Origin of the sequence: Streptomyces sp. NPDC057854 (assembly GCF_042797055.1) — a bacterium.
Taxonomy (GTDB): domain Bacteria; phylum Actinomycetota; class Actinomycetes; order Streptomycetales; family Streptomycetaceae; genus Streptomyces.
In genome coordinates this window covers 24,350-133,924 of record NZ_JBHVMF010000019.1, presented here as the reverse complement: position 1 = coordinate 133,924, position 109,575 = coordinate 24,350, and the positions used below count along the sequence as shown (strand labels likewise).

The following is a 109,575-nucleotide window of genomic DNA, read 5'->3' as shown; positions in this document are numbered from 1 at the left end:
GGCCAGTTCGATCGCGGGCCCGGCGGCGGCCGAGCCGAGGGCCGCGCCGACGCCGAAGGTGGTGACCAGCCAGGAGAACGCCTCGGTGACGGTCCCGGCCGGGGCGTGCCGGTCGACCACGATGAACGCACAGGCCAGCACGGGGGCGAGGAAGAAGCCGGCGAGGGCCGACAGGGCGGCCATGGCGACCGGACCGGGGGTGAGCGTCAGCGGCAGGTAGCAGAGCGCGAGCAGGGCGGCCAGCACGCGCAGCCGGCGCTCCGGGGCGCCGGCCCACTGCCGGGCGCCGTAGAGGACGCCGCCGAGGAGCGCGCCGAGGCCGAGGGCGGCCATCAGCCAGCCGTAGACCGACGGGGCGCCGCGGTCGTCGGCGTAGGCGACGGCGGCGACCGTGATGGAGCCGAGCGCGAGGCCGACGAAGAAGAACGAGCCGAGCAGGGCGAGCAGCCCGGGCGAGCGCAGCGCGCCGAGCCAGTGGGCCTCGCGCGGCGCGGAGCGCCAGGCGCGGGAGGGCGCGGAGAGGACCACGGAGAGGGCGCCAAGCACGCCGATGAGGTTGATGACGAGCAGGGCGGCGGCGGGCGACCAGAGGGCGACGCACAGGGTCACCAGCAGCGGGCCGACCGTGAACATGACCTCCTGGGCGACGGCGTCGAGGGCGTACGCCCGGTGGACCCGGTCCTCGCGGCCCAGGACGCTCGGCCAGAGGGCCCGCAGGCCGCCCTCCAGGGGCGGCGTGAAGAACCCGGCGAGGACGACGGCGGCGTAGGCGAGCGGGAGGCTGCCGATGCCGGCGAGGGCGAAGAGCGCCATACCGAGGGCCGAGAGGACGGCGGCGGGAAACTGGACGCGCGGCTGGCCCTTGAGGTCGACGGCCCGGCCGAGGAGCGGCTGCCCGACGGCGTTCGCGAGGCCGTACGCGGCGACCAGGCCGCCCGCGAGGGTGTAGCCGCCGCCCTGGTCGCGGACGAAGAGCGTCATCGCGACCGGGCCGGTGCCGTTGGGCAGCCGGCCGACCAGGGTGCCGGTGAGCAGGCGGAGCGCGTGTGGCGCCCGCAGGATGTCGCGGTAACCGCCGTGCGCCGTGGCCATGCGGGCCTCCCCTCCGTCGGCCGCAGCCGAGGTTTTACGTATAACTTGCGTCGTCATACGTACCATGGCCGCGGGACGCGGGTCCACCCCGCGCTTCCGGAACCGACCGAGCGCGCCCCCGCGGAGGCCCCGTGCACCCCCCCGAGCCCAGCACCGCCGCCCGCCCCACCAGCCGGGACGTGGCCCGCGCCGCCGGGGTGTCCCAGGCCACCGTCTCCCTCGTCATGGGCGGCAAGTGGCGCGGCCGGGTCTCGGAACGCACCGCGGACACCGTCCGCGCCGCCGCCCGCGACCTCGGCTACCGGCCCAACCTCGCCGCCCGCAACCTCCGCCTCGGCCGCACCCGCACCGCACTCCTCGTCGTGCCCGCCCTCACCAACGAGTTCTTCGCCCACGTCTACACCGGCGCGGCGGCGGTCGCCGCCGGCCACGGCTTCGGCGTGGTCCTCTACCCCTCCCCCGACGGCCTCGGCCCCGCCCGCGACCCGTTCGCCTCCTCCCAGGCCGCCCTCGACGGCGTCCTCGCCTCCTCGATGGCGACCGGCGCCCTCGAAGCCTTCCGCGGCGGCGACCTCCCCCTCGTCATGCTCGACAGCGACCCCGCCGACCCCGGCGCCGCCGCCCACGTCAACCTCGACGTCGCCCAGGGCATGCGCCTGGTCACCGCGCACCTGCTCGCCCTCGGCCACCGCCGCTTCCTGCACCTCGCCTCCGCCGCGCCCTCCTGGACCTTCGACGTGCGCGCCGCCGTCCTCGGCGAGGCCCTGCGCGGCACCGGGGTGCGCACCGTACGGGCGCCGCTCACGGTCGCCGCCGCACGGGAGGCCGCCGGAACCGCCCTCGCCGCCCCCGGACCCCGCCCCACCGCGGTGATCTGCGACGACGACATCCTCGCGGCCGGCGTCTGCAAGGCCGCGCGGCGCCTGGGCCTGCGCGTGCCGGAGGACCTGTCGGTCACCGGTTTCGACGACATGGCGCTGGCGACGGCCGTCGAACCGGAACTCACCACCGTCCGGCTGCCCGCCGAGGAGTTCGGCCGGCGCGGCATGGAGGCGCTGCTCGCCGTCCTGGCGGGCGAACCGGCCCGGGCGGACGTCCTCCCCGTCGAACTGGTCCCGCGCGGCTCCACGGGCCCCGCGCCCGCCGCCTGACCCCGGTCATGCGCGCGGAGGGCCCGGTCCTGGTGGACCGGGCCCTCCGCGCGTACCGGCTGGGGACTACTCCTCGGGCTGCTCGTCCGAGGGGTCGTCCGTCTTCGTGACGGCCGCGTCGTCCGCCTCCAGCAGCCGGGACAGCTGGCGCCCGACGATCCGCTTGAACTTCCGCTGCTGCGGACGCGTACGGTCCAGGACCGCCACCTCCAGGCGCTCCGCGGGGATCTCCCGCTCGGTGCCGTTGGTGTCCCGGGAGAGCGCCTGCACGGCCAGCTTCAGGGCCTCCGCGAGCGACATCCCGTCCCGGTGCCGCTGGTCCAGGAACGAGCTGATCTGCTCCGCGTTGCCGCCCACCGCGACCGAGCCGTGCTCGTCCACGATGGAGCCGTCGTGCGGCAGCCGGTAGATCTGGTCGCCGGCCGGCTCGGTGCCGACCTCGGCGACCACCAGCTCCACCTCGTACGGCTTCTCGCCGGCGCTGGAGAAGATGGTGCCCAGCGTCTGCGCGTAGACGTTCGCCAGGCCGCGCGCGGTGACGTCGTCCCGGTCGTAGGTGTAGCCGCGCAGGTCGGCGTAGCGGACGCCGCCGATGCGCAGGTTCTCGTACTCGTTGTACTTGCCGGCGGCGGCGAAGCCGATCCGGTCGTAGATCTCGCTGAACTTGTGCAGGGCACGGGACGGGTTCTCGCCGACGAACACGATGCCGTCGGCGTACTGGAGGACCACCAGGCTCCGCCCGCGCGCGATGCCCTTGCGGGCGTACTCCGCGCGGTCGGCCATGGCCTGCTGGGGTGAGACGTAGAACGGTGTCGACACCGGCGCTCGTCCCTTTCTTCTGGGCGGTGAGGGGGGCGACGTGGGGATCAGAGCAGGGCGGCGCGCGGTCCGTCCGGCTGCTCCAGACGCCGCTCGGTAACCGAACGGGCGAGTTCGGAGGACTCCGCCTCGGAGAGCCTGCGGAAGCCCTCGTCGGTGATGACGGTGACGATCGGGAAGATCCGGCGGGCGAGGTCCGGGCCGCCGGTCGCCGAGTCGTCGTCCGCCGCGTCGTACAGCGCCTGCACGACCAGGGTGGTCGCCTGCTGCTCGGTGAGGTCCTCCCGGTACAGCTTCTTCATCGAGCCGCGGGCGAAGATCGAGCCCGAGCCGGTGGCGGCGTACCCGTGCTCCTCGGACCGGCCGCCGGTCACGTCGTACGAGAAGATCCGGCCCTTCTCGCGGCTCTCGTCCCAGCCCGCGAAGAGCGGCACCACGGCGAGGCCCTGCATGGCCATGCCGAGGTTGCTGCGGATCATGGTGGAGAGGCGGTTCGCCTTGCCCTCCAGCGAGAGCGTGGCCCCCTCGACCTTCTCGAAGTGCTCCAGCTCCAGCTGGAAGAGCTTGACCATCTCGACGGCGAGGCCGGCGGTGCCGGCGATGCCGACGGCGGAGTACTCGTCCGCCGGGAACACCTTCTCGATGTCCCGCTGCGCGATCATGTTGCCCATGGTGGCCCGCCGGTCACCCGCGAGCACGACGCCCCCCGGGAACGTCGCGGCCACGATGGTGGTGCCGTGCGGAGCCTCGACGATCCCCTCCGGCAGCTTCCGGTTCCCCGGCAGCAGCTCCGGCGAGTGATCGGCGAGGAAGTCGATGAAGGACGAAGACCCCGGCGTCAGGAAGGCGGCCGGCAGACGCCCTGTGCCACGAGTGTTGGGTTCCACAGGTTTCCTTCCACGTAAGCGGCCGCACGCCTGATGACATCCGGCCGATCCTTGAACTGCCCCAGCGCCGCGTTGCCACTGAAGCACAGCACGCCCCGGACCTTACCCGTCCGATGATCGTGATCCACATGCTCCGCCGGACCCTCCCGGCAGATCACGCGGACACCGCCCTGGGCGGCGATCATCCGGTCGCGCTCGGCTTCGGTGATGCCGTACGTGCGCTTGAGATGCCCGGCGCGCCCCTCGGCCTTCTTGCACGCTTGCAGCGGGTGGCCAGGCCGTCCGGCGCGGTGGCGTTGCGGTGCCGGTCGTCGTGCGGCTCGATCTCACCGCACTGCCGACAGAGCTCGTGCCCCACCGGTACGTCCGCCGCGCTTCGGACGACCTCGCCCTTGGCCGCCTGTCCGATCCGGCAACGCTCGGCCCCGTAGGCCCGACGCATTCCCGGCACCTCACCTGCGGTCCGTCACCCCTGCGGCGTCGCCTTCGATGCGAAGGCTACTGGCCGCCCTTCTGCACGAAGCTTCGGACGAAGTCCTCGGCGTTCTCTTCCAGGACGTCGTCGATCTCGTCCAGGACCGAGTCGACGTCGTCGCTCAGCTTCTCCTGGCGCTCCTTGAGGTCGGAGCTCGCCTCCGTGGTGGTCTCCTCGACCTCCTCCGTGGAGCGCGTCGCCTTCTGCTGTCCGCCGCCGGTGTCCTTGGTCGCCATTTCCTCACCCCGCTCGAATCGGATCGCTCGGACTGGTGCTACGGGTCCTTCAAGATCAGACCCTACAAGCCGGGGCCGACATCGGCCCCCGGGTTTCCCCGGCGTCCGGGCACTGCTTTCATGATTCCCAGGGGCCGGCCCTTTCAGCCCCTGTTCAGGTCTCGAATCAGTTGCCGGAGAGAACCCTGACGAGTTCCTCCGCGGTGCGGCAGCGGTCCAGGAGCGCCGCCACGTGCGCCTTGGTGCCGCGCAGCGGCTCCAGGGTCGGGACGCGCTGCAGCGAGTCGCGGCCCGGCAGGTCGAAGATCACCGAGTCCCAGGAGGCCGCGGCGACGTCGTCGGCGTACTGCTCCAGGCAGCGGCCGCGGAAGTACGCCCGGGTGTCCTCCGGCGGGGCCGTCTCGGCCCGCTCCACGTCGGCCTCGTCCAGGAGGCGCTGCATGCGCCCGCGGGCGACCAGGCGGTTGTACAGGCCCTTGTCGGGCCGTACGTCCGCGTACTGGAGGTCCACCAGGTGCAGCCGGGCCGCGTCCCAGTCGAGGCCGTCCCGGCGCCGGTAGCCCTCCATGAGCTCGCGCTTGGCGATCCAGTCCAGCTCGCCGGCGAGGCTCATCGGATCGTTCTCCAGCCGGTTGAGCGTGTCCTCCCAGCGGGCCAGGACGTCCCTCGTCTGATCGTCCGCGTCCGTGCCGTACCGCTCGTCCACGTACTTCCTGGCCAGCTCGCAGTACTCCATCTGGAGCTGCACGGCGGTGAGTGTCCGGCCGCTGCGCAGCGTGACGAGGTACTGGAGCGAGGGGTCGTGGGAGACGTGGTGGAGGGTGCGGACGGGCTGGTCGACGGCGAGGTCGACGGTGATGAAGCCGTCCTCGATCATGGAGAGGACGAGGGCGGTGGTGCCCAGTTTGAGGTAGGTGGAGATCTCGGAGAGGTTGGCGTCCCCGATGATCACGTGCAGCCGGCGGTACTTCTCGGCGTCGGCGTGCGGTTCGTCGCGGGTGTTGATGATGGGCCGCTTGAGGGTGGTCTCCAGGCCGACCTCGACCTCGAAGTAGTCGGCGCGCTGGCTGATCTGGAAGCCGTTCTCGCGGCCGTCCTGGCCGATGCCGACGCGGCCGGCGCCGGTGACGACCTGGCGGGAGACGAAGAAGGGCGTCAGGTGGCGCACGATGTCCGAGAAGGGGGTCTCCCGCTTCATCAGGTAGTTCTCGTGCGTGCCGTAGGAGGCGCCCTTGTTGTCGGTGTTGTTCTTGTAGAGGTGGATCGGCTGGGCGCCGGGGAGCTGGGCGGCGCGCTCGGCGGCCTCGGCCATGATGCGCTCGCCGGCCTTGTCCCAGAGGACGGCGTCGCGGGGGTTGGTGACCTCGGGGGCGCTGTACTCGGGGTGGGCGTGGTCCACGTAGAGCCGGGCGCCGTTGGTGAGGATCACGTTGGCGAGGCCGATGTCCTCGTCGGTGAGCTGGCTGGAGTCGGCGGCCTCGCGGGCGAGGTCGAAGCCGCGGGCGTCCCGCAGCGGGTTCTCCTCCTCGAAGTCCCAGCGGGCGCGGCGCGCCCGGTGCATCGCCGCGGCGTAGGCGTTGACGATCTGGGACGAGGTGAGCATGGCATTGGCGTTCGGGTGTCCGGGGACGGAGATCCCGTACTCCGTCTCGATGCCCATTACTCGCCGTACGGTCATGCGGCCCTCCTTGCCCGGCGGCGCTCAGTGCGCGACTCGGCGGTACCGAAGAGCCTAGAGCGGCTCCGCGCTGGTGGGGAGATCACTTGCGGTATTTCCCGGAAGTGGCCGGGAGTTTTTGCGGTGCGAATGCGACGGCTGCGGATGCCCGGTTTCCGGACATCCGCAGCCGGGGTGCGCTACTACAGGTACTGACCGGTGTTGGCCACCGTGTCGATGGAGCGTCCGGTGTCCGCACCCTGCTTTCCGGTGACGAGGGTGCGGATGAAGACGATCCGCTCGCCCTTCTTTCCGGAGATGCGGGCCCAGTCGTCGGGGTTGGTGGTGTTGGGCAGGTCCTCGTTCTCCTTGAACTCGTCCACGCATGCCTGGAGGAGGTGGGAGACGCGGATGCCCTTCTGGTCGTGGTCGAGGAATGCCTTGATGGCCATCTTCTTGGCCCGGTCGACGATGTTCTGGATCATCGCGCCGGAGTTGAAGTCCTTGAAGTAGAGGACTTCCTTGTCGCCGTTGGCGTACGTGACTTCGAGGAAGCGGTTCTCCTCGGATTCCGCGTACATCTGCTCGACGACGGACTGGATCATTCCGTGCGCGGCGGCGGCCTTGGAGCCGTTGTGCTCGGCGACGTCGTCCGTGTGGAGCGGGAGGTTGGCGGTGAGGTACTTCGCGAAGATGTCCTTCGCGGCCTCGGCGTCCGGGCGCTCGATCTTGATCTTCACGTCGAGCCGGCCGGGGCGGAGAATCGCGGGGTCGATCATGTCCTCGCGGTTGGAGGCGCCGATCACGATCACGTTCTCGAGGCCTTCGACGCCGTCGATCTCGGCGAGCAGCTGGGGGACGATGGTGTTCTCCACGTCCGAGCTGACGCCGGATCCGCGGGTGCGGAAGAGCGATTCCATCTCGTCGAAGAAGACGATGACGGGGGTGCCCTCGCTGGCCTTCTCGCGGGCCCGCTGGAAGACCAGGCGGATGTGCCGCTCGGTCTCGCCGACGTACTTGTTGAGGAGCTCGGGGCCCTTGATGTTGAGGAAGTAGGACTTCCCCGCGGGCTGGCCGGTGACCTCGGCGACCTTCTTGGCCAGGGAGTTGGCGACGGCCTTGGCGATGAGCGTCTTGCCGCAGCCGGGCGGTCCGTAGAGCAGGATGCCCTTGGGCGGGCGGAGTTCGTGCTCCTTGAACAGGTCCGGGTAGAGGTACGGGAGCTCGACCGCGTCGCGGATCAGCTCGATCTGGTTGCCCAGGCCGCCGATCTTGTCGTAGTCGACGTCCGGGACCTCTTCGAGGACGAGTTCCTCGACCTCGCTCTTGGGCACGACCTCGTAGACGTAGCCGGAGCGGGAGTCGAAGAGCAGGGCGTCGCCGGCGCGGATGGTGACGTCCAGCAGAGGCTCGGCGAGCCTCACCACCCGTTCCTCGTCGGTGTGCCCGACCACCAGGGCGCGCTCGCCGTCCTCGAGGATCTCCTTGAGGGTGACGATGTCCCCGGCGCGCTCGAACTCCATGGCCTCGACCACGTTGAGCGCTTCGTTGAGCATGACTTCCTGGCCGCGCCGGAGCTCGTCGAGCTCGACGCTGGGGCTGACGTTCACCCGGAGCTTGCGGCCCCCGGTGATGATGTCGCACGTGCCGTCCTCGTTCGCCTGCAGGAAGACACCGAAGCCGGCCGGCGGCTGCGCGAGCCGGTCGACCTCCTCCTTGAGGGCGACGATCTGGTCGCGCGCCTCACGGAGTGTGTTCGCGAGCCTTTCGTTCTGCGCGGACACGCCGGCCAGGTTGGTCTGCAGCTCGACGATCCGCTCTTCGAGAATCCTCGTGTGTCGCGGAGAGTCGGCGAGCTTGCGGCGCAGGACGGCGATTTCCTGCTCGAGATAGGCAACCTGGCCGGAAGGGTCCTCAGACCCCCGCCCCGGCCGGATGCCGCGGTTGATGTCGTCGTCGTGGGCTGCCACGGTCCTCACCTCCTCCAAGGGGAGCTGGACGCATCCTGACCCTACCTGCGTGGGTGATGATTGAAACCCCTAGATCAAAAAGACTCCGGGGTGTGTCCGATCTTCACCCTTGCGCTTCCCCTCTCGCCAGGGGAATACCCACCCTTCACGCTCCGAAAGCGGGCAGTTGTATCGTCGTGAGGGGTCAACACCCGCGGGTCGCGGCCTCAATTGTCCGCGCGGAGCAGAAACGGCAGAAGAGATGAGCGTGCAGCACGAGGCTCCGGCCGAAGGGGCCGGGGAGGCCCTGGAGGTCTGGATCGACCAGGACCTGTGCACCGGGGACGGGATCTGCGCGCAGTACGCCCCCGAGGTCTTCGAACTGGACATCGACGGGCTCGCGTATGTGAAGAGCGCGGACGACGAGCTGCTGCAGGAGGCGGGGGCGACGACGCCGGTGCCGCTGCCGCTGCTGCAGGACGTGGTGGACTCGGCGAAGGAGTGCCCGGGCGACTGCATCCATGTGCGGCGGGTCCGGGACGGCGTCGAGGTGTACGGGCCCGACGCGGAGTGACGGTCAGACCCCGCGCGCGTGGTCGCCGGCGGAGCGGACGAAGGCGCCGCCGGTCCACTCCCAGGTGACCTGCTCCTTCTCGTCGGGGCAGCAGCTGGGGACGTCGGGGGACGAGTAGCCGAGCAGGGTGGCGCGGACGGTGCCGTCGCTGACGGTGAGCGCGGTGACGCTGCGCTGCTCGCGCGGGTCGACGAGGGTGGCGACCACGCGGGCGGGGTCCTGTGCGCCGCGCCCGCGGGTGATCACGTACAGGCCGGCGGGCGGGGTTCCGGATCCGGCTTCGCAGTGTACGACCGCAACGGTCTCGGGCTTCTTGTCGCCGTCCAGGTCGCCGGTGGCGCGCCGGGCGATCGTGTGGCCGGCTCCCCCGCACCGGAGCGGGTAGGCGGCGCCGTCGGCGTCGGGTGCGGCGGCCGGGCCGGGGGCGGCGGGGGCGGAAGCGGAACCCGTGGCGGAGCCCGTCTGGCCCGCTTCGGCGGCTTCCGGGGTGAGGGTGCCGGCGAGGGCGACGACCGCGGCGGTCGCGGTGGCGGTGGCCAGCCAGTGCAGCGGCCGGGCGTGGGTGTGCGGGAGGTCCACGGTGTCCGGGGCGGCGGAGGGCTGCACGCGAGACGTCTCCTGTGAGGGTCGTGCCGAGGGGTCGCGGGCATCGTGCCACACGTCACAGGGCGGTGGAACAGCCGGGGGTGTCGAACAGGGGTGCCGAACGGGGCGACGCCGCCGCCCGGTTCCCCGCGGTGCGGAGGGTCGGGCGGCGGCGTCGGCCGGTGGTCTGTCGGGGTGTCAGCCCTTGTTGGGGCCGTCGTAGTCGTCGCCGTAGGCGCCCTTCGCGGGGCGGCGGCGGCGCATGGGGGGCTCGACGCCGTCCGCGAGGCGGCGGGCGGTGACGAGGAAGCCGGTGTGGCCGATCATGCGGTGATCGGGGCGGACGGCCAGGCCCTCGACGTGCCAATTGCGGATCATGGACTCCCAGGGCTGCGGTTCGGCGTAGCAGCCGATCTCGCGGATGGACTCCACGGTGCGGGCCAGCTGGGTGGTGGTGGCCACGTAGCAGCAGAGGATGCCGCCGGGGACGAGGGCCTTGGAGACGGCCTCCAGGCACTCCCAGGGGGCGAGCATGTCGAGGATGACCCGGTCGACGTCGGTGTCGCTCAGGCTGTCCTGGAGGTCGCCGACGGTGAGCTGCCAGGCGGGGTGGGGGCCGCCGAAGTAGCGCTCGACGTTGCCCTTCGCGATCTCGGCGAAGTCCTCGCGGCGCTCGTAGGAGTGCAGCATGCCGCTGTCGCCGATGGCGCGGAGCAGGAAGCTGCTGAGCGAGCCGGAGCCGACGCCGGCCTCCACGACGCGCGCGCCGGGGAAGATGTCGGCGAAGGCGAGGATCTGTCCCGCGTCCTTCGGGTAGACCACGGCGGCGCCGCGGGGCATGGACAGGACGTAGTCGGGGAGCAGGGGGCGCAGCGCGAGGTAGGCCACGTTTCCGGTGGTGCGGACAACGCTGCCCTCGGGAGCGCCGATCAGCTCGTCGTGCGGGAAGGAACCCTTGTGGGTGTGGAAGTTCTTTCCCTCTTCGAGCGTGAACGTGTAGTGGCGGCCCTTGGGGTCGGTCAGCTGAACCTGGTCCCCGACCTTGAAGGGCCCGCGTCGGCGGGCGGCACCGGTCGGTTCGGACATGGGAACAGAGTACCGGTGTTACTGGGACGGTCGTGCCATGGCCTTCACGAAGGCCCGCTCGACGTCGGTGGTGGAGAGGACGCCGTAGATCGCGCCGGTGTCCTCGACGACGAGGTATTCGGTGGCGGGGGTGGCGCGGAGGTGGTCGAGGAGGGGCTGGCCGGTGAGCTCGGCGGGGACGCGCATGCCGGGCTGGAGGTCCTGGGTGAGGGTGGAGACGGCGATCCAGGGGCGGCGGTGCTGGGGGACGGCGGCGATCGCGGCTTCGCGGACGATGCCGGTGGGGCCGCCGGTGCCGTCGACGACGACGAGGGCACGGGCGCCGGCCTCGTTGGCGCGGCGGAGGGCTTCGGAGAGGGGGGTGTCGGGGGTGACGGGGATGGCGCGGCGGGTGAGGGCGCGGGCGCGGAGGTCGGGGAGGTGTTCGCGGAGGCGGGCCATGCGGAGGCTGTTGCCGGCGCCGGTCCAGATGATGGCGGCCAGGATGGCGGCGAGGAGGGCGTCGGTGACGGTGGTGAAGCCGTCGATGTCGGCGGTGGAGTTGCCGAGCCAGCCGGTGCGGGTGAGGAGGGGGAGGCCGATGAGGACGGTGACGGCGAGGGCGCGGCCGACCCAGGCGGCGGCGACGGTGCCGCTCATGGGCTTGCCGGTGATCTTCCAGACGATCGCGCGGAGCATCCGGCCGCCGTCGAGGGGGAGGCCGGGGAGGAGGTTGAAGATCGCGACGATGAGGTTGGAGATCATCAGGCCGGCGAGGAGGACGCCGGGGACGGTGCCGGGTTCGACGGCGTGCATGGCGAGGTAGAAGGCGCCGGCGAGGACGAGGGAGAGGAGGGGGCCGACGAAGGCGAGGACGAATTCACGGCCGGGGGTCTCGGACTCCTTCTCGATCTCGGAGACGCCGCCGAAGAACTGGAGCTGGATGCGCCGCACGGGGAGCTTGAAGCGGAGGGCGGCGACGGTGTGGGCGAGTTCGTGGACGAGGACGGAGGCGTAGAAGGCGACGGCGAAGAAGAGGGAGACGAGGTAGCGGGCGGCACCGAGCTCGGGGAGGACGCGTTCGATCTGGTCGCCGAAGACCCAGGTGATGAGGGCGGCGACGAGGAACCAGCTGGGGGCGACGTAGACGGGCACGCCGAAGGGCCGGCCCATCAGGATCCCGCCGCCGGGTTCCTCGGTCCGCTGCGGCTTGGGCTCGTCCTGGTTCACGGGTTCCTCTCGTCGCCGGGGGTGACCGCGCCGCTGCGTCACGGGTCGATCATGCAGCGCGACGGGTCATACGTCGATGGTAGGCGGCTCGCTGTCGGTGGCGGGCCGTAGGGTCTGTGTCATGAGTACGAGCGAGCGGCTCCCGGAAGTGCCCCGGGCGCCCATGTCGCTGTCGCCCTCGCGGGCGAGCGACTTCATGCAGTGTCCCCTGTTGTACCGGTTCCGGGTGATCGACCGGCTGCCGGAGAAGCCGAGCGCGGCGGCGACGCGGGGGACGCTGGTGCACGCGGTGCTGGAGCGGCTGTTCGACGATCCGGCGGCGGAGCGGACGGTGCCGCGGGCGAAGGCGATGGTGCCGGGGCAGTGGGACCGGCTGCTGGAGTCGCGGCCGGAGCTGGGCGAGCTGTTCGCGGACGATCCGGCGGGCGAGCGGTTCGGGCAGTGGCTGGCGGAGGCCGAGGCGCTGGTGGAGCGGTGGTTCACGCTGGAGGACCCGGCGCGTCTGGAGCCGGCGGAGCGCGAGCTGTTCGTGGAGACGGAGCTGGAGTCGGGGCTGCGGCTGCGCGGGGTGATCGACCGGGTGGACGTGGCGCCGACGGGCGAGGTGCGGATCGTCGACTACAAGACGGGGAAGGCGCCGCGGCCGGAGTACAGCGAGGGCGCGCTGTTCCAGATGACGTTCTACGCGCTGGTGGTGTGGCGGCTGAAGGGGGTGATCCCGCGCCGGCTGCAGCTGGTCTACCTGGGCAGCGGGGACGTGCTGACGTACGACCCGGTGGAGGCGGATCTGCTGCGGGTGGAGCGGAAGCTGCACGCGCTGTGGGACGCGATCCGGACGGCGACGGAGACGGGCGACTGGCGGCCGCGGCCGACGAAGCTGTGCGGCTGGTGCGATCACCGGGCGGTCTGTCCGGAGTTCGGGGGGACTCCCCCGGTGTATCCGCTGGAGATCGTTTCCGCGCGCCCGCCGGAGGCCGGTGCGTCGGCGCAGGGCAGAATGGGCGGCGACCGGCCCGCCTCGTGAAGGAGCCCCTGTGACGATTCGCGTCCTCCTGGTCGACGACCAGCCGCTGCTGCGCACCGGCTTCCGGATGATTCTGGAGGCGGAGCAGGACATCACGGTGGTGGGCGAGGCCGGTGACGGTCTGCAGGCGCTGGACCAGGTGCGGGCGCTGCAGCCGGACGTGGTGCTGATGGACATCCGGATGCCGCGGATGGACGGGGTGGAGGCGACCCGGCAGATCACGGGTCCGGGCCGGGACGGTCCGGCGAAGGTGCTGGTGCTGACCACGTTCGATCTGGACGAGTACGTGGTGGAGGCGCTGCGCGCGGGGGCGAGCGGGTTCCTGCTGAAGGACGCGCCGGCGAACGAGCTGGTGCAGGCGATCCGGGTGGTGGCGGCGGGCGAGGCGATGCTGGCTCCGTCGATCACCCGGCGGCTGCTGGACAAGTACTCGGCGCATCTGCCGACGGGCGAGGAGCAGGTGCCGGACACCCTGGGCACGCTGACGGACCGTGAGGTGGAGGTGCTGAAGCTGGTGGCCCGCGGGTTGTCGAACGCGGAGATCGCGGCGGACCTGTTCGTGAGCGAGACGACGGTGAAGACGCACGTGGGCCATGTGCTGACGAAGCTGGGGCTGCGCGACCGGGTGCAGGCGGCGGTGTACGCGTACGAGAGCGGTCTGGTGCGTCCGGGGGGCAACGGCCAGTAGCGGGACGGTGTACGGGGAAGGGCCCGGCGCGCGGGGTGCGCGCCGGGCCCTTCCCCGTGTCCGGCCGTGCCGTGTCCCGGGGGCGGGGGATCAGCTCTTGCGGAGCTCCCAGAAGCGGAAGACGGTCGAGGCGTCGAGGGTCCACTCGAGGCCGGTGACGCCGTCGCGGGTGACGGCGTACTGCTTGCCCTGCCAGAGCGGGAGGAGGGGCAGTTCCGCGGCGACGGCGTCCTGGATCTCGCCGTACTCGTGGTCGGTGGCGGACCGGTCCGCGGTGGCGGCGGTCTTCGGCAGGAGGGTGCCGGTGATGGCCTTGTTCTCGTACCGGTTGGCGAGGACGTTGCCCTCGCCGAAGAAGGGGGCGGTGAAGTTGTCGGCGTCGGGGTAGTCGGGGACCCAGCCCTTGACGTAGACGCCGTACTTGCCGGCGGCGATGTCCTTCTCGTACTGGTCGAAGGCGACGGACTTCACGTCGGCGGCGAAGAGGCCGCTGGCGTTGAGCTGGGCGGCGATGGCCTTGAGCTCGGCGTCGGTGGAGGGGCCGTAGCGGCTGGGGGTGGACCAGAGGGTGAGGGTGACCTTGTCCTTGATGCCGGCGGCGCGGAGCACCTGCTTGGCCTTGGCCGGGTCGGGGGCGCCGTAGGTGTCGAAGAAGGCGGTGTTGTGGCCGTTGATGCCGGCGGGGACGATCGAGTAGAGCGGGGTGGCGGTCGACTTGTAGATGTCCTCGACGAGGGCGTCGCGGTCGACGAGGTGGGCTATCGCCTTGCGGACGGCGAGCTTGCCGGCGACCGGGTCCTTCATGTTGAAGACGAGGTGCTGGACCTCGGCGCTGCTGCCCTGGACGATCTGGACGCCGCGGTCCTCGGTGGACGCCTCCAGGGCGGCGATGTCGGCGGCGGACAGGCCGCGGTAGGCGATGTCGACGTCGCCGGCGGTGAACGCGCCGGCGAGGGCCGCGCGGTCGCCCTGGTAGAGCTTGAGGACGACGCGGTCGTTGCGGCGCTCGGCGGTGCCCTGGTAGCCGGTGTTGGCGGAGAAGACGGCCTCGGTGTCGCCGAAGGAGTCCAGCTTGTACGGGCCGGAGCCGATGGCCTTGCCGTCGGTGCGGAGCGCGTCGGCGGGGTACTCGCGGTGGTCGACGATGGAGCCGGCGCCGGAGGCGATCTTGCTGGGGAAGGTGGCGTCCGGGACCTTGAGGCGGAAGACGACGGTCCGCTCGTCGGGGGTCTCGATGGTGTCGATGGTGGAGAGCAGCGGTGCCGGGCCGGAGGGGTCGGCGATCTTCAGGGCGCGCTCGAAGGAGAACTTGACGTCCTCGGAGGTGAGCGGGTTGCCGTTGGAGAACTTCAGGCCGGGGCGGAGGGTGCAGGTGTAGACGGTGCTGCCGTCGCCGAAGCCGCACTTCTCGGCGGCTTCGGGTTCGGGCAGGGAGCCGCCCTTGGGGAAGGCGAGGAGGGACTGGAAGACGTTGTTGAACAGGAGCCAGGAGCCGGGGTCGTAGCCGGCGGCGGGGTCGGTCGCCAGGATCTCGTCGGACATGCCGACGCGGATGGCGTCGGCGGTGTCGGAGCCCGTTCCCTGTTCGGTGCCGCAGCCGCCGAGGAGGGCGGCGGAGAGGCCCGCGGCGAGCGGGGCGGTCAGCCACTTGTGGTGCGTCTTCACAGAACTTGCCTCGTGATCTCTTGCCAGGCCGGCCGCGCGTGGCTGCGCGGCCGGTACAACGAAGGGGTCAGGCGGTGGTGCCGCGGCTCAGCTCCCAGAGCAGCAGGTCGGAGGAGGTGTTGAGGGCGTACTCGACACCGGTGATGTCGTCGCGGGCGGCGACGTACTGCTTGCCCTGCCAGAGCGGCAGGACGGGCACGTCCTGGGCGACGATCTTCTGGATCTGCTGGTAGACGGGGTTGGCGGCGGTGCGGTCGGCCTCGCGGCGGGAGCGCGGGATGAGCTGTTCGCGGACCTTCTTGTTGACGTACGGGGTGCCGAGGAAGTTGTCGCTGTCGAGGAAGGGCGCGATGTAGTTGTCCGGGTCCGGGTAGTCGGGGAACCAGCCGAGGCCGTAGACGGCGTAGTCGCCGCGGCGCTGGGCGGGGCGGAACTCGGACCAGGCGGTGCCCTTGACGGTGACGTCGAAGAGTTCGCTGGCGATGAGCTGGTTCTTCAGCGTCGCGAACTCCTGGGCGGTCTCGGCGCCGTAGTGGTCGGTGGTGTAGTGGAGGGTCAGCTTGACCGGGGTGGGGACGCCGGCCTTGCGGAGGATGGCGGCGGCGCGGTCGCGGTCGCCCTCGCCGTACTCCTCGTAGAAGGGGGTGGCGTGGCCGGCGATGCTGGAGGGGATCAGCGAGTAGAGCGGCTCGGCGGTGGGGCCGTAGACCCGGTTGACGAGGGCGCCGCGGTCGACGACGGCGGCCATGGCCTGGCGGACGGCCTTCTCCTCGACGGCGGGCGCCTTGGTGTTGAAGGCGAGGTAGCGGATCTCCAGGCCGGGGACCTCGGAGACGCGGATGCCCTCGCTGGGGCTCTCGGTGAGGTCGCGGACCTGCTGCTGGGAGAGGGAGCGGGCCATCATGTCGATGTCCTTGCTCTCCAGGGCCTTGCCCATGGTGCCGGCGTCGGCGAAGGCGCGGAGTTCGACCTGCTCGTTGCGGGGCGTGATGTCGCCCTTGTAGCGGGGGTTGCGGGAGAAGACGAAGCGGGTGGCCTGGCCGCCGTTCTGCTCGGCCTTCAGGGTGTAGGGGCCGGAGCCGTCGACCTGGAAGCCCTCGCGGAGCGCGTCGGCGGCGTACTTCTCCTTGCTGAGGATGGCGGCGACCGGCGTGGAGAGCTTGTACGGGAAGGTGGCGTCTGGCGCGTTGAGGTGGAAGACGACCTCGCGGTCGCCCTTGGTCTCGACGGTGTCGACGGTCGACAGGAGGGCGGCGGCGCCGTTGTCGGACTTGATCGTCCGGACCCGGTCGATGGAGTACTTGACGTCCTCGGCGGTGAGCGGGGAGCCGTCGGCGAAGGTGAGGCCGGGGCGCAGGACGCAGCGGTAGCTCTCGCTGGCCCGGTCGGTGAAGCCGCAGCTCTCGGCGGCCTCGGGGACGGGCTGTCCGCCGCCGCGGGGGACGTGCACGAGGGTCTGGACGGTCTGGCGGAGGATGTTCCAGGCACCGGTGTCGTAGGCGTAGGCCGGGTCGAGCGGGGCCGGGGCCTCGTCGGTGGCGACGAACTGGTCGGTGGTTCCGACGACGATGGCTCTGTCGCCCTCTCCCGTGCCGCAGGCGGCGAGCAGCGGGGCGAGCAGTCCGGCCACGGCCGGCAGCACCAAGGTCTTGCGGTTCATCAAGGGACGTTCTCCTCAGCCGGCCTGGGGTACAGCGGTCATGACGACACTCCGCCGCCGGCCGCCCGGTCGGGGCGGGAGCGATCGGGCCGGGAAGTTGCGATCGGTCCTGTGTTCTCGGCGACTGGGGTATGCGCCGGCGCACGCGGTGATTGCGGCGAAGTACTCGCGAAAGATTAGTGGGCGGCGCCGCCATTGCCGGACGGGGTGGCCGGTGGGGGGTAATCGAAGGGTGATCATGAATGCGGCCGCTTCGATAGTCATGCGGTGCGCGAGGTGGACGGTCCCGAGCGAATCGGGACACAAAGGTGCGGCGGACGTCCGCATTCCGGGCGCCGGACGAGGTCAGGCCACCCCTCGGCGAGCACGCTGGGTGACCAAGGTCACGCGGCGGAAATACGAGGGGTGGCCTGAATCTCTTGTACGGAAGGCGCCGGGCGGCGGGCGGGGGGAACGCGCGGAGCGCCGCCCCGGTGAATACCCGCGGTAATACTTCGGGTGCTCTCCGGGTGATCTTCGGCTGTTCTCCGGTTGATCTCGGGTGGGGCCCGGCGTGATCTCCGGGAAAAGCGCGGAGAAAGCTCAGAGAAAGCTCAAATGACGCCAGGGTCCTTTTCCGTCCGGACACCGGAGACCAGGGTGCGCAGGAACGGCACGTCGACCTCTTCGAGGGAGCGGACCACGACCCGGCCGGGCAGGGCGGGGATCGGCGCGACCGAGGGCACCGCGACGACCCGGCAGCCGGCCGCCTCGGCGGCGGCGACACCGGTCGCGGTGTCCTCGATGACGGCGCACAGGGCGGGGTCGGCGCCGACGCCGCGGGCGGCGGTCAGGTACGGCTCCGGGTGCGGCTTGGTGCGGGTCACCTCGTCGCCGGCGACGGTGAGGTGGAAGCGGTCGCGGCCGACGGACTCCAGGACGCGGTCGATGATCCGCCGGTGGGAGGCGGAGACGAGGGCGGTGGGGATCGCGTACCGGGCCAGCTCGGACAGCAGCCGCTCGGCGCCCGGCATGAGCGGCACCCCGCGGTCGATGCGCTGCTCGAACTTGTCGTTGAGCAGCACGGTGAGCTCGGCGAGGGTGATGTCGGCGCCGGTGGACTCGATGAGGTAGCCGGCGCTGCGGGTCATCGGCCCGCCGACCACCACGTCCCGCCACGCCTCGTCCAGCCGGTGGCCGAGGTCGGCGAAGACCTCGACCTCGGCGTCCCACCAGAAGCCCTCGGTGTCGACGAGGGTCCCGTCCATGTCGAGGAAGACCGCCTGCAGGGCGGAGCTTCCGTTGGCGTGGATCAGGGACGCGGGGACCGTACTGGTCATCCGGCACACCTCCATGGAGGGACGGAAAGGCCGGCCCCCACTCCCGGTACGGGAGGAGGACCGGCCTGCACTGGACCGACCAGTGTACGTCCCGATCACCGCCGGCGCGGATATTTGCGGTCCGGCGTCGACGGGGGTCGCCCGGGGGTCACCGGGCGTTGAAGTACTTCGCCTCCGGGTGGTGGAGGACGATCGCGTCGGTGGACTGCTCGGGGTGGAGCTGGAACTCCTCGGAGAGGTGGACCCCGATCCGCTCCGGCCGCAGGAGTTCCGCGATCTTGGCGCGGTCCTCCAGGTCGGGGCAGGCGCCGTAGCCGAGCGAGAAGCGGGCGCCCCGGTACTTCAGCGCGAACATGTCCTCGACGGCCTCCGGGTCCTCGCCGCCGAAGCCCAGCTCGGCGCGCACGCGCGCGTGCCAGTACTCGGCGAGGGCCTCGGCGAGCTGCACGGACAGGCCGTGGAGCTCCAGGTAGTCGCGGTAGGAGTCGGCGGCGAAGAGCTCGGCGGTGGCCTCGCCGATCTTCGAGCCGACGGTGACGACCTGGAGGCCGACGACGTCGGTCTCGCCGGACTCCTCCGGGCGGAAGAAGTCGGCGAGGCAGAGGCGGCGGCCCCGGCGCTGGCGCGGGAAGGTGAAGCGGGTCCGCTCGTTGCCCGCCTCGTCCAGGATGATCAGGTCGTCGCCCTTGGAGACGCAGGGGAAGTAGCCGTGGACGACGGCCGCCTCCAGCAGGTTCTCCGTGTGCAGCCGCTCCAGCCAGCCGCGCAGCCGCGGCCGGCCCTCGGTCTCCACCAGCTCCTCGTACGTCGGGCCGTCGCCGGTCCGGTTCTGCTTGAGGCCCCACTGGCCCTTGAAGAGGGCGCCCTCGTCCAGCCAGGACGCGTAGTCCTTGAGCGGGATGCCCTTGACCACGCGGGTGCCCCAGAACGGCGGGGTGGGGACGGGGTTGTCGGTGGCGACGTCGGACCGGCCGCCGGGCTCCGGCTCCTCCACCTGGAGGGCCGCGGCGCCCTTGGCGACCCGGCGCTGCTTCAGCTCGGGGAGGGTCGCGCCGGGGACGCCGCGCTTGACGGCGATGAGCGCGTCCATGAGCCGCAGGCCCTCGAAGGCGTCGCGGGCGTAGCGGACCTCGCCCTGGTAGATCTCGTGGAGGTCCTGCTCGACGTAGGCCCGGGTGAGGGCGGCGCCGCCGAGGATCACCGGGTACCTGGCGGCGAGGTCGCGCTGGTTCAGCTCCTCCAGGTTCTCCTTCATGATCACGGTGGACTTCACGAGGAGGCCGGACATGCCGATGACGTCGGCGTTGTGCTCCTCGGCGGCTTCGAGGATGGCGGAGACGGGCTGCTTGATGCCGATGTTGACGACGTTGTAGCCGTTGTTGGAGAGGATGATGTCCACGAGGTTCTTGCCGATGTCGTGGACGTCGCCGCGGACGGTGGCGAGCACGATGGTGCCCTTGCCGTCGGCGTCGGTCTTCTCCATGTGCGGTTCGAGGTAGGCCACCGCGGTCTTCATGACCTCGGCGGACTGGAGCACGAACGGCAGCTGCATCTGGCCGGAGCCGAACAGCTCGCCGACCACCTTCATGCCGTCGAGCAGGGTCTCGTTGACGATGTCGAGGGCCGGGGTGGTGGTGAGGGCTTCGTCGAGGTCGGCCTCCAGGCCGTTCTTCTCGCCGTCGATGATCCGCCGCTTCAGCCGCTCCTCCAGCGGCAGCGCCGCCAGCTCCTCCGCCTTGCCGGCCTTGAGGGACTTGGTGGTGGCGCCCTCGAAGAGCTCCATGAGCTTCTGGAGCGGGTCGTAGCCCTCGGCGCGCCGGTCGTAGATGAGGTCGAGGGCCGTGGTGACCTGCTCCTCGTCGAAGCGGGCGATCGGCAGGATCTTGGAGGCGTGCACGATGGCCGAGTCCAGGCCGGCCTTCACGCACTCGTCCAGGAAGACCGAGTTGAGCAGGATGCGGGCGGCCGGGTTGAGGCCGAAGGAGATGTTCGACAGGCCGAGGGTGGTCTGGACGTCCGGGTGGCGCCGCTTCAGCTCGCGGATGGCCTCGATCGTCGCGATGCCGTCCTTGCGGGACTCCTCCTGGCCGGTGCAGATGGTGAAGGTCAGGGTGTCGATGAGGATGTCGGACTCGCGGATGCCCCAGTTGCCGGTGAGGTCGGCGATCAGGCGCTCGGCGATCTCGACCTTCTTCTCGGGGGTGCGGGCCTGGCCCTCCTCGTCGATGGTGAGGGCGATGAGCGCGGCGCCGTGCTCCTGGGCAAGGCGGGTGACCTTCGCGAAGCGGGACTCGGGGCCGTCGCCGTCCTCGTAGTTGACGGAGTTGATGACGGCCCGGCCGCCCAGCTTCTCCAGGCCGGCGCGGATGACCTCGACCTCGGTGGAGTCCAGGACGATCGGCAGGGTCGACGCGGTCGCGAACCGTCCGGCCAGTTCCTCCATGTCGGCGACGCCGTCCCGGCCCACGTAGTCCACGCACAGGTCCAGCAGGTGCGCGCCCTCGCGGATCTGGTCCCGCGCCATCTCCACGCAGTCGTCCCACCGCCCGTCCAGCATGGCCTCGCGGAACTTCTTCGACCCGTTGGCGTTCGTCCGCTCCCCGATCGCCAGGTACGCGGTGTCCTGCCGGAACGGGACGGTCTGGTAGAGGGAGGCGGCGCCGGGCTCGGGGCGCGGGTCGCGCGGGGCGGGCGTGAGGTCGCGGACGCGCTCGACGACCTGGCGCAGGTGCTCGGGGGTGGTACCGCAGCAGCCGCCGACGAGGGAGAGGCCGTAATCGCGGACGAACTGCTCCTGGGCGTCGGCGAGCTCGGCGGGGCTGAGCGGGTAGTGGGCGCCGTCGGAGGTGAGGACGGGCAGGCCGGCGTTGGGCATCACGGAGAGCGGCACGCGCGCGTGGCGGGCGAGGTAGCGCAGGTGCTCGCTCATCTCGGCGGGGCCGGTGGCGCAGTTCAGGCCGATCATGTCGATGCCGAGCGGCTCCAGGGCCGTCAGGGCGGCGCCGATCTCGGAGCCGAGGAGCATGGTGCCGGTGGTCTCGACGGTGACGGAGACGATGAGCGGCACGTCGGCGCCGAGCGCGTCGAGGGCGCGGCGGGCGCCGATGACGGACGCCTTGGTCTGGAGGAGGTCCTGCGTGGTCTCGACGATCAGCGCGTCGGCGCCGCCGGTGAGCAGGCCCTCGGCGTTCTGCTGGTAGGCGTCGCGGAGGACCGTGTACGGGGCGTGGCCGAGGGTCGGCAGCTTGGTGCCGGGGCCGATGGAGCCGAGGACCCAGCGCTGGCGGCCGTCGGCGGCGGTGAACTCGTCGGCGACCTCGCGGGCGACGCGGGCGCCGGCCTCGGACAGCTCGTGGACGCGGTGGGCGATGTCGTACTCGCCCAGGGCGGCGTGGTTGGCGCCGAAGGTGTTGGTCTCGACGCAGTCGACGCCGGCGGCGAAGTACTCGCGGTGGACGGAGGCGACGATGTCCGGCCGGGTGAGGCTCAGGATCTCGTTGCAGCCCTCCAGGTTCTGGAAGTCCTCCAGGGTGGGCTCCTGGGCCTGGAGCATGGTGCCCATGGCTCCGTCGGCGACGACCACGCGGCTGGCGAGGGCTTCGCGGAGGGCGGCGGCGCGGCTCCGGCTGTCGGCGGAGACGGAACGGGCAGGCGACGAGGCCATGAAGGGGCTCCCTGGGATGCGACGGCTGTCGGCTTTGCACCCTGGGCACAGGGTGCACGGGCCCAGCGTAACCATGCTTCGACCGGGGCGGACACGGCGTCCCACGTGGCGGACGGCATCCTGTGTGCGAGGACTCCCGGTACGGCCCCTTCTTCGAGGACACTGTCAGGTGCGAGGCAAGGTCGGCATGGACCGATAGTGTTCAGCATTGTCGAACGTCGATGTGTGTGCGTGCGTGAGGGAGAAGGGCCGGGCGATGGCGAAGAACATCCAGTCGCTTGAACGGGCGGCGGCGATGCTGCGACTGCTCGCGGGCGGCGAGCGCCGGCTCGGACTGTCCGACATCGCGTCCTCCCTCGGACTGGCCAAGGGCACGGCCCACGGCATCCTGCGCACCCTCCAGGCGGAGGGCTTCGTGGAGCAGGACGGCCCCTCGGGCCGCTACCAGCTCGGGGCCGAGCTGCTGCGGCTGGGCAACAGCTATCTGGACGTGCACGAGCTGCGGGCCCGGGCGCTGGTGTGGACGGACGACCTGGCGCGGTCCAGCGGGGAGAGCGTGCACCTGGGGGTGCTGCACCAGTCGGGCGTGCTGATCGTGCACCACGTCTTCCGGCCGGACGACAGCCGCCAGGTGCTGGAGGTGGGGGCGATGCAGCCGCTGCACTCCACGGCGCTCGGCAAGGTGCTGTCGGCGTACGACCCGGTGGCGCACAGCCAGGCCGTGGAGGTCGACCGGGAGGCGTTCACGCCGCGTACGGTCACGGACCTGGCGGGCTTCGAGGCGCTGCTGGACCTCACGCGGGCGCGCGGCTGGGCGGCGGACGTGGAGGAGACCTGGGAGGGCGTGGCCTCGGTGGCGGCGCCGATCCACGACCGGCGCCGGATGCCGGTGGGCGCGGTGGCGGTGACCGGGGCGGTGGAGCGGCTGCGCCCGGCCGGGGAGCTGCGCCCGGAGCTGGTGGCGGCGGTGCGGGACTGCGCCCGGGCGGTCTCCCGGGACCTGGGGGCGGGCCGCTTCTGAGCCCGTGGCGCGGCGGCCCGTGAACCGGTCCGCACGCAGAGCGAACCCGTCGGTAACGATCGCGTTATCGGCGGGTTTTTCACTTCCCAGACCCTTGACGCGCTGTTAACCCCGGGGCAAAACTTCCGTTCATCGGTCGGCATTGTCGAACACCTACCGGCAATACGCGTTAGAGTGTGACAGTGCCCAGGGCCGTGGACGCCCTCACACGAGGGCGCGGACCACCGGGCGAAACCGGGGTCCGCCATCCCCTGGACGAAGGACAAAGGAGTCGCGGGTGTCCAGCTCCGACATCTTCCTCGGCGAGACCATCGGTACCGCCGTTCTCATTCTTCTCGGCGGCGGCGTGTGCGCCGCCGTGACGCTCAAGAGCTCCAAGGCCCGCGGCGCGGGCTGGCTCGCGATCACCTTCGGGTGGGGCTTCGCCGTCATGACGGCCGTCTACATGACCGCTTCCCTCTCCGGAGCCCATCTGAACCCCGCGGTCACCGTCGGCATCGCCGTCAAGGACGGCGCGTGGGGCGACGTGCCGGTCTACGTCGCCGGGCAGATGCTGGGCGCGATGATCGGCGCCGCGCTGGTCTGGGTCGCCTACTACGGCCAGTTCCGGGCCCACCTCACCGACCCGGAGACCATCGGCGACAAGCCGATCGAGGGCCCCGGCCCGGTGCTCGGCATCTTCTCCACCGGCCCCGAGATCCGGAACACCTGGCAGAACCTCGCCACCGAGGTCATCGGCACCGTCGTGCTCGTCCTCGCCGTGCTCACCCAGGGCCTCAACGACAGCGGCAAGGGCCTCGGCGTCCTCGGCGCCCTGATCACCGCCTTCGTCGTCGTCTCGATCGGCCTCTCGCTCGGCGGCCCGACCGGTTACGCGATCAACCCGGCGCGCGACCTCGGCCCCCGCCTCGTGCACGCCCTGCTGCCGCTGCCGAACAAGGGCGGCTCCGACTGGAGCTACGCCTGGATCCCGGTCGCCGGTCCGCTGATCGGTGGAGCCCTCGCCGCGGGTATCTACAACCTCGCGTTCGCCTGAGCCGTACGAGAACAGCAGCAGAGCCCCGAGCCGTCCTTCCCAGACTTCCCATGGAGCACACCGTGACCGACGCCCACACCGCCGGCCCGTTCATCGCCGCCATCGACCAGGGCACCACCTCGTCCCGCTGCATCGTCTTCGACAAGGACGGCCGGATCGTCTCGGTCGACCAGAAGGAGCACGAGCAGATCTTCCCGAAGCCGGGCTGGGTCGAGCACGACGCCACCGAGATCTGGACCAACGTCCAGGAGGTCGTCGCCGGCGCCATCGTCAAGGCCGGCATCACCGCCGCCGACGTCAAGGCCATCGGCATCACCAACCAGCGCGAGACCACGCTGCTGTGGGACAAGAACACCGGCGAGCCCGTGCACCACGCGCTCGTGTGGCAGGACACCCGCACCGACGCCCTGTGCAAGGAGCTCGGCCGCAACGTCGGCCAGGACCGCTTCCGCCGCGAGACCGGCCTCCCGCTCGCCTCCTACTTCTCCGGCCCGAAGGTCCGCTGGCTCCTCGACAACGTCGAGGGCCTGCGCGAGCGCGCCGAGCGCGGCGACATCCTCTTCGGCACCATGGACTCCTGGGTCATCTGGAACCTCACCGGCGGCACCGAGGGCGGCGTCCACGTCACCGACGTCACCAACGCCTCCCGCACCATGCTGATGAACCTGCACGAGATGGCCTGGGACGAGCGCATCCTGCACTCGATGGACATCCCGGCCGCCGTGCTCCCCGAGATCCGCTCCTCCGCCGAGGTCTACGGCACGGTCAAGGGCGGCGTCCTCGACGGCGTCCCGGTCGCCTCCGCGCTCGGCGACCAGCAGGCCGCCCTCTTCGGCCAGACCTGTTTCGCCGAGGGCGAGGCCAAGTCCACGTACGGCACCGGCACCTTCATGCTGATGAACACCGGTGACAAGATCATCAACTCCTACAGCGGCCTGCTGACCACGGTCGGCTACCAGATCGGCGACAAGAAGCCGGTCTACGCCCTGGAGGGCTCCATCGCCGTCACCGGCTCGCTCGTCCAGTGGATGCGCGACCAGATGGGCCTGATCAAGTCCGCCGCCGAGATCGAGACCCTGGCCTCCTCCGTCGAGGACAACGGCGGCGCCTACTTCGTGCCCGCCTTCTCCGGCCTCTTCGCCCCGTACTGGCGCTCCGACGCCCGCGGCGTGATCGCCGGCCTCACCCGGTACGTCACCAAGGCGCACATCGCCCGTGCCGTCCTGGAGGCCACCGCCTGGCAGACCCGCGAGATCACCGACGCCATGACCAAGGACTCCGGCGTCGAGCTGACCGCCCTCAAGGTCGACGGCGGCATGACCTCCAACAACCTGCTGATGCAGACCCTCTCGGACTTCCTGGACGCCCCCGTGGTGCGCCCCATGGTCGCCGAGACCACCTGCCTCGGTGCCGCCTACGCCGCCGGCCTCGCCGTCGGCTTCTGGCCGGACACCGACGCGCTGCGCGCCAACTGGCGCCGTGCCGCGGAGTGGACCCCGCGCATGGACGCCGGCAAGCGCGACAGCGAGTACAAGAACTGGCTCAAGGCCGTGGAGCGCTCCATGGGCTGGCTCGAAGAAGAGAAGTGACGAGGAGTAGACCGAGATGACCACCCCGCAGACCGTCCCCGCCCTCGGAACGCACCCGGCCGCCGGTTCGCTTCCGTCCCGCGCCGAGACCAGAGAGCAGCTTGCCAAGGCGACGTACGACCTCCTGGTGATCGGCGGCGGCATCCTGGGCATCTCCACCGCCTGGCACGCCGCGCAGGCCGGTCTGCGGGTGGCCCTGGTGGACGCCGGCGACTTCGCCGGCGCCACCTCCTCGGCCTCCTCCAAGCTCCTCCACGGCGGCCTGCGCTACCTGCAGACCGGCGCCGTGAAGCTCGTCGCGGAGAACCACTTCGAGCGGCGCGCCGTCTCCCGGCAGGTCGCCCCCCACCTGTCCAACCCGCTCACGTTCTACCTGCCCGTCTACAAGGGCGGCCCGCACGGCGCCGCCAAGCTGGGCGCCGGCGTGTTCGCGTACTCCGCGCTCTCCGCCTTCGGCGACGGCGTCGGCCACCTCCTCTCCCCCGCCAAGGCGGCCCAGGACGTGCCCGAGCTGCGCACCGACAACCTCAAGGCCGTCGCCGTCTACGGCGACGACCAGATGAACGACGCCCGCATGGCGCTCATGACGGTCCGCGCGGCCGTCGACGCCGGCGCCGTCGTCCTCAACCACGCCGAGGTCACAGGGCTCCGCTTCACCCGGGGCCGGGTCACCGGCGCCGAGCTGAGGGACCGCATGTCCGGCGAGGAGTTCGGCGTCACCGCGCGGCTCGTCCTCAACGCCACCGGCCCCTGGGTCGACCACCTGCGCAAGATGGAGGACCCCAACGCGGCCCCCTCCATCCGCCTCTCCAAGGGCGCCCACCTGGTCCTCAAGCGCACCGCGCCGTGGAAGGCCGCGCTCGCCACCCCGATCGACAAGTACCGGATCACCTTCGCCCTCCCCTGGGAGGACATGCTCCTGCTCGGCACCACCGACGAGGAGTACGAGGGCGACCCGGGCCAGGTCGCGGTCACCGAGAAGGACACCGCCCAGATCCTGGACGAGGCCGCCTTCTCCATCCGCGACCAGCAGCTCGACCGCTCCCTCATCACCTACGCCTTCGCCGGCCTGCGGGTGCTCCCGGGCGGGCCCGGCGACACCTCCAAGGCCAAGCGCGAGACGGTCGTCACCGAGGGCCGCGGCGGGATGCTGTCGGTCGCCGGCGGCAAGTGGACCACCTTCCGGCACATCGGCCGCACCATCATGAAGAAGCTGGAGGCGCTCCCCGGCCACCCGCTGGGCGAGGACTACGAGCCGGTCTCCACGCTCCCCAAGCGGCTGCCGCTGCCGGGCATCGCCAACCCGAACGCGGTCGCCCACCGGCTGCTCGTCGACGGCCCCGCGCCCGGCCCGCGGATGGCCGCCGACACCGCCAAGCACCTGGCCACGCACTACGGTTCGCTCTCCTTCGACATCGCCCGGATGGCGAACGAGAACCCCGAACTGGCCCGCAGGATCCACCGGGACGCGCCCGAGATCTGGGCGCAGGTCGCCTACGCCCGCGACCACGAGTGGGCCGAGACGGCCGACGACGTGCTGCGCCGCCGCACCACCCTGACCATCCGCGGCCTCGCCACCGACGAGATCCGCGCCGAGGTCGACGCGATGCTGCGCGCCAAGTAGGCGCCACCGGCCGAGGGGCGGTCTTCTCCGGGGAGGGAGAGGGCCGCCCCTCCCGCGTGCCACACGGCCGCCACACCGCGGCAACAGTCGGCGCGCACAGTGGAGGGCATGAGGTTTCAGGTGCTCTCGATCGTCCCCCACTCCCCGCACCCGCTCACCGGTGAACTGCCGTCCGCGGCGGACCGGTTGGAGCAGGTCGTGACGCTCGGCGAGACGGCCGAGCGGCTCGGCTTCGACGCGTACGCGATCGGCGAGCGGCACGCCGGGCCGTTCCTCTCCTCCGCCCCGACCGTGCTGCTCGCCGCGCTCGCCGCCCGCACCTCCCGGATCCGCCTGCTGACAGGTGTCACGGTCGTCGCGATCCTCGACCCGGTCCGGGTCGCCGAGGACTATGCCACCCTCGACCAGCTGTCCCGGGGCCGGCTGGAACTCGTCGTCGGCAAGGGCGCGGAGGCCGGCCACTTCGACCTCTTCGGGCTGGACGAGGAGCGCCAGTGGGAGCTCCAGAAGGAGAAGTACGAACTCCTGCGCCGGCTCTGGACGGAGGAGGACGTCGACTGGGAGGGAACCTCCCGGCCGCCGCTCCGGGGCGTCACCACGATCCCCCGCCCGTACGCCGGTGCGCCGACGATCTGGCACGGCTCGGCCACCAGCCTGCACTCCCCCGAACTCGCCGCGCGGCACGGCGACCCGCTCTTCACCGCCAACGCGATCCAGCCGCGCGAGGCGTACGCGCGGCTGATCGCCCACTACCGCGAGCGGTTCGAGGCGTACGGGCACGATCCGGCACGCGCGCGCGTGGCGGCCGGTTCGGGCGGGCTGCTCATCGCGGACACCCCCGAGGACGCCGTGCGGCGTTACAAGGAGCTGTACGAGGCGAAGGTGGCGCAGAGCTTCCGGCCGCACCTGGAGGGCCGGGCCGGCTACAACACGCCCTTCCGGACCGTCGAGGAGGCGATCGCGGACGGACCCCAGCTGATCGGCTCGCCCGAGCAGATCACCGAGAAGATCCTCGCCTTCCACGCCCACTACGGGCACGACCTCCAGTCGGTCACGGTGGACGGCTTCGGGCAGTCGACGGCCGAACAGACCGAGACCCTGGCACGGTTCGCGGAGGAGATCGCGCCGGTGCTGAGGAAGGAGGCGCCCAGCACGCTCTGGGAGGCGTGAGAGTCCCGTGTGCGGGGCCCCGTTCGTGGGTAGTCGATCAACGCCGCACGGGTTTCCGGGCGCGTCCGGGGGCTGCGGCCGGACGTCCGGAAAGCCGTAAGGTTGGTCCGTACGACACGAACTTCGAAGAAGGAGGCGCTGGGTGATCGAGCTCGAGGGGGTACCCGAGCTGATCGACCCGGTCATGGTGGCCGCGTTCGAGGGCTGGAACGACGCCGGCGACGCCGCCTCCACCGCGGTCGCTCATCTGGACCGGGAATGGAAGGGCGAGGTCTTCGCGGCGCTCGACGCCGAGGACTACTACGACTTCCAGGTCAACCGCCCGACGGTGTTCCTGGAGAACGGCGTCCGGAAGATCACCTGGCCGACGACCCGGCTGTCGGTGGTCCGGATCGGCGGCGACAAGCCGCGCGACCTGGTCCTGGTCCGGGGCATCGAGCCGTCGATGCGCTGGCGCTCCTTCTGCAACGAGCTGCTGGGCTTCGCGCACGAGCTGGGCGTCGAGATGGTGGTGATCCTGGGCGCGCTGCTCGGCGACACCCCGCACACCCGCCCGGTGCCGGTCAGCGGCGTCACCTCCGACCCGGACCTGGCGCGCACGATGGAGCTGGAGGAGACCCGCTACGAGGGCCCGACGGGCATCGTCGGGATCCTCCAGGAGGCGTGCACCCACGCGGGCGTGCCGGCCGTGAGCCTGTGGGCGGCGGTGCCGCACTACGTGTCGCAGCCGCCGAACCCGAAGGCGACGCTGGCGCTGCTGAACCGGCTGGAGGACCTGATCGGGCTGCGGATCCCGCTGGGCGAGCTGCCCGAGGACGCGCGGGCCTGGCAGCTGGGCGTGGACCAGCTGGCGGCGGAGGACAGCGAGGTCGCCGAGTACGTGCAGACGCTGGAGGAGGCGCGGGACACCGCGGAGCTTCCGGAGGCGTCGGGCGAGGCGATCGCCCGCGAGTTCGAGCGCTACCTGCGGCGGCGCGACCCGGGCCAGGGGCCGGGCGTCCCCGGGGTCGCGACGGAGAGCGGCGACACGTCGTACCTGCGGGACCCGGGCAGCGGCCGGGCCCGCCCGGCCAAGCCGGGACCGGAGCGGCCGGAACAGCCGGAGCAGCCGGAAGCGCCCGGCGAGGACGGCGAAGGCAGCGACAACAGCGAGGACGGCGAGCAGAACTGAGAAGACGGAGAAGGGGAGGGGGACGGCCGGAGCCGTCCCCCTCCCCTTTTTCGCTTCTCGTCTACAGCCTTACAGCGCCACGCCGAGGAGCGCGTCGACCGTGCGGGAGACGAGGCCGGGCGCGGACTCGTCGGTGCCGCCGTCCGCCTCCTGGCGGGCGGCCCAGCGGTCGACCGCGGCGAGCGCGGCCGGGGCGTCGAGGTCGTCGGCGAGGGCTTCGCGGACCTCCTCGACCAGGGCGTCGGCGGACGGGCCGTCGGGCCGGGAGACCGCGGCGCGCCAGCGGTCCAGGCGCGCGACGGCGTCCTCGAGGACCTGGTCGGTCCACTCCCAGTCGGCGCGGTAGTGGTGGGCGAGCAGGGCGAGCCGGATGGCGGCCGGGTCGACGCCCTCGCGCCGGAGCGCGGAGACGAAGACCAGGTTGCCCTTGGACTTGGACATCTTCTCGCCGTGCAGGGCGACCATGCCGGCGTGCACGTACGCCTTGGCCATGGGGAACTCGCCGGTGAGCGCCTGGGCGTGCGAGGCGCCCATCTCGTGGTGCGGGAAGATCAGGTCGGAGCCGCCGCCCTGCACGTCGAAGCCCATGCCGAGGTGGTCGAGGGCGATGGCGACGCACTCGATGTGCCAGCCGGGCCGGCCGGGGCCGAGGCTGCCGCCGTCCCAGCTGGGCTCGCCCTCGCGGGCGGCCATCCACAGCATCGGGTCGAGCGGGTTCTTCTTGCCGGGGCGGTCCGGGTCCCCGCCGCGCTCGGCGGAGAGGTGCCGCATGAGCTCGGTGTCGTAGTGCGAGACCTGGCCGAAGTGGGTGTCGGCCTCGACGGAGAAGTAGATGTCGCCGTCGAGCTCGTAGGCCGCGCCGGAGTCCCGGAGCCGCTCGACGAGCGGGACGATGGAGGGTATCGACTCGACCGCGCCGACGTAGTGGCGCGGGGGCAGCATCCGCAGGGCGGTCATGTCCTCGCGGAAGAGGGAGGTCTCGCGCTCGGCGAGCGCGACCCAGTCGATGTCGTCGCGGAGGGCGCGCTCCAGGAGCGGGTCGTCCACGTCCGTGACGTTCTGGACGTAGTGCACCTGCCGCTTGGTGTCGAGCCACACGCGCTGCACGAGGTCGAACGCGTTGTAGGTCGCTGCGTGACCCATGTGGGTCGCGTCGTACGGCGTGATGCCGCAGACGTAGATACGGGCGACGGGGCCGGGGGCGAGGGTCACTCGTCCGCCGGTCGCGGTGTCGTGGATCCGGAGGTCGCGGCCCTTGCCGGGAAGGGCGGGGACCTCGGAAGCGGGCCAGGCATGCATGCCCCGAGCGTAACCGGACAGCTCTTTCGGATACGAACCGGATCCGGAATCTTGTCCGATCATGCGCTCTTGCGGGTGAGCGAGGGGTGTGCATACCCCCCAGGGGTGCGGGCGCCGCCGGGACGGGTGGGGCCGATGTGGCCGAAAACCTGCGGTCTTCCGGCCTCAGACCGGCGGCCACGGGATGGCCGGCCACTGGCCGGAAGGCTCCGGATGCCGCCCGGAGGCCAGCAGCGCCGCCACCCGCTCCCGTACGGCGGACACCTCGGCGGGCGTCAGCAGTTCCGCCAGCCGGGTGGCGAGGGGCGCCCCGGGCGCCAGCGTCCCGGAGAGCGCCGTGAGGACGGCGGTGGCCTCCGCGGGCAGCTCCTGGCCCGCCCAGCCCCACAGCAGCGTCCGCAGCTTGTCCTCGACGTGGAAGGAGACGCCGTGGTCGATGCCGTAGAGCCGGCCGCCGGGCGCGGGCAGCAGATGGCCGCCCTTGCGGTCGCCGTTGTTCATCACCGCGTCGAGGACGGCCAGCCGCCGCAGCCCGGGCGTGTCGGCGTGCACGAGGAGCGCGGTGCGGCCCTCCCCCACCTCGGCCGGGCCGATCGCCCGCCAGCCCTCGCCGGGCTCGTCGTCCTCGGTGAGGGCGAGCAGCCGGGCCTCCGGGTCGGCCTCCACCCACAGCTGGACCATGCCCGGCCCGTACGGGCCGTCCCGCAGCACCGTCGGCGGGACGAGGCCCCAGCCGGTCGCCTCGGAGAGCTCGTACGCGGCCACCTCCCGCTCGGCGAGGGTGCCGTCGGGGAAGTCCCACAGGGGGCGCTCCCCCGCGACCGGCTTGTAGACGCAGGCGGCCTCCCGGCCCTCGTGCGCAACCGTGCAGTAGAGCACCGCGTTGGACGCCTCGCGGACCTGGCCCCGCACGGTGAGCTCACCGCGGGCGAGCAGCTCGGTGTCCGGCGGAAGATCGGGGCTGCTGCTCATGCTCCGCGGCGGTATCCGTTCTGGCGGGGGCAGACGTGGCCCTCCGGGTCGAGCGGGAGGCTGCACAGCGGGCACGGCGGGCGGCCGGCGTTGACCACGTCCAGGGCTCGCTTGGCGAAGGCCCGGGCCTGGGCGCCGCTGAGGCGGACGCGGAGCATCGGCGGGCCGTTCTCCTCGTCCTGGAGCAGCCGCTCCTCGGCCGCGGCGAGGTCCTCCTCGGAGTCCGCGTCGAGCTCGACGAGCGCCTGCGCCTCGACGATCATGCGCTGTTCCTCGCCGTCCCAGGCCAGCGCCATGGTGCCGACCCGGAACTCCTCCTCGACGGGCGTGTCGAGCGGGGCCGTGTCGGCGGCGTCGGCGGGGGCGACGGCGGGCACCGGGGCGTTGCCCCCGGTGCGGCGCAGCACCTCGTCGAGGAGTTCGTCGATGCGCTCGGCGAGGGCGGCCACCTGGGCCTTCTCCAGGGCGACGCTGGTGATCCGGCCGGCCGCGGACGCCTGGAGGAAGAACGTCCGGCGGCCAGGCAGCCCGACCGTGCCGGCCACGAAACGCTCCGGTGGGTCGTAGAGGAACACCTGACGGGACACTCTCCCGGCTCCCTTGACTGTCGACTGTCGTACTACTACGGCGAGTCCACCCTACTGCGCGGGGCGATCACGGTGCGCCCGCACCGCCCCCGACCTCCGCCGTCCCGCTGGTGCCGGAGGCCTCCCGGGGGGCCAGGGCGGCGAGGTCGCCGGTGTCGCCGAGGCGGACCAGGAAGGGCCGGAGCCGGGTGTAGCGGATCACGGTGAGCGAGCAGGGGTCGACGTGGATCCGCTGGAAGAGGTCGAGGTGGAGGCCGAGGGCGTCGGCGACGAGGGACTTGATGATGTCGCCGTGCGAGCACATCGCGTAGACGGCGTCCTCGCCGTGGTCGGCGTCGATCCGGGCGTTCCAGTCGCGGACCGCCTCGACGGCCCGCTGCTGCATCGCGCGCATGGACTCGCCGCCGGGGAAGGCGGCGGCGGAGGCGTGCGCCTGGACGACCTCCATCAGCGGCTCGTCGTTGAGCTCGCTGAGCTTGCGGCCCGACCAGTCGCCGTAGTCGCACTCGTTGATCCGGTCCTCGATGTGGAGCGGGAGGTCCGGGCGGGCGTCCAGGAGCGGCCGCAGGGTCTCGCGGCAGCGCTGGAGGGGGCTGGAGACGGCCGCGGCGAGCGGGACGCCGGCGAGCCGGGCGGGCAGCGCGGCGGCCTGGGCGACGCCGCGCTCGTCGAGCGCCACGCCCGGCGTGCGCCCGGCGAGCAGACCGGAGGTGTTGGCGGTGGAGCGTCCGTGCCGGACGAGGATCAGCGTGGCCATGCCGGCCAGCCTACGGCGCACGCGCGCGTGGCGGGCGGGTACGGCGGGGCCGGCGGGGTACGCGGGAGGTCCGGCACGCGCGCGTGCGGGCCGGACGGGAGCAAGGGAGAATACGGCCCGTGATCGTCGACGCAGCCCTGTACCGCGACGGCCGCCGGACGGAGTACGGCGGCGACCTCTCGCGCTCCCTCGCGGAGGCGCGGGCGGTCGGCGACGCCTTCCTCTGGGTGGGTCTCCACGAGCCGACCGAGGCCGAGTTCGCCCATGTGACGTCGGAGTTCGCGCTGCACCCGCTGGCGGTCGAGGACGCGCTGAAGGCGCATCAGCGGCCGAAGCTGGAGGTCTACGACGACTCGCTGTTCGTCGTGCTGAAGCCGGTCCTGTACGAGCCGGAGAGCGACCGCGTGTCGTCCGGGGAGCTGATGCTGTTCCTCGGCGACTCGTTCGTGGTGACGGTGCGGCACGGCGAGGGCGCGCCCCTGGCGGCCGTGCGCAAGCGTCTGGAGACCCACCCGGACGTGCTGCGGCACGGGCCGACGTCGGTGCTGTACGCGGTGAGCGACGCGGTGGTGGACCACTACCTGGACGTGGCCGGCGAGCTCCAGATCGACCTGGAGGGGCTGGAGGCCGCCGTCTTCGCGCCGGGCGGCACGGGGACGGCGAACACGGCGGAGCGGATCTACACGGCGAAGCGGCAGGTGCTGGAGTTCCGCCGGGCCTCCGGGCCGCTGGCGGCGCCGATGGCCCGGCTGTCGGCGGGCACGGTGCCGTTCGTGAACGAGGAGTCGCAGCCGTTCTTCCGGGACGTCAACGACCATCTGACGCGGGCCAACGAGCAGGTGGAGGGGCTGGACCGGCTGCTGTCGGACGTGCTGTCGGCGCACCTGGCGCAGATGGGGGTCCGGCAGAACGACGACATGCGGAAGATCTCGGCCTGGGCGGCGATGGCGGCGGTGCCGACGATGGTGGCCGGGGTCTACGGCATGAACTTCGACCACATGCCGGAGCTGCACTGGACGTGGTCGTACCCGGCGGTGATCGCGGTGATGGCGGTCGTCGAGGTGGGGCTGTACCGCCTGTTCAAGCGGCGCGGCTGGCTGTGAGCCGGGCGCGCCGGGCCCGTCCGGCGGGGGCCGGGCGGCGGGCGGGCGGCGGGCGGGCGGGCGGGTCAGAAGGCGGGGGCCGGGACGGCGGGGCCGCCGAGGGCGTCGAGCCGTTCGGGCATCCGCAGGCCGACCATCCGGTGCCAGCCGGCCGCGCGCTCGTAGGCGTACATGCCGTGGATGCCGGCGGCGAGCAGCGCGCTCTTGGGCTTCGGCCAGCCCAGGATGCGGCCCATGTGCCGCATCACGGCGAGGCTGACGTCGCGGTAGACCTGGATCTCGGCGAGCGCCGAGGCGCGCAGGGTGCGATGGATGAGCCGGCCGTGGCCCGCGCGTGCGAGCCGGAGCAGTTCCTCGTGGCAGTAGGCGAGGTGGTTGTCCTCGTCGTTGCAGATCATGCGGATGGCCTTGCCGAGCTCCGGGTGGTCGCCGAAGTACTTCACCAGGAGCTGCATCTGGGCGGCGGCGCGTTCCTCGGTGACCCTGCTGTGGGCGAGGTAGACGACGACGTCCTCCTCGGTGAGGGGTTCGTCGCGGCGGAGCTTGTCGTGCGCGAGGCCGATGCCGCGCCGCTCCAGGAGCATCGTGTAGTCGGTGTCCGGCGGCACGGGGACGGGTGCGAGGCCGCGCTTGCGCATGAGGGCGTGGAAGATCCGGCCGTGCTTGTCCTCGTCGGCGCCGTGCCGGGTGATCTTCGGGGTGAGGTCCCGCATGGCGGGGGCGACGAGGGCGGCGATCCGGGCGTTCTCCCAGCCGCCCTGCGACTCGCCGCTGGCGGCGATCGAGCAGAAGAGCCGGAACGCCTCGTCGTCGTCGATGATCTCCTGGAACACGCTTCTGGCCGTGAGCATCGCTGCCACCTCCCTGCGGACGTCCGCGCGCTCCGCGGGTCCGGCAGACCGAGTCAAATGCGGTCCGGGACGGCGGGCAACAGGAGGGCTTCCGGGTATCGGCCGAAAGAGTGAGGCGCGGGGCCGTAACCGGGGGCGCGGTGGCGCGTTGAAGGGCATGACGGCCGTGGCGGGGAAGACCCCCGAGCCCCCACCACGGCCGCAGATCTTTCAGGCGCGCTCTAGGCGAGGCCGGCGCGCTCCAGGGCGTCGACACCGGCGCGCAGGGCGGTCAGGCGCTCGTCGAGGGTGAAGCCGGCGGGCGCCAGGGTCAGGGTGGTGACACCGGCCTCCGCGTAGGCGGTCATGCGGTCCGCGATCCGGTCGACGGTGCCGAGCAGGGCGGTCTGGTCGATGAGGGTGCGGGGCACGGCGGCCGCGGCGCCCGTCTTGTCGCCGGCCAGGTACTTGTCCTGGATCTCGGCGGCCTCCTTGTCATAGCCCATGCGCCGCGCGAGCTGGTTGTAGAAGTTCTGCTTGCGGCTGCCCATGCCGCCCACGTAGAGGGCGGTGTACGGGCGGAACACGTCGGCCAGCGCGTCGACGTCGTCGCCGACGGCGAGCGGCAGCGTCGGGCACACGTCGAAGCCGTCCATGGTCAGGCCGGCCTTCTCGCGGCCCGCCCGGAGCGGCTTCAGGGCGGTCTCCTCCAGGTGCTCGGCGGAGGGGAAGATCAGCAGGGCGCCGTCGGCGATCTCGCCGGTCTGCTCCAGGTTCTTCGGGCCGATCGCGGCGATGTAGAGCGGGATGTGCTCGCGCTGCGGGTGGACGGTCAGCTTGATCGGCTTGCCGGGGCCGCCGGGCAGCGGGAGCGTCCAGTGCTCGCCGTCGTGGGTCAGCCGCTCGCGGGACATCGCCTTGCGGACGATCTCCACGTACTCGCGGGTGCGGGCGAGCGGCTTGTCGAACTTCACGCCGTACCAGCCCTCGGAGACCTGCGGGCCCGAGACGCCGAGGCCGAGGCGGAAGCGGCCGCCGGAGAGCGAGTCGAGGGTGGCGGCGGTCATCGCCGTCATCGCGGGCTGGCGGGCCGGGATCTGCATGATCGCCGAGCCGACGTCGATCCGCTCCGTCTTCGCGGCGACCCAGGACAGCACGGTGGGCGCGTCGGAGCCGTACGCCTCCGCCGCCCAGCACACGTCGTAGCCGAGGCGGTCGGCCTCCTGGGCCACGGCCAGATTGTCGCCGTCCATGCCGGCGCCCCAGTAGCCGAGGTTGATGCCGAGCCGCATGTCCACACACCCCTTACCCATGAGTAACGTCACTGGGTCCGGACTCTAGCGCGCCGCCCCCGCATCCGTCAGGAGCCCGCCGCCGCGCCGCCGTCCACAGGTTCTGTCCACAGGGTCTCCGCGCCCGCGGCACCGGCCAGTAAGGTCCCGCCCATGGAGCAGAGGCATCTCGGACGTACCGGCCTGCGCGTCTCGCGCATCGGGCTCGGCACGCTCACCTGGGGGCGGGACACCGACGAGCACGACGCCGCCGAGCAGTTGAAGGCGTTCTGGGACGCGGGCGGCACGCTCGTGGACACCGCCGACGTGTACGGCGGCGGCGAGGCGGAGTATCTGCTCGGGCGGCTCATGGAGCGGCTGGTGCCGCGCCGCGACCTGGTCCTGTCCACCAAGGCCGGCAGCGTCCCGGACCCCGACCGGCGCACCGACGGCTCGCGCGGCCACCTCCTCGCCGCCCTCGACGCCTCCCTCGCCCGGCTCGGCACCGACCACGTGGACCTCTGGCAGCTGCACGCCTACGACCCGCACACCCCCCTGGAGGAGTCGCTGCAGGCGCTCGACATCGCGGTGCGCACCGGCCGGGCGCGGTACGCGGGCGTGGCGAACTTCTGCGGCTGGCAGCTCGCCAAGGCGGGCACCTGGCAGCTGGCCGGCGACCGGACCCGGCTCGCCGGGGCCCAGCTGGAGTACTCGCTGCTCCAGCGGGGCGTCGAGCGGGAGGTGCTGCCGGCCGCGATCGACCTCGGCATAGGCCTGCTGCCGTCGTCGCCGCTCGGCCGGGGCGTCCTCACCGGCAAGTACCGCGGCGGCACCCCGTCCGACTCCCGGGGCGCGTCCGAGGCCCTGGCGCCGTTCGTGGAGCCGTACCTGGACGAGGCCGCGAGCCGGATCGTGGAGGCGGTCAGCACCGCCGCCGACGGACTCGCCACCAGCCCGCTGCACGTGGCGCTCGCCTGGGTCAGGGACCGGCCCGGGGTGACCGCCCCGATCGTCGGCGCGCGCACCGCGCGGCAGCTCACGGCCGCGCTGTCGGTGGAGGGCCTTAGTCTTCCTGACGAGATCTGCCGGGCTTTGGACGATGTGTCCGCGCCCGTGCACCGCTATCCGGATCACGACTGGAGCACCTTGTGACCGAGCCTTCCGGGGAGACCGCGCCCGAGGCACCCGAGGACACCGCCCCCGAGGACGGCGCGCGGACCGCCGCGCCCGCGCCCGCCGAGGACACCGCGACCGCTGGGACATCGGCGGGGCCGGAGCGCCCGGAGGAGCCCGGGGAGCCGGCGGAGGCGAGCGCGACGGAGGACGAGCCGACAGGGGACGAGCCGAGGGGGGACGAGTCGGCGGAGGACGAGTCGGCGGAGGGTCCCGCGGCGGACCCCGCCGTCCCGGGGGACGGCACCCCGGCGGACGGCGAGGGCGCGGCCGGGGACGACGGCGCGGCGCCGGAGCTGAGCGAGGCGCAGGCGGAGCTGGCGGCCCAGCGCGAGCTGCGCGCCCGGATCGAGGCGCGGAAGGCCGAGAAGGCCGGGCCGGTGGAGAGCGGTGCCAAGCTGAGCGGGACCGCCGCCGACCTGCTCGCCGCCGTACGGGCCGTGGAGGGCGGGGCCGCGTCCGGCGGCGCCTTCTTCGCCCCGGCGCCCGAGCCGGTCCGCCCCGCGCGGCCGGCCGAGACCACCGTCCGTCCGCCCGCCCCGCCCGCGCCGGCCGCGCCGACGGCCGGGGCGCTCGCGGGGATCCGCGAGGTGCTGGCCCGGGGCGGCGCGCCCGAGGCGCTGGCCGGTCAGGTCGCCACCGCGCTCGGCGAGCAGGCCGCCGGCGCCCTCACCGAGGACCCGTGGCGGCTGCTGGCCGTCGCCGGGGTGCGGCCCGAGCAGGCCGACGGCTTCGCGCGGGCGCTGCTCGGCGGGGCCTGCGGCCCGGACGATCCGCGGCGGGCCGTCGCCCTGACCGTGTGGCTGCTCGACCGGGCCGCGCTCCAGGGCCACACCGCGCTGCCGCTGGACGAGGTACGGGCCGGACTGGCCCGGCACGGCGTCCCGGACCCGGAGAAGGCCGTCGCGACGGCGATCACCGAGGGTGCCGTGCTGGTGTTCCAGGAGGAGGACGGCCCGGAGGACGGGGAGCCGGAGGAGTCCGCGGCCGGCGAGGAGGCCGGCGGCGCGCCGGAGGGCCCGTCGGAGCCGCCGCTGCTGGGCCTGGACCGGTACGCGCTCGCCGAGGAGAGCCTGGCGGACGGTCTGGCCCGGCTGGTGCGCACCGCGACGGCCGAGGAGTGGGACGGCGAGGAGCTGGCGCGGGCCGTCGGCGCGCACGGCCTGGTGGCGCACACCGGCGGCGAGGCCGCCCGCGCCGAGCCGCTGGCCCTGGCCGCCGCGGCCCGGGAGCGCGGGCTGCGGGTCCTGGTCACCGTGCACGACGCGGAGCGGCTCAGCGAGGAGGAGCGGGCCTCCGGGACGGTCGTGCCGCTCGCCGCGCTGCTGGCCGGGACGGCCGGGCCGGGGCGGGACGAGGAGGGCGCGCTCGCCCTGGACCTGCTGGTGGTGCTGGACGCCCCGCAGCTGGACGTGGAGACGGGCGCGATGCTCGTCGAGGCGCTGCCGGACGGCTGCCGGCTGGTGCTCAGCGGCGACCCGGCCGTGCTGGGGTCGGCCGGTCCCGGCGCGGTCCTCGCGGACGTGCTGGCGGCCCGGGTCTGCCCGCGCGTGGCCTCCCGGCGCCCCGACCCGGGGCCGATCGGTGAGCTGGTGTCGGGCGTCGGCGTCGGCGAGCTGAACCAGGTCGAGGCCCCCGGCAAGGAGGTCGTGATCGTCCCGGTGCGGGACGCCGGGGAGGCCGTGCACCGCACGGTCCAGCTGGTCGCCGAGTCGGTGCCGCGCGCCTTCGGGCTGACGCCCGAGCAGACCCGGGTGATCACCGTCGGCCACGGCGGCTCGGCGGGCACGCGCGCGCTGAACACGGCCCTGAAGCAGCGGCTGAACCCGGGCCCCGGCCGTTTCGGCGGCTTCGACCCGGGCGACCGGGTGGCGTACGCGCCGGTGCCGGGCCGGACGTTGTCGGGCACGGTCCTGGGGGCCGACGCCGAGGGGCTGCGGCTGCGCACCGCGGACGGCGAGGTCGTCGTCCCGAAGGAGCGCGTGGAGTCGGCGCTGCGGCACGGCTGGGCGCTGACCGCGCACCAGGCGGCCGGCGGGCGCTGGCCCGCGGTGGTCGTGGTGCTGCCGGGCGACGCGGCGCCGGGCCTGAGCCGGCCGTGGGTCTACACCGCCTTCGGACGGGCCGAGCGCCATCTGTCGGTGGTGCACGGCGTGGACCAGGCGCTGCCCCGCGCGGTGGCCGAGGGTCTCGCGCCGGCGCGGACGACCCGGCTGCGCCCGCTCCTGGCCGCCCTCCTGGCCGCTCCCGGCGGGGAGTGACGGCAGCCGGAAGCACGGGACGCCGGAGGGCCGGAACATCACGCGTGGATGTTCCGGCCCTCCGGTGTCCTCCCCGGCGGGTCAGCGGCCGGCGCCGCCGGCCTCCCGCGCCGCGACGGCCCCGTCGTCGCGGTCCTCCTCGTCGTCCTCGTCGTCGAAGACGGAGCTGATGTCGAAGCGGCACACGATCCGCTCCGGGTCGGCCTGGTCGAAGGGGGCGGCCAGCCACTCCCCCGGTTCCGGGAGGTCGCCTTCGGCGGTGACCCAGAGCGTGGAGTCGCCCTCCTCCAGGCCGAACTCCCGGTGCCGGGAGGCGATCTCGTCGGGCTCGTACTCCCCGAAGAGGATGCCGAGCGCGGCGGCGGTGGAGCGGGGTCCGTCCTCGTCGGGGTCGAGGTCGGCGACGCGCCGGGCCTGGGCCACGAGCCGGGGCGGCTCGGCGACGGCGTAGTCGCGGCGGATCAGCACGCTGACGGCGTGCGGTTCGTCAGGTCCGGCGTACGGGGGGAGCTTGTCGTCGGCCCCGGGGATCTCGAAGGGGGTCACCTCGTCGTAGCGGTCGTAGAGGAGTTCGTCATAGGTCTCGGCGGCCGCGGCGAGGGCGTTGAACGCCTCGTACACGCCCGTGTCGTCGTCCCCCGTGCGGCGTTCGACCGCCGCGAGGTGGCGGTCCAGTGCGGTCTTGACCGCCTCTGCGGCGGCACGTACCTCGGCAGCGGTGGGCTGCGCAGCATCAGACATGGGACAGACGCTATCCGTACCGGGCCGGTGCCCGCACAATAGATACCGATGCCGGAATACGAATTTGTCGACGTGTACGTGCCGCGCGGTGTCTCCCGGAAGGAGACCGCGCGGCTTCTGACCGACCACGCGGAGTACGGGCACTGGGAGTTGGACCGACTCACCCTGCGCCGGGACGGCAGCCGCAGAGTGCGGCTGAAGCGGCGGATCATCCGTCAGCTCCGCGCGACCTGGTGAGGGACGCGGAAGGGGCCCCGCGTGACGCGGGGCCCCTTCGCGTTCCGGCCGGTGCGGCTCAGGCGCCGCGGCGGGAGCGGCGGTAGACCAGCGAGCCGGCCAGCAGCATGCCGGCGGCGGCCGGGACGATCACGCCGAGCGGCGCGGAGGACCCGGTCTCGGCGAGCTCGTCCTGCGGGGCCGGCGGCGGCGTGAGCTGCGGCCCGGGGTGGTTCGACCCGCCGTCCGAGCTCGGCGGCACCCCGGGAGTGCCGGGGGTGCCAGGAGTCCCGGGAGTCCCCGGCGTACCGGGAGTGCCGGGGGTACCAGGAGTGCCGGGCGTCCCGGGCGTACCCGGGGTGCCGGGCGTACCCGGGGTCCCCGGGGTGCCGGGGGTACCGGGCGTGCCCGGGGTGCCGGGGGTCTCCGGCTCCTCCCCGTAGCCGCCCGGCTCCTCGCCGTACCCGCCCGGCTCCTCCTCGCCGTAGCCGGTGTCGGGGGTTCCGGTGGTGGCGCAGTCGTTGCCCGCGGCGGGGTTGCCGAGGCCGATGCCGGTGACGCTGTTGCCGCACACGTTCACCGGCACGTCGACCGGCACCACCACGGTGTTGCCGGAGGCCACGCCCGGGGAGTCGGTCGCCCGTGCCTCGCCGGACGCGCCGGAGCCCGGGGTGCCGGGGCTCGCCTGCGCGGGGATGTTCGCGCAGGAGTTGCCCATCGCCGGGTTGAGGATCCCGACGACGTTCACGGTGTTGCCGCAGGCGTTGACCGGGACGTGGACCGGGACCTGCACGGTGTTCCCGGACGCGACGCCCGGGGAGTTCGCGGCGGTGCCGTTCGCACCGGAGTCCGCCTGCGCGATGCCGCCGCCGAGCGCGAGGACGCCGCCCGCCGCGGCGACGGTGATGATGCTCTTGCGCGTGACCTGTCGCATGGTTGCTTACCTGCCTTCTCGGCGATGTCGCCTGATCGGCGTGGAGTGGGGGCCACCGGGCCCGTGCCCGGGGCGGAATGGCCACCGGCCCCGGAGTGCATGGCACGCACTCCGGGGCCGGACGGCTCACGCCCTCAAGGGGCGGGGCACAACGTCAGGCGTTGACGCAGGTGTTGCCGAAGGCGGGGTTCAGCAGACCGATCACGGAGACCGTGTTGCCGCAGACGTTCACCGGAACGTGAACCGGGACCTGCACGACGTTGCCCGAGAGGACACCGGGGGAGCCGATGGCCGCACCCTGGGCACCCGCGTCGGCGACGGCCATGCCCGCGCCCGCGAGAACCAGACCGCCGGTGGCAGCCGCAGCAGCGACGACCTTCTTGATCATTATTCCTCCTAGTTGACAATGCGGCCCCAGCCGCGGACCGCATCACCTGTAACGAGGGGGAAGGTTGGGGGCTACGAGCCCCCGGGTGCATTCACTCTTTCCGGGCAAACCCAAACAGACGGCCGAATTCGGGAGGCCGGCGGCCGGTCAGCAGGCGTCGAGGAAGCGGTCCAGGACGCGCACGCCGAACTTCAGGCCGTCGACGGGCACCCGCTCGTCCACGCCGTGGAACATGCCGGCGAAGTCCAGCTCCGGCGGCAGCTGGAGCGGGGCGAAGCCGAAGCAGCGGATGCCGAGGTCGTCGAAGGACTTGGCGTCGGTGCCGCCGGAGAGCATGTACGGGACGGCGCGGGCGATCGGGTCCTCGGCGCGCAGGGCGAGCTGCATGGCGTCGACGAGGGCGCCGTCGAAGCTGGTCTCCAGGGCCTTGTCGCCGTGCACGTCCTCGCGCTTGACCCGGGGGCCGAGGATGCGGTCGAGGTCGGCCAGGAACTCCTCCTCGTAGCCGGGCAGGAAGCGCCCGTCGACGTGGGCGGTGGCCTGGCCGGGGATGACGTTCACCTTGTAGCCGGCGCCGAGCATGGTGGGGGCGGCGGAGTTGCGCAGGGTGGCGCCGACCATCTTGGCGATGCCGCCGAGCTTGGCCAGGGTGGCGTCCATGTCCTCGGGGTCGAGCGGGGTGCCGAGCGCGTCGGACAGCTCGTCGAGGAAGCTGCGGACGGTCTTGGTGACGCGGACCGGCCACTGGTGGCGGCCGAGCCGGCCGACGGCCTCGCACAGCTCGGTGATGGCGTTGTCGGAGTTGGTCATGGAGCCGTGGCCCGCCGTGCCCTCGACGGTGAGCCGCATCCAGTGCATGCCCTTCTGGGCGGTCTCCACCAGATAGAGCCGCAGGTTCTCGTTGACCGTGAACGAGAAGCCGCCGACCTCGCCGATCGCCTCGGTGACGCCGTCGAAGAGGTCGCGGTGGTGGTCGACCAGGTGCCGGGCGCCGTACGTGCCGCCGGCCTCCTCGTCGGCGAGGAAGGCGAGGACGACGTCGCGCGGGGGCTTGCGGCCGCTGCGCAGCCGGTCGCGGACGACCGCGAGGGTCATCGCGTCCATGTCCTTCATGTCGACGGCGCCGCGGCCCCAGACGCAGCCGTCCGCGACCTCGCCGGAGAAGGGGTGGTGGGTCCAGTCCTCGGCGTTGGCCGGGACGACGTCGGTGTGGCCGTGGATGAGCAGCGCGGGCCGGGACGGGTCCTCGCCCTCGATGCGGGCGACGGTGGAGGCACGCCCCCGGTGCGACTCGATGATCTTCGGCTCCAGGCCGACCTCGGCGAGCTTCTCGGCGACGTACTCCGCGGCGGCCCGTTCGCCGGGGCCTGAGTGGTCGCCGTAGTTGCTGGTGTCGATGCGGATGAGGTCCCGGCAGAGGTCGACGACCTCGTCCTCACCCGAGACGGTCCGGCCGGTGTTCGACTCGCTCACGCTGCTTCCTCCCACGACGTGCCCCACTGCCTGCTGGTGGTCGCCCCCATCCTCCCGCGCCCCCGCCCCGGCGGCGCAAGGGCGTCCACCGGCCGACACACCGCCGACACATGCCGAGACGGCGTGCCGGACGGGGCGGGCGGGGCCCCCGGGGCGGGTGCGGGGGTGGTGATCGGCCACCCCGAATGTTTGCTATGGTTTTCCTCGTCGGAACGGCCCAGCGCCGCGAGACACACACCCTGTCCGGGTGGCGGAATGGCAGACGCGCTAGCTTGAGGTGCTAGTGCCCTTTATCGGGCGTGGGGGTTCAAGTCCCCCCTCGGACACCAGCAGGAAAGTCCCGGTCGAGTCTCTCGGCCGGGACTTTCGCGTATCCCGGACGCAGAGGACGTGACTGAGCGGTGCGGAGGAAGAGGGTGCCGGCCGCGCCGCTGCCGCAGCGGGACGGGATCGATCCGGTGCGGGTGCGGCTCCCCGAGGACCCGGAGGGCGCCTGGCCGACCGTGAGGGCGTATCTGCTCGGGCGGTACGGGGCGGCGGTCGGCGCGGAGCGGATCGGCGCGATGCTGGACGCGGGGCGGTTCGTGGGGGCCGACGGGCGGGCGGCGGCGGCCTCGGAGCCGTACGAGCCGGGGCGGTGGCTGTGGTTCCACCGGGACCTGGTGCCCGAGGAGCGGGTGCCGTTCGAGATCGGGGTGGTCCACCGGGACGAGCGGATCGTGGTCGCGGACAAACCGCACTTCCTGGCGACCACCCCGCGCGGGCGGCACGTGACCGAGACGGCGATGGCGCGGCTGCGGGCCGGGCTGGGACTGCCGGCGCTCCAGCCGGCGCACCGGCTGGACCGGCTGACGGCCGGGCTGGTGCTGTTCGTGGTGCGGCCGGAGGACCGGGGGGCGTACCAGCTGCTCTTCAAGGAGCGGCGGGTGCGCAAGGAGTACGAGGCGGTGGCGGCGTACGACCCGGGGGTGGCGCTGCCGGTGACGGTGCGGAGCCGGATCGAGAAGGAGCGGGGGGTGCCGGCCGCCCGGGAGGTGCCGGGCGAGCCGAACGCGGTGAGCCGGATCGAGCTGGTGGCGCACGGGGGCGGGCTCGGGCGGTACCGGCTGGTGCCGGAGACCGGGAAGACGCATCAGCTGCGGGTGCACATGAACGCGCTGGGGCTGCCGATCCTGGACGATCCGCTGTATCCGGTGGTGCGTGAGGACGGGCCGGAGGACTACCGGCGCCCGCTGCGGCTGCTGGCGCGGGCGCTGGAGTTCACCGACCCGGTCACGGGCGAGGAGAGGCGGTTCGTCAGCCGCCTCTCGCTCAGTGGCCCCGCCTGATCCACTCCTCCAGGTGCGGGGCCTCGGCGCCGATGGTGGTGGAGTCGCCGTGGCCGGTGCGGACGACCGTCTCCGGCGGGAGGGTCAGGAGCTTCTCCCGGATCGAGCCGACGATGGTGGGGAAGTCCGAGAAGGACCGGCCGGTGGCGCCGGGGCCGCCCTGGAAGAGGGTGTCCCCGGTGAAGACCGTGCCCAGGTCCCGGGCGTACAGGCAGACCGCTCCGGGGGCGTGACCGGGGGTGTGGAGGACCCTCAGGTCGGTGCCGGCGATGGTGAGGACCTGCCCGTCGGCGAGGTCGCCGTCGGGGGTGTGGTCGGGGTGGGTGAGCTTCCACAGCGGCTGGTCGGCGGGGTGGAGCAGGACGCGGGCGCCGGTGGCGGCGGCGAGCGCCGGGGCGGCGCCGACGTGGTCGTCGTGGGCGTGGGTGCAGACGATGGCGCGCAGGGTGCGGCCGTCGAGGGCGGCGAGGATGGCCGCGGGGTCGTGGGCGGCGTCGATGACGATCGCCTCGGTGTCGTCGCCGACGATCCAGACGTTGTTGTCGACGTCCCAGGTGCCGCCGTCGAGGCTGAAGGTGCCGGAGGTGACCAGGTGGTCGACGCGGGCGGTCATCACAGCACCACCACCGAGCGGAGGACGTCGCCCTCGTGCATGCGGGCGAACGCCTTCTCGACCTCGTCGAGGGCGATGGTCTCGGTGACGAAGGCCCCGAGGTCGACGCGGCCCTGCCGGTGCAGGTCGATGAGCATCGGGAAGTCGCGGGACGGCAGGCAGTCGCCGTACCAGGAGGACTTGAGGGAGCCGCCGCGGCCGAAGACGTCGAGGAGCGGGAGCTCCAGCTTCATCTCGGGGGTGGGGACGCCGACGAGGACGACGGTGCCGGCGAGGTCGCGGGCGTAGAACGCCTGGGTGTACGTCTCCGGGCGGCCGACGGCCTCGATGACGACGTCGGCGCCGAAGCCGTCGGTGAGGGCGCGGATGGCCTCGACGGGGTCGGTGGCGCGGGAGTCGACGGTGTGGGTGGCGCCCATCTCCTTCGCCTTGGCCAGTTTCCGCTCGTCGATGTCGACGGCGATGATCTTCGCGGCGCCGGCGAGGCGGGCGCCGACGACGGCGGCGTCGCCGACGCCTCCGCAGCCGATGACGGCGACGGTGTCGCCGCGGGTGACGTTCCCGGTGTTGATCGCGGCGCCGATGCCGGCCATCACGCCGCAGCCGAGCAGTCCGGCGATCTCGGGGGCGACGGCCGGGTCGACCTTGGTGCACTGGCCGGCGGCGACGAGGGTCTTCTCGGCGAAGGCGCCGATGCCGAGGGCCGGGGTGAGCTCGGTGCCGTCGAGCAGGGTCATCCGCTGCTTCGCGTTGTGGGTGTCGAAGCAGTACCAGGGGCGGCCCCGGCGGCAGGCGCGGCACTGGCCGCAGACGGCCCGCCAGTTGAGGATCACGTAGTCGCCGGGGGCGACGTCGGTGACGCCCTCGCCGACCGACTCCACGACGCCGGCGGCCTCGTGGCCGAGGAGGAACGGGAAGTCGTCGTTGATCCCGCCCTGCTTGTAGTGGAGGTCGGTGTGGCAGACGCCGCACGCCTGGACCTTCACGACGGCCTCGCCGGGGCCCGGATCGGGGACGACGACCGTCTCGATCCGCACCGGCTCGTTCCGTCCCGGGGAGACGACCCCCCGCACGTGCTGTGGCATCGCTGGCTTCCCTTCGGCCGAGAGGATCTTGTAAGCCTCCTGCGTACCACTATCTCCTGATAAAAGGCGAGACCCCCGCAGGCCTGGCCCGCGGGGGTCCGCCGCTCCCGTGGGGGGAGTCGAGGGGTGCCTCAGTCCTGGCGCGCGGAGGTCTCGCGGACCCGGCGGCGGACCAGGAACCAGCCGCCGACGAGCGCCGCGGCGATCAGCGGCAGGCAGTTCACGGTGGTGCGGCCGATGCCGCCGTCCATCCACATGAGGACGATGACGGAGGCGAGGAAGACCAGCGTCACGATCTGGGTGTACGGGGCCCAGGGCAGCCGGTAGGCGGGGCGGGTGAGCTTGCCCTGCTCGGCGCGGCGGACGAAGAGCAGCGAGCAGACCATGATCATGGCCCAGGTGCCGATGATGCCGATGGAGGCGAAGTTCAGCACCAGCTCGAAGGCGTCCTCGGGCATCACGAAATTCAGGAAGACGCCGGCGACGCCGAAGCCGGCGGTGAGCAGGATGCCGCCGTAGGGCACGCCGCCCTTGTTCATGACGCCGGTGAACTTGGGCGCGGAGCCGGCCAGCGACATGGAGCGCAGGATGCGGCCGGTGGAGTACAGGCCGGAGTTGAGGCTGGAGAGGGCGGCGGTGAGGACCACGAGGTTCATCACGCCGGCGGCGCCGGGGATGCCCAGCTTGTCGAAGACGGTGACGAAGGGGCTCTGGTCGCCGGAGTAGGCGGTGTACGGGAGGATCAGCGCGAGCAGGACGACGGAGCCGACGTAGAAGAGGCCGACGCGCCACATGATCGAGTTGATCGCCTTCGGCATGATCTTCTCGGGGTTCTCGGTCTCGCCGGCGGCGACGCCGCAGAGCTCGACGGAGGCGTAGGCGAAGACGACGCCCTGGATGAGCAGGAGCATCGGCATCATGCCGTTGGGGAAGAGGCCGCCGTTGTCGGTGATGTTGGCGAGGCCGGGGGTGGAGCCGCCGACGTCGTGGGAGGTCACGACGAGGTAGATGCCGACGAGCATGAAGGCGACGAGCGCGGCGACCTTGATGATCGCGAACCAGAACTCCATCTCGCCGAAGTACTTCACCGAGATGAGGTTGGCGGCGAGGACGACCGCGAGGGCGATGAGGGCGAGGATCCACTGGGGGACGTCGCTGAACATCGACCAGAAGTGGGCGTAGGTGGCCGCGGCGGTGATGTCGGCGACGGCGGTGGTCGACCAGTTGAGGAAGTAGAGCCAGCCGGCCGTGTAGGCGCCCTTCTCGCCCATGAACTCGCGGGCGTAGGAGACGAAGGCGCCGGAGGACGGGCGGTAGAGCACGAGCTCGCCGAGGGCCCGGACCACGAAGAAGGCGAAGACGCCGCAGACCGCGTACGCGATGAAGAGCGAGGGGCCGGCGCTGGCCATCCGGCCGCCGGCGCCGAGGAAGAGCCCGGTGCCGATGGCGCCGCCGATGGCGATCATGTTGATGTGCCGGGACTTGAGGTCCTTGCGGTATCCGGCGTCGCCGGCGTCCACGTGGGGGGAGGCGGCCGTGTTCGCCGGGGCGGCGGACAGCGGCTCGGCCGCGGTGACGCGGTCAGTCATGGAGTTGTTCGCCTTCGTGAGGGGGTCGGGTGTGCGGTACCCGGCCGGGCGGGGAGCTCCTTCGTGGGGGTCGCCCTCGCACGGCCAGCCGACATCCTCACGGCAAGGCCCGCTCACTGACTGTGAGCGAACTCACTGAACGCCCGGATTTGAGCTAGTTCAGAGGTTACGCAGTGCTGTACGGCGTACGACGGGACGGTGCCGTCACGGCGCCAGGACGTCCAGCTCGCGGAGCGCGCCGACGGCGATCTCGCGGGTCAGCGCCTCGGCGCGGGCGGCGTCACGCTCCCGGACGGCCTCGGCGACCTGGACGTGGAGGGTGACGGCGGCCGGGTCGGGGTCCTCGAACATCACGTGGTGGTGGGTGCGGCCGGTGAGGACCTCGGCGACCACGTCGCCGAGGCGGGCGAACATCTCGTTGCCGGAGGCGTTCAGGACCACCCGGTGGAAGGCGATGTCGTGGACGAGGTACGCCTCCAGCTGTCGGCCGCGCGAGGTCGCGACCATGCCGAGGGCCTGCTCGGTGAGCTCGCGGCACTGGGCCGGGGTGGCGTGCAGGGCGGCGAGCCCGGCCGCGACCGGCTCGACGGCGGAGCGCAGCACGGTGAGGGAGCGGAGCTGGCGGGGACGGTCGGCGCCGGCCAGCCGCCACCGGATGACCTGGGGGTCGTACACGTTCCAGCTCTCGGTGGGCAGGACCGTGACGCCGACCCGGCGGCGGGACTCCACCAGGTGCATCGACTCCAGGACGCGGACGACCTCGCGGACGACGGTGCGGGAGACGTCGAAGCGCTGGGCGAGCTCGTCGGTGCGCAGCACGGTGCCGGGCGGGTACTCCCCCGCGGTGATGGCGAGGCCCAGGGTGGCGAGCACGTGCGCGTGGAGCCCCTGGGCCGATGTCGTCATGGTGCTCACCCTATGCGGGCGCGGTCGGGTGATCACCTCGGGAATGAAAAGTACGACTTTTATGTCACAGCCTCTTGAATACGTCGTACTCAATAGGTTTCATGAGCGCGACGGATCGATGTCGAGAAGACAGCACCGATGTCGAAGAAGACAGCGAGGCACCCCTCATGAGCACCACCCCCCACACCGCCGCTCCCCCGGTCGTCGTCGTCATGGGCGTCGCCGGGACCGGCAAGACGACGATCGGTCCGCTGGTCGCCGAGGCACTCGGCCTCCCCTACGCGGAGGGCGACGACTTCCACCCGGCGGCCAACGTGGCGAAGATGTCGGCCGGCGTCCCGCTGGACGACGCGGACCGCGAGCCGTGGCTCGACGCCATCGGCGCCTGGGCCCACGACCGGGCCGGGCGCGGCGGGGTGGTGAGCAGCTCCGCGCTGAAGCGGATCTACCGGGACCGGCTGCGCGCGGCCGCGCCCGGGGTCGTCTTCCTTCATCTGACCGGCGACCGGGAGCTGATCGAGCGGCGGATGGCCTCCCGCACGGGCCACTTCATGCCCACCGCGCTGCTCGACTCCCAGTTCGCCACCCTGCAGCCGCTGCAGGACGACGAGGCCGGCGTCGCCGTCGACGTGTCCGGCACCCCCGAGGAGATCACCGGCCGGGCCGTCGCCGCGCTGCGGCGTCTCGCCGGCTGACCTCCCGTCCCCCACCTGCCCGTACGAAGGACACCACCGTGACCAGTCTCAGCGTCGAGACCCTGGCAGCGGACGCCGTCGAACCGATCACCTCGGCCGGCAACGCCCAGCTGGGCATCGCCGTTCTCGCCGGCATCGCCGTCATCGTCCTGCTCATCACCAAGTTCAAGCTGCACGCGTTCCTGGCGCTGACCATCGGGTCGCTCGCGCTCGGCGCGTTCGCCGGTGCCCCGCTCGCGGACACCATCAAGTCGTTCAGCACCGGGCTCGGCAACACCGTGGCCGGCGTGGGCGTGCTCATCGCGCTCGGCGCCATCCTCGGCAAGCTGCTCGCCGACTCGGGCGGCGCCGACCAGATCGTCGACACGATCCTCGCGAAGGCCGGCAAGCGGTCCATGCCGTGGGCGATGGTCCTCATCGCCTCGGTGATCGGCCTGCCGCTCTTCTTCGAGGTCGGCATCGTGCTGCTGATCCCGGTGGTGCTGATGGTCGCCAAGCGCGGCAACTACTCCCTGATGCGGATCGGCGTCCCGGCGCTGGCCGGCCTGTCGGTGATGCACGGGCTGATCCCGCCGCACCCCGGCCCGCTGGTCGCGATCGACGCGGTCGGCGCCAACCTGGGCGTCACCCTCGCGCTGGGTCTGGTCGTCGCGATCCCGACGGTGATCATCGCCGGTCCGGTCTTCTCGAAGTACGCGGCCCGCTGGGTGGACGTCCCCGCGCCGGAGCACATGATCCCGACGCGCCCGTCCGAGGACCTGGAGAAGCGCCCCGGCTTCGGCGTCACGGTCGCCACGGTGCTGCTGCCGGTCGTGCTGATGCTGGTGAAGGCGCTCGTCGACATCGTGGTCGACGACCCCGAGAACGGGGTGCAGAAGGTCACCGACGTCATCGGCTCGCCGCTGATCGCCCTGCTCGCCGCCGTCATAGTGGCGCTGTTCACGCTGGGCCGGGCGGCCGGCTTCACCAAGGAGCGGCTCTCCTCGACGGTCGAGAAGTCGCTGGCCCCGATCGCGGGCGTGCTGCTGATCGTCGGCGCGGGCGGCGGCTTCAAGCAGACGCTGATCGACATCGGCGTCGGCCAGATGATCCTGGACTTCTCCAAGGACTGGTCGATCCCGGCCCTGCTCCTCGCCTGGCTGATCGCGGTCGCGATCCGGCTCGCGACGGGTTCCGCCACGGTCGCGACGATCTCGGCGGCCGGTCTGGTGGCTCCGCTGGCGGCGGGCATGTCCACCGGTGAGACGGCGCTCCTCGTGCTGGCGATCGGCGCCGGCTCGCTCTTCTTCAGCCACGTCAACGACGCCGGTTTCTGGCTGGTGAAGGAGTACTTCGGCATGAACGTCGGCCAGACGATCAAGACCTGGTCGGTGATGGAGACGATCATCTCGGTGGTGGGCCTGCTGTTCGTGCTGCTGCTGTCGCTGCTGGTCTAGCGGCGCCGGACGCCACGCGAAGGCCCCGGATCTCCTGTGGAGGTCCGGGGCCTTCGCCGTGGGTCAGGCCGTCGCCGCTGCCGCCGCCCGGCCCGCCGCGCGGCCGGAGAAGACGCAGCCGCCGAGGAAGGTGCCTTCGAGGGAGCGGTAGCCGTGGATCCCGCCGCCCCCGAAGCCGGCCGCCTCGCCCGCGGCGTACAGGCCGGGGAGGGGTTCGCCGGTCTCGGTGAGGACCCGGGAGGAGAGGTCGGTCTGGAGGCCGCCGAGGGACTTGCGGGTGAGGATGTTGAGGCGGACGGCGACGAGCGGCCCGGCCTTGGGGTCGAGGATGCGGTGCGGGGCCGCGGTCCGGATCAGCCGGTCGCCGAGGTAACCGCGGGCGCCGCGGATCGCGGTGATCTGGAGGTCCTTGGTGAAGGGGTTGGCGACCTCGCGGTCGCGGGCGGTGATCTCGCGGCGCAGCGCGGCCTCGTCGACGAGGTCCTGGCCGGTGATCCGGTTCATGCCGCGGACGAGGGCGGACAGGTCGTCCTCGACGACGAAGTCGGCGCCCTTGTCCATGAACGCCTGGACCGGGCCGGGGACGTCGGCGCGGGCGCGGACCAGGACGTCGCGGACGGACTTGCCGGTGAGGTCGGGGTTCTGCTCGGAGCCGGAGAGGGCGAACTCCTTGCCGATGATCCGCTTGTCGAGGACGAACCAGGTGTGGTCGTGGCCGGTCCGCATGATGTGTTCGAGGGTGCCGAGGGTGTCGAAGCCGGGGAAGAGCGGCACCGGGAGGCGCTTGCCGGTGGCGTCGAGCCAGAGCGACGAGGGGCCGGGCAGGATGCGGATGCCGTGCCGGGCCCAGATCGGGTTCCAGTTCTCGATGCCCTCGGTGTAGTGCCACATCCGGTCGCGGTTGACGTGCCGGGCGCCGGCCTTCTCCGCGATGCCGAGCATCAGGCCGTCGACGTGGGCGGGGACGCCGGAGAGCAGCTTCGCGGGCGGGGTGCCGAGGCGGGCGGGCCACTGGGCGCGGACCAGGTCGTGGTTGCCGCCGATGCCGCCGGTGGTGACGATCACCGCCTGGGCGCGCAGCTCGAAGGAGCCTGTCGCGGTGCGGCTGCTGGCGGTGCCGCGCTCGGCGTCCGAGGGCTCCAGGATCTCGCCGGAGACGGTGTCGACGGTGCCGTCGGTGCGGCCGAGGGCGGTGACGCGGTGGCGGAAGCGGAAGGTGACGCGGCCCCGGGCGGCGCCCTCGCGGACCCGGCGCTCGAAGGGGGCGACGAGGCCGGGGCCCGTACCCCAGGTGATGTGGAAGCGGGGCACGGAGTTGCCGTGGCCGGTGGCGTCGTAGCCGCCGCGCTCCGCCCAGCCGACGACGGGGAAGAAGCGGATCCCGCGCGCGTGGAGCCAGGAGCGCTTCTCGCCGGCGGCGAAGTCGACGTACGCCTCCGCCCAGCGGCGGGCCCAGTCGTCCTCGGGGCGGTCGAAGCCGGCGGTGCCCATCCAGTCCTGGAGGGCGAGCGCGTGGCTGTCCTTGATCCGGAGCCGGCGCTGTTCGGGCGAGTCGACGAGGAACAGGCCGCCGAAGGACCAGTGGGCCTGGCCGCCGAGGGACTGTTCGGGCTCCTGGTCCAGGAGGATCACGGACCGGCCGGCGTCGACCAGTTCGGCGGTGGCGACGAGACCGGCGAGGCCGGCCCCGATGACGATCACATCGGCGTCGTAGGACATGGACGGCATCTTCGATACACCGATGTATCGAGTCAACCTCCCGGACACGGAAGGATCCCTTCCCTTTTTCTAATGCTGAGCATTAATATGACTGCATGGCCAGGACGTCAGGATCCGGGACCCGGGAGAAGCTGATCCGCGCGGCGGAGGAGCTCTTCGCCGCCCAGGGCGTCGACGGCGCCCAGCTCCGCGACATCACCAGGCTGGCCGGACAGGCCAACCCCTCCGCGGTCCAGTACCACTTCGGCTCCCGCGCCGGACTCCTCGACGCGGTCATGGCCGGCCGGCAGGCCCGCACCGAGCAGGTGCTCGTCTCCCTCGCGTACGACCCCGGCGCCGACGTCCGCGGCCTGGTCACGGCCCTCGTCACCGCCGAGGCCAGCGAGCTGCGCACCGAGCGGGGCCGCCGCTGCCTGCGGGTCTCCGCCCAGCTCAGCCACGAGAGCGGCGTCCGCTCCCGCACCCCGCACCCCACCCTGGCCGGCACCGCCTACTGGGCGCTGATCGAGCGGATCGCCGGCCGGCTCGCCGCCGACGGACTGCCCGAACCGCTGCTCCTGGAGCGCCTCGACCTCGCCCTCACGGTGGTCGGCGCGGCGCTCGCCGACCGGGCCCGGCAGTACCTCGACGGGACCGAGCCGCTGACCGGCGAGGAGCTGTTCCTCGCCGACCTCGTGGAGACCACCACCGCGCTGCTCCGGGCCGCACCGCCCCGGAGCGCCTGATCCCGCAGCACCACCCCGAAGGGACCCCGACATGACCGACCTCACCGGCAAGACCGTCCTCATCACCGGCGGCGCCCGCGGCCTGGGCGCCGAGGCCGCCCGCCAGGCCGTCGCCGCCGGCGCGAACGTCGTCGTCACCGACGTCCTCGACGAGGACGGCCGGGCCACCGCCGCGAGCCTCGGCGAGCGCGCCCGCTTCCTCCACCACGACGTCACCTCCGAGGAGCAGTGGGCGGCGGCCGTGGCGTACGCCGTCGCCGAGTTCGGCGGGCTGCACGGCCTGGTGAACAACGCGGGCATCTCCACCGGCGCCCTCCTGGAGACCGAGAGCGTCGAGCACTTCCGCAGGGTCCTCGACATCAACCTCACCGGTGTCTTCATCGGCATGAAGGCCGCGATCCCGGCCATGCGCGAGGCGGGCGGCGGCTCCATCGTCAACATCTCCTCCGCCGCCGGCCTGATGGGCCTCGCGCTCACCGCCGGCTACGGCGCCTCTAAGTGGGGCGTGCGGGGCCTGACGAAGATCGGCGCGGTGGAGCTCGGCACCGCGAAGATCCGCGTGAACTCGGTCCACCCCGGCATGACCTACACCCCGATGACCGCCTCGGTCGGCATCCAGCGCGGCGAGGGCATGTACCCGAACACGCCGATGGGCCGGGTCGGCGAGGCCGGCGAGATCGCCGGCGCGGTCGTCTTCCTGCTCTCCGACGCGGCCTCGTACGTGACCGGCGCCGAGCTGGCCGTGGACGGCGGCTGGACCACCGGACCGACCGTCAAGTACGTCATGGGGCAGTGAGCCGGCCGGTCCGCCGCCCCGGGCTGCTTTGATGGGCGCATGAGCGCCTCCGAGGAAGTACTGGACGTCGTCGACGAGCAGGACCGGGTGGTCGGCCGGGCCCCGCGCGGCGAGGTGTACGCGCGGGGCCTGATCCACCGCTGCGTCTTCGTGCGGGTGCGGGACGCCGAGGGCCGGGTCTTCGTCCACCGCAGAACGCCGGGGAAGCTCGTCTTCCCGTCGATGTACGACCTGTTCGTCGGCGGGGTCGTCGGCGCCGGCGAGTCCTACGACGACGCGGCGCTGCGCGAGGCCGAGGAGGAGCTGGGCGTCTCCGGCCTCCCCCGGCCCGCCTTCCTCTTCAAGTTCCTGTACGACTCCGGCGGCGTCGCCGGGAAGTGGTGGTCGTGCGTGTACGAGGTCCGCTGCGACCTGCCGGTGCGGCCCCAGCCGGAGGAGGTCGCCTGGCACGCCTTCCTCACCGGCGACGAGCTGCGGGACCGGCTGCCGGGCGCGCCCGGCGCCTGGCCGTGGGTGCCGGACGGGCTCGCCGCGTACGAGCGGCTGGTGGCGGGCGGGGACGGGGAGCCGGGCCGCTAGGGTGCCGGAGTGAGTCGATTCGTGCAGAGTCTGCGGCTGTGGTTCGCGCCGCGGCGGATCCGGGACGAGGGCGAGACCCCCGACTACCGCTTCTCGCTCGCCAACGAGCGGACCTTCCTCGCCTGGATCCGGACGGCGCTCGCGCTCATCGGCGGCGGCTTCGCCGTCGACCAGTTCCTGCCGGACCTGCGCTGGGCGGTCCGGGTCGGGCTCGCGCTCGCGCTGCTCGCCGCCGGCGTGCTGTGCTCGCTGCGCGCCGTGAACCACTGGATCCGCTGCGAGCGGGCCATGCGCCGCGGCGAGGACCTGCCCGTCTCCCGCTTCCCGGCCGTCCTGAGCCTCACCGTGGCGGTGGTGGCGGTCGCGATGGTGGTGCTCGTCGTCGTGGGCCGGGCCGGCTAGTGGCCGGCCCGGTGTCCGGGGACGGGACGGCCGCCGCCCGCGATCCCGGGCTCCAGCCGGAGCGCACCCGGCTCGCCTGGCGGCGGACGACGCTGTCGTGGACGGTCGTGGCGGTGCTCGGCGTCAAGCTCGCGCTCCTGGACGGGGCCACCGCCCTGGGCGTGACCGGTCTCGCCCTCGCCGCGCTGCTGTGGGTCGGCTTCCTGGCCGTCGCCCACCGGCGGATCCGCTCCCTCGACACCGCCCGGCCCCGGGTCCTCTCCGCCCGGGGCGCGCTGCTGGCCGCGGGGTGCACGGTGGCGCTGGCGGTGTGCGGGGCGGCGCTGATCTGGTGACGGGCCCGCCCCGGTTCATGGGGGACGTTTCAGGGGACGGTGACCACGACCTTGCCCTGGAGGCCGCCCTCGGCGTTGGCGCGCTGGGCGTCGGCCGCGCGCTCCAGGGGGAACGTCTTCGCCACCCGGACGTCGAGGACGCCCTCGTCGGCGAGGTCGGCGAGGGCGTTCAGGTCGGCGGCGTCCGGGCGGACCCAGAAGTACCGGCCGCCGAGCGCCAGGGCCTCGCCGTCGGCGATGGACGCGAGCCGGCCGCCGGTGGCGAGCAGCTTCGCGGCGCGCGGGAGGAAGGGACCGCCGAGGGTGTCGAGGACCGCGTCCACGCCGTCGGGGGCCAGCTCCCGGACCTGCCGGCCGAAGGTGTCCTCGTCGAGGAGGACCGGCTCGGCGCCGAGTTCGGCGACCCGGTCGCGGCCGGACGCGCGGGCCGCGCCGAGGACCCGGCAGCCGTGGTGGCGGGCGAGCTGGACGGCCATGGACCCGACCCCGCCGGCCGCGGCGAGGACCAGGACCGTCTGCCCCGGGCGTACCGAGAGGGCGGTGTGCAGGGCCTGGTAGGCGGTGAGTCCGGCCAGCGGCAGCCCGGCGGCCTCCTCGAAGGAGTAGGTGCGGGGCTTGCGGCCGAGGGTGCGGACGGGGGCGGCGACGTACTCGGCAAAGGTGCCGTGGGAGAGGACGTCCTCCCGGACGTACCCCATGACCTCGTCGCCGGGCGCCCACTCGGTGACGGAGACGCCGGGGCGGACGACGACGCCGGAGACGTCCCAGCCGGGGACGACGGGGAAGACGGCGTCGATCATGCCGTCGAGGTAGCCGGCCTGCGCCTTCCAGTCGACCGGGTTGACGGCCGCGGCCCGGACCTCGACCAGGACCTCGTCGGGCCCCACCTTCGGGTCGGGCAGCTCGCCGTACTCCAGGACCTCGGGGCCGCCGTACCGGCGGTAGCTGATCGCCTTCATGCCACCGACCCTCGGCCGGGACGGCACCGCCCGCAAGCCGGGCGGGGCAGGCGGGGCACGGGGCGGCGGCAGATCCGGGCGATTCAGCGGAACCGGTCGTCGTGGCGGCCGGGCGGTGGCAGGCTCCGTCCTGTTCCGGTCGATTCGTCTCGTCTCTTCCCGGGGGAACCCTGTGCCCGCCACCGACCCGTACGTGGTCACGCTCGCGCCGCACGTCCACGCCTACGTCCAGCCCGACGGCGGCTGGTGCCTGAACAACGCCGGCATCCTCGGCGACGCGGGCGAGTCGCTGCTCGTCGACACCGCCGCCACCGAGCGGCGGACGCTGCGGCTGCGCGACGCGGTGCTCGCCGCGGGGCTGCCGCTGCCGCGCACCGTCGTCACCACCCACCACCACGGCGACCACACCTACGGCAACGGCCTCTTCCGTCCCGGGGCGCGGATCGTCGGGCACGAGAACTGCCGCTCCGAGCAGCTGGCGGCCGGGCACCAGCTGCACCTGCTGTGGCCGGGGACGGACTTCGGCCGGATCGAGATCACGCCGCCCGACGTGACGTACCGCGACCGGCTGACGGTGTACGCGGGCGGGATCGAGGTGCGGGTGGTGCACCCGGGGCCCGCGCACACCCTCGGCGACTCGATCGTGCACCTGCCGGAGCAGGGCGTGGTGTTCACCGGGGACCTGGTCTTCCAGGGCGGGACGCCGTTCGTGCCCATGGGTTCGCTGGCGGGGTCGCTGCGGGCGCTCGGCGTGCTGCGGGCGCTGGACGCGGAGCGGGTGGTGCCGGGGCACGGGCCGGTGACGGACCCGGGGGCGTACGACGCCACCGAACGGTATCTGCGGTGGGTGGCGGAGCTGGCCGCGGAGGGGCGCGCGAAGGGCGATCCGCCGCTGGAGACCGCCCGCCGGGCGGAGCTCGGCGAGTTCGGCGCCTGGCGGGAGAGCGAGCGGCTGGTGGCGAACCTGCACCGGGCGTACGCGGAGCTGGACGGGCTGCCGGAGGGGCATCCGCTCGACCCGGTGGCCGTGTTCGGCGACATGGCGGCGATGAACGGCGGGGTGCCGGTGGCCTGCCACGCCTGACGTTCCCGGCCGGCACCGGTGGCCGGCGCCTGTGGCCGGTCCCTCTTCCGCGGCCCCTCTGGACGACATACCGACTGGTCGGTCATCATGAACGCCGACCGACCTACCGGAGGTACGCCCGATGAGCCACACCGCCCCGCCACCCGGCCTCGACCCCGAGCGCCTGCGCCGCCACCTGGACCGCGAGCGGCCCGGACTGGTCGCCGGGCCCCTCGACGCCCGGCTGATCGAGGGCGGCCGCTCCAACCTCACGTACGCCGTCACCGACGGCACCCAGCAGTGGGTGGTGCGCCGCCCGCCGCTCGGGCACGTGCTCGCCACCGCGCACGACATGAAGCGCGAACACCGGGTGATCAGCTCCCTCGGCGGGACGGCGGTGCCGGTGCCCGGCACGGTGCTGCTCTGCGAGGACGAGGACGTGCTCGGCGCGCCCTTCTACGTCATGGAGTTCGTCGAGGGCACCCCGTACCGCTCCGCCGCCCAGCTGGCGCCGCTCGGCCCGGAGCGCACCCGCGCCGCCGTCCTCGGGCTGGTCGACACCCTGGTCGACCTGCACGCGGTCGAGCCGGAGGCCGTCGGGCTCGGCGACTTCGGCCGGCCGGAGGGCTTCCTCGACCGGCAGCTGCGCCGCTGGGGCAAGCAGCTCGCCGCCTCCCGGGGCCGCGACCTGCCCGGCATCGAGGAGCTGCACGCCGCCCTCGGCCGGGCGCTGCCCGGCTCCCCCGCGCCGGCGGTGGTGCACGGCGACTACCGGCTCGACAACGTGCTGGTCGGTCCCGACGACCGGATCCGGGCGGTGCTGGACTGGGAGATGTCCACGCTCGGCGACCCGCTGACCGATCTGGGCCTGCTCGTCATGTACAGCACGCCGCTGGACCTGCCCGGCTCCCCCATCTCCACCACCGCGTCCGCCGCCGGCCACCCCCCGGCCGCCGAGCTGGCCGAGCGGTACGCCGCCCGCTCCGGCCGCGACGTCTCCGCCCTGTCCTGGTACACGGCCTTCGCCTGGTTCAAGCTCGCCGTGATCCTGGAGGGCATCCACTACCGCTACACCCTGGGGCAGACCGTCGGCGCCGGCTTCGACCGCATCGGCGACCTCGTCCCCGTCTTCATCGAGCACGGCCTGACCACCCTTCAGGAGGGCTGAACCGCCATGGACTTCTCCTACGACGCCCGCACCGAGGAGCTGCGGGCCCGGCTGCTCGCCTTCATGGACGAGCACGTGTACCCCGCCGAGGCCGTCGCCGAGGAGCAGCGGGCCGGGCTCGCCTCGCCGTGGGACGAACCGCCGGTGGTGGCGGAGCTGAAGGCGGAGGCGAAGCGGCAGGGGCTGTGGAACCTCTTCCTCCCGGACGAGGAGTACGGGGCGGGCCTGACGAACCTCCAGTACGCCCCGCTCGCCGAGATCACCGGCCGCAGCCCGCAGCTCGCGCCGACCGCCCTCAACTGCGCCGCCCCGGACACCGGGAACATGGAGCTGCTCGCCCAGTTCGGCGACGAGGCGCAGAAGAAGCAGTGGCTGGAGCCGCTGCTCGCGGGCGAGATCCGGTCCGCCTTCGCGATGACCGAGCCCGCGGTGGCGTCGTCCGACGCGACCAACATCGAGACCCGGATCCGGCGGGACGGGGACTCGTACGTGATCGACGGGCGCAAGTGGTACATCTCCGGGGCGATGAACCCCGACTGCAAGGTCTTCATCGTGATGGGCAAGACCGACCCGGACGGGGCGGACCTCCGCCGCCAGCAGTCGATGATCCTCGTGCCGCGCGACACCCCGGGCGTCGAGGTGCGCCGGGCGATGCGGGTGTACGGCTACGAAGACCACTACCACGGCGGCCACGCCGAGGTCGTCTTCGAGGACGTGCGGGTGCCCGCGGCGAACCTGATCGGCGAGGAGGGCGGCGGCTTCGCCATCGCGCAGGCCCGGCTCGGCCCGGGCCGCATCCACCACTGCATGCGGCTCATCGGCATGGCCGAGCGGGCGGTGGAGCTGATGTGCCGGCGGGCTGTCTCCCGCACCGCCTTCGGCAAGCCGCTCGCCCAGCAGGGCGTGGTGCAGAACTGGATCGCGGACGCGCGGGTGACGATCGAGCAGCTGCGGCTGCTCGTGCTGAAGACCGCGTGGCTGATGGACACGGTCGGCAACAAGGGCGCCCACACCGAGATCCAGGCCATCAAGATCGCCACCCCGCGCGCGGTGGTGGACATCATCGACAAGGCGGTGCAGGCGCACGGCGCCGGCGGCGTCTCGCAGGACTTCCCGCTCGCCGAGCTGTGGGCGGCGGCCAGGACCCTGCGGCTCGCGGACGGACCGGACGAGGTGCACCAGCGGTCGCTGGCCCGCCGCGAGCTGAAGCGCTACCTCTGACGGTTCACGGGCGCAGGGCCCGCAGCAGGAGGTCGGCCAGGTGGTCGGCGACCTGCTGCGGGGTCAGCGGGCCGTCCGGGCGGTACCACGTGGACAGGTGGTGCACGGAGCCGAAGTGGTAGTCCACGACGAGGTCGGCGGGCGTGGCGGAGGAGAAGACGCCCGCCTGCCGGCCTTCCTCGATGAGGGCGCGGAAGCGCTCGTGGTAGCGGCGGCGCTCGGCCCGGACCTGCTTGTTCTTCTCCGGGCTCAGGTGGTGCATGGAGCGGAAGAAGATCGCGGCGTCGTCGAGGTTCTCGATGGTGGTGACGACGACGTCGGCGGCGGCGGCCCGCAGCCGTTCCTCGACGGGCGCGTCCGAGTCCGCGAAGGCGTCCAGCCGCTCCTGCTGGAGGCGGAGCACGCGCGCGTACACCTCCTGGAGCAGGTCCTCCTTGGAGCCGAAGTAGTGGTAGAGCGCCCCCTTGGTGACGCCCGCCGCCTCGACGATCTCCTGTACGGAGGTGCGGTCGTAGCCCTGCTCGGCGAAGAGCCGGGTGGCGGCGGCGAGGAGCCTCTGGGGGACGGGACCGCCGTCCCCGTCCGTCGTCCTGGCCATGCTCCGCCGCCTTCCTGCTCGCCGTTCCGGCCCTGGTGGCCGGGGTGTGTCGTCGGTAGATCTTCCCATCCGCCGCCGGGTGCGCTAGCGCGCGCCCGCCTCCCAGTGCCGCTGGATCTTGTTCATGCCGCCGATCCAGCGCTCGGGGTCGTCCGCGCGGTGGCGGTAGTACGCGGCGACCTCGGGGTGCGGCAGGACGAGGAAGCGGTCCTCCGCGACGGCGTCGAGGAGGGCGTCGGCGACGGCCTCCGGCTCGACGGCGGTCGGCACGAGGACGAGGTCGCCGGCCGACCCGGTGGCGGCGAGCATGTCGGTGCGGACGCCCTGGGGGCAGATCGCGTGCACCTTCAGGCCGCGGTGGCGGTAGGTGAGGGAGAGCCATTCGGCGAAGGCGTAGGCGCCGTGCTTGGAGACGGAGTACGGGGCCGCGCCGATCATGGTGAGCAGGCCGGCGGCGGAGACGGTGGAGACGAAGCGGCCGGTGCCGCGCTCCAGCCAGTCGGGGAGCAGGGCGCGGGCGGCGCGGACGTGGGCCATGACGTTGACGTCCCAGGCGGCGGCCCAGACGGCCTCGTCGGCGAAGGCGTCGCCGGCCGAGGCGAGTCCGGCGTTGGCGCACCAGACGTCGACGGTGCCGCCGAGGGCGTCGCGGGCCTCGTCGACGACCGCGGAGGCGTCGCCGGGGACGGCGAGGGCGCCGATCTCGTCGGCGACGGCCTTGGCGCGGTCGGGGTCGAGGTCGTTGACGACGACGCGGGCGCCCTCGGCGGCGAAGCGCCGGGCGAGGGCGGCGCCGATGCCGCCGCCCGCTCCGGTGACGACGACGCCCGCGTCCCGGAGTTCGTGCGTGGCCGCGTTCATGGACCCCTCCAGATGGTTCGGCTCTCGGTCACGGTTCGGATGACCGGCAGCAGACTAACCGGTCGGTATGGAGTGGTGGAAGACCCGGCGGCCCCGGCAGCCCGCTTGCGCGCGCCGACCCGGCGGCCCGGAACCCGCTTGCGCACGCCTCGTTCCCCCGGGGCGTCAGGAGCGCTAGCCTGCGTGCCCATGTCACGCATGAGGCGGATGAAGCTGTCGCGTCGGGATCTGCTGGCCACCGGAGGGGCGCTGACCGCCGGAGGGGCGCTGACCGCCGGAGGGGCGCTGGCCATGACGGCCTCCCCGGCCGCGGCCGCCCCCGGGCGCGGGCACGCGCGCGTACGGACCGGTTTCGAGCGGCTGGCGGCGGACGGGTACGCCGCGCTGGCCGGCGAGCGGGTGGGCGTCGTCACCAACCCGACCGGGATCACCCCGGACGCCCGGCACCTGGTGGACGTCATGCACGCCGACGAACGGGTCGACCTGGTGGCCGTGTTCGGTCCCGAGCACGGCTTCCGGGGCACCGCGCAGGCGGGCGGCTCGGAGGGCCGGCACGACGACCCGGCGACCGGACTGCCGGTCTACGACACGTACCTGAAGAGCGGGCGGGCGCTCGGGGACGTCTTCACGGCCTCCGGCGTCGACACCGTCGTCTTCGACATCCAGGACGCGGGCGCCCGCTTCTACACGTACATCTGGACGCTCTACGACTGCATGGTGGCGGCGGAGCTGGCCGGGAAGCGGTTCGTGGTCCTGGACCGGCCGAACCCGGTGAGCGGCCGGGCGGCCCTCGGCCCGGTCCTGGACCGGGCGTTCGCCACCTTCGTCGGGCGCGAACCGATCGCGCAGGCGCACGGGATGACGGTGGCGGAGCTGGCCCTGCTGTTCAACGCCGAGTTCCTGGCCCGGCCGGTGGAGCTGGAGACCGTACGGATGACGGGCTGGCGGCGGGCCGACTTCTTCGACGCCACGGGGCTGCCGTGGGTGCCGCCGAGCCCGAACATGCCGACTCCGGAGACCGCGCTCGTCTACTCCGGCACCTGCCTGTTCGAGGGCACCAACCTCTCCGAGGGCCGCGGCACCACCCGCCCGTTCGAACTCCTCGGCGCCGAGGGGATCGACCGCCGCTGGGCGGAGGCCGCCAACGCCCTGGAGCTGCCCGGAGTCCGCTTCCGCGAGGCGTACTTCGCGCCCACCTTCTCCAAGTTCCAGGGCCGCACGGTCGGCGGCGTCCAGCTGCACGTCCACGACCGCGAGTCCTTCGACCCGGTCCGCACCGGCATCGCGCTGCTGGTCACCGCCCGCGCCTCGTGGTCCGGCTTCGCCTGGCGCGCCGACCACTGGATCGACAAGCTCACCGGCTCCACCCGGGTCCGCACCCTGATCGACGCGGGCGCGGACACCGACGAGGTCGTGGGCGCCTGGAGCGAGGACCTGGCGGCCTTCCGCGCGGTCCGCCGGGAGCATCTGCTGTACCGGTGACGGGGGTTGTCCCCCGTACGGGAGCGGGGGCGTCCGGGATGTCGCCGCGGGCGCCCCTGCGGAGAGGCTGGGCCCATGAAGCTCTCCTCACCGCGTACGACACCCTCCTCGCCCCGCCCGAAGCCGTCCTCGCGCCGGCGGGCGGCCCTCGCCGGGCTGCTCGCCGCCGTCTGCCTCGCCGGGCTCGCCCCGGCCGCCGCCGCGACGGGCGGGACGGCGCCCGCGCCCGACCCGGCGCGCGCGCTCGCCCGGTCCGCCGCGCCCCTGGGCGACGCCGCGGCCCTCGACCGGCTGGTCGGCGGAGCGAAGGTCGTCGGCCTCGGCGAGGCCACCCACAGCTCCGCCGAGTTCTTCACCCTCAAGCACCGGATCTTCGAACAGCTCGTGGAGCGCAAGGGGTTCACGACCTTCGCGCTGGAGGCGAGCTGGTCCACCGGGCTGCTGATCGACCGGTGGGTGACCACCGGCGAGGGCGACATCGAGCGGATCATGCGGGACGAGTTCCAGGAGTCGTACCGGCTCTGGAACACCGGGGAGTACCTCGACCTCTTCCGCTGGATGCGGCGCCACAACCAGGAGCACCCGGAGCACCAGGTCCGCTTCATGGGCAACGACCTCGGGTACGCCGGGCCGAACCTCTTCGACACCGTCACCGCGTACGTCGCCCGGAACCACCCCTCGCTCCTCCCCCGCTTCCGGGAGCTCTACCGGGACTCCCGGCCCACCGGTGAGGTGGAGCCGTGGATGAAGGGCTACCTGGCGCTGCCGCTCGACCGGCGGCGCCAGCGGGCCGCCGACGTGGACCGGGCCCTGGCACTGCTGGAACGGCAGCGGCCCGGCCGGGGCGCCGCCGCGCGGGAGGCGCACCTGTGGGCGGTGCAGCACGCGCGGGCGATCGCCCAGGTGGGCGCGGAGTACGCCCACGACTTCGCGACCCCGGAGGGCGTCGCGGCGGCCATGCTCTACCGGGACCGGGTCATGGCCGAGAACACCGCCTGGTGGCAGCGGCACACCGGCGACCGGATGCTCCTCTCGGCGCACAACGGGCACGTGGCCTACGAGACGTTCACGCCGGACCAGTACCCGCGGACCCAGGGCGCGTTCCTGCGGGACCTCCTCGGCCGGGAGTACGTGACCATCGGCACGTCCTTCGGCCGCGGCTCCTTCCACACGCACGACACCACCGCGCCCGGGGAGCCGCTGCGCGCCCTGACCGTGGGCCCGACGGGGCCGGACGGCGCCGCCGAGACCCTGGACCGGGTGGCTCCCGGCCCGTTCCTGCTCGACCTGCGGCGGACCGCGCCGGCCGCCCGCGCGTGGCTCGCGGAGCCGCGGACGGTCTGGCACATCGGGACCGCCTACCCGTGGCCCGGCGCGACCCCGCGGGTCCGGCTCCCCGCCGCGTACGACGGGCTGGTCCACTTCCCGGTGGTCACGGCCGCCCGGCTGCGCTGACGCTCCCCGGCCGCCCCCGGGTGACCGGGGGCGGTTTCCGGCCGCCCCCGGAGGTCTGACGGCGGGCGGATCCGGGCATGCTGCCCAGGGGTTGCGGGACGCGGACCCCTGGGCGCTTCCTCGACGGGGAGGGACGGGCGGGCCGTGAACGGGATGAGTGTGGATCCGTACCGGGAGATCGTCTTCGACAAGGACGGGGACGGTCCGGCCGGGCAGGCGGCCGAACTGGTCGCGCTCGCGCGGCGCGGGGTGACCGATCTGGTGGTGTTCGCGCACGGCTGGAACAACGCGCCGTCCGGTGCCACCCGGCTGTACTCCGACTTCTTCGCGCCCTTCCCCGGGCTGCTGGCCCCGGGCGTGGAGGCGGGCTACGCGGGCGTGGTGTGGCCCTCGATGATGTTCACGGACGAGCCGGTGCCGGACTTCCGGGCGCTGGTGACCACGCTGCCGGAGAAGGAGCGGACGATCGTCCGGCTCACCGAGCTGGTGGCGCTCGCCCCGGCCGGGGCGGAGGCGTTCGCGGAGTTCGGGGCGCTGCTGCGGGAGCTGGCGGACGTGGGCGCGGAGGACGGCGGGCCGGGCCTCACCGACGCCGGCCGGGCCGTGCCGGACTTCCTGCTCGCCGATCCGGTGGAGACCTGCGCCCTGTTCACCGGGGCGCTGGAGGACGAGGTGCCGGAGGCGCTGCTCGGGGACGGGCTCGGCCGGCTGTGGAAGGGCGGGCGGGAGGCGCTGCGGCAGACCGCGTACTACGTGATGAAGAAGCGGGCGGGGCTGGTCGGCGAGCGGGGGCTGGGGCCGCTCCTCGCCGACGTGGCACGGGCCGCGCCGGGGCTGCGGGTGCACCTGGTGGGGCACAGCATGGGCGCCCGGCTGGTGGCCCACGCGCTGCGCGGGCTGCCGGGGGCGCTGCGGCCGGTCCGTTCGCTGACGCTGCTCCAGGGCGCTTTCTCGCACTACGCGTTCGCGGCCCGGCTGCCGCACGACCGGGACCGGTCGGGGGCGCTGCGGGACATGCAGCTGCGGGTGCGGGGGCCGGTGGTGGCCTGTCACTCGCGGCACGACGCCGCCCTCGGGCTGCTGTACCCGCTGGCCTCGCGGGCCGCCCGGGACTCGGCGTCGCTGCTGGAGGCGCCGGCGCGGCTGGTGGCGCGCGACCCGCGGTGGGGGGCGATCGGCTGGGACGGCGTCCAGGGCGTGCCGGGGGCGGCGCGGCGGACGCTGGCGACGGTGCTGCGGGACGGGGTTCCGGCCTCCGGGTGCGTGAGCGTGGACGTGGCGGACGTGGTGCGCGCGCACGGCGACGTCCGGCGGCCGGAGCTGGCCGGGGTGGTGGTGTCGGCGGCCCGGATCGGGCGCCGGTAGCGCGCGGTCCGGGTGGCGTCTTCTCGCCAGAAGGCGCTCGTTCCCGCTCCGGGCGGAACACGGCGGCGCCGCCGTTCGTCCCTCTGGTACCGCGGATGCGCGAAGGACCGCGAAGGACCAGCGACGGAGGTGGCGAGCGATGGCCGGTTTCCGGAGTCTCGCGAGACAGGTGCGCGATCAGGGGTGCGACACGGCGCTGCGCAGATACTCGCTGCGCAAGTGCCTGGAGCGGTTCGCCCCCTACGGGCACCGGGCGACCTGGGACCACCTGTGCCGCAGGCACGGGTTCGGGCCCGACGACCGGGAGCTCGATCCGGCGCGGCTGGTGGCCGCCCTGGAGGAGCTGGAGGAGGCGCGGACGGTCTGGCTGGCGTACGAGCGGGAGTTCGCCGCCCGGCGCCGGCGCGAGAAGCACGGCGGGCTGCGGACCCTGGGGGCGCCGGACGACTGGCACCGGTCGGTGTGGGGCGGGAACGGCGTGGTGCGCTGCGGCGACCCGGCGGTCCACCCGACGGATCCGCTGCCGGTGGTGGTGCGGCGGCTGGTCACGGCGCTGCGGGACGCGCCGGGCGAGGCGTGCCCGGTCTGCGCGGGGGCGCGGATCACGTGGGGCGGCGCGTACGGGCCGGTGTGCGCGGACTGCGGCGTCGAGGTGCCCCGGGCGGTCCTCACGCCGGGAGCGCTGGCCCGGGCCCGGGAGGTGCGCGACCGTCCGCTGGTGCCCGCGGCGTGACCCGGCCGGCGGCGGTGCCGCCGCTCCTGGCGGCGCTGAACGGCGCCCGGGGGCCGGCGGAGGCCGCGGGGGTGCCGCGTGATCCGGCGGCGGTCGCCGAGGCCGCGGCGGAGGCGGTGGCGGCGGGGGCCCGCGAGGTGCGGATCCGGCCCCGGACGCCCTGCGGCGGCGGTTCGCTCTCGCCCCGCGTGGTGGGGCCCGCGCTGACGGCGGTGCGGGAGCGCGTCCGCGTACCGGTGTCGGTGCCGGTGGACGCGTGGGCTGAGCCCGATCCGGAGCGGCGGGTGGCCCGGATCCGGTCCTGGGAGGTCCTGCCGGACCTGGCGTGGGTGGCGTGGGACGAGCCGGGCGCCGAGGAGACGGCGGCGGCGCTGCTGGCCCGCGGCGTGGCGGTCGAGGCGGGCCTGCGCCACGGCACGAGCGCGGCGACCCGGTTCGCGCGCTCGCCGCTGGCGGGACGGGTGCGGCGGATCGCGGCGGAGGCGGCCGATGACCCGGACGGCCGGGCCGGTGACGGCGTACGCGCTCCGCTGGACGGGCTCGGCGGCCCCGGCGGGCCGTCCGTGCTGGTGTACGGGACGGGCGCGGCGGCCTGGCCCGCGCTGCGGCTGGCCCGGCGGCTGGGGGTGGCCGGCCGGATCGGCCTGGAGGACACGCTCCTGCTGCCGGACGGGACCCGCGCGGTCTCCACGGCGGAGCAGGTGCGGGCCGCGCTGGCCGGGGCCGGCTAGGCCGTTTCTTTCGGATCAGGCCGGATCAGGGAGCGGCGTCTGGTGCCGTGCATCGCAAGGCGGAGGAGGGAGTCCATGCGGAGCATCGGCGACCGACGACAACGCGGCGAGGCGCGGTGCCAGGCGTCGCGAGCCCGGCATGATCCGAAAGAGACGGCCTAGGAAGTCTCGTCGGTGTCGCGGCGCAGCGGCAGCAGCCGGGAGCCGGCCATGCGGGCGCCGAAGGCGTCGTCGGGGTTGGAGAGGACGCAGGTCTCCAGGGAGAGGCAGCCGCAGCCGATGCAGTCCGTCAGGTGGTCCCGCAGCCGGCCGAGCTGCGTGATGCGGTCGTCGAGTTCGGCCCGCCAGGTGGCGGAGAGCCGGGACCAGTCCTCGCGGGTGGGGGTCCGCTCCTCGGGCAGCTCGGCGAGCGCGTCGCGGATGGTCGCGAGCGGGATGCCGACGCGCTGGGCGGCCCTGATGAAGGCGACCCGGCGCAGCGCGTCGCGCCCGTAACGGCGCTGGTTGCCGGTGGTGCGCCGGCTGCTGATGAGGCCCTTCGCCTCGTAGAAGTGCAGGGCGGAGACGGCCGCGCCGCTGCGGGCGGAGAGCTGGCCGACGGTGAGCTCGTGGATCTTCTCTGGAATCTGCGGCACCCCTCGAACCCTACTGGTCCGTTGACAGCGCGATCCTCACCCCACATGCTGAGCAAGCGCTTAGGTACAGACCGTTGGGTATGTCGTTCGAGAAGGGACCAGGGACATGGCCGAGCCGAGGATCTTCACCTCCGCCGAGGAACTGCGCGCGGGGGTCGGCGAGCAGCTGGGGCACAGCGACTGGCTGGAGGTCGACCAGAAGCGGATCGACCTGTTCGCCGAGGCCACCGGCGACCACCAGTGGATCCACGTGGACCCGGAGCGCGCCGCGTCGGGCCCCTTCGGCAGCACGATCGCGCACGGCTATCTGACCCTGTCGCTGCTGCCGCTCTTCGTGCCGCAGGTGCTGCGGGTGGAGGGCATGAAGATGGGCCTCAACTACGGCACGGAGAAGGTGCGTTTCCCCGCGCCCGTGCCGGTCGGCTCGCGGCTGCGCGCGACGGCGGTCCTGACGAAGGTGGAGGAGGCCGGCGGCGGGGTCCAGGTCACCGCGAAGGTGACCGTGGAACGCGAGGGCGGCGACAAGCCGGTGTGCGTCGCCGAGTCGGTCTCGCGCTACTACTTCTGAGCCGCTGCCGCTTCCGAGCCGCTGCTGCCCCTGGGCCGCCGCCGCTCCGGGCCGCTACCGCGCCCGGTACCCCACCATGCGGAGCACGAGGTCGGCGTAGAAGGCGCCGACCTCGTCGGGCGTCCGGCGGCCCTGGACGTTGAACCAGCGGGCCACGTCGATGCAGAGCGACAGCACGGCGACGGTGGTGCCGGCCGGGTCCGCCACGTCGAACTCGTCGGCCGCCACGCCCTCCTCGATGATCCGGCGCACGGTCCCCTCGGTCTCGCGGCGCAGCTCGACGATCTCGGCGCGATGCTCGGGGCCGAGCGCGTCCAGCTCGTACTGGACGACCCGGGCGGTGGTGTGGCGCTCGGCGTGCCAGCGGACGAAGGAGCGGACGGCGTCGGCCAGCCGCTCGGAGGGCGCGCCGTCGCGGAGCTCGGCGGCGCGGAGGATCTCCAGCGCCCGGTCGTGGCCGATCCGGCTGATCCGGTGGAGCAGCTCTTCCTTGGTCTTGTAGTGGATGTAGAGCGCGGCGGGGCTCATCCCGGCGCGGCCGGCGATGTCGCGGGTGGTGGTGGCGTGGTAGCCGCGTTCGGCGAACGCCTCGACGGCCGCGACGAGCAGCCTCCGGGCGGCCTCGGGCGCGACCTCGCCCCAGGTCACGTCCTCGCCGCCGGGCGTCTGCTCCGCCGTGCTCATCCCACACTCCTCCTCGGACCGGTCAGGACGAACACCATACAACGAAGCTGAGCAAGCGCTTAGAGATCGCCGGCCGCCGGACTCCCCGCGGCGGGGCTCAGAGCTTCTGCTGGAAGGGGTCGTGCTCGGCCAGGAGCTTTTCCAGGCGGGCCTGGTCCACCCGGCTGACGATCCGCTCGGTCTCCTGCCGGTCGCGGACCACCTTGGCGAGGGTGAAGGCCGAGGTCGTGAGGTAGAGGACGGAGACCGCGAGGAAGGCGCGTACCCAGGCGCTGGCCTCCAGCTGGTAGATCCCGATCGCGACGGCGGCGAGGGCGATCGCGAAGGAGATGACGGCCTGCGCGTGGTAGGCGCTGGTGTTCTGCTGCTTGACCTGTGACTCGCTCATGCGCAAAGGATCGGGCGGATGTGGCGCCCGCCACATCCGCCCGGATACTCAGACGCGCCTGGGGCGCGGGGCTCAGAAGGCGGAGACCCCGGTGAGCGCGCGGCCGATGATGAGCTTCTGGATCTGGCTGGTGCCCTCGTAGAGGGTCATCACGCGAGCGTCCCGCACCAGCTTGCCGACGGGGTACTCGTCGATGTAGCCGTAGCCGCCGAAGACCTGGAGGGCGTTGTTCGCGGACCGGACGGCGGCCTCGGAGGCGTACAGCTTCGCCTGGGAGGCGGCGGTGGCGAACTCCTCGCCCCGGTCGATCAGGTCGGCGACCCGCCAGGTCAGCAGCCGGGCCGCGTCCACGTCGACGGCGATGTCGCTGATGAGCTCCTGCACGAGCTGGTACGAGGCGATGGGCCTGCCGAACTGCTCGCGCTCCCCCGCGTACCGCACGGCGGCGTCGAGCGCGGCCCGGGCGATGCCGACGCAGCCGGCCGCGACCGACATCCGGCCCTTGGCGAGCGCGGACATCGCGACGGAGAAGCCCTTGCCCTCGGGGCCGAGCATCGCGGAGGCCGGGACGCGCACGCCCTCCAGGGCCAGTTCGGCGGTGGGCTGGCCGCGCAGGCCGAGCTTGCCGTGGACGGTGCGGCGGGTGAGGCCGGGGGTGTCGGTGGGGACGAGGAAGGCGGAGACGCCCTTGTGGCCGGGGGCGTCGCCGGTCCGGGCGAAGAGCAGGACGACGTCGGCCCAGGTGCCGTTGGTGATGAACATCTTGGCGCCGTCGATCACGTAGTCGCCGCCGTCGCGGACGGCCCGCGTGCTGAGGCTGCCCGCGTCGGAGCCGGTGCCGGGCTCGGTGAGGCCGAAGCAGCCGAGGGCGTCGCCGGAGGCGAGCCGCGGCAGCCAGGCCCGCTTCTGCTCCTCGCTCCCCCAGGCGGCGACGGTCTTGGCGACGAGGCCGAGCGAGACGGAGACGATGCCGCGCACGGAGGAGTCGCCGCGCCCCAGCTCCTCGGTGACGAGGCAGTACGCCAGGTGGTCGCCGCCGGAACCGCCGTACTCCTCCGGGATCGTGAGCCCGAGGAAGCCGACCGCGCCGAGCTTCTCGACGATGCCCCGGTCCACCTCCTCGGCGCGGTCCCAGGCGGTGGCGTACGGGGTGACCTCACGGGCGACGAAGTCCTCGGCGAGCCGCCGGACGTCCTCCTGCTCCTCGCTCAGCGCCAGATCCACGGTGCCACCTCGCCCCTCCATTTAATTACCACTGCTAGTTTTCGAGCGCACGCCTACTATGTGCGCCATGGCCCGACCGCGCAAGCCCCTGCTCAGCCGAGACCGCATCGTCGCGACGGCGGGCGCCCTCGTCGACGCGGAGGGGCTGGCCGCCCTCTCCACCCGGCGGCTCGCGGCCGAGCTCGGCGTGAGCGGGCCGTCGCTCTACAACCACTTCCGCACCAAGGACGAGATCCTGGACGCGGTCGCGGACGCGGTGAGCGCCAAGATCGACCTGTCGATGTTCGAGCCCGGCGACCCGCGCGACTGGCGGACCGCGCTGCACGACTGGGCGCTCTCCTACCGGGCCGCCCTCGCCGACCATCCGCACATCGTCCCGGTCCTCGCCCAGGGTCCCGGCCGCCGCCCCGCGGGCCTCAAGGTCGCCGACGCGGTCTTCGGCGCGATGGTCCGGGCCGGCTGGCCGCCCGCCCAGGCCACCCACATCGGCGCCCTGATGCGGTACTTCGTCACCGGCTCGGCCCTCGGCTCCTTCGCGCGCGGCTTCGTCGACGACGAGACGGCGTACGACCCCGCCAACTATCCCCACCTCGGCCAGGCGCACCGCCTCGCGGAGCACCGGGAGAAGGTCGACGAGGGCGCCTTCGCCACCGGGCTGCGGGCGCTGCTCGACGGCCTGGGCGCGCAGTACGAGGAGCGGGCCGCACACGTTTCGGGGCGCGCCGAAACGTGAGCGCGGGATGCTGGACCCATGGGAGCCAGTGATCTCGCCGCGTTCGCGGCGCTCTTCGCGGAGGAGAGCCGGGCCGCCATGCTGCTCGCCCTGCTCGACGGACGGGCCTGGACGGCCGGCGAACTCGCCCGGCACGCGCGCGTGGCGCCGTCCACCGCGACCGAACACCTCGGGAAGCTCGTCGCGGGCGGGGTGCTCGCCGAGGAGCGGCAGGGCCGGCACCGGTACGTCCGGCTCGCCGGTCCCGGCATCGCGCAGCTCGTCGAGGAGCTGGCCGCCCTCGCCGGGACCGGCCGGGACGCGCCGCCCCGGTCGCTGGCCGCCGCGAGCGCCGGGCGGGCGATGGCCCGGGGCCGCACCTGCTACGACCACCTCGCCGGGCGGCTCGGGACCGCCCTCACGGACGCGCTGACCGCGCGCGGTCTGCTGCGCCAGGACACCGGCTTCGCCCTCACGGACCGGGGCCTCGACTGGTTCGCGGGCCTCGGCGTCCCCCTCGCGCCCGCGCCGAAGGGGCGCCGGCCGCTCGCGCGCGGCTGCCTCGACTGGACCGAGCGCCGCCCGCACCTCGCGGGGATCGCCGGAGCGGCGCTCTGCGCCCACGCGCTGGCCAGCGGCTGGTGCGTACGGATCGGGTCCGGGCGGGCGGTGAAGGTCACCCCGGCCGGCGAGCGGGCGCTGCGGCGCGAGCTGGGGATCGAGGCGGAGTCGCTGCGCTGAGGCGGGAGGGACGAGGGGGGCGACGGGGCGAGGGGGAGCGCCCAAGCGAAATTGCGGCGCGGGCCGAAGGGTGCCGGTCCTACCGTCGGGGGCATGCAGAACTCCGCCTCCTCCTCCGCCCGGCTCGCGCTCGCCGCCGCCGGCGTCACGGTCGTCCTGTGGGCGTCCGCGTTCGTCTCCATCCGCAGCGCCGGGGCCGCGTACTCCCCCGGCGCGCTCGCCCTCGGGCGGCTGCTCGCCGGGGCGCTGGTCCTCGGCGTCGTCCTCGTGGCGCGGCGCGAGGGGCTGCCGCCGCGGGCGGCCTGGCCGGGGATCCTGGTCTCCGGGCTGCTCTGGTTCGGCGTCTACATGGTGGTCCTGAACTGGGGCGAGCAGGAGGTCGACGCGGGCACGGCCGCGATGCTCGTGAACGTCGGGCCGATCCTGATCGCGCTGCTCGGCGCCCGCTTCCTCGGCGAGCGGCTCCCGCCGCGGCTGCTGGCGGGCATGGCGGTGTCGTTCGCCGGCGCGGTCGCCGTGGGGCTGTCGATGTCCGGCGAGGACGGGCACGCCTCGGTGCTGGGCGTGGTGCTGTGCCTGCTGGCGGCGGTGGCGTACGCGGGCGGGGTCGTGGCGCAGAAGCCGGCGCTGGCCCACGCGAGCGCGCTCCAGGTGACGACGTTCGGCTGCGCGATCGGCGCGGCGGCCTGCCTGCCGTTCGCGGGGCAGCTGGTGGCGGAGGCGGCGCGGGCACCGCTGACGGCGACCGCGAACATGGTCTACCTCGGCGTCTTCCCGACCGCGCTCGCCTTCACGACCTGGGCGTACGCGCTCGCGCGGACGACCGCGGGGCGGATGGGCGCGACGACGTACGCCGTGCCCGCGCTGGTCGTCCTGATGGCCTGGGCGCTGCTCGGCGAGCTGCCCGGCGCGCTGACGCTGGTGGGCGGCGCGCTGTGCCTGGCGGGGGTGGCGGTGTCCCGGTCCCGTCCGCGCGGGCCCGCCGCACCGGCGCCGGGCGCGGGCGCCGGTCTCCGGGAGGCCGCGGGCGGACACCGCGAGTGAGGCGTCCGCCCGGGGCCGGAGCCGCGGTCAGAAGAGGACGAGGGCGCGGCCTCCCTTGCCCGCGAGCATGGCGTCGAAGGCGCCGGGGATGCCGTCCAGGGTGATCCGCTCGGTGACGAGCGCGCCCAGGTCGAAGCGGCCGTCGCGGATGTGCTCCGCGATGACGGGCAGGTCGGCCGCCGGGTCGGCGTTGCCGTACACGCAGCCGGAGAGGGTGCGGCCCCAGTGGAAGATCTCCAGCGCGTGGAAGGAGACCTGCTGGTCCTTGCCGCCGATGCCGACGACGGTGGTCCGGCCGCCGCGCCGGGTGGACTCCCACGCGGTGCGGATGGTGACGGCGCGGCCGACGCACTCGACGGCCACGTCGACCCCGTGACCGCCCGTCAGCTTCCGGATCTCGCGGGCGGTGTTCTCCGAGGCGACCACGTACGCGGTGGCGCCGGCGGCCCGCGCCAGCTCCTCCTTCTCCGGCGAGACGTCCACGGCGACGATCGTGGACGCGCCGGCGATCCGGGCGGCCTGGAGGGTGGCGAGGCCGACGCCTCCGACGCCGAAGACCGCGACGGTCTCGCCCGCCCTGACCCGGGCCGCGTGGTGCACGGCGCCCCAGCCGGTGAGGACGGCGCAGCCGAGCAGGGCGGCGTCGGCGAGCGGTACGCCCTCCGGGAGGGGCAGCACGCAGGAGGCGGCGACGACCGTCTCCTCGGCGAAGGCGGCGACGTTGAGGCCCGGGTGCAGTTCGCGCCCGTCGGCGGTGCGGGCGTGCACGTTCGCCGCGCCGTTCAGGGCGTTGACGCAGAGCCACACCTCGCCGAGCGAGCAGGGGTGGCAGGCGCCGCAGGAGGGCGCCCAGTTGAGGACCACGCCGTCCCCGGGGGCGACGTGGGTGACCCCCTCGCCGACGGACACGACGGTGCCGGAGCCCTCGTGGCCGAGGACGGCCGGGACGGGCAGGCGCATGGTGCCGTTGGTGAGCGACAGGTCGGAGTGGCAGACGCCGGCGGCGGCGAGCCGGATCCGGACCTGGCCGGGGCCGGGCTCGGGCAGCTCGATGCCGGTGATCTCCAGCGGGGCACCGACGGCGGGCAGGACGGCGGCACGGATCACGGGTGTCTCCTTCTGCGGGTCGGGGCTCAGAACTGGAGGGACTTGGTCTGGAGGTATTCGGCGAGGCCGTGGGTGCCGAGCTCCCGGCCGACGCCGGAGCGCTTCCAGCCGCCGAAGGGGGCGAGCGGGTTGAACCGGCCGCCGTTGATGTCGACCTGGCCGGTCTCCATCCGGCGGGCGAAGGCGACCGCCTCGGTCTCGTCGCCCCAGACGGCGCCGGCGAGGCCGTACTCGGTGCCGTTGGCGATCGCCAGGGCCTCGTCCTCGTCCTCGTACCGGAGGAGGCAGAGGACCGGGCCGAAGATCTCCTCCCGGGCGATGGTCATGTCGGGGGTGACGTCGGCGAAGACCGTCGGGGAGACGTAGTAGCCGGTCTCCAGCGGGGCCTCGGGGCCGCCGGCGACCAGCCGGGCGCCCTCCTCGACGCCCTTCCGGATGTAGCCGCGGACCCGGTCCCGCTGCCGGGCGCTGACCAGCGGGCCGAGGCGCTCGCCGGGAACGTACTTGGCGGCGGCCTCCGCGGCGAGGGCCACGGCCTCCTCGTACCGGTCGGCGGGGACGAGCATCCGGGTCCAGGCGCTGCACGTCTGGCCGGAGTTGGACATGACGTTGGCGACGCCGACGGCGACGGCCTTGGCGAGGTCGGCGCTCGGCAGGATCACGTTGGCGGACTTGCCGCCGAGTTCGAGGGCGACGCGCTTCACGGCGCCGCCGGCGAGGGCGCCGATGCGGCTGCCGACGGCGGTGGAGCCGGTGAAGGAGACGAGGTCGACGCCGGGGTGCTCGGCGAGGGCCTGGCCCGCGACCGCGCCGAGGCCGGTGACCAGGTTGAAGACGCCGGCCGGGAGGCCCGCGTCGTGCACGGCCTCGGCGAACAGCTGGGCGGTGAGCGGGGTGTCCTCGGCGGGCTTGAGGACGGTGGTGCAGCCGGCGGCGAGGGCCGGGGCGACCTTGGCGACGATCTGGTGGAGCGGGTAGTTCCAGGGCGTGATGGCGGCGACGACGCCGACCGGCTCCGCGTAGACGGTGGAGTTGCCGACCCGCTCCTCGAAGGGGTGGGTCACGGCGAGTTCCGCGTACGAGCCGGCGACCGCGACCGGCAGGCCGGCGTGCACGGCCGCGGCCAGCTTCGGCGGGGCGCCGAGTTCGGCGGTGACCGTGGCGGCGATCTCCTCGGCGCGGGCGGCGAGCGCGTCGCGCAGGGCGGCGATCCGGGCGGCCCGCTCGGCGGGCGGGGTGGCGGCCCAGCCGGGCAGCGCGGCGCGGGCGGCGCGCACGGCGGCGTCGACGTCCTCGGCGGTGCCGGCCGGCACGTGGGCGATGACCTGCTCGGTGGCCGGGTCGATCACGGGGATCGTCCCGTCGGAGGCCGCGGGGCGCCACTCCCCGCCGATGTACATCGCGTCGTGGGCCTTCATCAGCTTCCCCATTCCCGGTCCGCTCGACCGCTCTCGCCTTCGGCAGGGGCCGAACCCCTCGGCCCGCCGACCCAAACTAGCGCTGTTAGTTTTTGGGCGCCAGGGCCTGTCGGCGTGGGGCGGATCTCATCGCGGAGCGGGCGGGGCACCGGCGGGCGCGCGGAACGGCCCCGCGCCGGGACCGGCGGCCCGCGGGGGCGACGGTACCCGACGCGGGGCCGTGCGGTCCCCGCCGTTCAGATCGTCTTCTCGACACCGGTGAGGTGCGCGAAGACGACGATGTTGGCGTCGTAGCCGGACTTCCGGTCGTAGGCCCCGCCGCAGGTCAGCAGGCGCAGCTCGGGCCGTCCGGTGGAGCCGTACACCTCCTTGTCGGGGAAGGCGGACTTCCGGTACGTGCGCACCTTGTCCACCGTGAAGACGGCGACCCGCCCGTCGGCGCGGGCGACCCGGACGGTGTTGCCGGGGCCGAGCGCGCCGAGGTCGAGGAAGACGGCCGGTCCGGTGAGGGTGTCCCGGTGGCCGACCAGCACGGCCGTGCCGCGCTCGCCGGGCGCGGGGCCGCGCGCGTACCAGCCGACCTTCTCCGGGTCGTCGACCGGCGGCACGCCCAGCTGCCCCTTCCGGTCGAGGCCGAGGTCGAGGGTGGGCGCCTCGATGGTGATGGCGGGTACGGCGACGAGGGTGGGGCGGGAGCGGGCGAGCGGGGCGGGCGGCTTCTCGCGGACCGGGGCCCGGGCGGCGGCGCCGGCACGGCTCCCCGCGGCGGCGGTACGGCTCCGGGGCGCGTCCGCGGGGGCCGGGTCGTCCGGAGCGGCGGGGCCGGCCGCGGCCGGCGCCCCGGCGTCGGACTTGGCGTCGGCCCCGGCGACGGCCCCCGCGACGGGCTGCCGGTCGGCGGGGTCCCCGTCCCCGCTCCACCACACGCCCCCGGTCACCAGGACCGTGGTCAGCACCACGGTCCTGGTGAGCCGGAGGAGGCGTCGCCGCCGGCGCGTGAGACGGGCCTTACGCCGCGCCATCGTTGCGGCGGCGCGAACGGCGGATCAGCACCAGACCGGCGGTACCCGCGAGGCCCGCGGCGACGGCCGCGCCGACCCCGAAGGCGGCGCTGTCCTCCTCGGCGGCGAGCTGGGCGCTGCCGCCGCCGCCGGCGCCGACCGGGCCGTGCGGGGGCTTGTGGTGGCCGTTGCCGCCGTTCCCGTTGCCGCCGTTGCCGTTCGGCGGGTTGGTGAAGTGGTCGCAGTCGACCCGGAACACCTTGCTCTTCTTGGCGCCCATCTGGCCCGTCCAGGTCCACTCGACCTTGTACATGCCGTCGGGCAGTTCGATGTCCGGGGTGTAGCCGTTGCCCGCGGGGTCGACCATGATCGCCCCGCTCTTGACCGTGCCGCCCTTGGGGGGCTGGGGCGCGATCGTCCAGTTGAGCGTCTGCAGCCCGTCGAAGCCGAGGGCGGCGATGTAGAACGTGCAGACCTTGGGTTCGTTGCGCTGGTCGGTCTCCGGCGTCCGCGGCGGCTCGTCGGCGCGGCCGGCGTGGTGGATCTTGACGTCGCCGTTGTCACCGGGGGCGGCGTACGCGGCCGGCGCGCCCGCGAGGACCAGGCCGCCGAGGACTGCGGAGACGGCGGCGGAGCCGACGAGGGGACGGAAGGTGCGGACAGACATGCGGGTTCCTCCAGGATGAGCGTGAGCGGTCATCTTTGGCGATAATCCGACTATCCGTCACCGACTCGACACATACGGTAGCGACATGCCCGCGCCGCGCCGACGTCGCCCGTCCGGCTCAGACGATGCCGAAGAGGATCCCCGCGCCGAGGACGACCAGCGAGGTGAGGGCGGCCCACTTCACGGTGAAGCGGGTGTGGTCGCCGAACTCCACCTTCGCCATGCCGACCAGCACGTACACGGCCGGGACCAGCGGGCTCGACATGTGCAGGGCCTGGCCGGCCAGCGAGGCCCGGGCGATCTCCAGCGGCGAGACGCCGTGCGCGGCACCGGCCTCGGCGAGGACGGGGAGGACGCCGAAGTAGAAGCCGTCGTTCGACATGAAGTACGTGAGCGGCAGGCTGAGCAGGCCGGTGACGAGCGCCATGTGCGGGCCCATCGCGTCCGGGATGGCGCCGACCAGCCAGTCGGCCATGTGCTTGACCATGCCGGTGCCGGTGAGGACCCCGGTGAAGACGGCGGCGGCGAACACCATGCCGGCGACGTTGAGGACGTTCTCCGCGTGCGCGGCCAGCCGCTCCTTCTGGTCGGCGGGGCGCGGGTAGTTGACGGTGAGCGCGAGCGCCGCGCCGAGGAGGAAGAGGACCGGGATCGGCAGCAGCTCCAGGATCATCGCGGTGAGCAGCGCCACCGTGAGGGAGGCGTTGAACCAGTACAGCCGGGGGCGCAGGGTGGCGCGGTGCGGGTCGAGGCCCTGGAAACCGGTGCCGGCCGGCCGCTCGTCCGGCGCGCCGTCGTCGCCGGAGGTGGATGCGGGGGTACCGGCCCCGGTGCCGTCGGCCGTGCCGCCCGCGCGTCGCGCCGGGCGGCCCGCGCCCCGGCCCTTCGCCTCGTCCGCTCCCCCGCCGGCGCCCACGAGCACGGTCGCGCCGTCGGTCCCGGTGGCGAGGGCCTCGTCGAGGGTGAGGTAGCCGATCCGCTTCCGCTCGCGGCGGCCGAGGACGTACGCGAGGGCGATCACGAAGACCAGGCCGGCCGCGAGGGCCGGGATCATCGGGACGAAGATGTCCCCGGCGTCGAGCTTGAGCGCGGTCGCGGCGCGCGCGGTGGGACCGCCCCAGGGCAGGGTGTTCATGACGCCGTTGGCGGTGGCGGCCACGCCGGTGAGGACGACGAGGCTCATGCCGAGCCGCTTGTAGAGCGGGTACATCGCCGAGACGGTGATCATGAAGGTGGTGGAGCCGTCGCCGTCGAGGGAGACGATCGCGGCGAGCAGCGCCGTACCGACGACCACGCGGACCGGGTCGGCCTTGCAGAAGCGCAGGATGGCCCGGACGATCGGGTCGAAGAGGCCCACGTCGATCATGACGCCGAAGTAGACGATCGCGAACATCAGCATCGCCGCGGTGGGAGCCAGCTTGCCCACGCCGTCGATGACGTAGTCGCCGAGCTGCGCGCCCTGTCCGACGGCGACGCAGAACAGGGCGGGGATCAGGACGAGCGCCGCGATCGGCGACATCTTCTTCATCATGATCAGGACCAGGAAGGTCGCGATCATGGCGAAGCCGAGGAGGGTCAGCATGGAGGCACCTCACGTTCACCGTTGAACAGCCGCCGAGCGGCGGTCCGGATGACCGTAGGTGCCCCCTTCCGGCCTCAACAAGGGGTCGGCGCGTGAGCAATACGAGCAAAACCCCAGGTCACGGCTGTGGTACCGGTGCCGGCGCGGTGACCTCGACGGGGAAGCCGTTGAGGACGGCGGTGCCGGAGAGCGGGTCGAGGAGGGTGCCGTCGAGGAGCTGGTTGACGTTGACGCCGGGGCGGGCGGCGGCCACGGAGAGGCGGGTGCCGGGGCGGTCGTGGCCCCAGCCGTGCGGGAGGCTGACGACTCCGGGCCGTACCGCGTCGGTCACCTCGACCTCGGCCGTGAGCTCCCCGCCCGCGCCCTTGATCCGGGCGGGTACGCCGTCGGTGAGCCCCAGCCGGCCGGCGTCGTCCGGGTGCACCTGCAGGGTGCAGCGGTTCGAACCCCCGGTGAGGGCGGGGGTGTTGTGCAGCCAGCTGTTGTTGGAGCGCAGGTGGCGGCGGCCCACGAGCTGGAGCGTGCCGGGCCGGGGTACGGCGGTGAGGGCGGCCCGCAGCCGGGGCAGGTCGTCGGCGATCGGGCCGGGGAACAGTTCGATCCGGCCGCTGCGGGTGCGCAGGACCTCGTCCAGGCGCGGCTTGAGCGGTCCGAGGTCGATGCCGTGCGGGTGGGCCTTGAGCTCGTCGAGGGTGAGACCGTACGGGCCCAGCCGCAGCATCAGGTCGAGCCGCCGCTCGGCCCCGCTGTCCCCGGTGAGTCCGGCGGCGAACTCCTTGGGGTCGGCGCCGTACGCGGGCGAGTGCGGCTGGGTGACGGCCTTGGCGAGGACGGTGTCGACGGCGAGGTCGTCGACGGCGGAGGGCGGCGCTCCGTGCATGCCGGAGGCGGCGAGGACGAGCCGGGCGTGGATCTCGCACTCGTCCATGCGGCCGGGTTCCAGGGGGACGGCGGCCGGGGTGAGGCGGACCTGGTCGCGGACGGCGAACCCGTTGAAGGCGAAGTCGAAGTGGGCGCTCCGGGAGGGCGGCGGCGGGGGCAGCAGGACGTCGGCGTGGCGGGTGGTCTCGTTGAGGTAGGGGTCGACGCAGACCATCAGGTCGAGGGTGTCGAGGACGGCGTCGAGCCGGAGGCCGTCCGGGGCGGAGAGGACGGGGTTGGCGGCGATGGTGATCAGGGCCCGGATGCGGGTCCGCCCCGGGGTGGCGGCCTCCGGGGTGTCGATCTCCTCGGCGAGCGCGGCGAGCGGGAACTCCCCCTTGACCTCGGGGTGTCCGGAGACGCGGCTGTGGCGGCGGCCGAGGACGAAGCCGCGGCCGGGCCCGGCGGGGCGGGGCGCGGGGGCGGTGGCGGAACGCGGGAAGAGCGCGCCGCCGGGCCGGTCGAGGTTGCCGGTGAGGACGTTGAGGACGTCGACGAGCCAGTTGGCGAGGGTGCCGTGGGCCACGGTGGAGCTGCCCATCCGCCCGTAGACGGCGGCGGTGGGCGCGCCGGCGAGCTCCCGGGCGACGGCGCGGATCGTCCCGGGGTCGAGGTCGCAGACGGGGGCGACGGCCTCGGGGGTGAACTCCCGGACGGCGTCCCGCACCTGGTCGATCCCGTCGGTCCGGGCGGCGAGCGGACCGGGGTCGGCGAGGTCCTCGGCGAAGAGGGTGTGGACGAGGGCGGCGAGCAGCAGGGCGTCGGTGCCGGGCCGGGGGGCGAGGTGGCGGTCGGCGAGGCGGGCGGTGCGGGTGCGGCGGGGGTCGACGACGGTGAGGGTGCCGCCGCGGCGGCGGAGCGCGGCGAGCCGGCCGGGGAAGTCGGGGGCGGTGCACAGACTTCCGTTGGAGTCCAGCGGGTTGGCTCCGACGACGAGGAGGTGGTCGGTGCGGTCCAGGTCCGGCACGGGCACGGCGAAGGGGTCGCCGAAGAGGAGGCCGCTGGAGACGTGCTTGGGCATCTGGTCGAGCGTGGAGGCGGTGAAGAGGTTGCTCGTGCCCGTGGCGCGGAGGAGCAGCGGCGGGTAGAGCGCTCCGGCCATCGTGTGGACGTTGGGGTTGCCGAGGACGATGCCCAGGGTGTCGGGGCCGTATTCCTCGATCAGGGGGCGGATTCTCGCCGCGACGGTGTCGAAGGCCTCCTCCCAGGTCGCCTCGCGGAGGCTGCCGTGCTCGCGGACGAGCGGGGTGCGCAGCCGGTCGGGGTCGCCGTCGACCTGCGGGAAGGCGGCGCCCTTGGGGCAGAGGAAGCCTCGGCTGAAGACGTCGTCGCGGTCCCCGCGGGCGCCGGTGACCCGGCCCCCGTCGAGGGTCAGGACGAGTCCGCAGGTCGCTTCGCAGAGCGGGCAGATGCGCGGGGCGGTGGGCATGACGTCTCCCGGGGGCGGTGGCGTGGCGGTGGCGGGGCGGCGGCTCGCCGCGAGCATACCGACCGGTAGGGACGCCGGGGAGGGGGGCGACGGGACGCGCGCCCGCGGTCAGGCGGAGAGGGAAGGAGCGAGATAGGCGTGGAGGAGCTGCCGGGTCTCGCGGATGAGGGCGGCGTCGCCGTCGGGGTCGGCGCGGAAGGCGAGGCGGACGAGGGTGTCGGCGGTCTCGACGCCGACGAGGACCTTGCGCCGCAGCGTCTCGTCGGAGGCGCGGCCGAGATGGGCGGCGAGCAGCGCGCAGATCCGTTCGGCGACCAGGCCGTTGGGGTCCTCGGCCGTGCCGGTCCCGGGTTCCTCGGCGGCGGGGACGCCGAAGTCGACGAGGGCGAAGCCGGGGACGGTGCGCTTCATCGCGATGAACTCGTCGAGGACGCCGTCGATCGCGGAGTGCGCGTCGAGGACGGGCGTCCGCTCGAAGCGGGCGGCGATCAGCTCGGCGTACCGGTCGAGGTTGCGGTGGGCGAGGGCGGCGACCATGGCCCGCTTGTTGCCGAAGAAGCGGTAGACCGAGCCGATCGGCACCCCGGCGCGGACGGCGACGGCCCGGGTGCTCAGCTGCTCGTAGCCGGTCTCGTCGAGGAGGCCGGCGCAGGCGTCGAGGATGCGGGCGAGCCGCTCGGCACTGCGCCGCTGGACGGGGGTGCGGCGGAGCGCGGGCGGCGGGCCGGACAGGCGGGGCTGGGGCACGGGGTCCATGATGCCGGTCCGATCCCGTTCAGGCGATGAGCAGTCCGGTGCCGCCGAGCGTGTACGCGATCATCCGCGCGAACAGCGGGAGTTGGCCGGCGACGGCCCGGGCGGGCTCCTCCTCGTACAGGCCGGGCAGGATCGCGAGGGTCGTGCCGGGCTGGCCGACGGCGTCGACGGCCCGCTGGAGGTGGCGGAAGCCGTTCCGGGCGCGGCGACGCCGCCGTGCGCGGACGGATCCGTCCCGCCTCCCCGTTGACGGGAGCGGCGCGGAATCCTACGGTCATCCATAGGAATCCTTTCGGGACAGCGCAGGACAGGAGCGGGCGATGACGACCGAGCAGGCCAGGAAGGCGGCCGAGGCGCTCACCTACAGCACCGGATTCGGCAACGAGCACAGCTCGGAGGCGCTCCCCGGCGCCCTGCCGGAGGGCCGCAACTCGCCGCAGCGCGCCCCGCTCGGGCTCTACGCCGAGCAGCTGAGCGGCAGCGCGTTCACCGAGCCGCGGGCGCACAACCGCCGCTCGTGGCTGTACCGGATCCGCCCGTCGGCGGTCCACCCGCCGTTCACCCTGACCGACCACGGCACGGTGCGCACCGCGCCCTTCGCCGAGACGGTCGCGGACCCGAACCGGCTGCGCTGGGACCCGCTGCCGGAGCCGGCGCCGGACACCGACTGGCTGGCCGGCCTGTGGACCCTCGGCGGCAACGGCGACGCGGCCCAGCGCACCGGCATGGCCGTGCACCTGTACCACGCCAACGCCTCCATGGAGCGGGTCTTCGGCAACTCCGACGGCGAGCTGCTGATCGTCCCCGAGCATGGCGGCCTGCTGCTCCGCACCGAACTGGGCCTGCTGGCCGCCCGCCCCGGCGAGGTCGCGCTGATCCCCCGCGGCGTCCGCTTCCGGGTCGAGCTGCTCGACGAGACCGCGCGCGGGTACGTGTGCGAGAACTACGGCGCCCCGTTCCAGCTCCCCGACCTCGGCCCGATCGGCGCCAACGGCCTCGCGAACGCCCGGGACTTCCGCGCCCCGGTCGCCGCCTACGAGGACGTCGAGGGCCCGGTGCAGGTGGTCAACAAGTTCTGCGGCAACCTCTGGACGGCGACGTACGGCCACTCCCCGCTCGACGTCGTCGCCTGGCACGGCAACCACACCCCGTACGTCTACGACCTGCGCCGCTTCAACGTCATCGGGACGATCTCGTACGACCACCCCGACCCGTCCATCTTCACCGTCCTCACCTCGCCGTCCGACACCCCCGGCCTGGCCGGCGTCGACTTCGTCGTCTTCGCGCCGCGCTGGCTGGTGGGCGAGGACACCTTCCGGCCGCCGTACTTCCACCGGAACGTGATGAGCGAGTACATGGGCCTGATCGAGGGCGCGTACGACGCCAAGACGGCCGGAAAGGGCGGCTTCGTTCCGGGCGGCGGCTCGCTGCACAACATGATGTCCGCGCACGGCCCCGACCGGGAGACCTTCGACAGGGCGAGCGCGGCCGAGCTGAAGCCGCAGAAGATCGACGACGGCCTGGCCTTCATGTTCGAGACCCGGTGGCCGGTCACGGCGACCGCGCAGGCGGCCTCCGCCGACCACCTGCAGCGGGGCTACGACGACGTGTGGCAGGGTCTGGAGCGTCATTTCCGGCCGTAGAGTCCTGTCTCGGCCCCCCGCCCCACCCGTCGTCGTACGGAGAACGCCGTGACCGCCTTCGCCCCCGACTCGCTGGTCCTGAACCGCAAGCTCCCGCTGTGGTACCAGGTCTCGCAGTCCCTGCGCGCCTCCATACTGGGCCGCACGCCCGACGCCTCGCTGCGGCTGCCCACGGAGGAGCAGCTGGCCGCGCACTACGGCGTCAGCGTGCTGACGATGCGGCAGGCGCTGAAGGAGCTGGAGGAGGAGGGGCTGATCAGCCGGCACCGGCGGCGCGGCACGTTCATCGAGCCGGGCGCCCGGCGCTCCAGCCCGCGCCGGCTGCTCGGCTCGATCGACGCGATCGTGGCCCAGCAGTCCGGCGAGCGGACGACGGTCCTCGGCCACGGCCCGGAGCCGGTGCCCGGCGAACTCGCCGAGCACTTCCCGGACCTGGCCGAGGTCGCCGCCTACCGGCGGCTGCGCCGCGACGGCGAGAGCGGGGAGCCGACGAACTGGGCGGAGAACGCGGTCCGGCCGGAGTTCGCCGCCGCCATCGACCCGGCGGACCTGGAGCGCTGGCCGATGACGAAGGTGCTCCGGGACGTCGTCGGGGTGCGGATCAGCCGGATCACCGACACGGTCGAGGCACGCCTCGCCGACCCGGAGACGGCGGAGCTGCTCCAGGTCCCGCTGCTCTCCCCGATCCTCCACTACACCGGCGTCACCTACGCCGAGGACGGCCGGGTCGTCGACGTGGCCCGCATCCGCTACCGCGGCGACCGCTTCTCCTTCACGGTGACGGTCGAGGCGCACTGACCCGGCGGCGGTCCGGGCCCCAGGGAAGCGGCGGCGGTCCGGGCGCACTGACGCCTCCGTTCCGCGCTCGTTAGCATGCGGGGCGTGACTCAGGCTTCACGGCGGCAGGGATTTCCGGTGGACGACGACGCTCCGCTGCTCGACGAGCTGATGCCCTGGTCGGTGGCGCCGCTGCGGTTCGGGCGGGCGTGGATCACGGCGCCCGACGTGCGGACGCTGCGGGGCCGGTGGGACCGGCTGGTCGCGGCGGAGGGCGGGGAGCGGGAGGCGCTGTTCCGGCCGTCCCGGGCCCGGACGACGGGCACGGCGGTGGCGGCGCTGCCGGGGCAGCGGACCGGGACGGGGCGCTTCGCCCGCGAGACCGGGCCCTGCCCCGAGCCGGTGCGGGTGCTGGCCGAGCCCTTCGACGAGGAGTGGTTGCTCCCCGACCACCGGCTGATCGACGCCGCCCGCCCCGAACTGTGGCGGGTGGCGGGCGCGCCGCAGCTCTTCGTGGTGGAGCAGGGGTACGTGCCGGGGGCGGCCGGGCCGCCGCTGGTGGTGACGGGCGCGCTGCCGGAGGGGCGGTCGCCGGCGGGCCGTCCGGGGCGGATCCGTCCGCTCTTCCGGCGGCCCGGCGGCGTGGAGCCGAACCTGGCGCCGGGGCTGCTCGGGCACCTGCGGGAGCGGTTCGGGCCGGTGGACCCGGTCGCGTGGCTGGCGTGGACGGTCGCGGCGGCGGTGCCCTCGCCGGCCGGCTGCCGGGTGCCGCTGCCGGCGGATCCGGAGCGGTGGGCGGCGGGGGTGGCGCTCGGGCGGGAGCTGCTGGACGTCCAGACGCGGGGTGCGCTGAGCGGGACCCGGCCCCGGCTGCCGGGCGGGCGCCGGCCCTATGTGCGGGCGGCGGTCCCGGCGCGCCCGGAGGTGCTGGCGTACGACTCCGGCGAAGAGGTGCTGGGCGTCGGCGAGGGCCGGATCTCGCCGGTGCCGGAGGCGGCGTGGGAGTACCGGGTCGGCGGGGTGCGGGTGCTGGAGCGGTGGTTCGCCCGCAGGACCGCGCCGGCCGAGCCGGGGTCGCTGGAGGCGATCGGCCCGGCGGCCTGGCCGCAGGAGTGGACCTCGGAGCTGCTCGAACTGATCACCGTACTGGCGCTGCTCGGCGAACGGGAGGCGGAGCGCGCCCCGTTCACGGCGGGGGGCGGTCCGGGCCGTACGGCGCTGCGGGCGGCGGGGGTGCTGCCGGTGCCGGACCGGGCGCGCCGCCCGGCGTCGGTGCTCGACCACCAGGAGGAGGGCCCGGAAGGCCAGTTCATGCTCCTGTGACGGCGCCTCCGGCCCCTCCCCCGGGTCGCCCGGCCCCGCTGGGGTCGAAGGAGTCGAGGAGCCGGGCGATGGTCGTCGCGAAGATCTCGTCCGGGTCGGCGGGGGCGGCCGGCTCGGCGAGGAGCGCGGCGAGGTGCGGGTACCGGCCGGTCGCGACCTGGCTCATGAGGTAGGCGCCGCGCACGGCCTGTTCCTCCGCCTCGGACCAGGGCAGGCCGCGGGCGCGTTCGGCGATGGCCTGCTCGTTGCGGACGGTCGCCATGACGGTGCCGTTGACCATCGCGATGAGCTGCATCTTGAGGCCGGCGGGCTGGTCGAGCGGCGCGAGGCAGCCGAGGCACCACTCCAGGTACCGCAGGGCGTTCGGACTGAAGCCGTAGGCGGTGGTCATGACCCGGGTGAGCCAGGGGTGCCGGTACATGATCGCGCGGGTCTGGTGGGCGAGGCCGGTCATGTCGGCGCGCCAGTCGCCGCTGGGCCGCTCGGGGAACACGTACTCGGCGCTCACCGCGTCGACCATCAGCTCGTACAGGTCCTCCTTGCGGGGGACGTAGTTGTACAGCGACATCGTGCCGCAGCCGAGCTCGGCGGCGATCCGCCGCATGGAGAGGGCGTCGATGCCGTCGGCGTCGGCGAGGCGGACGGCGGCGTCGACCACGTCCTGCCTGCTGAAGGCAGGTTTGGGGCCGCGGCCCGCGCGCTCGGGGCGCGTCCAGATCACTTCGGGTTCGGCCGCTCGGCCCGCCATCTCATCACCTCGCCCTCCATCGTAGTTACGTACGCCGTACGTAGTGCGGTACGGTCACGCCATGACAACTACGTACGCTGTACTGAGTGAGGGTCTGGAGAAGCGGTACGGCGAGGTCCGCGCGCTGCGCGGGCTCGACCTCGCGGTCCCCGAGGGCACGGTCTGCGGCCTGCTCGGCCCCAACGGCGCCGGCAAGACCACCGCCGTCCGGATCCTCACCACGCTCCTCGCCCCCGACGCCGGCAGCGCCCGCGTCGCCGGCCACGACCTGGTCCGCGACCCGGCGGGAGTACGGCGGCGGATCGCCGTCACCGGCCAGTACGCCTCCGTCGACGGCGACCTCACCGGCGCGGAGAACCTGCGCCTCTTCGCCCGGCTGCTGCGGCTCCCGCGCGCCCGCGCCGACGAGCTCCTGGAGGAGTCCGGGCTCGCCGGGGCCGCCGACCGGCTCGTCCGCACCTACTCCGGCGGCATGCGGCGCCGCCTCGACCTCGCGGCGAGCCTGCTGGCCCGCCCCGCCGTCCTCTTCCTCGACGAGCCGACCACCGGGCTCGACCCGCGCAGCCGGGGCGCGATCTGGGACACCGTCCGCGAGCTCGCCGCGCGGGGCACCACCGTGGTGCTCACCACCCAGTACCTGGAGGAGGCGGACCGGCTCGCCGACGACATCGTGCTCGTCGAGGACGGCCGGGCCGCCCACCGCGGCACCCCCGCCGAGCTCAAGGCGCTCGTCGGCAGCCTGGCCGAGGTGGTCCTCGCCGGGCCGGGACCACTGGAACCCGCCGCGGCGGTCCTCGACCGGCTGACCGGCTCGGCGCCGGTCCTGGACGCCGAGCGCCGCACGGTCGCCGCGCTCACCACCGACCCCGCCCTCACCCTCCCCCGGCTGGTCCGCGAGATCGACGCGGCCGGCGTCCGCATCGCCGACGCCTCGCTGCGTCCGCCCACCCTCGACGAGGTGTTCCTGCGCCTCACCGGACGGAAGGAGACCGCCGCGTGAACGCCCTCGCCCTCGAAGGGGCCGCTCTGGTCGGCCGCAACCTGCGGCGGATCCGGCACGCCCCGGCGATCACCGTGATGACCCAGACGACGCCCGTCGTCTTCCTGCTCTTCTTCGGGTACGTCCTCGCCGGCGCCCTCGCCATGCCCGGCGCCGAGTACCGCTCCCAGCTCGTGCCGGGCCTGCTGGTGGCGACCGCCGCCGGAGGGCTGATGACCGGCATGTTCCAGGCCGCGCAGGACACCCACCGGGGCGTCACCGACCGGTTCCTGACGCTCCCGGTCCGACGGGCCGCCGTGCCGCTCGCCCAGGCCGTCGCCGACCTCCTGGTCTGCGCCGTCGGCACGGTCCCGCTGGTCCTGGCGGGGCTCGCCATGGGCTGGCGGATCGAGGGCGGCGCGCTCGACGCCCTCGCCGCCTTCGGCCTGCTGCTGCTCTTCCGCTCGGCCGCCACCTGGGCGGGGATCCTGCTGGGCCTCGCCTCGAAGAGCGAGGAGGCGGCGGGCCAGCTCGGCAGCGCGACCTTCATGCTGCCGCTGCTCTCGAACGCGTACCTCCCGACCGACGGGATGCCCGGCTGGCTGCGGACCCTCGCCGAGTGGAACCCGGTCTCTGCCGTCACGACCGCCCTGCGCGTCCTCTTCGGCAACGCCCCCGTGCCGGAGGGCGCCGCCTGGCCGGTCGCCCACCCGGTGGCGGGCACGCTGCTGTGGTCCCTCGGCCTGATCGCGGTCCTCGCGCCGCTCGCCGTCCGCCGGTACGGGCGCCGCTGAGCCGGCCGGGGAGGCGGTGCGGCGCCCGGACGCGGCCGGCCGCGGGTACGACGAAGCGCCGGACGGGCGGGGACGCGTCCGGCGCTCTCGGCGTGCGGGTGGGCGGCTGAGACTAGTGGTGGGCGCCGAACAGGGTGCGGCGCAGACGGCGGAGCGGGGCGAAGAGCGAGACCCGCGTCCGGCCGACGTGCGGGCTCTGGACCGGCGCCTCGTGGCGACGGGTCGTCAGCTCCCGCATCAGCAGGGTCGCCTCGGCCACCTCGCGCTGGGGCACGGCGGGACCGCCGAGCACCGCGAGATGGCGGTCGAGGCGCGAACTGGTCGCGCTGCTCCCGCAGGTGATGGCAGGCACACGCGGCCTGCTCCGCATCGTTATCTGTTCCATGTCACTCCCCACCCGTACGAGGGCACTCGGCCCGGGCAGGTTAACCCTATCGCCCCACAGTGACACGCGTGTATCCCGCCGACGGGATTCACGGCACTCGTACGGGGGTTGCCGGTCACTCTCCGAATCCATCTGATTCCAGGTCGAGTTGGACAGCATTCGAACACCTGCCGAACCGTCACGAACCCTCCCGGGCCCCGGCCGGCCGCACGCCCGCCCGTCACCCGGTGTGATCTACGCCACCGGGGGCCGTCCGGGTGGGTCGCCACCCGGCGGGGGCGCGGCTACCGTGGGCCCATGACGCTGATCGCGGGCCGTTACCGGCTGCTCGACGCCCTCGCGGAGGGCACGGCGGGGATCGTCTGGCGCGCCCGGGACGAGGCGCTCGGCCGCGAGGTGGCGGTCAAGGAGGTGCACGCCCCGCCGGGGACGCCGGAGGAGGCGGAACGGCTGCTGTACGCGCGCGTGGAGCGCGAGGCGCGGGCCGCGCGGGCGATCGAGGGCCCCGGTGTGGCCGAGGTGTACGACGTGGCCGTGGAGCACGGCCGGCCCTGGATCGTGATGGAGCTGGTCCGGGGGCTGACGCTGGCGGAGACCCTGGAGGCGGACGGGCCGCTGCCGGACCGGGAGGCCGCGCGGGTGGCGCTCGGGGTGCTGGCGGCGCTGCGGGCGGCCCGGGAGGCCGGCGTCCCCTACCGCGCACTGGGCCCGGACCGGGTGCTGCTGGCGAACGACGGGCGGGTGGTCGTGACCGGCGTGGCCACGGGGACTTCGGCGCGGGACGCCGCGCCGGACGCGCCGCCGCCGGGCCCCGCCGAGGACGCGCGGTCGCTGGGCGCGCTGCTGTCCGGCATGGTCGCCGATCCGGACTCGGGGCCGCTGGCGCCGGTGGCCGCGGGGCTCGCGGACCCGGACGCGGGGGTGCGCGCCGGGGCCGTACGGGAGCTGGAGCGGGTGGCGGGGGCCGGGGAGCGCCCGCGCGGGGACGTGCGGGCGGACGGGGAGCCGGAGCGCGGGGTCGCACGCCCGGAGGATCGGGAGCACGAGGGACGGGGTGGTGTGCGCGGGGCGCGCGCGGAGGAGCGCGCGGGCGCCGGTGCGCGTCGGCGGGGGCCCGGCCGGCGGGCGGTGATCGCGGCCGGGGTCGCCGGGCTGCTGGTCATCGTGGCGGCGCTGGTCTGGCAGGCCGTCAGGGACGGCGACCGGGGCGCCGGTCCGGGCGGGGGCGGGGTGTCGGGCACCGCTCCCGCCGTTCCCGGCGCCGCGGGTGCGGCGGACGGGGGAGCCGCCGCTACGCCGCGTTCCTGAAGGTGGGCAGGTAGCCGCCCGACTGGCCGGCGGCGGTGGGGTGGTAGGACTCGCCGATGTTCAGCCAGTTGACGCTGTGCAGCCAGCTGGAGGACGAGCAGATCTCGTGGCCGGTGAAGGCCGGGACGACGCTGGCGTAGGCGAAGCCGTGGTCGGCGGCGCGCTTGGCGATGGCGGCGTTGAGGTGGTCGGCGGCGCCGTTGATGGCGGAGCGCTCGGTCTCGCTGAGGCCGGCCACGCAGCTGCCGTTGAGCTGGTAGAAGCGCGGGTAGCCGAGGACGACGACGCGGGCGGCGGGGGCCTTGGCGCGAATGGCGTTGTACGTCGCGTCGAGGCGGGCGGGGAGGGTCGAGTCCACGTACGCCTTGGCCTGGTTCACCCGGTTGACGCAGGTGCTCTCCGACTGCAGTACACAGGTCGTCATGACGTCGGCGAAGCCGGCGTCGTTGCCGCCCACGGTGAGGGAGACGAGGTCGGTGGCGGAGGAGAGCGGGGCGAGCTGCTTGGTGGTGACGTCGGTGGTGACGGCGCCGGAGCAGGCGGTGAAGGCGAAGGAGGAGGGGGCGTTGGCGTTGGCCCAGAGGCGGGGGTACGCCTTGGTGGAGCGCTTGCAGTCGCCGCTGGCGCTGTCGTAGCTGCCGGCGCCGACGCCGGAGGAGTACGAGTCGCCGAGCGCCACGTAGTCGAGGGCGGCGCTCTCGGCGGCCTGCGCGGCACCCGCGCCGGTCAGGGCGAGGACGGAACCGAGCAGGAGCGAGGACGCGAAGGCCGCGATGCGCGACAGTTTCATGGAACCTCCCTGAGGCAGGATCTCTGCGCTACCAGGAAGTAGCATCGGATCGACCGCACCGGAAGTGTTCATGTCAAAGTTGCCGCCGGGAAGCCGGTGAAGCTGCCTCATCCAGCGGCCCTTTTCGGCCACCCGAGGAACCGGAAGTTCCTGTCCCGCTTTCTGGTCGAACGGGATCGCGACCCCAGCGCCCGACCGTGCACAGGAGTACGACGCTTCCCCAGTGTTCCCACAACGAAAACGGATTGATCAAATCCGATCGACTGGACGGTACTTTCAGGCGTCGATCGTTCGCCAAAGTGCCAGAAACCGGGCCGTACAAGCGGGACTTGCCATACAGTCCCATTCATCAATACCGTCGTACATCTCACCCGCATCGGTTCACCGGCAAGGCGCTCAGGGGAGAGCGCCGCAGGCACGGCGGCACCGGGGCGGGGCGCGGTAGGGGGGTGCCGTGCCCGGTGCGCGTCCATGCGCTCCGGGTCGCGGGTACCGCGCGGCCTGTCATGCCAACTCGGCGTTCCCGCAAGGACATCCATGCCCTGCGGAGAGCGGCGAGAACCCCCCTTTCGAACCGGACACACGACCGGGCCGCCCCAGGGGTGGGCGGCCCACCGGACGAGAGGGAAACCGACCATGAGCTCGTTCCTGCGCCCGGCCGTCACGGGCCAAGAATTCACCGAGCCGAGTCGAATAGCGGCCCAGTACCGGGCCATCACGTCCCACCTGGCGATCACTCCGCCGGTGAGCGTCGTCATTCCCGCGATGAATGAGGCGGAAAATCTTCCGTACGTGTTCCAGTCCCTGCCGGAATGGATTCACGAAGTCGTCCTCGTCGACGGAAATTCCACCGACGACACCGTCGAGGTGGCCCGCCGGCTGCGACCCGACGTGAAGGTCGTCAAGCAGGTCGGCAAGGGCAAGGGCGACGCCCTGATCAGCGGCTTCGCCGCCTGCACCGGCGACATCATCGTCATGGTCGACGCCGACGGCTCGGCCGACGGGCAGGAGATCGTCTCGTACGTCTCCGCCCTCGTCGGCGGCGCCGACTTCGCCAAGGGCTCCCGCTTCGCCAACGGCGGCGGCACCGACGACATGACCGGCATCCGCCGCCTCGGCAACTGGGCCCTGTGCGCCCTCGTCAACCGGAAGTTCGGCGCCCGCTACACCGACCTTTGCTACGGCTACAACGCCTTCTGGCGCCACTGCCTCGACAAGATCACCCTCGACTGCACCGGCTTCGAGATCGAGACCCTCATCAACATCCGGGTCGTCAAGGCCGGCCTGAAGGTGCAGGAGGTCCCGAGCCACGAGTACCTGCGGATCCACGGCGTCAGCAACCTCAACGCGGTCCGCGACGGCATCCGGGTCCTCAAGGTGATCCTCCGCGAGAAGCGGGTCCCCAAGGCCGCCCGGGCGCTCCGCCGGCCCGCCGCGTTCTCGGTCAACGTCCCCCGGGGAGAGACGTCTTGAACGACCGCCCGGCCCCGCCCCGCTTCTCGGTGGTGATCTGCGTCTACACGGAGGAGCGGTGGGGCGACATCCTCGCCGCCGTCGCCTCCGTCCGGAAGCAGTCGCTGGCCCCGCTGGAGACCCTGCTCGTCGTCGACCACAACGAGCGGCTGCTGGACCGGCTCACCGAGGAGTTCGCGGACGCGCGCCACGCCGGGGAGGTGCGGGTGCTCGCCAACGCGGGCCCCCGCGGCCTCTCCGCCGGCCGCAACACCGGCATCGCCGCCGCCCGCGGCGACGTCGTCGCCTTCCTCGACGACGACGCCGTGGCGGAGCACGACTGGCTCCACCACCTCGCCGCCGGCTACGCCGACCCGGCGGTCGTCGCCGTCGGCGGGCGCACCCTGCCCGCCTGGGCCTCCGGCCGCCGCCCCGACTGGTTCCCCGAGGAGTTCGACTGGGTCGTCGGCTGCACCTACCGCGGACTGCCCCCCGGCCGGGTGCGGGTCCGCAACGTGCTCGGCGGCAACGCCTCCTTCCGCCGCTCCGCCTTCGACGCGGCCGGCGGCTTCGCCACCGGCATCGGACGCGACGGCGACCGGCGGCCCCTCGGCTGCGAGGAGACCGAACTGTGCATCCGGCTCGCGAACGCGCTGCCGGGCGCCGTCCTGCTCATCGACGACCGGGCCGTCATCCACCACAAGGTGCCCGCCGTCCGCGAGCGCTTCGCCTACTTCCGCACCCGCGTCTACGCCGAGGGCCTGTCCAAGGCGCTCGTCGCCCAGAGCGTCGGCGCGGGCAAGGGCCTGGAGTCCGAGCGGCGCTACACCACCCGGGTCCTGCCCGCCGGGGTGCTGCGCGGCCTGCGGGACGCCCTGCTCGGCCGGCCGGGCGGCGCCGGCCGCGCCGGGGCCATCGTCGCCGGCGTGGCGCTCGCCGCCGGCGGCTACGCCCTCGGCACCCTCCGCGCCCGCCGCGGCGGCTCCCCCGCCTTCTCCTGGGGCCCGATCACGCCGGAGGCCGTACCGCACGAGGCGTCCGGGCAGCGGAAGGAGCCGGCCGCGTGAGCCCGGCTCCGGCGGAGAGCACCGCCCCCGCCCCCGTGCCGATCCTCATGTACCACGCGGTCGCGCCCGATCCGGCGCCCGCGACGCTCGGACTGTCCGTGACGCCCGGGGCGTTCGCCGCGCAGATGGAGCTGGTGGCCGAGCGGGGTTTCACCCCGGTCACCACCGCCGCGCTCGCCGCCGCCTGGCGGACCGGCGCCGCGCTGCCCGAGCGGCCCGTGCTCGTCACCTTCGACGACGGCTACGAGGGCGTGCACCGGTACGCCCTCCCGGTGCTCGCCCGGCACTCCTTCGCGAGCACCGTCTTCGTCACCAGCGGCTGGCTGCCCGGCCGGCACGCCACCGGCGGCGCCCTCGACACCATGCTCAGCTGGGAGCAGGTGCGCGAACTGGCCGCCGCCGGAACCGAGATCGGCGGCCACAGCCACAGCCACCCGCAACTCGACCAGCTCGACGCGCGCCGGCTGCGGTTCGAGGCGCTGCGCTGCCGGGAGCTCGTCGGCGAGGAGACCGGCACCGCGCCGGACTCCTTCGCCTACCCGTACGGCTACTCCAGCCGGCGGGTGCGCGCCGCCGTCCGGGAGGCCGGTTTCGGGCAGGCGCTGGCGGTCGGGAACGCGCTCGCGCGCCGCCGCCAGGGGCCGTACGCCCTGGAACGGGTCACCGTGCGCCGCTCCACCACCGTCGAGCAGTTCGGCCGGCTCCTCGAAGGGACTTCGCTCGCCCGGGACTTCGCCGTCGACCGGGCCCTGACGAAGGGGTACGCGCTCGCCCGCCGGGCGCGCGGGGCGGTGCGCGGGCACTGGATCTGAGGGCCCGGCAAAACCCGGTGCGCGGCCCGGCCCGGTGGCGGATCATGGCGGCATGTCAGACTCCCCCGCCGTACCGTCCGGGCCGCGGCAGCCGCTGCCGGTCGTGGTCAACCTCGACGACAGCGACTCGCCGGGCGACGTGATGGACGCGCTCTTCCTCGACCGGTTCGCGACCGGGGCGCAGCCCCACTCCCACGGCGTCAGCCTGGAGCGGGTCCGGCCCGACGCGACGCTGCTGCCGCCCGGCGCCCGGGTGCTGTGGGGGTCGACGGAGGAGGACCGCAGCTCCGTGCTGGCCGAGGGCGACGGGTGGACGATCCTCTCCTCCCGCTGGAAGCGCCGCGCCGACGTGACCGTGACGGCGACCGACGCCGAGCTGGCCGCGCGGGTCCTCGCCGAGGCCACCGACGGCGCGAAGGCCGAGCCGGAGCCGGAGCCCGAGGACGTCACCATGGGCTTCTGGTACCTGGCGCCGCAGCGCGGCCCGCGCCGGATGACCCGCCGGATCAGCGCGGCCACCTGGGAGGAGGCCCGCCGCAACTACACGGCGCCGGTCGCCGAGTCGATGGACCGGCTGATGAAGCTGACGCCGGAGGACGTCACCGGGCGGCTCCTGCTGCTGCACGGCCCGCCCGGCACCGGGAAGACGTCCGCGCTGCGCACCCTCGCCCGGTCCTGGCAGGAGTGGTGCCAGGTGGACTGCGTGCTCGACCCCGAGCGGCTCTTCAACGACATCGGGTACCTGATGGACATCGCCATCGGCGAGGAGGACGGCGCCGAGAAGGAGCGGTGGCGGCTGCTGCTCCTGGAGGACTGCGACGAGCTGATCCGGGGCGGCGCCAAGGAGGCCACCGGCCAGGCGCTGTCGCGGCTGCTGAACCTGACCGACGGCCTGCTCGGCCAGGGGCGGAACGTGCTGGTGGGGCTCACCACCAACGAGGACCTGGAGCGGCTCCACCCGGCCGTCGTGCGCCCCGGCCGCTGCCTGGCGCGGATCGAGGTCGGGCCGCTCACCCGCGCCGAGTCGGTGGCGTGGCTGGGCCGGGAGGACGGGGTGCCGGCCGACGGCGCCACCCTGGCCGAGCTGTTCGCGCTGCGGCGCGGCGCCTCCCCCGCCGACCTGCCCGACCAGCGCACCCCGGCCGCCGGGCTGTATCTGTGACGGCGCGGTCCGCCGGGGGCCGGGCTCCCGGCGGACCGTCCGGTGTCATGGCGCTGCTCGGTGGTCGGTCATTCGGAGTCGTACGCGGCCCTCAGCGCGTCCCGTACGGCGGCCTCGGCCTCGTCCCGGGTGAGTCCGAGGCGGTACGCCTCCTCGGCGTACTGGGCGGCGGCCGAGGCGGCCCTGCGGCTGGCGGCGTCACCGGCCGCCGCGACGAAGGTGCCGTGCCGGCCCCGGGTCTCGATGACCCCGTCGGACTCCAGCGCCTTGTACGCCTTGGCGACCGTGTTCGCGGCGAGCCCCAGCTGCTCCGCGAGTCCCCGGACCGTCGGCAGCTTGTAGCCGACGGGCAGTCGGCCCGACCGGGCGCGTTCCGAGATCTGGGCACGCAGCTGTTCGTAGGGGGCGGTGGTGGACTGGTGGTCCACGGCGAGTGTCAGTGTCACCCACCCGATTCTGCCCTCCCCCCACGGGAAAATGGGAGGCGGCGGTGCGGCCCCGGCCGTAGCCTGCGGGCCCATGACTGTCATCGTCCGTGACGTACGGCCGGAGGACGCCGAGGGCTTCGCCCGCGTCCGGCGCGCGGCCCTTCCCTGCATGCTCGCCACCGCCGAGCAGGTGGCGTTCGACTGGGCGCACGCCCACCCCGAGGCCCACGACCGGCCGCTGGTGGCGGTGGCCGGCGACGGCGAGGTGATCGGCACCGCGCAGGTCTCCCTCGCCCACGACTCCCCCGAGCCCGGGATCGGCTGCCTCAACGTGTACGTGGACCCGGCCCGCCGGGGCAGCGGCGCGGGCGCGCTGCTGGTGCGGACGGCCGAGGAGCACCTGGCCGAGCGGGGGGCGACGGCGCTGTACAGCTGGGTGCTGGACGAGCCGGAGAACCGCCGCTTCGCGGAGCGGCGGGGGTACGCGCCGAGCCGTACCGCGCACTTCCTGCGGCTGGACCTGACGGCCGGGCTGCCGCCGCTCCGGCAGCCGCCGGCCGGGGTGGAGCTGGTGACGGCCGAGGCGTTCGCGGCGGACCCGCGGCCGCTCTTCGAGCTGGACGCGGCGACGACCGCCGACGAGCCGGGGGACGTGGCGGCGGCGCTGGACGACTACGCGCACTGGCGGGCGACCACGTGGGAGCACCCGCTGCTGGACCGGGCGCTGACGACGGTGGCGGTGGTGGACGGGGTGCCGGCCGCGTTCAGTGCCGCGCAGACGGACGGGTTCGGCCGGTACGCGTCGGGGATGACGGGGACGGCCCCGGCCTTCCGGGGGCGCGGGCTGGCGAAGCTCGCGAAGAACGCGTCGCTGCACCAGGCGCGGGCGGCGGGCTGCACGGAGGCGTTCACCGGGAACGACGCGGGGAACGGTCCGATGCTGGCGGTCAACCGGTGGTTCGGGTACGCGGTCGCGGCGACGGAGGTGCGGCATGTCCGGGCGCTCGGTTGAGGTGGCGCTGTGGAAGGCGGGGCGGCTGAAGATCCGCTATCCCGCCGAGGTGCTGGCGGAGACCGGGACGCGGATGTCGGTGCGGGCGCCGTGGGCGGCGGACGGGGTGCGGGACTTCGGGTTCGTGCGCTTCGAGCCGGGTGACGTGTTCGTCGAGCACTACTGGTCCGACCGGTGGTTCACGGTGAAGGAGGTGTGGTCGGCGGGGGGCGGGCTGAAGGGCTGGTACTGCGACATCACCCGGCCGGCCGCGTTCGGGGCGGCCGGGGTGACGGTCGAGGACCTGGACCTGGACCTGTGGGTGTCGGCGGACGGCAGCGAGGTGCTCCGGCTCGACGAGGACGAGTTCGCGGCGAGCGGTCTGGCCGTCTCCGACCCGGAGGCGGCCGAGCGGGCCGTGGCCGCCCTCGACGAGCTGGAACGGCTGGGCCGGCGGGGCCTGCGGGCCCTGGTCGCCGACTAGTTGAGGGTGACGCGGGCCTCCTCCGTGGCCAGGAAGACCGGGAGCGGGAGGCCGAGGTCGCCGTGGGGGGTGAGCTGCATCAGCGTGGCCTCGACGCGGGCCTCGCCCGGCTGGGGGGCGGGGTCCGTCACGACGGCGGTGTTCGTCCAGGTGCGGAGCAGTCCGTCGCAGACGGCGCGGGTGCCGCCGATGCCGGCGGAACGGTCCTGCTGGTGCAGGGTGGAGCTGACGAAGACCGGGCCGGCGCTGTCGTCGTGGCAGCGGTAGGTACCGGAGAGGGTGACCGAGCCGTCGGCGCCGAGGAGTCCGGCCGCGTCGACGGTGAGGCCGTCGGGGCCGGCCGCCCCTCCCGCGTGGGCGAGGGGGGCGGTGGCCGCGGCGAGGAGCGCGGTGGCGGCGAGGGTGAGTCGGACGCGCATGGGTGTCCCTTCGGAGGTGGGGGGAGACTTCGCCCGCCAGGGATACCGGATCCGGCCGCTCAATGTCCGAAACTCACTCCTTCATCGGCGCGTTGGCCGCGAGGTCACCCCGATCGTCGTACCGTCGTACGGCCCCGGGCCGGTCAGGCGGCGGTACGGCGCCGGGTCACCGCCTTCCGCAGCAGCGGCCACCCGAGCAGGAGCAGCACCAGCGCGTACACGGTCACCGCGAACGGGGTGTTCACCAGGCCGGTGACGGAGCCGTCGCTGATCTGGAGGGCGCGGCGGAGCTGCTGCTCGGCGGCCGGGCCGAGGATCACGCCGATGACGGCCGGCAGCACCGGCAGGCCGTACCGGCGCATGCCGAGGCCGAGGAGACCGACGACCAGCAGGACGACCAGGTCCAGGGCCTCGCCGCCGACCGCGTACGCGCCGACGGCGGCGAAGAAGAGGATGCCGGCGTAGAGGTACGGACGCGGGATGCGCAGCAGCTTCGCCCACACGGGCGCGAGCGGCAGGTTGAGCGCGAGCAGCAGGACCATGCCGACGAAGAGCGAGGCGATCAGGCCCCACACCAGCTCGGGCTCCCGCTCGAAGAGCAGCGGTCCGGGCTGGATGCCGTACTGCTGGAAGGCGGCGAGCATCACGGCGGCGACGGCGGTCGTCGGCAGGCCGAGCGTCAGCATGGAGACGAGGGTGCCGGCGGCGGAGGCGGAGGCGGCGGACTCGGGTCCGGCGACGCCCTCGATGGCGCCCTTGCCGAACTCGTCCCGGTGCTTCGAGAGCCGCTTCTCCGTCACGTACGACAGGAAGGTCGGGATCTCCGCGCCGCCGGCCGGGATCGCGCCGAACGGGAAGCCGATGAACGGGCCGCGCAGCCACGGCTTCCAGGTGCGCCGCACGTCCTCGCGGCCCAGCCAGGGGCGGCCCACCGGGACCGGCCGGGCGGCGGTGCGGCGCAGGTGGGCGGCGACCCACAGGGCCTCGCCGATGGCGAAGAGGCCGACCGCGACGATGACGACGTCGATGCCGTCGGCGAGCTGGAGCGAGCCGAAGGTGAGCCGCTGCTGGCCGGTGAGCTGGTCGAGGCCGACCAGGCCGAGGGTGAGGCCGATGAGCAGCGAGGCGACCCCGCGGATCCGGGAGGAGCCGAGGACCGAGGTGACCGCGATGAAGGCGAGGACCATCAGCGCGAAGTAGTCGGGGGCGCCGATGCCGACGGCGAGGGCCGCGACCGCCGGGGCGAGGGCGACCAGCAGGACCGTGCCGATCAGGCCGCCGGTGAAGTGGCCGATCGCGGCGGCGGCCAGCGCCTGCGCGCCGCGCCCGGCCCTGGCCATCGGGTGGCCTTCCATGGCGGCGACGACAGCCGCGCTCTCGCCGGGGGTGTTCAGCAGGATCGAGGTGGTGGAGCCACCGAACATGGCGCCGTAGTAGATGCCGGCGAACATGATGAACGCGCCGGTCGGTTCGAGGCCGTAGGTCACCGGCAGCAGCAGGGCGACGGCCATGGCGGGGCCGATGCCGGGCAGCACGCCGATCGCGGTGCCGAGGAGCACGCCGACGGCGGCCCACAGCAGGTTGACCGGGGTGAGGGCGGTCCCGAAGCCGTCCATCAGGGAGGTCAGGGATTCCATGGGTCAGAGCACTCCCATCAGCGGCCCGCCGGGCAGCGGAACGCCCAGCAGGCGGTCGAAGACGCCGTAGGTGAGGAGGGAGAGGACGGCCGCGATCAGCGGGTCGCGGGTCAGGTGGCGGCTGCCGAGGGCGTAGGCCGCGCCCCAGAAGAGGAGGGCGCCGGAGACCGGGAAGCCCAGCGGGCCGATGAGGACGGCGAAGCCGAGGAAGACGCCGGCGAGGAGCAGCACGGTGCGCCAGTCGGCGGGGGCGTCGAGGTCGATGTCCTCGCCGCCCTCGGCCTCGCCGCGTCCGCCGTGGAGGACGTCGAGGGCGAGCAGGACGGCGACGACGAGGAGGCCGCAGCCGACGAGGAGGGGGACGGTGGCGGGGCCGACGGGGCCGCGCGCGGAGACGTCGACGTCGAGGGTGAGGGCGTCGGTGAGGACGAGGACGCCGAGGAGCAGGAGCAGGGCGCTGACGCCCAGCTCGGAGCGGTCCTTGAGCCGGTCCTTGAGCGGGGTGGTCACAGTCCGAGCTCCTTCAGCACCGTGTCGACGCGGGCGTTCTGCTCGGTGAGGAAGGCGCCGAACTCCTCGCCGGGCAGGAAGGCGTCGGTCCAGCCGTGGGTCTTCAGGGACTCCCGCCACTGCGGCGAGGCGTGCAGCTTCGTCACGAGGGCGACGAGCCGGTCCCGCTCGGCGTCGGTGAGGCCGGGCGGGGCGACGATGCCGCGCCAGTTGGTGAACTCGGTGTCGAGGCCGGCCTCCCGGAGGGTGGGGGCGTCGAGGCCGGGGACCCGTTCGGCGCCGGTGACGGCGAGCAGCCGCAGCTCGCCGGCCTCGATCTGGTCGAGGTACTCGCCGACGCCGGAGACGCCGAAGGCGACCTTGGAGCCGAGGATGGAGGCGAGGAGTTCGCCGCCGCCGTCGAAGGGGATGTAGTTGACGTCCTTGGGCGGGATGCCGGCGGCCCGGGCCATCAGCATCGGCGCGAGGTGGTCGGGGCCGCCGGGCGAGGAGCCGCCGCCGACGGGCAGCTTCCCGGGGTTCTTCTTCCAGGCGGCGAGGAGTTCCTGGATGGTCGTGTACGGGGAGTCCTTGGCGACCACGACGATGTCCTGCTCCTCGGTGAGCCGGGCGATCGGGGTGGTGTCGGCGAGGGTCCGGGGGGTCTTGTTGGTGTGGACGGCTCCGACCACGCCGAGCCCCATCGACATGGCGATCCGGCCGTCGCCGCGCTCGCCGACGAGCCGGGTGAGGCCGACGGTGCCGCCCGCGCCGGGCAGGTTGAAGACCTCGATGTCGCCGGTGAGACCGGCCTCCTCGGCGTTCTTCGCCGCCGTGCGGGCGGTGATGTCGTAGCCGCCGCCGGGGGTGTTGGGGACCATGAAGCGCAGGCCGGGGATGTCGGTGCCGGTGCCGGAGCCGCTGCCGGGGGTGAGCAGCGGCGGCCCCACGAGCACCAGCAGCGCCGCCCCGAGCAGGGCGAAGGGGGTGCGCAGACGCACGAGGCCGCCTCTCGGTGGTTGGGGGTGGGTCCCGGGAGGGCCCGGGACGGTGAAGTGGGCCACATGTTGCCCGCGCGTGAGGAAGCTGTCGCTCTTCCGCAATCAACGGACGTTGTGGTCCTTGTGGTCGCGACCTACCGTGTCCGGCGTGACGAGGGTGCTGGTGGTCGACGACGACTTCATGGTGGCCAAGCTGCACAGCCGCTACGTGTCGGCCGTGCCGGGCTTCTCCGTCGTCGGTGTCGCGCACACCGGCGCGGAGGCGCTGCGCGCCGCGCACCGGCTGCGGCCCGATCTGCTGCTGCTCGACATCTTCCTGCCGGACATGGACGGCGTCGGGGTGCTGCGCGAGCTGCGCGGGGCCGGTCTGGCGGCGGACGCGCTCTTCATCACGGCGGCCCGGGACGCGGGCATGGTCCGGGCGGCGCTGCGGGCCGGCGCCCTGCACTATCTGATCAAGCCCTTCCACCAGGCGGCGCTGCACGAGCAGCTGCGGCACGTGGCCGCGCTGCGCAGCCGGCTGGACGGTCTGGACGAGGCGCGGCAGGAGGACGTGGACCAGATCTTCGGGACCCGTCCGCGCGGCTCCCGGGAGCTGCCGAAGGGCCTGGCGGCGCACACGGCGGAGCTGGTGGAGGGGATCCTGCGGGCCCATCCGGAGGGGCTGTCGGCGTCGGAGTGCGCGGAGGCGGGCGCGCTGTCCCGGGTCAGCGCCCGGCGCTATCTGGAGCACTTCGCCGCCACGGGCCGCGCCGAGGTGACCCTGCGCTACGGCGGGACGGGCCGGCCGGAGCGGCGGTACCGCCCGGCGGGGTGAGCGGGACCCTCGCCGGGCCCTCGGCGGGGTTCCTGAGGTGGTTCTTTCGTGTGCCTTAAAGCGGTCCTAAGAATCGCCGTCTCCCGCTGTTCCGGGGCGAGTTCGGCGGCCTTGGGGGCTAGCGTGCGGAGCACCCCCCACACCACCCTCGTCCCAGGAGTGTCCCCCCATGACGTCTCGTCGTACGGTCGCGGTCGCCGGCACCGCGCTGGTCCTCGCCGCCTTCTCCGGCGCCCCCGCCTTCGCGCACGGTTCGATGACGGACCCGGTGAGCCGGGTCGCGGCCTGTTACGCGGAGGGGCCCGAGTCGCCGGACTCGGCGGCGTGCCGGGCGGCGGTGGCGGCGAGCGGGCCGCAGGCGTTCTACGACTGGAACGCGGTGAACATCGCGGCCGCCGCCGGCCGGCACCGGGCGCTGATCCCGGACGGGAAGCTGTGCAGCGCCGGCAACGACAAGTACCGGGGCCTGGACCTGGCCCGGGCGGACTGGCCGGCCTCGCCGCTGGCGGCCGGGAAGCACACCTTCCGCTACAAGGGCACGGCGCCGCACAAGGGCACCTTCTCGCTGTACGTGACGCGGGACGGCTACGACCCGGCGAAGCCGCTGACCTGGGCGGACCTGGAGGAGAAGCCGTTCCTGACGGTGACCGACCCGCGGATGGAGGGCGGCGACTACGTCTTCGAGGGGGCGGTGCCGGAGAGGTCGGGCCGTCACATGGTCTACTCGATCTGGCAGCGGTCCGACTCCCCCGAGGCGTTCTACACCTGCTCCGACGTGGTCTTCGGCGGCGAGGGCGGGTCGGGCGGCGGCGGTGCCGCGCCGTCCGCGTCCGCGCCGACGGACACGCAGATCGAGGAGGGCGCGGAGGAGTCCTCGGTCGAGCACGGCGGGCACGGGGACCACGACGCGTCGACCGGCGCGGGGGCCACCGCGGCGGCGCCCGAGCCGGCCGCCGAGACGGCCCCGGCCACCGCCGCGGCCCCGTCCGCCGAGCCGGCCGCGGCGACGCCGACGGAGCCCGCCGCGGCGGCGACGCCGTCGGTGACCGCGTCCGCCGCCCCGGCCCCGGCCCCCGCCGGGGGGTCGGTGGAGCTGGCCGAGACCGGCGGGTCCTCCGTCACCCCGTACCTCGCGCTCGGCGGGGCCGGCGTGCTGGCGGCCGGCGCGGCGGTGCTGTTCCGCACGACCCGGCGCCGGGCCCGCTGAGCGGCGGGCGGGCCTAGCCGATCACCGACAGGCAGGTGGTCGGGGTGGCGTGGGCCGGGTCGAGGGCGTTGGCCACCTCGTGGAAGGCGACCCGGTCCACCGTGCCGATGGCCACGTGCTCGGAGAGGTCGAGGGCGCACTTGTCCTGGAGGAGGACGTTGGTGACGTCCGGCCCCGAGAGGAACTGCGAGCGGTACGGGGTGACCACCTGGTCGTACCGGGTCGCGATGACGTGGTAGCGGACGCCGGGCACGGTGTCGCCGCCCTCGTTGAGCCGGGTGAGGAAGGCGGAGCCGGCGATCTGGTCGGCGAGGCCCGGGGTGGTCTCCTTGAGCAGGTCCTCGGCGCCGGGGAAGTACGGCAGCAGCTTGGTGAGGCCGAGCAGAGTGGTGCCGTGGTTGTCGGGGGCGAGACCGACGAGCGCGTTCACCTTCTCGGCCCCGCCGAGGAACTTGAGGTACCAGCGGGGCATCATGCCGCCCTGCGAGTGGCCGACGAGGTCGGCCTCGGGGGCGCCGGTGGCGGCGAGGACCCGGTCGACGAAGGCGTCGAGCTGGCCGGCGGACCGCTCGATGGGGCCGAGGCCGTGGAAGAAGGGCACGTTCGGCAGCTGCCCGTAGTCGAGCGAGTAGACGCAGTAGCCCCGGTTCACCAGGTAGGGGGCGAGGCCGAGCCAGTTGTCGACGGAGTTCCCGAAGGTTCCGTGGACGAGGACGACCGGGCGGGGGTGGGCGGCGGAGGGCTTGCAGGTCCAGTCGTTCCAGCCGCGGCTCGGTGCGGCGGCGTGGGCGGCGGCGGTGGGGGCGAGCACGGCGGCGACGGTCAGGAGCAGGACGGACAGCGCTCTGGCGAGGGGTTTCCAGGGCAGCATCGGGCGATCTCCTTGCGGCTCATGGGAGTGGGGGTGGGTGCCCTGCGGTCCGGACCACAAGTGGGGATGCTCTTCGGCCACGGTACGTACGGGTGTTACCCGCTGGGAAGTTACGCGTCGGTAAAAACTGGCGTGTCGTCAGCCAGCGCTCGGACGGCGGGCGTTCAGGCCGCGAGGGAGCCCGGCAGGATCGCCCGGGGCCCGAACTTCGCGCGGGCCCGGTCGGCCACCGCCTCGATCCGCCGCGCCTTCTCGTCCGCCGGGTCGAAGGTGAGCTGGTGCGCGGCCCGTTCGGCGGGCCCCAGGCCCTCGGCGCGCAGCGCGACGCCCCGCACCCGGGCCCGCTGGAGGCCGAGGGAGTCGTGGAGCGCGTACGCGAGGGCGGTGAGCGCGGCGGTGTGGGCGGTCGGTTCGGGCAGGGTGCGGCTCCGGGTGGTGGTGCTGCGGTCGGCGTACCGCACGGTGAGCGCGAGGGACCGGCAGACCTGGGCGTCGGTCCGCAGCCGGGCGCCCAGTTCGGTGGCGAGCGAGAGCAGGGCGCGGCGCTGGGCGGCGCGGTCGGTCTCGTCGTACGGGAAGGAGCGCTCGGCGGCCAGCGAGCGGGCGGCGGCGTTCGGGACGACGGGGGTGCGGTCGATGCCCTGGGCGCGTTCCCACAAGTCGCGGCCGGTCTTGGCGCCGACGAGGCGCTGGAGCACGGCGAGCGGGGCGCCGGCGACCCGGCCGACCGAGTCGAGCCCGTAGCCGCAGAGGGTGCGGGCGGTGGCGCGGCCGACGCCGTCGAGGGCGGCGACGGGGCGGTCGCGCAGGAAGGCCGCCGGGTCGTCGACGGTCAGGGTGCGGCCGGGCCGGGCCTCGCGGGCGGCCATCCGGGCCAGCATCGGGTTGGGTCCGGCGCCGATGACGCAGTCGGCGCCGTGGAGGGCGAGGGCGCGGACGCGGATCACGGCGGCGAGTTCGGCGGGGGTGCGGTCGAAGTAGCGCAGCGCGCCGCGCACGTCGGCGAGCGCCTCGTGGGGCGGGGCGGCCTCGACGACGGGGGTGAACTCGCCGAGCAGGTCGATCAGCCGGGGGAAGAGCGCTTCCGGCGTCTCCGGGCGGAACCGTACGCAGAGGATCATCCGGCGCTCCCGGGGCTGCTGTGCCAGAGCTTCCGCGCGGGGGTGGCGGCGCCCTCGCCGGCGGGTTTGAGGTCGGCCCAGGGGTTCATCTCGTAGCCGGTGGCCATGCGGATGCGGCGGCCGGTGTCGCCGCGTTCCGCGGGGGCGGCCGTCTCTTCGGCGAGCCGTTCCGCCACGGCGTCCAGGCCGCCGGTGGCGCGGAGTCCGGCGAGGTCGGCGAGGTTCCAGGCGGCGGTGCCGACGACGCTGACGCTGCGCGGGCCGCGCCGCTGCACCACGCCCCTGACCAGGAGCAGCCAGGAGTGGAAGACGGTGTGGGCGCAGCGCTCGTGGGCGTCGTCGAAGAAGGCGAGGTCGACCAGGCCGGTGCCGTCGTCGAGGGTGGTGAAGATGACGCGCTTGCCGGAGCGGATGGGCGGGGTCTGGGTGGCGGCCTTGGCGCCGGCGACGAGGACGGTCCGGCCGTGGGGTGCGGAGCGCAGCCGTTCGGCGGAGACGGCGCCGAGTTCGGCGAGGAAGGCGTGGTGGTCGCCCATGAGGTGGCGGGAGGCGTCCATGCCGAGGACGCCGAGCTCGGCGCTGAGGCGCTCCGACTCGTCGAGGTCCGGCAGGCCGACGGGCGCGGTCTTGCGGCCCTGGGCGAGCGGCAGCTGGCCGCCGTAGGAGGCGGCGCCGCGCTGGGTGCGGTGGAGTTCGGTGAGGTGCAGCAGGAGGTCGCGGCGGTTGGCGCCGAAGGCGTCGAGGGCGCCGACCTGGGCGAGGCGTTCGGCGACGGGTTTGCCGGGGCGGGCCCGTTCCCAGAAGTCGAGGAGGGAGGCGTAGGGCTGTCCGGCCGCGATGCGGGCGGATTCGGCCTCGCTGATGCCGTGGACGTCGGTGAGGCCGAGCCGGAGCCCCCACACCGCCGGCTCGTCGGACACCAGTTCGATACGGTGGGCGACGGCCGACCGGTTCACGTCCAGCGGCAGCACCGGCACCCCGCGCCGCCGGGCGTCGGCGAGCAGCAGCCGCTTGGGGTACATCCCGGGGTCGTGGGTGAGCAGCCCGGCGTAGAAGGCGGCCGGGTGGTGGGCCTTGAGCCAGGCCGACTGGTAGGTGGGCACGGCGAAGGCCACCGCGTGCGCCTTGCAGAAGCCGTACGAGCCGAACGCCTCGACGATCTCCCAGGTGCGGGCGACGACCTCGTCCGCGTACCCCTGCCGCTTCGCCAGCTGGGCGAACCACGCCTTGATCCGGCCCTGCGACTCGGGGTGCGAGAGGCCGCGCCGCACCTGGTCGGCCTCGGCCCGGTCGCAGCCGGTCATGATCCGGACGATCTCGATGACCTGCTCGTGGAAGACGACCACACCGTACGTCTCCTTCAGGGACTCCTCCAGGTCGGGGTGGGGGTAGCGGACGGGGGCGCGGCCGTGCCGGGCCTCGATGAAGGGGCGGACCATGTCGGCGGCGACCGGGCCGGGCCGGAAGAGCGAGATGTCGACGACGAGGTCGTGGAAGGTCTCGGGCTGGAGCCGGCCGACCAGGTCGCGCTGGCCGGGGGACTCGATCTGGAAGCAGCCGAGGGTCTCGGTGGAGCGGATCAGGGCGTACGTGTCGGGGTCGCCGTCCGGGACCGCGTCGATGTCGGGCCGGGCGCCGGTGGCCCGTTCGACCTCGGCGACGGCGTGGGCCATCGCGGACTGCATGCGCACGCCGAGCACGTCGAGCTTGAGCAGGCCGAGCTCCTCCACGTCGTCCTTGTCGAACGGGGACATGGGGAAGCCCTCGCCGCTGGTGGGCACGACGGGGGTGCGGGTGAGCAGCGAGGCGTCCGAGAGGAGCACGCCGCAGGGGTGCATGGCGATGCCGCGCGGGAGGGCGTCGAGGGCTTCGACCAGTTCCCAGAGGCGGCCGTACTTCTCGCGTTCGCCCGCGAGCGCGCGCAGTTCGGGGAGTTCGTCGAGGGCGGCGCGGGCGTCCCGGGCGCGGATGTGCGGGAACGCCTTGGCGATCCGGTCGGTCTCGGCCGGGTCCAGGGAGAGGGCGGCGCCGACGTCCCGGACGGCGTGGCGGACCCGGTAGGTCTCGGGCATGGCGACGGTGGCGACCCGTTCGGCGCCGAAGCGGCCGATGATCGCGCGGTAGACCTCCAGGCGGCGGGCGGACTCGACGTCGATGTCGATGTCGGGCAGGGCGGTGCGGCGCTTGGAGAGGAAGCGCTCCATGAGCAGGCCGTGCTCGACGGGGTCGGCGTGGGCGATGCCGAGGAGGTGGTTGACGAGGGAGCCGGCGCCGGAGCCGCGGGCGGCCACCCGGATCCCCATCCGCTTCACGTCGTCGACGACCTGGGCGACCGTCAGGAAGTAACTGGCGAAGCCGTGGTGGGCGATGATGTCGAGCTCGCGGTGCATCCGGTCCCAGTAGGCGCCCCGCTTGTCGTACCCCTTGAGGACCATGCCGGCGGCGGCCCGGGAGGCGAGGACGCGCTGGGCGGTGCGGTGCGCGGCGCCGACGAGGTGCGGTTCGGGGAAGTGGGCGGAGCCGATGCCGAGGTCGTCCTCGGGGTCGACCAGGCACGCGGCGGCGGCCTCGGCGGTCCGGTCGAGCAGCCGGCGGGCGGCGTCGGGGCGGAAGCCGGCGGCCTGGACGATCCGCTCGGCGGCGGCGGTCATCGCGGCGGCGTCCTTGAGCCACGCCTCGCCGCTGTCGAGGCCCTTGCGGGGGTCGATCGGGACGAGCCGGCGGGCGGCGTCGAGGACGTCGGCGACCGGGCCCTGGCCGGCGTCGGCGTAGCGGACGGCGTTGGTGAGGACGGGCGGGACGCCCTGTTCGGCGGCGAAGCCGACGGTGCGGGCGGCGAGCCGCAGGGAGCCGGGGCCGGTGCCGGGGCGTCCGTGGTCGACGGCGGCGAGGCGGAGGGCGTCGCCGTACCGCTCGCGCCAGGGGGCGAGCAGCCGGGCGGCCCGGTCGGGGCGGCCGGCGGCGAGGGCGCGGCCGACGTCGGAGTCGGGGCCGAGCAGGACGAGGAGGTCCTCGCCGGGGTCGGCGGAGGCGGGCAGCAGGGGGCGGCCCTCCCCGGCGCGGGCGTGGGCGGCGGTGACGAGGGCGCAGAGGGAGGCCCAGCCGGTCCGGGAGCGGGCGAGGAAGACGGCCCGGGGCGCGGACTCGTCGACGAAGGCGCCGCCGCGCACGGGGACCCGGCGGGCGAAGGTGGGTCCGCCGGCGGGGCCGGCCGGGGTCAGGGGTTCGTGGGCGAGGTCGACGCCGAAGAGCGGGCGGATGCCGTGCTTCTCGCACGCCTTGGCGAAGCGGACGGCGCCGCCGAGGCTGTCGCGGTCGGTGAGGGCGAGGGCGTCCATGCCCCGTTCGGCGGCGCGGGCGGCGAGGTCGCCGGGGTGGGAGGCGCCGTACCGGAGGGAGTGTCCCGAGGCGGTGTGCAGGTGGGTGAAGCCCGTCATGGCGCACCTCCCGCGTTCCTGCTCCGGCGGTGCGTCCCCGCACCGGTATTCGTACAGACGTTCCCACCCCCGCACACCACCCTAGCTCATTTCGAACGCGCGTACGATAACCCGCGCAGGGCCCCTCCCCGTCAGCCGTTCGGCCCCCTCCCACCTGCGGAAACGCTTCCTCTCCCGGAACCTGGGGGGCATGAGTCTCGTCGACGAACTGAAAAGCGCCGTCACCCCCCGAGCCGCCCTGCTCGTCGTCGGGGTCTTCGCCCTCCAGCTCCTCTTCATCACCTCGTACGTCGGGGCCCTCCACAACCCGAAGCCCTCCGACGTGCCGTTCGGCGTGGCCGCGCCCCCGCAGGTGGCCGCCCCGCTCCTGGACCGGCTGGAGAAGCTGCCCGGCGACCCGCTCGACCCGCGGACGGTCGCCGACGCGGACGAGGCCCGGGACAAGATCATGAACCGGGAGATCGACGGCGCCCTGGTGGTGGACCCGGCGGGCCGCACCGACACCCTGCTCGTCGCCTCCGGCGGCGGCACCGTGCTCTCCTCCGCCCTGGAGAAGATCTTCACCCAGGTGGAGGCGGCCCAGCAGCGGGAGGTGCGGACGGTCGACGTGGCCCCCGCCTCCCGGCAGGACTTCGACGGGCTCTCGGCCTTCTACCTGGTGGTCGGCTGGTGCGTCGGCGGCTACATCTGCGCCGCGATCCTCGCCATCAGCGCCGGCTCCCGCCCCGCCAACCGCGAGCGGGCGGTCATCCGCCTCGGCGTCCTCGCCGTCTACTCGATCCTCGGCGGTCTCGGCGGCGCGGTCATCGTGGGCCCGGTCCTGGGCGCCCTGCCCGGCTCCGTCGCCGCCCTGTGGGGCCTCGGCACCCTGGTCGTCTTCGCCGTCGGCGCCGCCACCCTGGCGCTCCAGTCGGTCTTCGGGATCGTCGGCATCGGCCTGGCGATCCTGCTCGTGGTCGTCCTCGGCAACCCGAGCGCGGGCGGCGCCTTCCCCGCGCCGATGCTGCCGCCGTTCTGGAAGGCGATCGGCCCGGCCCTGCCGCCGGGCGCGGGCACCTGGGCGGCGCGCTCGATCGCGTACTTCAAGGGCAACGACATGACCGCCTCCATGCTGGTGCTGTCCGCCTGGGCGGTGGCCGGCGCGGCGGTCACGCTGGTGCTGTCCTCGCTGAAGCGGAAGCCGGAGGGCGAGCCGATCGCCACCGAGCTCGACGACGTCAAGCGCTGACCCCGGCCGGACGTGAGGAGGCCCCCCCCCCCGCCCCCCCCCCCCCCCCCCCCCCCCTGAGGAATCAAAAGAAGTCATGAAACACAGCGAAGAGAGGTGAGTAATGTGGGGGGGGGGTGTTATAAATA

103 protein-coding genes and 1 tRNA gene (1 of these 104 running past the window's edge) are annotated in these 109,575 nt (G+C 73.7%); 50 read left to right on the top strand and 54 right to left on the bottom strand.

Features of this window, described 5'->3' with window-relative positions:
- On the bottom strand, positions 1-1,092 hold the 5' portion of the coding sequence (locus ACFVQZ_RS25865; RefSeq protein ID WP_383626461.1) for an MFS transporter. It extends 183 nt beyond the left edge of the window; only the first 1,092 of its 1,275 coding nucleotides appear in the window; it begins with the start codon at positions 1,090-1,092; its stop codon lies off the left edge, out of view.
- Positions 1,093-1,223: 131 nt separating this feature from the next.
- On the opposite strand from ACFVQZ_RS25865, the gene ACFVQZ_RS25860 reads away from it, so the two are divergent.
- Positions 1,224-2,243 (top strand): LacI family DNA-binding transcriptional regulator, encoded by a 1,020-nt coding sequence (locus ACFVQZ_RS25860; protein ID WP_383626458.1) that lies wholly within the window; start codon positions 1,224-1,226, stop codon positions 2,241-2,243.
- Positions 2,244-2,309: 66 nt separating this feature from the next.
- On the opposite strand, the gene prcA is transcribed toward ACFVQZ_RS25860, so the two are convergent.
- The 6 genes from prcA to arc all read right to left on the bottom strand — a co-directional run bounded on the left by prcA (position 2,310) and on the right by arc (position 8,287).
- On the bottom strand, positions 2,310-3,062 hold the full coding sequence (gene prcA / locus ACFVQZ_RS25855) for a proteasome subunit alpha (protein WP_030494393.1): 753 nt from the start codon (positions 3,060-3,062) through the stop codon (positions 2,310-2,312).
- Between the two features lie 47 nt (positions 3,063-3,109).
- A complete protein-coding gene (prcB, locus tag ACFVQZ_RS25850; RefSeq protein ID WP_030494394.1) occupies positions 3,110-3,949 on the bottom strand; it encodes a proteasome subunit beta in 840 nt (279 codons plus the stop codon).
- A complete protein-coding gene (locus ACFVQZ_RS25845; protein WP_383626453.1) occupies positions 3,901-4,134 on the bottom strand; it encodes an endonuclease VII domain-containing protein in 234 nt (77 codons plus the stop codon). The genes prcB and ACFVQZ_RS25845 overlap by 49 nt, the downstream gene beginning before the upstream one ends.
- A 313-nt stretch (positions 4,135-4,447) precedes the next feature.
- The gene (locus ACFVQZ_RS25840; RefSeq protein ID WP_030494396.1) at positions 4,448-4,660 is read right to left on the bottom strand and encodes a ubiquitin-like protein Pup; all 213 of its coding nucleotides are present in this window, start codon (positions 4,658-4,660) and stop codon (positions 4,448-4,450) included.
- A gap of 166 nt (positions 4,661-4,826) precedes the next feature.
- Positions 4,827-6,338 (bottom strand): depupylase/deamidase Dop, encoded by a 1,512-nt coding sequence (dop, locus tag ACFVQZ_RS25835; RefSeq protein ID WP_030494397.1) that lies wholly within the window; start codon positions 6,336-6,338, stop codon positions 4,827-4,829.
- A 182-nt stretch (positions 6,339-6,520) separates the two neighbouring features.
- Entirely contained in the window at positions 6,521-8,287 is a 1,767-nt protein-coding gene (gene arc, locus ACFVQZ_RS25830) for a proteasome ATPase (protein WP_030494398.1), read from the bottom strand.
- Between the two features lie 241 nt (positions 8,288-8,528).
- Here arc and ACFVQZ_RS25825 point away from each other — a divergent pair, with 241 nt between their 5' ends.
- The gene (locus ACFVQZ_RS25825) at positions 8,529-8,840 is read left to right on the top strand and encodes a ferredoxin (protein WP_030494399.1); all 312 of its coding nucleotides are present in this window, start codon (positions 8,529-8,531) and stop codon (positions 8,838-8,840) included.
- Between the two features lie 3 nt (positions 8,841-8,843).
- Here the strand turns inward: ACFVQZ_RS25825 and ACFVQZ_RS25820 are convergent, their stop codons facing one another.
- The 3 genes from ACFVQZ_RS25820 to ACFVQZ_RS25810 all read right to left on the bottom strand — a co-directional run bounded on the left by ACFVQZ_RS25820 (position 8,844) and on the right by ACFVQZ_RS25810 (position 11,663).
- Positions 8,844-9,446, bottom strand: a complete 603-nt coding sequence (locus ACFVQZ_RS25820; RefSeq protein WP_030494400.1) for a hypothetical protein — start codon at positions 9,444-9,446, stop codon at positions 8,844-8,846.
- A 177-nt stretch (positions 9,447-9,623) separates the two neighbouring features.
- Positions 9,624-10,511, bottom strand: a complete 888-nt coding sequence (locus ACFVQZ_RS25815) for a tRNA (adenine-N1)-methyltransferase (RefSeq protein ID WP_383626447.1) — start codon at positions 10,509-10,511, stop codon at positions 9,624-9,626.
- 18 nt (positions 10,512-10,529) lie between these two features.
- Complete coding sequence (locus ACFVQZ_RS25810) at positions 10,530-11,663, bottom strand: site-2 protease family protein (protein ID WP_383626506.1); 1,134 nt, start codon at positions 11,661-11,663, stop codon at positions 10,530-10,532.
- Positions 11,664-11,841: 178 nt separating this feature from the next.
- On the opposite strand from ACFVQZ_RS25810, the gene ACFVQZ_RS25805 reads away from it, so the two are divergent.
- Together ACFVQZ_RS25805 and ACFVQZ_RS25800 are read left to right on the top strand one after the other, a co-directional pair.
- Positions 11,842-12,744: a RecB family exonuclease gene (locus ACFVQZ_RS25805; protein ID WP_383626444.1), complete on the top strand. Its 903-nt coding sequence runs from the start codon at positions 11,842-11,844 to the stop codon at positions 12,742-12,744.
- A 10-nt stretch (positions 12,745-12,754) separates the two neighbouring features.
- Positions 12,755-13,432: a response regulator transcription factor gene (locus tag ACFVQZ_RS25800; protein WP_030494404.1), complete on the top strand. Its 678-nt coding sequence runs from the start codon at positions 12,755-12,757 to the stop codon at positions 13,430-13,432.
- Between the two features lie 90 nt (positions 13,433-13,522).
- On the opposite strand, the gene ACFVQZ_RS25795 is transcribed toward ACFVQZ_RS25800, so the two are convergent.
- The 4 genes from ACFVQZ_RS25795 to metH form a co-directional block, all read right to left on the bottom strand.
- A complete protein-coding gene (locus ACFVQZ_RS25795) occupies positions 13,523-15,097 on the bottom strand; it encodes an ABC transporter substrate-binding protein (RefSeq protein WP_030494405.1) in 1,575 nt (524 codons plus the stop codon).
- Positions 15,098-15,164: 67 nt separating this feature from the next.
- Complete coding sequence (locus ACFVQZ_RS25790; protein WP_383626441.1) at positions 15,165-16,757, bottom strand: ABC transporter substrate-binding protein; 1,593 nt, start codon at positions 16,755-16,757, stop codon at positions 15,165-15,167.
- Positions 16,758-17,350: 593 nt separating this feature from the next.
- Positions 17,351-18,076 carry an HAD family phosphatase gene (locus ACFVQZ_RS25785; RefSeq protein ID WP_030494407.1) on the bottom strand — a complete coding sequence of 242 codons (726 nt, stop codon included), beginning with the start codon at positions 18,074-18,076 and terminating at the stop codon, positions 17,351-17,353.
- Positions 18,077-18,224: 148 nt separating this feature from the next.
- Complete coding sequence (metH, locus tag ACFVQZ_RS25780; protein WP_383626439.1) at positions 18,225-21,740, bottom strand: methionine synthase; 3,516 nt, start codon at positions 21,738-21,740, stop codon at positions 18,225-18,227.
- A 256-nt stretch (positions 21,741-21,996) separates the two neighbouring features.
- Here metH and ACFVQZ_RS25775 point away from each other — a divergent pair, with 256 nt between their 5' ends.
- The 6 genes from ACFVQZ_RS25775 (at position 21,997) to ACFVQZ_RS25750 (ending at position 29,351) form a co-directional block, all read left to right on the top strand.
- Entirely contained in the window at positions 21,997-22,761 is a 765-nt protein-coding gene (locus ACFVQZ_RS25775; RefSeq protein ID WP_030494409.1) for an IclR family transcriptional regulator, read from the top strand.
- Positions 22,762-23,038: 277 nt separating this feature from the next.
- Positions 23,039-23,797, top strand: a complete 759-nt coding sequence (locus tag ACFVQZ_RS25770; protein WP_383626436.1) for an MIP/aquaporin family protein — start codon at positions 23,039-23,041, stop codon at positions 23,795-23,797.
- Positions 23,798-23,859: 62 nt separating this feature from the next.
- Entirely contained in the window at positions 23,860-25,386 is a 1,527-nt protein-coding gene (gene glpK / locus ACFVQZ_RS25765) for a glycerol kinase GlpK (protein WP_030494411.1), read from the top strand.
- 16 nt (positions 25,387-25,402) lie between these two features.
- Entirely contained in the window at positions 25,403-27,010 is a 1,608-nt protein-coding gene (locus ACFVQZ_RS25760) for an FAD-dependent oxidoreductase (RefSeq protein ID WP_383626433.1), read from the top strand.
- A 108-nt stretch (positions 27,011-27,118) separates the two neighbouring features.
- Positions 27,119-28,180, top strand: a complete 1,062-nt coding sequence (locus ACFVQZ_RS25755; protein ID WP_030494413.1) for an LLM class flavin-dependent oxidoreductase — start codon at positions 27,119-27,121, stop codon at positions 28,178-28,180.
- Positions 28,181-28,322: 142 nt separating this feature from the next.
- A complete protein-coding gene (locus tag ACFVQZ_RS25750) occupies positions 28,323-29,351 on the top strand; it encodes a PAC2 family protein (protein ID WP_036414566.1) in 1,029 nt (342 codons plus the stop codon).
- Positions 29,352-29,420: 69 nt separating this feature from the next.
- Here ACFVQZ_RS25750 and mshC read toward each other — a convergent pair whose 3' ends face one another.
- From mshC to ACFVQZ_RS25730, 4 genes are all read right to left on the bottom strand, one after another.
- Complete coding sequence (gene mshC / locus ACFVQZ_RS25745; RefSeq protein WP_383626429.1) at positions 29,421-30,650, bottom strand: cysteine--1-D-myo-inosityl 2-amino-2-deoxy-alpha-D-glucopyranoside ligase; 1,230 nt, start codon at positions 30,648-30,650, stop codon at positions 29,421-29,423.
- Positions 30,651-30,815: 165 nt separating this feature from the next.
- The gene (locus tag ACFVQZ_RS25740) at positions 30,816-31,622 is read right to left on the bottom strand and encodes an SCO1664 family protein (RefSeq protein ID WP_383626428.1); all 807 of its coding nucleotides are present in this window, start codon (positions 31,620-31,622) and stop codon (positions 30,816-30,818) included.
- Entirely contained in the window at positions 31,619-32,209 is a 591-nt protein-coding gene (locus ACFVQZ_RS25735; RefSeq protein WP_030494417.1) for a DUF3090 domain-containing protein, read from the bottom strand. Before ACFVQZ_RS25735 ends, ACFVQZ_RS25740 begins: the two co-directional genes overlap by 4 nt.
- Before the next feature lie 67 nt (positions 32,210-32,276).
- On the bottom strand, positions 32,277-32,966 hold the full coding sequence (locus tag ACFVQZ_RS25730; protein ID WP_030494418.1) for a histidine phosphatase family protein: 690 nt from the start codon (positions 32,964-32,966) through the stop codon (positions 32,277-32,279).
- 110 nt (positions 32,967-33,076) lie between these two features.
- On the opposite strand from ACFVQZ_RS25730, the gene corA reads away from it, so the two are divergent.
- Positions 33,077-34,069 (top strand): magnesium/cobalt transporter CorA, encoded by a 993-nt coding sequence (gene corA / locus ACFVQZ_RS25725; protein ID WP_383626503.1) that lies wholly within the window; start codon positions 33,077-33,079, stop codon positions 34,067-34,069.
- 65 nt (positions 34,070-34,134) lie between these two features.
- Here the strand turns inward: corA and ACFVQZ_RS25720 are convergent, their stop codons facing one another.
- Positions 34,135-34,920, bottom strand: a complete 786-nt coding sequence (locus ACFVQZ_RS25720) for a ferritin-like domain-containing protein (RefSeq protein ID WP_030494420.1) — start codon at positions 34,918-34,920, stop codon at positions 34,135-34,137.
- Positions 34,921-35,141: 221 nt separating this feature from the next.
- Positions 35,142-36,191, bottom strand: a complete 1,050-nt coding sequence (locus tag ACFVQZ_RS25715) for an LLM class F420-dependent oxidoreductase (RefSeq protein ID WP_030494421.1) — start codon at positions 36,189-36,191, stop codon at positions 35,142-35,144.
- 153 nt (positions 36,192-36,344) lie between these two features.
- Here ACFVQZ_RS25715 and ACFVQZ_RS25710 point away from each other — a divergent pair, with 153 nt between their 5' ends.
- Both ACFVQZ_RS25710 and ACFVQZ_RS25705 read left to right on the top strand, forming a co-directional pair.
- Positions 36,345-37,322: an aldo/keto reductase gene (locus ACFVQZ_RS25710; RefSeq protein WP_030494422.1), complete on the top strand. Its 978-nt coding sequence runs from the start codon at positions 36,345-36,347 to the stop codon at positions 37,320-37,322.
- The gene (locus ACFVQZ_RS25705; RefSeq protein WP_383626424.1) at positions 37,319-39,604 is read left to right on the top strand and encodes a helix-hairpin-helix domain-containing protein; all 2,286 of its coding nucleotides are present in this window, start codon (positions 37,319-37,321) and stop codon (positions 39,602-39,604) included. The genes ACFVQZ_RS25710 and ACFVQZ_RS25705 overlap by 4 nt, the downstream gene beginning before the upstream one ends.
- An 81-nt stretch (positions 39,605-39,685) precedes the next feature.
- Here the strand turns inward: ACFVQZ_RS25705 and ACFVQZ_RS25700 are convergent, their stop codons facing one another.
- Positions 39,686-40,345: a hypothetical protein gene (locus ACFVQZ_RS25700; RefSeq protein ID WP_030494424.1), complete on the bottom strand. Its 660-nt coding sequence runs from the start codon at positions 40,343-40,345 to the stop codon at positions 39,686-39,688.
- Positions 40,346-40,393: 48 nt separating this feature from the next.
- Here ACFVQZ_RS25700 and ACFVQZ_RS25695 point away from each other — a divergent pair, with 48 nt between their 5' ends.
- On the top strand, positions 40,394-40,582 hold the full coding sequence (locus ACFVQZ_RS25695; RefSeq protein WP_030494425.1) for a DUF5703 family protein: 189 nt from the start codon (positions 40,394-40,396) through the stop codon (positions 40,580-40,582).
- A 58-nt stretch (positions 40,583-40,640) separates the two neighbouring features.
- Here ACFVQZ_RS25695 and ACFVQZ_RS25690 read toward each other — a convergent pair whose 3' ends face one another.
- The 3 genes from ACFVQZ_RS25690 to ACFVQZ_RS25680 form a co-directional block, all read right to left on the bottom strand.
- Entirely contained in the window at positions 40,641-41,495 is an 855-nt protein-coding gene (locus ACFVQZ_RS25690; protein ID WP_383626420.1) for a chaplin, read from the bottom strand.
- Between the two features lie 154 nt (positions 41,496-41,649).
- The gene (chpH, locus tag ACFVQZ_RS25685) at positions 41,650-41,883 is read right to left on the bottom strand and encodes a chaplin ChpH (protein ID WP_015032475.1); all 234 of its coding nucleotides are present in this window, start codon (positions 41,881-41,883) and stop codon (positions 41,650-41,652) included.
- Between the two features lie 147 nt (positions 41,884-42,030).
- The gene (locus ACFVQZ_RS25680; RefSeq protein WP_030494427.1) at positions 42,031-43,356 is read right to left on the bottom strand and encodes a M20/M25/M40 family metallo-hydrolase; all 1,326 of its coding nucleotides are present in this window, start codon (positions 43,354-43,356) and stop codon (positions 42,031-42,033) included.
- A 241-nt stretch (positions 43,357-43,597) separates the two neighbouring features.
- On the opposite strand from ACFVQZ_RS25680, the gene ACFVQZ_RS25675 reads away from it, so the two are divergent.
- Both ACFVQZ_RS25675 and ACFVQZ_RS25670 read left to right on the top strand, forming a co-directional pair.
- Positions 43,598-43,685, top strand: a tRNA-Leu gene (locus ACFVQZ_RS25675).
- A 72-nt stretch (positions 43,686-43,757) separates the two neighbouring features.
- Positions 43,758-44,684, top strand: coding sequence for an RluA family pseudouridine synthase (locus ACFVQZ_RS25670; protein ID WP_383626417.1), 927 nt, complete (start codon positions 43,758-43,760; stop codon positions 44,682-44,684).
- On the opposite strand, the gene ACFVQZ_RS25665 is transcribed toward ACFVQZ_RS25670, so the two are convergent.
- The 4 genes from ACFVQZ_RS25665 to ACFVQZ_RS25650 form a co-directional block, all read right to left on the bottom strand.
- The gene (locus tag ACFVQZ_RS25665; RefSeq protein ID WP_030494429.1) at positions 44,668-45,297 is read right to left on the bottom strand and encodes an MBL fold metallo-hydrolase; all 630 of its coding nucleotides are present in this window, start codon (positions 45,295-45,297) and stop codon (positions 44,668-44,670) included. The two genes, ACFVQZ_RS25670 and ACFVQZ_RS25665, sit on opposite strands and share 17 nt — an antisense overlap.
- A complete protein-coding gene (locus ACFVQZ_RS25660) occupies positions 45,297-46,382 on the bottom strand; it encodes an S-(hydroxymethyl)mycothiol dehydrogenase (RefSeq protein ID WP_383626414.1) in 1,086 nt (361 codons plus the stop codon). The genes ACFVQZ_RS25665 and ACFVQZ_RS25660 overlap by 1 nt, the downstream gene beginning before the upstream one ends.
- Before the next feature lie 131 nt (positions 46,383-46,513).
- Complete coding sequence (locus tag ACFVQZ_RS25655; RefSeq protein WP_383626411.1) at positions 46,514-47,971, bottom strand: amino acid permease; 1,458 nt, start codon at positions 47,969-47,971, stop codon at positions 46,514-46,516.
- 204 nt (positions 47,972-48,175) lie between these two features.
- Positions 48,176-48,877 carry a FadR/GntR family transcriptional regulator gene (locus ACFVQZ_RS25650; protein WP_030494432.1) on the bottom strand — a complete coding sequence of 234 codons (702 nt, stop codon included), beginning with the start codon at positions 48,875-48,877 and terminating at the stop codon, positions 48,176-48,178.
- A gap of 167 nt (positions 48,878-49,044) precedes the next feature.
- Here ACFVQZ_RS25650 and ACFVQZ_RS25645 point away from each other — a divergent pair, with 167 nt between their 5' ends.
- Positions 49,045-49,572 (top strand): gluconokinase, encoded by a 528-nt coding sequence (locus ACFVQZ_RS25645; RefSeq protein WP_030494433.1) that lies wholly within the window; start codon positions 49,045-49,047, stop codon positions 49,570-49,572.
- Between the two features lie 38 nt (positions 49,573-49,610).
- Positions 49,611-51,008 (top strand): GntP family permease, encoded by a 1,398-nt coding sequence (locus tag ACFVQZ_RS25640; protein WP_383626406.1) that lies wholly within the window; start codon positions 49,611-49,613, stop codon positions 51,006-51,008.
- Between the two features lie 63 nt (positions 51,009-51,071).
- Here ACFVQZ_RS25640 and ACFVQZ_RS25635 read toward each other — a convergent pair whose 3' ends face one another.
- On the bottom strand, positions 51,072-52,727 hold the full coding sequence (locus ACFVQZ_RS25635) for an FAD-binding dehydrogenase (RefSeq protein WP_030494435.1): 1,656 nt from the start codon (positions 52,725-52,727) through the stop codon (positions 51,072-51,074).
- Positions 52,728-52,822: 95 nt separating this feature from the next.
- Here ACFVQZ_RS25635 and ACFVQZ_RS25630 point away from each other — a divergent pair, with 95 nt between their 5' ends.
- The 5 genes from ACFVQZ_RS25630 to ACFVQZ_RS25610 are packed head-to-tail and all read left to right on the top strand — an operon-like array spanning position 52,823 to position 55,564.
- Positions 52,823-53,452: a TetR/AcrR family transcriptional regulator gene (locus tag ACFVQZ_RS25630; RefSeq protein ID WP_383626403.1), complete on the top strand. Its 630-nt coding sequence runs from the start codon at positions 52,823-52,825 to the stop codon at positions 53,450-53,452.
- Between the two features lie 31 nt (positions 53,453-53,483).
- Positions 53,484-54,248, top strand: a complete 765-nt coding sequence (locus ACFVQZ_RS25625) for a glucose 1-dehydrogenase (RefSeq protein ID WP_383626400.1) — start codon at positions 53,484-53,486, stop codon at positions 54,246-54,248.
- A 39-nt stretch (positions 54,249-54,287) separates the two neighbouring features.
- Entirely contained in the window at positions 54,288-54,827 is a 540-nt protein-coding gene (locus tag ACFVQZ_RS25620) for an NUDIX domain-containing protein (RefSeq protein WP_030494438.1), read from the top strand.
- A 9-nt stretch (positions 54,828-54,836) separates the two neighbouring features.
- Positions 54,837-55,229 carry a DUF202 domain-containing protein gene (locus tag ACFVQZ_RS25615; RefSeq protein WP_030494439.1) on the top strand — a complete coding sequence of 131 codons (393 nt, stop codon included), beginning with the start codon at positions 54,837-54,839 and terminating at the stop codon, positions 55,227-55,229.
- Positions 55,230-55,240: 11 nt separating this feature from the next.
- Complete coding sequence (locus tag ACFVQZ_RS25610) at positions 55,241-55,564, top strand: DUF202 domain-containing protein (RefSeq protein ID WP_030494440.1); 324 nt, start codon at positions 55,241-55,243, stop codon at positions 55,562-55,564.
- A gap of 29 nt (positions 55,565-55,593) precedes the next feature.
- Here ACFVQZ_RS25610 and ACFVQZ_RS25605 read toward each other — a convergent pair whose 3' ends face one another.
- Entirely contained in the window at positions 55,594-56,523 is a 930-nt protein-coding gene (locus ACFVQZ_RS25605) for an NADP-dependent oxidoreductase (RefSeq protein WP_383626394.1), read from the bottom strand.
- Between the two features lie 172 nt (positions 56,524-56,695).
- Between ACFVQZ_RS25605 and ACFVQZ_RS25600 the strand changes: the two genes are divergently transcribed.
- From ACFVQZ_RS25600 to ACFVQZ_RS25590, 3 genes are all read left to right on the top strand, one after another.
- Positions 56,696-57,607: an MBL fold metallo-hydrolase gene (locus tag ACFVQZ_RS25600; RefSeq protein ID WP_383626391.1), complete on the top strand. Its 912-nt coding sequence runs from the start codon at positions 56,696-56,698 to the stop codon at positions 57,605-57,607.
- Between the two features lie 121 nt (positions 57,608-57,728).
- Positions 57,729-58,754, top strand: a complete 1,026-nt coding sequence (locus tag ACFVQZ_RS25595; protein WP_383626388.1) for a phosphotransferase family protein — start codon at positions 57,729-57,731, stop codon at positions 58,752-58,754.
- A gap of 6 nt (positions 58,755-58,760) precedes the next feature.
- A complete protein-coding gene (locus ACFVQZ_RS25590; protein WP_383626386.1) occupies positions 58,761-59,975 on the top strand; it encodes an acyl-CoA dehydrogenase family protein in 1,215 nt (404 codons plus the stop codon).
- A gap of 4 nt (positions 59,976-59,979) precedes the next feature.
- Here ACFVQZ_RS25590 and ACFVQZ_RS25585 read toward each other — a convergent pair whose 3' ends face one another.
- Together ACFVQZ_RS25585 and ACFVQZ_RS25580 are read right to left on the bottom strand one after the other, a co-directional pair.
- Positions 59,980-60,573, bottom strand: a complete 594-nt coding sequence (locus ACFVQZ_RS25585) for a TetR/AcrR family transcriptional regulator (RefSeq protein ID WP_030494445.1) — start codon at positions 60,571-60,573, stop codon at positions 59,980-59,982.
- 84 nt (positions 60,574-60,657) lie between these two features.
- Complete coding sequence (locus ACFVQZ_RS25580) at positions 60,658-61,434, bottom strand: SDR family oxidoreductase (protein WP_383626383.1); 777 nt, start codon at positions 61,432-61,434, stop codon at positions 60,658-60,660.
- Between the two features lie 207 nt (positions 61,435-61,641).
- Here ACFVQZ_RS25580 and ACFVQZ_RS25575 point away from each other — a divergent pair, with 207 nt between their 5' ends.
- The 5 genes from ACFVQZ_RS25575 to ACFVQZ_RS25555 all read left to right on the top strand — a co-directional run bounded on the left by ACFVQZ_RS25575 (position 61,642) and on the right by ACFVQZ_RS25555 (position 67,200).
- The gene (locus ACFVQZ_RS25575) at positions 61,642-62,916 is read left to right on the top strand and encodes an exo-beta-N-acetylmuramidase NamZ domain-containing protein (protein ID WP_383626500.1); all 1,275 of its coding nucleotides are present in this window, start codon (positions 61,642-61,644) and stop codon (positions 62,914-62,916) included.
- A 75-nt stretch (positions 62,917-62,991) separates the two neighbouring features.
- The gene (locus ACFVQZ_RS25570; protein ID WP_383626380.1) at positions 62,992-64,371 is read left to right on the top strand and encodes an erythromycin esterase family protein; all 1,380 of its coding nucleotides are present in this window, start codon (positions 62,992-62,994) and stop codon (positions 64,369-64,371) included.
- A 153-nt stretch (positions 64,372-64,524) separates the two neighbouring features.
- The gene (locus ACFVQZ_RS25565) at positions 64,525-65,736 is read left to right on the top strand and encodes an alpha/beta hydrolase (protein WP_030494449.1); all 1,212 of its coding nucleotides are present in this window, start codon (positions 64,525-64,527) and stop codon (positions 65,734-65,736) included.
- A 139-nt stretch (positions 65,737-65,875) separates the two neighbouring features.
- Positions 65,876-66,469, top strand: a complete 594-nt coding sequence (locus ACFVQZ_RS25560) for a hypothetical protein (RefSeq protein ID WP_030494450.1) — start codon at positions 65,876-65,878, stop codon at positions 66,467-66,469.
- Positions 66,466-67,200: a 3-keto-5-aminohexanoate cleavage protein gene (locus ACFVQZ_RS25555; RefSeq protein WP_383626377.1), complete on the top strand. Its 735-nt coding sequence runs from the start codon at positions 66,466-66,468 to the stop codon at positions 67,198-67,200. Before ACFVQZ_RS25560 ends, ACFVQZ_RS25555 begins: the two co-directional genes overlap by 4 nt.
- Before the next feature lie 158 nt (positions 67,201-67,358).
- Here the strand turns inward: ACFVQZ_RS25555 and soxR are convergent, their stop codons facing one another.
- Complete coding sequence (soxR, locus tag ACFVQZ_RS25550; RefSeq protein ID WP_030494452.1) at positions 67,359-67,835, bottom strand: redox-sensitive transcriptional activator SoxR; 477 nt, start codon at positions 67,833-67,835, stop codon at positions 67,359-67,361.
- A gap of 106 nt (positions 67,836-67,941) precedes the next feature.
- Here soxR and ACFVQZ_RS25545 point away from each other — a divergent pair, with 106 nt between their 5' ends.
- Positions 67,942-68,403: a MaoC family dehydratase gene (locus tag ACFVQZ_RS25545; protein ID WP_030494453.1), complete on the top strand. Its 462-nt coding sequence runs from the start codon at positions 67,942-67,944 to the stop codon at positions 68,401-68,403.
- Between the two features lie 54 nt (positions 68,404-68,457).
- Here ACFVQZ_RS25545 and ACFVQZ_RS25540 read toward each other — a convergent pair whose 3' ends face one another.
- From ACFVQZ_RS25540 to ACFVQZ_RS25530, 3 genes are all read right to left on the bottom strand, one after another.
- Positions 68,458-69,087 carry a TetR/AcrR family transcriptional regulator gene (locus ACFVQZ_RS25540; RefSeq protein WP_030494454.1) on the bottom strand — a complete coding sequence of 210 codons (630 nt, stop codon included), beginning with the start codon at positions 69,085-69,087 and terminating at the stop codon, positions 68,458-68,460.
- 97 nt (positions 69,088-69,184) lie between these two features.
- Positions 69,185-69,475 (bottom strand): YiaA/YiaB family inner membrane protein, encoded by a 291-nt coding sequence (locus ACFVQZ_RS25535; protein WP_030494455.1) that lies wholly within the window; start codon positions 69,473-69,475, stop codon positions 69,185-69,187.
- Positions 69,476-69,547: 72 nt separating this feature from the next.
- Positions 69,548-70,720: an acyl-CoA dehydrogenase family protein gene (locus ACFVQZ_RS25530; protein WP_081959002.1), complete on the bottom strand. Its 1,173-nt coding sequence runs from the start codon at positions 70,718-70,720 to the stop codon at positions 69,548-69,550.
- Between the two features lie 46 nt (positions 70,721-70,766).
- Between ACFVQZ_RS25530 and ACFVQZ_RS25525 the strand changes: the two genes are divergently transcribed.
- The 3 genes from ACFVQZ_RS25525 (at position 70,767) to ACFVQZ_RS25515 (ending at position 73,196) form a co-directional block, all read left to right on the top strand.
- On the top strand, positions 70,767-71,432 hold the full coding sequence (locus ACFVQZ_RS25525) for a TetR/AcrR family transcriptional regulator (protein WP_383626372.1): 666 nt from the start codon (positions 70,767-70,769) through the stop codon (positions 71,430-71,432).
- An 18-nt stretch (positions 71,433-71,450) separates the two neighbouring features.
- Complete coding sequence (locus ACFVQZ_RS25520) at positions 71,451-72,152, top strand: ArsR/SmtB family transcription factor (protein ID WP_383626369.1); 702 nt, start codon at positions 71,451-71,453, stop codon at positions 72,150-72,152.
- 93 nt (positions 72,153-72,245) lie between these two features.
- Entirely contained in the window at positions 72,246-73,196 is a 951-nt protein-coding gene (locus tag ACFVQZ_RS25515; RefSeq protein WP_051787754.1) for a DMT family transporter, read from the top strand.
- Positions 73,197-73,223: 27 nt separating this feature from the next.
- Here the strand turns inward: ACFVQZ_RS25515 and ACFVQZ_RS25510 are convergent, their stop codons facing one another.
- From ACFVQZ_RS25510 to ACFVQZ_RS25480, 7 genes are all read right to left on the bottom strand, one after another.
- Positions 73,224-74,303 carry a Zn-dependent alcohol dehydrogenase gene (locus ACFVQZ_RS25510; RefSeq protein ID WP_030494460.1) on the bottom strand — a complete coding sequence of 360 codons (1,080 nt, stop codon included), beginning with the start codon at positions 74,301-74,303 and terminating at the stop codon, positions 73,224-73,226.
- A 26-nt stretch (positions 74,304-74,329) separates the two neighbouring features.
- Positions 74,330-75,721 carry an aldehyde dehydrogenase family protein gene (locus tag ACFVQZ_RS25505; RefSeq protein ID WP_383626365.1) on the bottom strand — a complete coding sequence of 464 codons (1,392 nt, stop codon included), beginning with the start codon at positions 75,719-75,721 and terminating at the stop codon, positions 74,330-74,332.
- A gap of 236 nt (positions 75,722-75,957) precedes the next feature.
- Positions 75,958-76,677, bottom strand: coding sequence for a class F sortase (locus tag ACFVQZ_RS25500; RefSeq protein ID WP_383626362.1), 720 nt, complete (start codon positions 76,675-76,677; stop codon positions 75,958-75,960).
- Positions 76,678-76,729: 52 nt separating this feature from the next.
- Positions 76,730-77,389 carry a hypothetical protein gene (locus ACFVQZ_RS25495; protein ID WP_030494463.1) on the bottom strand — a complete coding sequence of 220 codons (660 nt, stop codon included), beginning with the start codon at positions 77,387-77,389 and terminating at the stop codon, positions 76,730-76,732.
- 118 nt (positions 77,390-77,507) lie between these two features.
- Entirely contained in the window at positions 77,508-78,971 is a 1,464-nt protein-coding gene (locus ACFVQZ_RS25490; protein WP_030494464.1) for a CitMHS family transporter, read from the bottom strand.
- Positions 78,972-79,089: 118 nt separating this feature from the next.
- Positions 79,090-81,321 (bottom strand): molybdopterin oxidoreductase family protein, encoded by a 2,232-nt coding sequence (locus ACFVQZ_RS25485; RefSeq protein WP_383626359.1) that lies wholly within the window; start codon positions 81,319-81,321, stop codon positions 79,090-79,092.
- A gap of 108 nt (positions 81,322-81,429) precedes the next feature.
- Positions 81,430-82,077: a TetR family transcriptional regulator gene (locus tag ACFVQZ_RS25480; protein WP_383626356.1), complete on the bottom strand. Its 648-nt coding sequence runs from the start codon at positions 82,075-82,077 to the stop codon at positions 81,430-81,432.
- 320 nt (positions 82,078-82,397) lie between these two features.
- Between ACFVQZ_RS25480 and hmgA the strand changes: the two genes are divergently transcribed.
- The 3 genes from hmgA (at position 82,398) to ACFVQZ_RS25465 (ending at position 85,820) form a co-directional block, all read left to right on the top strand.
- On the top strand, positions 82,398-83,720 hold the full coding sequence (gene hmgA / locus ACFVQZ_RS25475; protein ID WP_383626353.1) for a homogentisate 1,2-dioxygenase: 1,323 nt from the start codon (positions 82,398-82,400) through the stop codon (positions 83,718-83,720).
- Positions 83,721-83,768: 48 nt separating this feature from the next.
- Positions 83,769-84,518 carry a GntR family transcriptional regulator gene (locus ACFVQZ_RS25470; protein ID WP_030494469.1) on the top strand — a complete coding sequence of 250 codons (750 nt, stop codon included), beginning with the start codon at positions 83,769-83,771 and terminating at the stop codon, positions 84,516-84,518.
- 75 nt (positions 84,519-84,593) lie between these two features.
- A complete protein-coding gene (locus ACFVQZ_RS25465; protein WP_051787756.1) occupies positions 84,594-85,820 on the top strand; it encodes a type ISP restriction/modification enzyme in 1,227 nt (408 codons plus the stop codon).
- Here the strand turns inward: ACFVQZ_RS25465 and ACFVQZ_RS25460 are convergent.
- Positions 85,807-86,568, bottom strand: a complete 762-nt coding sequence (locus tag ACFVQZ_RS25460; RefSeq protein WP_383626348.1) for a TetR/AcrR family transcriptional regulator — start codon at positions 86,566-86,568, stop codon at positions 85,807-85,809. The genes ACFVQZ_RS25465 and ACFVQZ_RS25460 overlap by 14 nt on opposite strands.
- Positions 86,569-86,629: 61 nt before the next feature.
- Between ACFVQZ_RS25460 and ACFVQZ_RS25455 the strand changes: the two genes are divergently transcribed.
- Both ACFVQZ_RS25455 and ACFVQZ_RS25450 read left to right on the top strand, forming a co-directional pair.
- Positions 86,630-87,568 carry an ATP-binding cassette domain-containing protein gene (locus tag ACFVQZ_RS25455; RefSeq protein ID WP_383626345.1) on the top strand — a complete coding sequence of 313 codons (939 nt, stop codon included), beginning with the start codon at positions 86,630-86,632 and terminating at the stop codon, positions 87,566-87,568.
- The gene (locus tag ACFVQZ_RS25450) at positions 87,565-88,341 is read left to right on the top strand and encodes an ABC transporter permease (RefSeq protein ID WP_030494473.1); all 777 of its coding nucleotides are present in this window, start codon (positions 87,565-87,567) and stop codon (positions 88,339-88,341) included. The genes ACFVQZ_RS25455 and ACFVQZ_RS25450 overlap by 4 nt, the downstream gene beginning before the upstream one ends.
- Before the next feature lie 112 nt (positions 88,342-88,453).
- Here the strand turns inward: ACFVQZ_RS25450 and ACFVQZ_RS25445 are convergent, their stop codons facing one another.
- On the bottom strand, positions 88,454-88,726 hold the full coding sequence (locus tag ACFVQZ_RS25445; protein ID WP_081959004.1) for a hypothetical protein: 273 nt from the start codon (positions 88,724-88,726) through the stop codon (positions 88,454-88,456).
- 297 nt (positions 88,727-89,023) lie between these two features.
- On the opposite strand from ACFVQZ_RS25445, the gene ACFVQZ_RS25440 reads away from it, so the two are divergent.
- On the top strand, positions 89,024-90,034 hold the full coding sequence (locus ACFVQZ_RS25440; protein WP_030494475.1) for a protein kinase: 1,011 nt from the start codon (positions 89,024-89,026) through the stop codon (positions 90,032-90,034).
- Here the strand turns inward: ACFVQZ_RS25440 and ACFVQZ_RS25435 are convergent.
- On the bottom strand, positions 90,018-90,824 hold the full coding sequence (locus ACFVQZ_RS25435; RefSeq protein WP_030494476.1) for an SGNH/GDSL hydrolase family protein: 807 nt from the start codon (positions 90,822-90,824) through the stop codon (positions 90,018-90,020). The two genes, ACFVQZ_RS25440 and ACFVQZ_RS25435, sit on opposite strands and share 17 nt — an antisense overlap.
- 636 nt (positions 90,825-91,460) lie before the next feature.
- Here ACFVQZ_RS25435 and ACFVQZ_RS25430 point away from each other — a divergent pair.
- From ACFVQZ_RS25430 to ACFVQZ_RS25415, 4 genes are read left to right on the top strand one after another with little or no spacing between them, the layout of a single operon-like run.
- Positions 91,461-92,297 (top strand): glycosyltransferase family 2 protein, encoded by an 837-nt coding sequence (locus ACFVQZ_RS25430; RefSeq protein WP_030494477.1) that lies wholly within the window; start codon positions 91,461-91,463, stop codon positions 92,295-92,297.
- The gene (locus ACFVQZ_RS25425) at positions 92,294-93,343 is read left to right on the top strand and encodes a glycosyltransferase family 2 protein (protein WP_383626339.1); all 1,050 of its coding nucleotides are present in this window, start codon (positions 92,294-92,296) and stop codon (positions 93,341-93,343) included. The genes ACFVQZ_RS25430 and ACFVQZ_RS25425 overlap by 4 nt, the downstream gene beginning before the upstream one ends.
- Positions 93,344-93,390: 47 nt before the next feature.
- On the top strand, positions 93,391-94,155 hold the full coding sequence (locus ACFVQZ_RS25420; protein WP_030494552.1) for a polysaccharide deacetylase family protein: 765 nt from the start codon (positions 93,391-93,393) through the stop codon (positions 94,153-94,155).
- Positions 94,156-94,207: 52 nt separating this feature from the next.
- Positions 94,208-95,317 (top strand): DUF5925 domain-containing protein, encoded by a 1,110-nt coding sequence (locus ACFVQZ_RS25415; protein WP_030494479.1) that lies wholly within the window; start codon positions 94,208-94,210, stop codon positions 95,315-95,317.
- 68 nt (positions 95,318-95,385) lie between these two features.
- Here the strand turns inward: ACFVQZ_RS25415 and ACFVQZ_RS25410 are convergent, their stop codons facing one another.
- Positions 95,386-95,763 (bottom strand): GntR family transcriptional regulator, encoded by a 378-nt coding sequence (locus ACFVQZ_RS25410; RefSeq protein WP_030494480.1) that lies wholly within the window; start codon positions 95,761-95,763, stop codon positions 95,386-95,388.
- A gap of 73 nt (positions 95,764-95,836) precedes the next feature.
- Between ACFVQZ_RS25410 and ACFVQZ_RS25405 the strand changes: the two genes are divergently transcribed.
- On the top strand, positions 95,837-96,757 hold the full coding sequence (locus tag ACFVQZ_RS25405) for a GNAT family N-acetyltransferase (RefSeq protein WP_383626336.1): 921 nt from the start codon (positions 95,837-95,839) through the stop codon (positions 96,755-96,757).
- A complete protein-coding gene (locus ACFVQZ_RS25400) occupies positions 96,738-97,220 on the top strand; it encodes a DUF402 domain-containing protein (RefSeq protein ID WP_383626333.1) in 483 nt (160 codons plus the stop codon). The genes ACFVQZ_RS25405 and ACFVQZ_RS25400 overlap by 20 nt, the downstream gene beginning before the upstream one ends.
- Here ACFVQZ_RS25400 and ACFVQZ_RS25395 read toward each other — a convergent pair.
- From ACFVQZ_RS25395 to ACFVQZ_RS25380, 4 genes are all read right to left on the bottom strand, one after another.
- On the bottom strand, positions 97,217-97,639 hold the full coding sequence (locus ACFVQZ_RS25395) for a DUF6299 family protein (RefSeq protein ID WP_383626330.1): 423 nt from the start codon (positions 97,637-97,639) through the stop codon (positions 97,217-97,219). The genes ACFVQZ_RS25400 and ACFVQZ_RS25395 overlap by 4 nt on opposite strands.
- Positions 97,640-97,782: 143 nt before the next feature.
- Entirely contained in the window at positions 97,783-99,276 is a 1,494-nt protein-coding gene (locus tag ACFVQZ_RS25390; RefSeq protein WP_383626327.1) for a tripartite tricarboxylate transporter permease, read from the bottom strand.
- Positions 99,277-99,279: 3 nt separating this feature from the next.
- On the bottom strand, positions 99,280-99,786 hold the full coding sequence (locus tag ACFVQZ_RS25385; RefSeq protein ID WP_383626324.1) for a tripartite tricarboxylate transporter TctB family protein: 507 nt from the start codon (positions 99,784-99,786) through the stop codon (positions 99,280-99,282).
- On the bottom strand, positions 99,783-100,766 hold the full coding sequence (locus ACFVQZ_RS25380; protein WP_383626322.1) for a Bug family tripartite tricarboxylate transporter substrate binding protein: 984 nt from the start codon (positions 100,764-100,766) through the stop codon (positions 99,783-99,785). The genes ACFVQZ_RS25385 and ACFVQZ_RS25380 overlap by 4 nt, the downstream gene beginning before the upstream one ends.
- Before the next feature lie 148 nt (positions 100,767-100,914).
- Here ACFVQZ_RS25380 and ACFVQZ_RS25375 point away from each other — a divergent pair, with 148 nt between their 5' ends.
- Both ACFVQZ_RS25375 and ACFVQZ_RS25370 read left to right on the top strand, forming a co-directional pair.
- Positions 100,915-101,583: a response regulator gene (locus tag ACFVQZ_RS25375; RefSeq protein WP_030494487.1), complete on the top strand. Its 669-nt coding sequence runs from the start codon at positions 100,915-100,917 to the stop codon at positions 101,581-101,583.
- Between the two features lie 169 nt (positions 101,584-101,752).
- Complete coding sequence (locus ACFVQZ_RS25370) at positions 101,753-102,790, top strand: lytic polysaccharide monooxygenase (RefSeq protein WP_383626319.1); 1,038 nt, start codon at positions 101,753-101,755, stop codon at positions 102,788-102,790.
- Positions 102,791-102,803: 13 nt separating this feature from the next.
- Here the strand turns inward: ACFVQZ_RS25370 and ACFVQZ_RS25365 are convergent, their stop codons facing one another.
- The 3 genes from ACFVQZ_RS25365 to ACFVQZ_RS25355 all read right to left on the bottom strand — a co-directional run bounded on the left by ACFVQZ_RS25365 (position 102,804) and on the right by ACFVQZ_RS25355 (position 108,219).
- Positions 102,804-103,661 (bottom strand): alpha/beta fold hydrolase, encoded by an 858-nt coding sequence (locus ACFVQZ_RS25365; RefSeq protein WP_030494489.1) that lies wholly within the window; start codon positions 103,659-103,661, stop codon positions 102,804-102,806.
- A 164-nt stretch (positions 103,662-103,825) separates the two neighbouring features.
- Positions 103,826-104,782 (bottom strand): hypothetical protein, encoded by a 957-nt coding sequence (locus tag ACFVQZ_RS25360; protein ID WP_383626316.1) that lies wholly within the window; start codon positions 104,780-104,782, stop codon positions 103,826-103,828.
- Positions 104,779-108,219 carry a DNA polymerase III subunit alpha gene (locus tag ACFVQZ_RS25355; protein ID WP_383626313.1) on the bottom strand — a complete coding sequence of 1,147 codons (3,441 nt, stop codon included), beginning with the start codon at positions 108,217-108,219 and terminating at the stop codon, positions 104,779-104,781. Before ACFVQZ_RS25355 ends, ACFVQZ_RS25360 begins: the two co-directional genes overlap by 4 nt.
- 190 nt (positions 108,220-108,409) lie before the next feature.
- On the opposite strand from ACFVQZ_RS25355, the gene ACFVQZ_RS25350 reads away from it, so the two are divergent.
- Complete coding sequence (locus ACFVQZ_RS25350) at positions 108,410-109,447, top strand: DUF3533 domain-containing protein (RefSeq protein ID WP_383626310.1); 1,038 nt, start codon at positions 108,410-108,412, stop codon at positions 109,445-109,447.
- Positions 109,448-109,575: the final 128 nt, after the last annotated feature.

What these genes read in the sequence shown, in the direction of transcription:
- ACFVQZ_RS25845 (WP_383626453.1), bottom strand. Translation starts at nt 4,134, where the DNA reads ATGATCGCCGCCCAGGGCGGTGTCCGCGTGATCTGCCGGGAGGGTCCG.
- ACFVQZ_RS25840 (WP_030494396.1), bottom strand. Translation starts at nt 4,660, where the DNA reads ATGGCGACCAAGGACACCGGCGGCGGACAGCAGAAGGCGACGCGCTCC.
- dop (WP_030494397.1), bottom strand. Translation starts at nt 6,338, where the DNA reads ATGACCGTACGGCGAGTAATGGGCATCGAGACGGAGTACGGGATCTCC.
- ACFVQZ_RS25825 (WP_030494399.1), top strand. Translation starts at nt 8,529, where the DNA reads ATGAGCGTGCAGCACGAGGCTCCGGCCGAAGGGGCCGGGGAGGCCCTG.
- ACFVQZ_RS25815 (WP_383626447.1), bottom strand. Translation starts at nt 10,511, where the DNA reads ATGTCCGAACCGACCGGTGCCGCCCGCCGACGCGGGCCCTTCAAGGTC.
- ACFVQZ_RS25810 (WP_383626506.1), bottom strand. Translation starts at nt 11,663, where the DNA reads ATGGGCCGGCCCTTCGGCGTGCCCGTCTACGTCGCCCCCAGCTGGTTC.
- ACFVQZ_RS25805 (WP_383626444.1), top strand. Translation starts at nt 11,842, where the DNA reads ATGAGTACGAGCGAGCGGCTCCCGGAAGTGCCCCGGGCGCCCATGTCG.
- ACFVQZ_RS25790 (WP_383626441.1), bottom strand. Translation starts at nt 16,757, where the DNA reads ATGAACCGCAAGACCTTGGTGCTGCCGGCCGTGGCCGGACTGCTCGCC.
- ACFVQZ_RS25785 (WP_030494407.1), bottom strand. Translation starts at nt 18,076, where the DNA reads ATGACCAGTACGGTCCCCGCGTCCCTGATCCACGCCAACGGAAGCTCC.
- metH (WP_383626439.1), bottom strand. Translation starts at nt 21,740, where the DNA reads ATGGCCTCGTCGCCTGCCCGTTCCGTCTCCGCCGACAGCCGGAGCCGC.
- ACFVQZ_RS25775 (WP_030494409.1), top strand. Translation starts at nt 21,997, where the DNA reads ATGGCGAAGAACATCCAGTCGCTTGAACGGGCGGCGGCGATGCTGCGA.
- ACFVQZ_RS25760 (WP_383626433.1), top strand. Translation starts at nt 25,403, where the DNA reads ATGACCACCCCGCAGACCGTCCCCGCCCTCGGAACGCACCCGGCCGCC.
- ACFVQZ_RS25755 (WP_030494413.1), top strand. Translation starts at nt 27,119, where the DNA reads ATGAGGTTTCAGGTGCTCTCGATCGTCCCCCACTCCCCGCACCCGCTC.
- mshC (WP_383626429.1), bottom strand. Translation starts at nt 30,650, where the DNA reads ATGCATGCCTGGCCCGCTTCCGAGGTCCCCGCCCTTCCCGGCAAGGGC.
- ACFVQZ_RS25740 (WP_383626428.1), bottom strand. Translation starts at nt 31,622, where the DNA reads ATGAGCAGCAGCCCCGATCTTCCGCCGGACACCGAGCTGCTCGCCCGC.
- ACFVQZ_RS25730 (WP_030494418.1), bottom strand. Translation starts at nt 32,966, where the DNA reads ATGGCCACGCTGATCCTCGTCCGGCACGGACGCTCCACCGCCAACACC.
- ACFVQZ_RS25720 (WP_030494420.1), bottom strand. Translation starts at nt 34,920, where the DNA reads ATGCTCACGGCCAGAAGCGTGTTCCAGGAGATCATCGACGACGACGAG.
- ACFVQZ_RS25715 (WP_030494421.1), bottom strand. Translation starts at nt 36,191, where the DNA reads ATGCGGCTCGGCATCAACCTCGGCTACTGGGGCGCCGGCATGGACGGC.
- ACFVQZ_RS25710 (WP_030494422.1), top strand. Translation starts at nt 36,345, where the DNA reads ATGGAGCAGAGGCATCTCGGACGTACCGGCCTGCGCGTCTCGCGCATC.
- ACFVQZ_RS25700 (WP_030494424.1), bottom strand. Translation starts at nt 40,345, where the DNA reads ATGTCTGATGCTGCGCAGCCCACCGCTGCCGAGGTACGTGCCGCCGCA.
- ACFVQZ_RS25695 (WP_030494425.1), top strand. Translation starts at nt 40,394, where the DNA reads ATGCCGGAATACGAATTTGTCGACGTGTACGTGCCGCGCGGTGTCTCC.
- ACFVQZ_RS25690 (WP_383626420.1), bottom strand. Translation starts at nt 41,495, where the DNA reads ATGCGACAGGTCACGCGCAAGAGCATCATCACCGTCGCCGCGGCGGGC.
- chpH (WP_015032475.1), bottom strand. Translation starts at nt 41,883, where the DNA reads ATGATCAAGAAGGTCGTCGCTGCTGCGGCTGCCACCGGCGGTCTGGTT.
- ACFVQZ_RS25665 (WP_030494429.1), bottom strand. Translation starts at nt 45,297, where the DNA reads ATGACCGCCCGCGTCGACCACCTGGTCACCTCCGGCACCTTCAGCCTC.
- ACFVQZ_RS25660 (WP_383626414.1), bottom strand. Translation starts at nt 46,382, where the DNA reads ATGCCACAGCACGTGCGGGGGGTCGTCTCCCCGGGACGGAACGAGCCG.
- ACFVQZ_RS25655 (WP_383626411.1), bottom strand. Translation starts at nt 47,971, where the DNA reads ATGACTGACCGCGTCACCGCGGCCGAGCCGCTGTCCGCCGCCCCGGCG.
- ACFVQZ_RS25650 (WP_030494432.1), bottom strand. Translation starts at nt 48,877, where the DNA reads ATGACGACATCGGCCCAGGGGCTCCACGCGCACGTGCTCGCCACCCTG.
- ACFVQZ_RS25645 (WP_030494433.1), top strand. Translation starts at nt 49,045, where the DNA reads ATGAGCACCACCCCCCACACCGCCGCTCCCCCGGTCGTCGTCGTCATG.
- ACFVQZ_RS25635 (WP_030494435.1), bottom strand. Translation starts at nt 52,727, where the DNA reads ATGTCCTACGACGCCGATGTGATCGTCATCGGGGCCGGCCTCGCCGGT.
- ACFVQZ_RS25630 (WP_383626403.1), top strand. Translation starts at nt 52,823, where the DNA reads ATGGCCAGGACGTCAGGATCCGGGACCCGGGAGAAGCTGATCCGCGCG.
- ACFVQZ_RS25625 (WP_383626400.1), top strand. Translation starts at nt 53,484, where the DNA reads ATGACCGACCTCACCGGCAAGACCGTCCTCATCACCGGCGGCGCCCGC.
- ACFVQZ_RS25620 (WP_030494438.1), top strand. Translation starts at nt 54,288, where the DNA reads ATGAGCGCCTCCGAGGAAGTACTGGACGTCGTCGACGAGCAGGACCGG.
- ACFVQZ_RS25605 (WP_383626394.1), bottom strand. Translation starts at nt 56,523, where the DNA reads ATGAAGGCGATCAGCTACCGCCGGTACGGCGGCCCCGAGGTCCTGGAG.
- ACFVQZ_RS25595 (WP_383626388.1), top strand. Translation starts at nt 57,729, where the DNA reads ATGAGCCACACCGCCCCGCCACCCGGCCTCGACCCCGAGCGCCTGCGC.
- ACFVQZ_RS25590 (WP_383626386.1), top strand. Translation starts at nt 58,761, where the DNA reads ATGGACTTCTCCTACGACGCCCGCACCGAGGAGCTGCGGGCCCGGCTG.
- ACFVQZ_RS25585 (WP_030494445.1), bottom strand. Translation starts at nt 60,573, where the DNA reads ATGGCCAGGACGACGGACGGGGACGGCGGTCCCGTCCCCCAGAGGCTC.
- ACFVQZ_RS25580 (WP_383626383.1), bottom strand. Translation starts at nt 61,434, where the DNA reads ATGAACGCGGCCACGCACGAACTCCGGGACGCGGGCGTCGTCGTCACC.
- ACFVQZ_RS25575 (WP_383626500.1), top strand. Translation starts at nt 61,642, where the DNA reads ATGAAGCTGTCGCGTCGGGATCTGCTGGCCACCGGAGGGGCGCTGACC.
- ACFVQZ_RS25570 (WP_383626380.1), top strand. Translation starts at nt 62,992, where the DNA reads ATGAAGCTCTCCTCACCGCGTACGACACCCTCCTCGCCCCGCCCGAAG.
- ACFVQZ_RS25565 (WP_030494449.1), top strand. Translation starts at nt 64,525, where the DNA reads ATGAGTGTGGATCCGTACCGGGAGATCGTCTTCGACAAGGACGGGGAC.
- ACFVQZ_RS25560 (WP_030494450.1), top strand. Translation starts at nt 65,876, where the DNA reads ATGGCCGGTTTCCGGAGTCTCGCGAGACAGGTGCGCGATCAGGGGTGC.
- ACFVQZ_RS25545 (WP_030494453.1), top strand. Translation starts at nt 67,942, where the DNA reads ATGGCCGAGCCGAGGATCTTCACCTCCGCCGAGGAACTGCGCGCGGGG.
- ACFVQZ_RS25540 (WP_030494454.1), bottom strand. Translation starts at nt 69,087, where the DNA reads ATGAGCACGGCGGAGCAGACGCCCGGCGGCGAGGACGTGACCTGGGGC.
- ACFVQZ_RS25535 (WP_030494455.1), bottom strand. Translation starts at nt 69,475, where the DNA reads ATGAGCGAGTCACAGGTCAAGCAGCAGAACACCAGCGCCTACCACGCG.
- ACFVQZ_RS25530 (WP_081959002.1), bottom strand. Translation starts at nt 70,720, where the DNA reads ATGGAGGGGCGAGGTGGCACCGTGGATCTGGCGCTGAGCGAGGAGCAG.
- ACFVQZ_RS25525 (WP_383626372.1), top strand. Translation starts at nt 70,767, where the DNA reads ATGGCCCGACCGCGCAAGCCCCTGCTCAGCCGAGACCGCATCGTCGCG.
- ACFVQZ_RS25520 (WP_383626369.1), top strand. Translation starts at nt 71,451, where the DNA reads ATGGGAGCCAGTGATCTCGCCGCGTTCGCGGCGCTCTTCGCGGAGGAG.
- ACFVQZ_RS25515 (WP_051787754.1), top strand. Translation starts at nt 72,246, where the DNA reads ATGCAGAACTCCGCCTCCTCCTCCGCCCGGCTCGCGCTCGCCGCCGCC.
- ACFVQZ_RS25505 (WP_383626365.1), bottom strand. Translation starts at nt 75,721, where the DNA reads ATGAAGGCCCACGACGCGATGTACATCGGCGGGGAGTGGCGCCCCGCG.
- ACFVQZ_RS25495 (WP_030494463.1), bottom strand. Translation starts at nt 77,389, where the DNA reads ATGTCTGTCCGCACCTTCCGTCCCCTCGTCGGCTCCGCCGCCGTCTCC.
- ACFVQZ_RS25490 (WP_030494464.1), bottom strand. Translation starts at nt 78,971, where the DNA reads ATGCTGACCCTCCTCGGCTTCGCCATGATCGCGACCTTCCTGGTCCTG.
- ACFVQZ_RS25485 (WP_383626359.1), bottom strand. Translation starts at nt 81,321, where the DNA reads ATGCCCACCGCCCCGCGCATCTGCCCGCTCTGCGAAGCGACCTGCGGA.
- ACFVQZ_RS25480 (WP_383626356.1), bottom strand. Translation starts at nt 82,077, where the DNA reads ATGGACCCCGTGCCCCAGCCCCGCCTGTCCGGCCCGCCGCCCGCGCTC.
- hmgA (WP_383626353.1), top strand. Translation starts at nt 82,398, where the DNA reads ATGACGACCGAGCAGGCCAGGAAGGCGGCCGAGGCGCTCACCTACAGC.
- ACFVQZ_RS25465 (WP_051787756.1), top strand. Translation starts at nt 84,594, where the DNA reads ATGCGGGGCGTGACTCAGGCTTCACGGCGGCAGGGATTTCCGGTGGAC.
- ACFVQZ_RS25460 (WP_383626348.1), bottom strand. Translation starts at nt 86,568, where the DNA reads ATGGCGGGCCGAGCGGCCGAACCCGAAGTGATCTGGACGCGCCCCGAG.
- ACFVQZ_RS25455 (WP_383626345.1), top strand. Translation starts at nt 86,630, where the DNA reads ATGACAACTACGTACGCTGTACTGAGTGAGGGTCTGGAGAAGCGGTAC.
- ACFVQZ_RS25445 (WP_081959004.1), bottom strand. Translation starts at nt 88,726, where the DNA reads ATGGAACAGATAACGATGCGGAGCAGGCCGCGTGTGCCTGCCATCACC.
- ACFVQZ_RS25440 (WP_030494475.1), top strand. Translation starts at nt 89,024, where the DNA reads ATGACGCTGATCGCGGGCCGTTACCGGCTGCTCGACGCCCTCGCGGAG.
- ACFVQZ_RS25435 (WP_030494476.1), bottom strand. Translation starts at nt 90,824, where the DNA reads ATGAAACTGTCGCGCATCGCGGCCTTCGCGTCCTCGCTCCTGCTCGGT.
- ACFVQZ_RS25430 (WP_030494477.1), top strand. Translation starts at nt 91,461, where the DNA reads ATGAGCTCGTTCCTGCGCCCGGCCGTCACGGGCCAAGAATTCACCGAG.
- ACFVQZ_RS25420 (WP_030494552.1), top strand. Translation starts at nt 93,391, where the DNA reads ATGTACCACGCGGTCGCGCCCGATCCGGCGCCCGCGACGCTCGGACTG.
- ACFVQZ_RS25415 (WP_030494479.1), top strand. Translation starts at nt 94,208, where the DNA reads ATGTCAGACTCCCCCGCCGTACCGTCCGGGCCGCGGCAGCCGCTGCCG.
- ACFVQZ_RS25405 (WP_383626336.1), top strand. Translation starts at nt 95,837, where the DNA reads ATGACTGTCATCGTCCGTGACGTACGGCCGGAGGACGCCGAGGGCTTC.
- ACFVQZ_RS25400 (WP_383626333.1), top strand. Translation starts at nt 96,738, where the DNA reads ATGTCCGGGCGCTCGGTTGAGGTGGCGCTGTGGAAGGCGGGGCGGCTG.
- ACFVQZ_RS25395 (WP_383626330.1), bottom strand. Translation starts at nt 97,639, where the DNA reads ATGCGCGTCCGACTCACCCTCGCCGCCACCGCGCTCCTCGCCGCGGCC.
- ACFVQZ_RS25390 (WP_383626327.1), bottom strand. Translation starts at nt 99,276, where the DNA reads ATGGAATCCCTGACCTCCCTGATGGACGGCTTCGGGACCGCCCTCACC.
- ACFVQZ_RS25370 (WP_383626319.1), top strand. Translation starts at nt 101,753, where the DNA reads ATGACGTCTCGTCGTACGGTCGCGGTCGCCGGCACCGCGCTGGTCCTC.
- ACFVQZ_RS25365 (WP_030494489.1), bottom strand. Translation starts at nt 103,661, where the DNA reads ATGCTGCCCTGGAAACCCCTCGCCAGAGCGCTGTCCGTCCTGCTCCTG.
- ACFVQZ_RS25360 (WP_383626316.1), bottom strand. Translation starts at nt 104,782, where the DNA reads ATGATCCTCTGCGTACGGTTCCGCCCGGAGACGCCGGAAGCGCTCTTC.
- ACFVQZ_RS25355 (WP_383626313.1), bottom strand. Translation starts at nt 108,219, where the DNA reads ATGACGGGCTTCACCCACCTGCACACCGCCTCGGGACACTCCCTCCGG.
- ACFVQZ_RS25350 (WP_383626310.1), top strand. Translation starts at nt 108,410, where the DNA reads ATGAGTCTCGTCGACGAACTGAAAAGCGCCGTCACCCCCCGAGCCGCC.